The sequence below is a fragment of the Flavobacterium sediminis genome (assembly GCF_003148385.1).
Taxonomy (GTDB): domain Bacteria; phylum Bacteroidota; class Bacteroidia; order Flavobacteriales; family Flavobacteriaceae; genus Flavobacterium; species Flavobacterium sediminis.
Genome location: NZ_CP029463.1, coordinates 748678 through 864020, shown reverse-complemented (window position 1 = coordinate 864020; position 115343 = coordinate 748678). Strand labels below are relative to the sequence as shown.

Here is a 115343-nt window from a genome sequence, read left to right as displayed (position 1 = left end):
TGTTATAAGCGGCTTTATTATTCCGATAGATAATAAGAATTATGCTATTAGTAAAAATGTATTTGCATCTTGTTTCTTCTGTGGAAAATCCGGTCCGGAAACCATAATGGGAATCAAATTTAAAGACGGTCTCCCTAAGTTAAAAACAGACCAATACGTAACTTTAAAAGGAATTTTTCGTTACAATGATAGCGATGTGGAAGATTGGATCTACCATGTTGAAAATGCAGTTATTGTAGAAGGAAACTAAAGAGCAAAAAATAAATGACTTTCTATCATAAAAAACACCTTTTCTTTGATTTAGATCATACTTTGTGGGATTTCGACAGAAATTCGGCAGCAGCTTTTGACGTTATTTTCAAAGAACACGGTTTTGATTTCAGTACGGAAGAATTCTTAAAGCATTATGTGCCCAGAAATCAGTATTATTGGAAACTGTATCAGGTAAATAAGGTTTCGCATGAAGATTTACGTTACTATCGTTTAAAAGATGTTTTTGATGTCTTGGGAGTTGATGTTTCAAGAGAAATAATCCATCAGCTTTCCGAAGATTACATTAGCCATTTACCAAATAGTAATCATTTGTTTGACGGAGCGATAGAAGTCTTAGAATACCTTCAGCCTCATTATAATCTTCATATCATTACAAATGGTTTTCATTTTGTACAAGATAAAAAATTAAGAAATGCAAATATTGAACATTTCTTTCAGACAGTTACCAACTCTGAAATGGCCGGAGAAAAAAAACCGCATCCGATAATTTTTGAGCACGCATTAAGTTTGGCTAATGCCGACAAACAAGAAAGTATTATGATAGGAGATAGTTTGGAAGCCGATGTTGAAGGTGCTATAAATTTCGGGATGGATGCTATTTTCTTTAATGCTGAAAAAATAGCGACAAACCAACCCGTTTACCAAATTAATCATCTGTTGGAATTAAAAAATATATTATGATAAAAAAGAGTTTTACAGCTATAGTCTTATTGTTAACTTTATTCGGTTGGGCACAGGAAAAATACCAATATGTAATTGTTCCGGCAAAATTTGAATTTTTAAAGGAAGCAAATCAATATGGATTAAATACGCTGACAAAATCTTTCTTTGAGACAGAAGGTTTTACGGTGTTCTATGATACAGACGAATTACCGATTGATATCGCAAACAACAGGTGTAAAGTTCTGTATGCAGAAGCAGTGGAGCAAAACAAACTGTTTACAACTAATGTGCTCTTTGAAATAAAAGATTGTCAAGGGAAAGTTTTGTATGAAAGTTTTAGAGGAAGTAGCCGGGAAAAATCATATGAAGTGGCTTATAAAGAAGCTTTCAGAGCTGCTTTGAGCTCTATGAAAGGACAATTGAATCTGACGAATAATTTTATTATTAATGTTGCTGCTGAGAATAAACCTTTAGTAGTTGAGGCTAAACCGGATAAAAAAGAAGTGCAAAAACAGGTAGATCCCAATCAGTTATTTGCATTGCCAATTGAAAATGGTTATAGGTTAGTAGATAGTGTCCCGAACGTGATCTATACTATACAGCAAACTTCTGTAGAGAATGTATTTATTGCACAAAAAGGTGAGATCAACGGTGTTTTTCAAAAGAAAATCAACGGGTGGTATTTTGACTATTATCAAAACGGAAATTTGGTTTCAGAAAGAATTAGTGTGAAGTTTTAGCCTTTTGTAATAAAGCTTTAATAACCATATTTATCTTTCCATCTATTCTTTAAAAATTGACGTAATTCACGCTCGCGAGCATTTTCCCCGGGCTCATAAAATTTTGTCTCTGAAATTTCAGTAGGTAAAAATTCTTGCTCAGCAAAATTGTTAGTATAATCGTGTGCATACTTATATTCATCGCCGTAACCTAACTCCTTCATTAACTTAGTAGGAGCATTTCTTAAATGTAGAGGAATCGGCAAGTCTCCTGTTTGTTTAACGAACTGTTGGGCTTTGCCTATGGCCATATAACTGGCATTGCTTTTTGCCGAACTTGCTAAGTAAATAGCACATTGACTCAGAATGATCCTGCTTTCGGGATAGCCAATTGTCGTTACAGCCTGAAAAGTATTATTCGCCATAATTAAAGCTGTCGGATTAGCATTGCCAATGTCTTCACTGGCTAAGATGAGCATTCGACGAGCAATAAATTTAACATCCTCACCTCCCTCAATCATACGGGCTAACCAGTATACGGCACCATTCGGGTCGCTGCCACGAATCGATTTAATAAAAGCAGAGATAATATCGTAATGCTGCTCTCCGGTTTTGTCATACATGACCGTATTTTTCTGAACCAATTGCATGACCTTATCGTTGGTGATTTCAATGGTATCTCCTTCACTGGCATTAATGACTAATTCAAAGATGTTCAATAATTTCCTGCCGTCTCCTCCTGAAAGTCGAAGCAAAGCTTCAGTTTCTATAAGTTGAATGTCTTTTGTTTTCAGAATTTCGTCTGTTTCAAGTGCTCTGTGTAAAAGAGCTTCTAAATCATCTTTGGTAAACGGATTTAAGACATAAACCTGACATCTCGACAGTAGTGCGGGGATTACTTCAAAACTTGGATTTTCAGTAGTAGCACCTATCAAAGTGACCCAACCCTTTTCAACAGCAGCCAGTAAAGAATCTTGTTGGGATTTACTGAATCTATGGATTTCATCAATAAACAGAATAGGGTTTTTACTGGTAAATAAACCGCCGCTTTGTTTTGCTTTTTCAATGACTTCTCTCACTTCTTTTACACCGGAGTGGATGGCGCTTAATTGGTAGAAAGGACGTTTGCTTTCCTGAGCCATGATCTGAGCTAATGTTGTTTTTCCGGTTCCCGGAGGCCCCCATAAAATTAAGCTGGGAATAATCCCCTTGTTAATTTGATGGGTCAACGAGCCTTGTTCTCCAACGAGGTGTAATTGGCTGATATATTCAGATAAATGTTGCGGACGTATGCGTTCTGCTAATGGTGCTTCCATAGTGTAAAATTACGATTTTCTATTCTATTTTCCAGTTGGAGGAAAGCAAACTTTTATTCTATAATATGACATTTTTTCAGAAAAAATGATTTGGTTTATTTTTTGTTGTAATCTTGCTGAAAATAAATGAATTATACAGGCTATTATAGATCTTTTTTAAATTAGTTTTTGTATTCTAATTGAAAAATACAATTGGAGATGCCGAAAACCAATAAAGTAGAGTAGGCTAATTAAAAACTTTAAATTATGTCATTAATAAAATGGAAAAATAATGATTTTTTTCCTGCTTTTGAAGGATTGTTCGGAGATTTCTTTAATGATGATTTTTATAAAAAAGGACTCCAATTGGGAACTACAGTTCCGGCTGTAAATGTGAAAGAAACGGATAATGGATATCAATTAGATGTCGCAGTTCCGGGGGTAAAAAAAGAAGATATTAAAGTGAATTTAGACAATGGTATTTTAACCATTTCTTCTGAATCAGAACATGAAGATGAAAGTAAGGAAGGAGAAAAAGTAACGCGTAAAGAATACAGCTATAGTTCTTTTTCCAGAAGTTTTTCTTTACCGGATAATGCTAATGAAGGTGAAATTGATGCTGAATACAAAGACGGGGTTTTGAAAATTAATATTCTGAAAACTGCCCCTAATCACGTTGAAAAAACACGATTGATTGAAGTGAAGTAATTTTTTTGTAATTTAAAATTGAAACCTGAAAGGTTTTTTAAGCCTTTCAGGTTTTTATATATAAGACCAGGAATCTTTTCAAAACCTGAAATAGAATGAAACGTATTGTGAGAGAACATCAATTCAAATTTACGGCTTCGGTAATCTTGTTGCCGTTAGTTTTTGTATTTGCAATGTGGTTGGTTTTTTGGGTGGAAATGAAATTTAACGTTAATTTCCATCATTACGGGATTTACCCCAGAGAGTGGTTCGGACTAAAAGGAGTGTTGTTAAGTCCGTTTCTACATTCCGATTTTCAACATATCACAAATAATTCTTTAGCCCTTTTGGTTTTGTTAGCCATGCTTCAGTATTTTTATAAAGCACAAACAGTAGCGGTTCTTTTTTTAGGGATTCTTTTTTCCGGATTCGGAACGTGGCTTTTAGGCCGTCCCAGTTATCATATAGGTGCCAGTGGGTTGATCTATGTTTTGGTAAGTTTTATCTTTTTTAAAGGTATATTTACTAAATATTATAGACTTATGGCGGTTTCTTTTGTGGTAGTATTGCTCTACGGAGGAATGGTTTGGTACATGTTTCCGGAAGTAGATCAGTCTGTTTCCTGGGAAGGGCATTTAAGTGGGTTTCTAACGGGTTTGTCTATGGCGCTTTTGATTAAAACACCTCAATTCGGAAAACCAATGCATTACGAATGGGAGCATCCTGATTTTAATCCGGAGAAAGATAAATTTATGCGAAATTTTGATGAAAACGGCAATTTTAATCCGCCGCCAAAAATTGTGTTAGCAGAGGAAGAAGATTCGCTAAAAAATTATTTTTCGTCTTCTATTAAGGTAATTTATGAGTTTTTGGGGTTTAAAAAAGAGACAAAAAGATAAGATTTACAGTTTTATTTTTTTGAGATGACTTTTTCAATTGGTAAACGCTTTTTCGGAGTGATTGAAGGTTGATTTCTGTCTTCACCGCTTCTTTTTCCGAGTGCAACTGCAAATAAGGTTTTGTAATCATTTGAAGTTTCTAATATTTCATCATATTTTTCAGGTTCTATTCCTCCCATAGGAGTGGTATCAATATTCATAGTTGCACAGGCACTGAGTAATACACCTAAAGCAATATGTACTTGCTGATCCATCCAGTTTTTTGTGTAAGCTATACCGAGTGGTTTAATATGGATATTGTAGTAAGTTACAGCGTATTCAGGTAAATACTCAGCCATTTGCTTTTCAAATAATTCAATATTATCAAGCATACTGAAAACGATCAAATGACTACAATCTTCAACCTTCTCTTTGTTGTGAAAAGAAAAAGGAGCCAGCGCTTCTTTTATTTTTTGATCAGAAACAATGGTAAATTTCCAAGGTTGACTGTTAAGGGAAGAAGGACTCAAATGTAAAATTTTTTCAATTTCTTGTATTTTTTCAGTGTCAAGTTTTACCCCTGAATCATACTTCTTAGTCGTATAACGCAATTTCATACATTCTAGAAAATTCATAATCTTTACAATTTTTAAGGGAATAGAAATTTTAATAAAGGTACAAAAGAAAAATATAGAAACTTTTTTATAACTAAACTTCTTTGTTAAAGAATTGGAGTAGTGTAAAATGCCTTTTGTTATGATAAGTTTTTTATTTTTTTGATGTAATTCACTAATATGTTGCTAGGTTAAAACTGGTTTTTAAATTGTCGAATATGTGCTTTTTGCGTATATTCGGTGCGTTTATTTTTAGACTGGAGATAGTTGAGTGCTTATTTTTTTAAATTTTAGTTAAAATTAATAGAAAGACTAAGCGTATTTTTTCCGGTTTGGAGCGTTAAAGTTATGTTGAAAGAGTGAATTACGTAAGATAAAATGATTGTCAATAAAAAGTGTGTTAAGGTCTTCTTTTGTTATATTGTACTATTCTTTTTTAGTGCAAGTCTTTTTTCGCAACAATCGGATGCAAGAAAAGAGTTAGAGCAAAAAGTCATTGCCAACGGAGCGCTTTTTAAACAAAACTTAGATGAAGCCAATAAGGAAATTGATGATCTGCTTCAGCAATCCATTAAACTTAAAGATTCAGTTTTAGAATTAAGAATATTGGATCGTAAGTGTCGGTATTTCTATGCTAAAAGAGATGTTGAAAAATTAGGTGTAACAGCTGAACAATTAAAAAAAAGATCAGAAGAATATAATAATATACAAATGCAAGGAATGGCTCATATTTATCTTGCAGAGACCTATTCAATTAACCAGCTTTACGATCAATCAATTACTGAATTAGAAACAGCATTAAAAGTTCTTGAAAAAGGAGATGATAAAGATATTCGGGTTTTCTTTACGAAAGTGAATGCTTTAAATGGCTTTGCCAATGTTTATAATTATATAGGACAACCGGAAAAAGCGGTAGAGAAATTACTTGAAGTTGTAGAAAGTTATGACAAGCTTCCAGATCCGGAAGACGTTAAAAGATACCAATACATAAATTATTCAAACTTAGCGAATACGTATATTTTGTTTGATCCGGAAAAGGCAAAATATTATGCTTTAAAATCAAATGCCTTAAAGCCCAAAGGCGCTCCTGATGATAACATTATGATGACCAATTATTTTGTTTTGGGATTAGTCTGTAAAGAAGAAAAAAAGACGGAAGAGGCACTGGATTTTTTTTTAAAGTCCTATGAATTGAGTAAGGTTAATGGGGAAGTTCTGAATTTGGAAGAACTGTATCTTAATTTAACTGAGGTTTATAAAAAAATGGGTGATTCTTCTCAAACTGCTTTTTTTGAGGGGAAATTAAAAGAAATTCGTTTGTCAACTTTAGAAAGTAAATACAATTCACTTCAAAAAATTTTAGATAAAGATAAAGAAACTGAAAATATAAAAGAGAGAAAAATCCCTTTATGGCTCTTTTACAGCGTAGGAGCTTTAATCCTTTTAGTTTTTGGAGCATGGATTTATTTGTTCAGAAAAAAGCAAAAAACAAAAGAGATCTTTGTGACAGATTATGAAGAACTCATTGAAATGATCCGAAAAGACGATCCGGGTTTCATGTTTGCTTTTGAGAAACTGTATCCTGATTTTTCAGAAAAACTTTTGCAGATAGATCCGAGCCTGACTAAATCAGAAATAGAGTTCTGTGCTTTACTTAAACTGAATCTTTCTACAAAGAAAATTGCAGAACTGAAATTTATTGAAATACGAACTGTTCAAAACAAAAAATACCGTATCCGGAAAAAACTAAACATTCCTCAGACAACAGATCTTTATAATTGGTTTTCTTTTGTTTAATTTTTGAAAAAACAAGCCTTTTCAGTTAAAAAAACATCAAAAAGAGGTAAAGAGTAGCAAATGAGTAGCATTTTTTTGTTATAAAAGCACCTTTTGAGTATTGCAAAATAAAAAAATGTTAAATTTTTAACATTAGTTTGCGTTGAATATCTTATGGAATAACAACGCTAAACTGTAATACTTATGAGAAAACTTTACCAATTAATCAAAAAATTAACATTAGTCTGTCTTTTATTTGCAATAAATTCCAATGGAATGGTTTATAAAAAGACAGCGCTCTTTCACATCAGTAACAATTCAAAAGAAATTAACTTTACGGGTTTAAAAAGCAATAGATCGGTTAAACCTATTAAGAAAAAAGAAACAGCTAATCAGACCAGTACAGCTGTGTGTACTTTTACCGCTTTAACATTATCCGGATTTAATGCAGATGTCATTGCTGAAGGCACAGGGGGGATACATTCGATAAAACAACTCATACAGTTGATGCATTCTACACTTTTTATTCACAAGATTTTGTGCCCTTGAACCCTCATTCTTCAGGAGCAAGTGCAACGGCTTATGGCGGTGGTTTCCCTACAAACGGAATACTGTCCAATACTGCTATATCAGGGCTTTCTTTCCAATTGGCAGATTTTAGTTCAAATAATGCATTGGTTTTGAGAAACAATGTGACTAATCAGGGAAATCTAACATTAGCTTCGCCTAAAAAAGCGGAAAAGATTTATATAGCAGCAGTCAGAGGAGAGGGAAGCTCTTCATCTGCTGATAACCATAATGTAACAGCAACTGTAAATTTTTCTGACGGTTCAAGTCAGGTTTTCGTATTTCAGGCTACGGCTTGGTGGTACGATAGTAACCCGCCGGCTAATACTGTAATGTTGGGAACAGGAGAAGTATCCCGAAACACAGCTACTACAGGTTGGGCTCCGAAAAATGAATTCAGAGGGCTTACTCAGGCTAACCTTTTTTACAATGAATTAACACTGGATCAAACGAATTACAATAAGAATATAGTTTCTATAGCTTTCGATAAAGAAGTAACGGCTAATGATGCTCATACAACAACCATATTAGGTGTTAGTATCTGTGAAACAGCTTCACAAGTAACAGGCTTCAATTATGATATTATTGCTAATGGTATCGGGGATGCCTCCTCTTCTGCAGATATCGGATTGGATGAAGTAAATACCAGAGCTTTAGTGTCTATGGATTTTCAGGCTACAGCAGGTAGCAGCTTTCCTACTTACGGTTTACCTTCGGATGGAATAATAAGCAGCGCCAATACATCAGGAGTAAGCTTTCAATTAGCAGATTATTCAGGACCGAATGCTTTGTTTTTGACTCCTTCTTATGTTACGGGTTCTGCAAATAGTCAAAATTCAGGAACCTTATCATTTACAGCCTCAAATGTGGGAAATGTGTATATTTTATCAGCAGCAGCTGGTGGAGGATCATCTAATTTGCCATATACAGCAGTTGTTAGTTTTTCTGACGGAACTTCACAAACTGCAAATTTACAGGCAAAAGATTGGTACGACGGTACGGCTTATGCCATTCAGGGAATTGGGAGAGTGAATATGGCAAACAATGCATTGGAGGGAAGCAGTACAAATCCAAGATTGTATGAAGATGTAATTGCATTAGATGTAGTTAATCAAACTAAAACAATAACAGGAGTAACCTTTACTTTTGATGGGGATTCTACAGCGCCTTGGGCAAATGAGATACGATTATCCGTTTTAGCAGTGACAACTACAGAATCAACTTTAAGTACTTCTGATTTTGGTAGTTTGGATTCTACGATAAAAATATATCCGAATCCTTCATCGGGAATAATCACAATAGATGCAGTTTCGGAATTGGAATCTGTTGAGATATTTAATGCAATAGGACAAGCTGTTTTGAATTCAAAAAATAAAAATCAAATAAATATTTCTGATTTAGAGGAAGGAATTTATATGATTAGGCTTAAAACAAAAGAAGGAAAAACTTCAGTGCAGAAAATAATTAAAAAATAATTCAAAGGATTACGTCTGGATCTTTTTGCCCCAAAAACCATAAAACCTAAAAAATAGAATTAATGAAAATCAAATATAAATATATACTATTCATTGTATTAGTCAATATCTCTTTTAACAGTTTAAGGTCTCAAAATTTTTCGTATACTGTTTTTAATGAAATCTTATTTTATGACGGATATGCAACCGTTGTTAGTGATCCGGTTCCCCAAGGTGTGATAAGACATAGAAATGATCTGTATGCCAGAAAATTACCGGAAACAGTCTTGGCCTCTTTCGGAGACCAAATAACAATGAATATAACAATTAAAGCAGCGTGTGACAATTACGACAGGATCGGAAATGTAAATTTAGCTTTTGTGCCTAAGGGTCAATCCACGTATGACCCTGATAGTGTGCAACGAATAGAAGTAGGTCGCTATATTACTCCATTTATGGATAAGAATGTAAGCCCTACTGAAGTGCCATATACTTATACGGTCGATAACCTTGATAAGATATTTAAAGATAGTGCGATCAATGCAATGTATGATATTTGGGTTGAATTGGAGCTATTTGGTGTTCCTTATGCTGCAAATACTCAAATAACAGGTTGTGCCGGAAGAAATGATGTGTTTTTCGGGACTTTAGAGTTTGTTTCTACAGGAGTTTTTACTCAAAACCCTCCTCAATCTTTTCTTTTGCCGTTGTCAATGAAAGCAAACTTCAATAATTATCAGGCAGGTGCAACAGATCAGATAGGCACAACAACTAAAACAATCACTTTTAATTTGATTGACAATATAGAGAATGCAAAATTATATCTGATTACTTCAAATCACGGAGCAAATTCAGGTGGAGAAGAATATGTACGAAGATGGCATTACGTGTCTTTCGACGGAAATCAGGTTTTATCATATCAGCCTGGGGTATTTCTTGTGAGCCTTACAGAGTATATAACACACAGGCTAACGGAATTTACGGTTCATCTCCCCAGTCTTTTTTCTGGTGGGTATCTTGGAATAACTGGTGTCCGGGGAATTCAATTCCGATCCGGGAAATAAATTTAGGAGATCTGACAGCCGGAACACATACTTTCGTAATATCTGTACCGGATGCTCAATTTGCATCCCAACAAGGAAATTTTCCGTTGTCTTTGTACCTACAAGGAAATTACCTGAATACAGCAGGATTGGAAGATGTTAACGGAACAGCATTTAAAATATACCCGAATCCGGTCAGTGACTTTGTTCTAATAGATTCCTCAGAGAACATTAAAAATGTAAGTGTATTTAATGTTTTAGGGGAAAGAGAAGATTGTAAGATAACTTCAAATAGAGTAGATATGTCCGGATTAGAATCAGGCGTTTACTTTCTTAAGTTAGAGTTTGTAAACGGAACAAAAGTCAATCGTAAGATAATAAAACAATAAGTTTAGTATAAGGTTAAAATATTCTTGATCTGATTAAGTTAATCTCCAAAATACTCTAAATCATAATGAGAAAAAAAATAATATTTCATTGTCTGTTTCTGCTTTTACTTTTGATTATTCAATCAAAGGTAGTTGCTCAACAATACCAACCATTGTCTGTTTCATCCGGGTTTAATGCAGATGTAGTGGCTAATGGTGTAGGGACACCACTAAGCTCAAGTACTGCGGGTATAGATGCTTCTAATTGGGCATTGCTTTCAAATGATTATCAACAAACGGCAGGAGGGACTACTTACCCTAATGCTATTTCTTCCAATGGATTGATTACAAGTATGAATGATGCAAATTTAACTTTTCAGTTAAATTCACTTTCAGCTAACAATTCATTGCGTTTAGGGACACAAAATCAAAGTGGTACATTAGTATTCTCTAATCCCGAGGCAGCTTTGAGTGTCGCTGTTCTGGTGACGTCAGGAGATGGCTCTTCGACTGTTTCAGGTGTAATTACATTTACAGATAATACCACTCAGATATTTACCGGGCTTTCTATCCCGGATTGGTATAATTCAACAGCTTTGCCTACTGTACTGTGGAACATGGGACGTATTAACAGAAATACTGCTGCAGTACAAAATCCGGCAAATAATCCCAGACTTTACCAACTTGATATTGCGATTGACGGAAGTAATTACGGAAAATCAATCCAGTCTCTCGAATTCACTAAGACTTCTTCAGGCGGAGTGGCTAACATTTTGGCTGTAACAGCAAGCCTTTTAGGAAACTGTCCTCCTCCCATATCATTAAGTGCTATAAACGGAACCCCTACATCAGCTGATTTTGTCTGGAGTTCTCTAGGAAGTGAAACGCAATGGGAAATCATAATTCAGGCAGAAGGTGCTCCGGCACCGGGAAGCGGAGTGTCTGGAGTAAGTGTAAATCAGATGAGTTATTACGCTAATTTCCTCCTTCCTAATACAGGATATGATGTTTATGTAAGAGCCGTATGCTCAGGAACAGAATATAGCATTTGGTCAGGTCCGTTTAATTATTATACTCCTGTAGCCAACGATACTTGTTCTTCGCCAACAACTATTCCGGTTAATTCCGGTTCTGATTGTGCACAAGTGGCACCGGGAGCTTTTTTAGGTGCAACGGTATCACCTGAACCTAATTATTGTGGTGCTATCAATACAGGAGATATTTGGTTTGATTTTACGGCAACTGCTAATACACATATAATTTCATTGTCAAATTTTGCTGGGGCTCCTTTACCGATTGTATTAACGGTTTATGAAGGGAACGATTGTAATTCTTTAACACAGGTTTTTTGTAGTTCAGTGAATTACATAACAGCTACAGGGCTTACTATAGGAGAAACTTATTATATAAGAGCTTCAATTAATGATACCAATACAACTCATACAACTACTTTTGATATTTGTGTCAGTACACCTGATATTTCAGGAAGTAATAATAGTTTAGAATGTTTAATTGATACGATCAATAGTGATTTTGAAACCCCTTCATTTCCCTCAGGAGGAACGGGCTGGTATAATCATAATCAAATACAAGGATGGCGAACCACAGCTTCTGATGAAGTAATCGAAATGTGGAATAATTTTCAAGGGGTAACAGCCTATTCGGGAGATCAATTCATAGAATTGAATGCAAATGAAGCTTCAGGAGTGTATCAGGATTTTGATACCCCTGTTTCTACAGTATTTAATTTCGGTTTTGCTCATAGAGGACGTTTGGGGACGGATAGTTGCGGCTTATATGCCGGACCTCCGGGTGGTCCTTATACTTTAATTTTTACAGCGACTACCGGAAATAGTGATTGGCAATATTATACAGGAACTTATACTGTTCCTAACGGACAAACCCAAACACGTTTTATCTTTGAGGCAATAAGTGCAGCAGGGGGAATTACTGTAGGGAATTTTTTAGATGCTGTTACTTTTACAGCTAATAATGGAATCTTGTCAGATAATCCGATGACATTAGATTGTGATCAGGATTCAGCTTCGTTGATTCTTGCTGCCGGAGTTGGTACTTGGGTGGCTCATTCTGATAATCCGTCTTCGACGACTATTGATGATGTAAATTCGAATACTCCGTTGATTACTGGTTTTGCTGCACCGGGAATTTATCGATACGATTGGACAACGTTGTATTGTTCCAGTACATTGGAAATAAATTTCTCAGGGAATACTGTTCCGGCTCCGGAAGCCGAAGATGTTACATATTGCCTTGGACAAACAGCAGTTCCGCTGCAAGCAACAGCTTTAGCAGGATATGTTTTAAATTGGTATGATGTTTCAGATGGTGGAACAGCTTTAAATAGCGCTCCGATACCGGATACTTCTTTACCGGGGTGACAACTTATTATGTAAGCCAATCATCGGGAGCTTCTACTTGTGAAGGGCCAAGAACACCAATAGTTGTTACGGTAAATGAACCTGCAACCTATACGATTACAGGAGGGTGTGAAGGAGTTAGCTATTGGCTTCTTGTAGAGGGAGATTTTACAGATCAAGCTTTGTACTCATGGACGGATAGTGATAATATAACAGTATCTGAGCAAAATAGTTTTAATGTAACTGATTACTTAGCTCAAAATCCCGGATATTCAATACCTGAAGGAGGAATTACATTTTTTATCGATATAAATGATAACGGATGCCAGTACCAGGATCAGTTTTTGGTTAACTCTGTTTTTTGTAGTATTCCCAGAGGTGTTTCTCCGAATAATGACGGTTTAAACGATTCATTTGATTTAACAGGCTTGAACGTAGAAAAGCTTTCTATTTTTAACAGATACGGGAAGGTTGTATATGAATTTAACGGACAGTATACAGATCAATGGAAAGGACAATCTGATAAAGGAGAATATTTGCCCGATGCTACATATTATTATTACATAATGACAAGTGACGGAAATAAATTTACGGGTTGGGTTTATGTTAATAAAGCATACTAATCTTTTGACAAAAGGATCAATGAAGAAAATATTTTTATTTGTCTTTTTTATGGCGTCATATTGTATGACTGCACAGTATGCATCAGTGCATTACATCGCTCCGTCACCTTGGCAATATTGGAGCAATGCAAATGAAATTGTTGTATCGACAAAAGAGGCAGGGACAGTTAGTGTGGAATTAAGAAAAAGCGACGGAACTTTCATTACAACATTTAATGTAACAGCTAATAATCCTGTGTCTTATAGGTTTTTGGGTTCAGCCAATTCGCTTTCGAGGAATAACACAGGAACTAATTATTCTGATAGAGGTTTAATAGTTTCGGCTTCGGCTCCGGTTTTGGTAAATATGAGAAATATTGCATCCGACACGTCAGGAACCAGTAACCTGAATATAAAAGGAAATGCGTCTTTAGTGAGTTTCGGAGATGAGGGACGCGGATTAGAATTCAGGTTGGGATATTATAGAAGTAGTTATACCGGATTAGCAACAGGAAATCCTATTTATTCTGTAATGGCAATAAATGATAATACAACAGTAACTTTAAACGGAGTAGTAATGACATCACTAAATGCCGGACAGAGTAGATTGTTTACTGCGGCAATGGGAGCTTTATTAACAGCAGATAAAGCAGTTGTGGTCAATGTGGGTAGTTACGGAGATACTCCTCAAACATGCGGAGGAAATGGTGAAGACGGAACAGTAGATCAAATCGCACCGGTTAATGTACTTGGTCAGCAGTATATAGTTGTGAGAGGTAGCGGAACATCAGGTGCAGGAGCAAATGATCCGGAACAGACAACTATTGTAGCCACTCAACCCGGAACCAGTGTTCAAATCACAAATTTTAATGCTTCCGGACAACAGATAAGTACACCGCTTACATACAATCTGGCCAATGCCGGAAGCTATCAGACAGTACATCATGGTGACAGTAATAATCAATATTCAAGTTCGTTCATAGTGTCAAATAATCCTATTATTGTCTATTCGGGAACGGCTGTGGATTGTGAAACAGATATTTCTACGGTAATGCCAATAGGTGGTTGTTCAGGAACAACTAATGTAATTACCAGAAAGTTTATAGATTATGCAAATGGTGATCTGCCTTATTTCGGATATATACTCATAGAAAGTTTGACAGAACCTGTTTATATGAACAGTCAGGATATAGAAACTTTGACAGGAGTCCCTAGAGTAGCTTTAGGAAGTACCGGATTTTATATGATACGTTTTAATAATAATAACATCGGAAACCCATTGAGTATTCATATTGAATCTCTGGCAAGACTTACCACAAGTATCGTACAGCAAGGAACCGGTTTTTCTATGTCAGGGTTCTTTTCAGCCTTTAGCGACAGTCCGAGTCCTCCGGCAGAACTATCCGTAGATCAATGTTCAACAACTTTGACCACAACTTCAGGGATGGATCCGTATCAATGGTTTTTAGACGGACAATTGATCGCAGGGGCAACGTCAGATACTTATGTGGCTACTGAAACAGGAAATTATTCAGTAAGAGGGGAGAGAGCCTGTGGAGTTACTCAGTTATCGGCTCCCGTGTATGTGGAGATCAATCCTTGTAGTGATTTAGAAGTAAATAAAACAGTTGCCTCAGCTCAAGGAGACCAGGCAGTATTCCAAATAGTAGCTTCAAATTTAGGGTTGAGTAACGATACTAATGTTGAGGTAACTGATCTGCTTCCCGATGGATATCAGTATGTGTCTTATACTGCCAGTGCGGGAAGTTATGACCCTGTTGCAGGAATATGGACCGTCGGAGATTTAGATTTCGGAGCAACAGAAACACTTTTAGTTACTGTTACAATCAACCCTACAGGAAACCATACAAATATTGCCCAGATTTCAGGGACAAATACAGATACAGACCAGTCAAATAATAGTTCTCAGGCAATAGCTGATTATCCGACACCGGATCTGCAATTTTCGAAAGAATCCCAGTTTTCAGTTTATTACAATATCGGAGATGTAATTGAATATGAACTGGTATTGGAAAATACAGGACAGATAGCAATTAATAACATTCAGGTTACGGATAATAATGCTGATCTTGGTAGTATAAGCCCTAGTGCAATTTCAGTTTTGAACCCGGGTGAAAGTGTAACGGTAACGGCGCAGCATACGGTTACTTTGGCTGATATTCAGGCAGGGGAAGTGGTAAATCAGGCTATAGCTACTGCAGATGCTCCGCAAGGAGGAACAATGGCTATTGTATCAGATGATCCAAGTACTGCAGCAGATGAAGATGCAACAGTGGTTGCTATTCAGTATCTTTCAGATTTAGAAGTTGTAAAAACAAATAATCAAACCATGTACTATTCAGGGACAACGACTACTTATACCATTACGGTTACTAATAACGGTCCGAGTGATGCAACTCAGGTTGTGGTTTCCGATCCGGTTCCGACAGGAATAACGGATATGAGTTGGCAAGGGAACGGACAGATCGGTATAGGTGATTTGAATGATAGTATAGTCGTTTTATCAGTAGGTGAATCTGTTAGTTATGAAGTTACCATTGATATCCCTGTTCAGTTTACCGGTAATTTAACAAATATTGTTGCCGTAAGTTCAGATGTACCCGATCCGAATCCGGATTGTCCCGGATGTACGGATGTGGATGTTGAGTGTACAACATTAGGACCTACTTCACTAACAGCAGATGTAATTGCAGGACAATTTTCAGACCAAGCCGTAGTATCTGCACAGGCTTCAGGATCAGGTAATTTTGTTTATTGGATGGATAATGGATTGTTACAATACGATGGTTACTTTACCAATGTGCCCGGTGGCGAACATACAATTTATGTAGAGAGTGTTGACGGATGTGGAGAGGTAATTAGTGTTAAGGTAATTGTTTTGAATTACCCGAGATTTTTCACGCCTAACGGTGACGGATATAATGATAATTGGCAACTTATTGGGTTAGAAGGTCAACCTGATGCAACTGCTTATATTTTTGATCGTTACGGGAAATTACTGAAACAAATCAGTACCATGTCATTGGGTTGGGACGGGATTTATAACGGCCATCAGTTACCCTCAACGGATTATTGGTTTAAATTGATTTACAGAGATCCGGCAAATAATGAGATGAAAGAGTTCAGAAGCCATTTTAGTTTAAAAAGGTAATTCTCCGGATTTAAAAATAATTTTTATAGTTCTTAAGTAGTAGTTCAATTCCGGTTGACACAATATCGCCCATGGTATTACATTGTTTAAAGTGTATATCATGGGTGTATTTTTGAAGTGCTTTTTTTAACATTTCAACATGTTCTTTCGGAGCAATTTCTTCTTTTCTCATGATTGCTAATAATTCTTCCAAGCGGTTTTCCAGTCCCAAAATACGTTTTACAGTAGCTGATCGAACTTCTTTCCGATACTGCTCAACCGAATTAGGCTTTAGTTTATCCATAACTAATTTGACCATCTGAAAGTTTTCTTTATAAAACTGAGGAAAATAAATTTTTAAATTACCCTCGTACGATTGTTGGTCAAAATCAATGGGACGTATTCTATAGACTACATGGTCAAAATCGTGAATGGGAATAACCACATAATTGTACGAACGCATATCTCCTAATAACCCTAAGAAACAACGCTCATTGAATTTCACGAATTCTTTGGCAATTTGAGCTTTTTCCAGTTCCGTGCAGTTGGGCAGCATTTTTTGTATGAAGACATCTCCGGGAACACCTATAATATGCTCTTCTATTAAAGTATCTTTATGGATCAAAAAATTGATTCGGTTGGGAGAAAGTATTTCTTCCAGTTCCAATCCGTAAATACGGGAAGCATCGGCTTTTTTGATGTAAAAATTGGTGAAATTGTCATTCAGGATATTACGAACTTTAATCCGAAATGGTTTAGAGTTTCCGAAAGTACAATAATCAATAGAATCGACAGTAAGAAATGGCAGTGTTTCCTCATCGCCATCGGAATGTAAAAGAGTATAAATTTTATTTAAGCTGGCTTCGATCTCGGCTCTTTCAAATTCCGGATAATAAACGCGTAACCACAAAGTATCATTGCCTTGCTCGTCTTCTAAACTGATATAGCCGGAAAAGCGTAATAGATCATCATACAACACGCGGGTTTGTGTAGTTCGTCCATACTTTTCCGAATAACGAAAAAGTTCATCTGAAACTTCATAATTCGGTTTGCGAAAATTTATTTTAACGTCGTCCGGTTTCATGTTCTTTATGATCGTTGGCGAATAGCTTCATATAAAAAGGCACCACAGGCAACAGATACATTTAAAGATGAGATAGTGCCAAACATAGGTAATTTAGCTTTTTCATCTACAACCTTAAGAACAGAAGGATTCACACCCTTGTCTTCACTTCCCATAATAATAGCAACGGGCTCTTTAAGATCAACCTCGTACAGATCAGTATGGGTTTTTTCAGTTGCAGCTACCGTTTTGATTCCGGAAGCTTGTAGGTGGAATACAGCATCTTTAATATGATCTACTTTACAGATAGGGACATTAAAAACGGCGCCGGCACTTGTTTTTACAGTGTCTCCGTTTACAGGGGCACTACCTTGTTTGGATATGATGATTCCGTGAACTCCGGTACATTCAGCCGTTCGGATAATTGCTCCGAAATTTCGGGCGTCGGAAACCCCATCTAAAACCAAAAAAAGAGGTGTTTTTCCAGCTTCTGAAAGGGACACGATCAATTCATCCAGGTCCTGAAAGGAAATAGGGGAAACAGTAGCAATGGCTCCTTGATGGTTTCGGTTGCCTAACCTGTTCAATTTTTCAACAGGAACCTGAGCATAATTGATATTGTGTTCTTTGAGGACCTTCAACAATTCACGCATTAATTCGCCGTGAGAATCTTTTTGAATAAAAACTTTATCAATTTCAGTTCCTGATTGAATGGCTTCAATTATAGCACGAATACCAAATATTTGTTGTCCTTTTTCCATGGGGACAAAGGTAGTTATTTTTAGTATTTCTTTCTATTTTAAATATCTGTAAGTGGAGGATTAATCGAGGAATGGGATTGGCGAAGGAAAAAGAATAAAATGAAATAAAACTTTTGGTGTTTTTTTAGGCTAAAAATTAGTTTTAAAACTAATATGAACAATAGAGTTAGAGAGTTTTATAGTCTGTTCTTTTGTAGAACCGTTTGCATAGACTAAACTGAATAAGCCATTCGGGCTAGCCAGTCCGAAACCAAAGCCCAAGCCTAATAAATTTTCCCGAATATCAGCTGTTTTATCCTGCATATATCCATAATCTATAATAGAATTAACGAATAAATTGGAAGCTAAAATATATCGGTATTCTGTGAAGATTCCGGAAAACAAGCTGGCTTGTAATGTGTTTTCCCTAAAACCTCGGATGGAATTAATTCCTCCGAACCGGAATAATTCGTTGACAACATAGTTGTTACTATCTAAATAAAACGTTTGGTTCTTTACATTGATGCTGTTTTTTTCATTGATGTAGAGATTATGACTGATTTCCATTTGTCCCAATATCTGATGAGTTGTCTCAGCAGTTAAGGTTCTGTTACCGATTCCGGTTTTCAGAAAGAAATTGGTTTTTTCGGGAAATAAAACAGAATTTTTATCTTGTTTGATATATTCAAAACTTAAGGTATAAAATTTACTGTTGAAATCTTGCAAAGATGCGGAATTACTATTTTGAATGTCAACGGAATTCGTACTCTGATACCCCAAAAAAGCTTTTTTGTTATAGGAAAAATAATAACCTACATTTAAATCCAGATTGGTATTTTGAAAGGTGCTGTCTTGTTTAAAGATCTTTAAATTTCCTTTTAGTCCGAAAGCTGTTTTAAAGGCGTAAGGAAGTTCTGTGCCTAAATTAAAAGAAGTCTGTTGATTCCCGTCATTTCGCCAATAGATGTTAAACTTTTCACCCGAATTGAAAATATTTTGCAAGGCAAGATCGAGATATCCGTTAAAAACGATTTTACTTTTTTCAGCATCATTAGCAAAGCCTATAAAACCGTCAAACTTATTTGGTCGGCTCTTTTCAACATAAGCATACACTTTGGTACTGTCCTGAGTCAATAAGATTTCCGGATATTTAATTTGGTTTACAAAAGGGAATTCAGAAAAATCATTATAAATTTCTTCAACCAGTTCTTGGTTGAAATCTCTTTTTTTTAGCTTTTTATTCCAATTGCGTTTAATGTTTTCAGGAAACTTATCATAGCCTATAATGACTAATTCATTAAAAGTCCTTTTGCTTCCGGCACTGAAAAATAAAGTAGCTTGTAAAGTATTTTTTCGGGAAAGAACGTTTTGCAATTGCAGTTTGGCTAAAGCGTATCCGTTTTTTTCTAAGAGTGCCAGTTTGCCATTCATCCAATTTTCAATTTCGGAAGTGGGAATTGTTATAGTATCGCTTGTTTCGTGAATAAGTTCCTTTTCGTTATCCGAAAGTGTATTGAAATTAATATTGATCTCGGTAATTGCTTTACCAAGTTGGTAAACCAAAAGAAAAGAACTGTCATTTACTTTTTGTTGTTCGAGAAGCTCTTTTTGATAATAGCCTAGAAGCGTTAGTTTGTTTTCAAAGGATTTTTTGTGCTCAACAATTTCACTGACTTTTTCAAAGGTATTAACATAACCTATACTGTCAATAGTTTTTGTTTCTGTATTATTTTGTCCTTTGATCTTTAAATGAAAATTTTGGGCAAAAGTATTTTGCAGTAATAAAAAGGTGAAATACAGAAAAATTTTTTTCATACTGTAAAGAAACGAAATTGTTGTCTATTTCGTATAAAAAAAGAAGCACCCGAAGGTGCCTCAAACTTATAAAACTAACCCAAATTTAGTTTTTAATCAGTTTTTTAGTAATGGATTTATTTTCTTTGGTGATCTTAATCAGATAAACACCGGATTTTAAATTAGCGACAGCAATTACTTGGTTTGCCTCTATATTAGACTGTTTCAGAATGCTTTGTCCGGTAATTGAAAAGATTTCAATTGAATCGGCTGATGAAGAAACTGAAAAACTCTCTTTTGCCGGATTTGGGTAAAGAGCGAACTCATTTTCTAGATCAAAAGTTTCAGCAGTTAAAGTCGCCGGTTGATTTCCATATATTTTAAACTGTCCGGATGGAATTAAAATTTGAGCAGATGTACTACTAACCGTTATTGGGGTATTATCCATTAAGTCATACCAGGTTCCGGTATAAGGGAAGTCTGGAGTGACATTTTGGTCAGCAACTGAAAAGTTTGCTAAAACCACTACATTTTTCAAACTGCTAGCCGGTAAGCTATTATCATAGATGTAAATACGAGGTTTAATAGCATTAGCATCCGGACTGATGGCGTAATCGCCGTTAAAAACAGGCTCAGTGGTTTTTAATTGAATTAATTTAGAGTATTTTGTATAGATAGCGCCTCTTATCGCATCATTTAACCAATCTTCCACCCATTGTGGTTGTGGTTTAGTAGATAGTTTACAATCTCCGGTTGTAGTATCGGTCTCACTGTTTACAGTTCCGTTTGTGCAAGTGTAAATAGAATCGTCCATTCCTAACTCCTGAAAGTGCCAGATCATTTTAGGCCCCGGGATTAATAAACTGACCGCTCCCAAGGAAGCCATTCTGTTTAAAGCATTTGTCAGGTTGCCTTGAACAGGGTAAGATCCTGCACCATTTCCATAAGTAACCGCTTCATACATTAAACGATCTTTATCGTGACTTTCCGGATATCCCATCAAACGTTTACCGGAGAATCCACGGCTTACATGTCCCATTCGGGTAATATCAGCATTAGTAGCGTATCCCTTAGCCAGTTGACTGTAGTTGTAGAACATTTCACCCCACATCATAATGCCTTTTCCTTCATTTAAACGGTAGTTAGCCCATTGTTGTTCTTCAGCATCCGTTCCTAAATGTTCAAAGATCACATAATGATCCGGATCAATACTCCATGAAAAGTCAGCATAATCTTTAAGGATATCTACACGATCTTGTTGGTAAGCATTGGTACAAGTTTCATCACTGGCTGTACAAGCTTGTGTAAAACCTTTCGTTAAGTCCCAACGAAAACCGTCAATTTTAAATTCTTCAATCCAATACTGAACCGTTCTTTTTACATATTCTTTAGTGTCTGCAGAAGTATGATTGAAATCTTCTCCTACACTATAGGAATGTTTGGCAATGGTATTAAAATAAGGATTGTCGGTATTCGGACCACCCCAACCGTCACCGTCAGGATCGTTCATCCACATGCGAACCATAGGATTTCTACCGAAAGCATGGTTAAAAGCGATATCTAGAATAACGGCAATTCCGTTTTGATGGCAGAGATCAACAAATTCTTTTAGTTTATCAGATGTGCCATAATATTTGTCTAAAGCCATGTGAAAGGAAGTATTATATCCCCAACTTTCATTGCCTTCAAATTCCATAACAGGCATTAATTCAATAGCATTGACTCCTAAATTTTTGAAATAGTTTACCTTGTCAATCAGATCCTGATAGTTTCTGTCTGCATCAAAATCACGTACCAAAACTTCATAAACCACTAAGTTGTCTTTAGAAGGTTTTGTGAAGTTTGTTACTTGCCAGTTATAAGGTGTTTGTCCGGTTTGAAGAACTGTAACTTCCCTTTCTTGTCCGGCAGGATAAGCATAAGTTGTTGCCAGATCAGGAAATGAACCGGATGGAATGTAAGGATCATCATAAGGCGATAAAACTAAAGTAGAGCAAGGATCAGCCGTTTTGACTAATATTTGTGAATTAGTTGTAGGAGTTGTGTCGAATACCCAATATTGGTAAGTGTATACTTGTCCGGGAGTTAAACCGACTAATTCGATCCAGAATTTATCCGAAGATGGGTCTTTTTTCATGGCATAAGCCGAAGAAGGTTGCCAATTGTTAAAACTTCCGGCTACATAAATAAATTCTTTTCCGGGAGCATTCAGTACTAAAGTTGCTTTAGTAGTATCACTGTTGTCATAATTGATACCGATCACAGTATTTGCAGGAAGGTTCTCAGAGAGCACTCCGGGATTGATAACAACAGAGAAGTATTTTGATTGTGTAATACCACCTTGAGTAATTTGTAACTCATAGTTTTTATTGGTTGTGATATTAGTGTCAGTATAATTATAAGTACTTCCGGTAAAAGTATTAAGACTAACTCCGTTAGCCAATAGCGTGTAATCAGCATTTCCGTTAGTGTTCGAAGCACTGATGCTTAGATTATCACCAGAGTTTAAAATGGTTGTACTGTTTTCTGAAGGAGAGATTAATGTAGATTGAAAAGAGCCTACATTTATTTCTAAATCCGCTGTTTGCTGTGTTCCGTCTGCACTTCTCAGAACAATATTGATTTTAGATATGGTTCCTGAACTTACAGAATAAAAATTCTCAATGGTAGACGTTAAGTCCAATTTATAGATGTTTCCTGAGACTAAAGTTAGCGAGGGTTGCGCAGTATTATCTCCCAGTTCCCGATTACATTTTGCCAAGCACTTCCGTTTAAAGTTACTCCGGTATGGGCATATATAGTTCCTGAATATGAAGCTAAACCGGTTCCGGTTTTATCAAATAGTAGGGTTGCAGATTGATTCTGGTCAGGATTAGTCCCTCCCTGCCATGAGAGTTGCGCAAATGAAATGGCTGTGATACAAAAGAAAAAATAGGTAAAGATTTTTTTCATTTCTTATAGTTTAAAAAGGGCTAACTTTTGGTTAGCCCTTGAAAATTTTTATTGTGCGGTTAAAGTATAAGTATACTCTCTCGGATTGCTTAAATCTAATTCAATTAAATAAGATCCCGTTGTCGCAATAGTGATATTTGCTCCTCCTTCATTTAATGATCCGTCAGCACCATCATCACCATAATTCAATGTCCAAGCATTATTTGCTCTGAATTTTAATTCTTGACCTCCTGTAAGAGTTGTGATAACTTCCCATTTTTTTGTTGCTGTATTATAAGTTAAATCTACATCCTGACCATCAGTACCATCAGGACCGGCAGGCCAGCCTAAAGTAGTAGCAGAACCGGTTACAGCCCATTGAGTCGCTGTAGTTGTGTATGTCATTGTTGTAGTGTTCGCATTTATTTTATAATAACTTCCCGCAGATAGTTGAACGTTAACTTCACCATCTTGAAGTAAAGCACCTGTAAAGGTTCCGTCATCACCGTAATCGCCATCAAAACTACTGTTAGTTGGTAATAATTTGAATTCAGGACTTGTTACATTCATATATACATACCCTTCAAAATCAGTTAAGCCATAACCAGAAGAAGCTAAAGCAGGTAAACTGGCATCCGGCGTCCAATCAGCACCATATCCGCTGCCACTTAGGAAATTACCGATTACATAAAGTTTAGGACTTTCGGTTGTGTAAGGAGTAATAACTATAGTTACAATATTAGAAACCATTGGCGAATAAGCAGTACTGTTACTTCCTACCGAAGAAACTACTCTTACATCAAAACTACTAGCTTCATAAGGATTTGCACCTAGAGCTGTGCAAGCATTGTTTAACGTTTCTACTGTAACCGGAGCCTGAAGATCACTTGAAGTTCCTCCCAATACTTGAGCATTTGAGAAATCCCCACCGGTAAGATCCATTTCAACGGAGTAGTTTATAGCTACATTACCATTATAATTAGCCGCTGTCCAAACGAAACGTTCTGCTAAGGCATCCATATTTTCAGGAAGTAATGTGTAAGTATTTCCGTCTTCAGGAGCAGTTAAAACAGGTGCGTCAACACCTTGTATAACAGGTCTGTCTTGTACATCGTCAGTACTACATGAGATAGCAAAGACACTTAATAAAACAAATAATGATTTAACTATATTTTTCATATATCTTTAATATTAAATTAATAACCAGGGTTTTGAATTAAATTCGGATTTACAATAATTGCATCTTGTGGTATTGGGAATAATTTTCTGTAAGAAGGGATTGGTGCGCCATTGGCCACATTTCCTTTCCAAGGCCATAAATAAGAACTACCGCTAAATTTTCCGAAACGGATCAAATCAGATCTTCTGTGGCCTTCCCAATGTAATTCTCTTGCACGTTCGTCTAAGATAAAATCTAAGTCCAAGTCAGAAGCTGTAATATCTCCGGAAGTGTTTCCGTAAGCTCGTTCTCTTAGCTCATTGATATAGCCCACAGCTGTTGTAGCATCACCGCCACCTCCTCTTAAGAAACATTCTGCATACATTAGGTAAGCATCAGCCAATCTGAACATAGGGTAGTCTGTGTCAACAAAATCTCCCGAAGCATCTGACCCTTGATTGCCCATACTGTCTACATTTTTCCATTTGGCAATTGCATAGCCATCGGTAAAACTTCCCACATCGTTAATCTCTAATGTTTGACCTGAAGTGTAGAATTGTTTTCTGGTATCATTATCCATTCCGTCAAATTTTTCAACAAATGCAGAAGTAGTTCGCAATCCTGCCCAACCACCGTTAATACCGAATTCAGAAGCATCCATACTACCTCCAACCGGAGCATGTGTCAGGTAAGTTGTACCTCCGTATGTTTTAGTATGTAAACCATCAAATGCTACAGCAAAGATGAACTCATTTTGAGCACCGTTAGTATCATTATCAGCTAAAAATAGTTGAGAATAATTACTGTGTATAGAATAACTGGTTTCATTGATTACTTTATTTACATAAGTATAAGCGTCTTGAGTTCTGTCTGTTCCTACATAAACCTGAGCATTTAAGAACAGTTTCGCTTTTAACATCCAAGCAGCCGCTTTATCAACTCTGAATTGTTCATTGCTGTTAGGTTCTTTCAAATCCGCTTCCATTCCGGTTAATTCACTTTCAACAAAATCAAATAGTTGTTGTCTGTTAGCATAGTCCGGTAAATAATATTGAGTAGGAGAATCTTCAGTAGTTAAAGAAGCACCTCCGAATAGGTCGATGATGTGCCAGTAGCTCAAAGCTCTTAAAAAACGAGCTTCTGCTCTGAAAGTTTTGATGTCATCTCTTAAGCTACCTGTTACACCTCTACCATCTAATTTTTCATCTGTAGTCTGTCTTAAAAATTCATTACAGTTTGTAATTTGGTAGGATAATCTGTAAAAAGTTGCTTTTACAAAACCATCAGAAACGGTCCAAGTGTGCCAATGGAAGTCTTTTATAGTAGCATCGTTCCATGCTATGATTGCTTCGTCTGTTGTCAATTCTTGAAAATTCCAAAGGTTTCTGACATATGAGCTAAATCCTTCATCAATACCAGCAACATCTCCCTGTCCTGCAGGCCCTTGCTGACCAGTCGTTGCAAGACCGGCATAAAGTTTAGCTAAAAAGCTTTTATATGAGCTAGGATCTGCAAATAATTCATCTGCTGTTTGTTCAGTTCCTTCAGGTTTTGTGTCTAATTCATCAGTACAAGAAACAGTAAGGAATAAGAATAACAAAGAAGATAAGCTTAATAGTTTTAATTTTAAATTCTTCATAGTGATTTTTTTTAAAAGTTTACATTTAAACCGAATGTGTACATTCTAGGTCTTGGGTAAATTGTATTGTCAATTCCTCCGTTTACCTCAGGGTCAATTCCTTTATAATCTGTGATTAAGATCAGATTTTGTCCTGCTAATGATAATCTTGCATTCGCCTTTGAGCCTAAGAAATTTTTGAAATTATAAGCAATAGTCAGGTTATCCATTCTTATGAATGAAGCATCTCTTATGTAATAATCTGATAAGTAACGTTCTGATCCTGAGTAGCTAAAATTAGTATCCAGTACTTCTGTCGTAGCATTTCCTAAGTCGGTATCTCTAATAAGAATTTGATTGCTCCATCCTAAGTTTGAATCAACATTGTAATAGTTATAATTACCCCAACTTCCTCTCCAAGACATAGCTAAATCCCAGTTTTTGTAGCTTAAATTAGTATAGAAACCATAATATACATCAGCTTGTGGTTTTTTATAGAAATAACGGTCATCAGTAGTTATTTGTCCGTCTCCGTTTCGGTCTACAAATACGCCGTCAATTGGTTGACCATTTGAATCATAAGCTTGCTCATATACATAATAAGCATTTGGAGCATAGTCAACCTGTATTCTTTGTACTTGATTGTCAATACCTCCTGTAATACCTCCGGTTGAGATTCCAAAGTCAGGAGCTCCGTCAATTAAACCGGTTACTTTAGAGTTTTGTAGCGTCATGTTACCTCCTACAGTAAAGTTCCAATCATCTGTACTAACAACTACAGCTTCTAAAGCCATTTCAATACCTTGATTCTTTGTTTTACCAATATTATAATAATCATAGTTAGAAAAACCATAGAATGCAGGGTTAGGAACATATGCAATTAAGTCTTTTGTTCTTTTCTCATATAGGTCTATGCTACCCGTAATTCTGTTTTTTATTAGCCCGAAATCAAGACCTATATTTCTGGTTTCGGTTTGTTCCCATTTTAAATTAGAATTGTAGGCTTGTGGTCTTACTGTTGTATAAAAAGTGTCCCCTATTTGATACTGAGCTTGGTTATCAGAGCTAAGGTAGGTAGGTAATGAAGGGTACAGCTTTCCTATGTCTTGCTGTCCGGTAATACCCCAACCTATACGAAGTTTCAGTGAAGAGATAGAAGAAACATTTTCTAAGAACTTTTCTTTATCGATTTTCCAGGCTAAAGCTGCTGAAGGGAAATTACTCCATCTGTATTCAGGAGCAAATCTTGAAGTTCCGTCTCTGCGGATAGTTGCTGTTAATACATATTTATCATAAAAGTTGAAGATCCCTCTGGCAAAATAAGACTGTAGGTTATAACCGGTTTTTGTAGCCGGTGTTACAGATTCTACTCCGGCAATATTTACAGAATAGCCACCATTGTTGATATAATCAAAATTTTGATAGTTATATCCGGCAGTTAATTCTACCGAACCTTTAATGGCATCAATATCTTTATGATAGTTTAAGTACAAATCCATTAATCTGTTTTTACTATCATTTGTGTAGTCATATTCAGCAGAAGCATTTGTATAATAATAATTGCTGTCATATCCATACCCTCCATAGCTTCTCCCTGTTGTATAGTCATAGCCAAAGTTAGCAACAGCTTTTAAGTCTGGGAAGAAATGTAATTTATATTCTGCTTGAATATTTCCTAAGCTTCTGAAAGCAGTTCCGTAATTATGGGATTGATTAATTAAAGCTACTGGGTTTCTGCTGGCCAATTGTTGGTTCCATTCAAAATAAGAGCCATCAGAATTATAGATGTTTTGTGTTGGATCGAAAGCTAATGAAGATCCGATTGCACTCCTTTCACTGTAGTTATTACGCATGGAAGAAGTCTTGTTATTAGCTTCAATTTTTAAATGTTCATTAAAAAAGTTGCCTACTACTGAAGCACTGGTTGTAGCTCTTGTGAAATTGTCTTCTTTTAAGATACCATCCATATCAGTAAAACCGGCTGAAGCTCTGTACGTGATATTGTCACTACCTCCTGATAAAGAGATGTTGTGATCAGTACCAATTGCATCGCGATAGATTTCTTCTTGCCAATTCGTATTGGCTGTACCTAAAAGTGCCTGTTGGTTGGTGTTTCCATAAGTATTAACATAACTTCTTAATTGGTCACCACTTAAAACATCTACTTTTTTTGCTATACTACTGTAAGAAACATTTCCACTGTAATTAATTTTCATTTCCCCGCTTTTCCCTTTTTTGGTGGTAATAATGATTACCCCGTTTGAGGCTCTGGAACCATAGATAGCAGTAGCAGATGCGTCTTTTAAAACGGTAACACTTTCAATATCGTTCTGGTTAATAGAAGCCAAAGGATTTCGTCCTCCTGTGTTGTCTGCTGCAACAGGAACACCATCAATTACAAATAAAGGGTCGTTATTTCCACTCAGAGAAGACCCCTGACGAATTCTGATTGTCGCTCCTTCACCGGGTGCTCCACCACCATTGGTGATCTGTACTCCGGCAACTTTTCCTTGAATCATCTGATCCGCAGCAACTACCGGTCCTTTAACAAAGTTTTTCTCAGTAACTGTGCTTACAGAACCCGTTGCGTCTTCTTTCTTAACAGTACCATAACCTATAACAACTATATCCTGAAGTTGTTGAAGGTCTTCTGTCATGGTAATTGTAACATTGTCTTGACCTGTGTAAGTATAAGTTACTTCTTTAAAGCCAATGTACTTCAAAATTAAAATGTCATTCTTTTTAAGATTGTTTAGGGTAAAGTTTCCGTCAAAATCAGTTGTAGTACCATTTGACGTGCCTTTTACTAAAATGTTTACACCCGGCAGCGGTTGTTGCGAACCACTATCTAAAACAACTCCTTTTAAGGTGTTTTGTGCAAACATACTTATGGGTAAGATAAGTAATAAAAGTAATAACTTTTTTTGCAGTGTTTTCATACAAAAATATTAGGTTAAACGATTGTTTTTATTCGCTTATATTCACTTCTAATGTTAAAATTATGTAAAAAAAACGTTTTCCAAAATGAAATTCGATTAACAACCTTGCGAAAACGTTTTCGTGTTGAAAACTTTAATGAAAAGCTCGATTTTTGCGTGTAAAATTGTGATAGTGAAAAATATAGATTACATTTATTCAAAAATTATTACTTGTTAAAAATACCATGAGACGAAAAGTTACCTTAAAACAAATAGCTAAAGAATTAGATGTTTCAGTATCAACAGTTTCAAAATCGTTAAGAAATAGCCCCGAAATAAGTGAAGATACTCGCCTGAAAGTTCAGGCTTTTGCAAAATTGTATAATTATAAGCCTAATAATATTGCGTTAAGCTTAAAAAATAAAAAAACGAAAACAATTGGGGTCGTAATCCCTGAAATAGTTCACCATTTTTTTGCAACTGTAATTACAGGGATTGAACAGGTTGCTAATGAACAAGGCTACAATGTTATCATCTGTATGTCAAATGAATCTTTTGATAAAGAAGTGATTAACTTAGAGATGTTGGCAAATGGCAGTACTGATGGTTTTATTATGTCTCTTTCCAAAGAGACCCAACAAAAGTCAGATTACCATCATATAATGGAAGTAATGAATCAGGGAATGCCGGTAGTGATGTTCGATAGGGTAACGAATGAAATTTTTACAGACAAAGTGATCATCGATGACTTTTCGGCTGCTTTTGATGCTGTTTCTTTTTTAATTGAAGGTGGTGCTAAAAAAATAGCATTAATTACAACTGTAGATTATGTAAGTGTCGGTAAATTGAGAACGGACGGCTATATTAAAGCCTTGGAGACTCACGGTATTGAAGTGGAAGATAAGTATATTATTAAGATTGAAGATATAGATAGTTGCAATACAAAAATACATTACTTGTTAAATAATGAGGAAGTAGATGCGATTTTTGCAGTAAATGAATTATTTGCTGTGGTAGCTATTAAGATAGCTAAAAGTTTAGATATTAATGTTCCGGAGGACTTAGAAGTTATCGCATTTACGGATGGTATTATTTCTAAGTATTCAACACCAACAATTACAACGGTCAGTCAGAATGGTATTAAGATGGGGAGAAAAGCAGCTCAGATGTTGATTGAAAGGTTGGAAAATGAAGAAGAATATGATTATGAAGAAGAAATTATAGAGCAATACAAAACGGAAGTTATTGAGACTAATTTGATTTTACGTGATTCTACGAAAACGAAATAGTTTTTGTAATTATCAGTTTTTCAATATATTATGTTATTTTTTGTTTTGTGTAGCCGAAATTTTTCTCTTGAAAATAGTTTAGCAATAGGCTAAAAAAATAAATTTGTGATATCAAAGCTTATATTTCACTTCTACATTTTTAAGTTTTGATAAGCATTTAATGCGCTTATCGTATTGAACCGATAAATTATTTACGATAATGGAAAAGCGTAAGTTAAGTTTCTGGGAAATTTGGAACATGAGTTTCGGTTTCTTAGGAATTCAGATGGGGTTTGCTTTGCAAAATGCAAATGCCAGCAGAATACTTCAGATTTTTGGTGCCGATGTCCATGAGTTATCATGGTTTTGGATCATTGCTCCTTTGATGGGGTTAATTGTTCAGCCTGTGATTGGTCACTATAGTGACAATACTTGGTCGAAGTTCGGACGAAGAAAACCTTATTTTTTGACAGGAGCGTTGTTAGCTTCAATAGGACTTGTGTTAATGCCGCAAGCTGAAATTTTTATTGCATTTATGCCAGCCTTATGGGTAGGAGCAGGAATGTTGATGATAATGGATGCTTCATTCAATATTGCCATGGAACCTTTTAGGGCATTAGTTGGCGATAATCTTAGATCGGACCAGCACACCTTAGGGTTTAGTGTACAAACAGCATTGATTGGAATAGGTGCCGTAATCGGTTCTTGGTTGCCTTATGTTTTGCACAATTGGTTTGATGTTAGCAATCAATCGACAGAATCATCAGCAGTGCCTTTAAACTTGATTTACTCTTTTATTATCGGTGCGGTGGTTTTAGTTGGAACGATTTTAATAACAATCCTTACAACTAAGGAGTATTCACCGGAAGAATTGATGCAATTTCAAGATGAAAAAGAACATCAAAATGCACTGGATGAAGATGTGAAAGAAGCTAAACTTTCTGATATTTTTTCTGATTTTGCTAAAATGCCGGAGACAATGCGCCAACTAAGTTGGGTGCAATTCTTTTCTTGGTTCGGGCTATTCGGAATGTGGGTCTTTTCCACACCGGCTATTGCCCAACACATTTATGGATTAGCACCTGAAGATACAAAAAGTGCTGATTTTCAAAATGCAGGAGACTGGGTAGGAATTATATTCGGTGTTTATAATGCAGTTTCAGCAGTTATTGCTTTTGCACTTCCGCTTATAGCTAAAGCAATAGGTAGAAAAAAGACTCATGCAGTATCACTTGCTTTAGGAGGTATAGGGTTGATATCTATGTATTTTATGCCTAATAAAGAATCACTTGTTTTTTCAATGATTTTAGTAGGAATAGCTTGGGCTAGTATCCTGGCTATGCCTTATGCAATTTTAGCAGGATCGATTAAACCTAAAAAAATGGGGGTTTACATGGGGATTTTTAATTTTTTCATTGTTATTCCCCAAATTATTAATGCTTTGATCGGAGGGCCGTTAGTTAAATATGTTTACCACGATCATGCAATTTTTGCTATTGTTATGAGTGGTGTGAGTTTTTTGATAGCAGCAGTTTTAGTGTTGAAAGTTAAAGATATTAAAGGCGTTTAAAATGAAACAGAAAACATTCATATTTGATCTGGACGGAGTTATAGTTGATACTGCTAAATACCATTTTATAGCTTGGCAAAACTTAGCCCAAAGTATTGGAATTCAGTTTACACATGAAGATAACGAGCAACTAAAAGGAGTTAGTAGAGTGCGTTCACTGGAATTGATACTGGAATGGGGAAATGTTCAGGCAAATCAGGAACAGAAAGAACTTTGGCTGGTACAAAAAAATGAAGAGTATTTAGCATTCATTGAAAAAATGAATGAAACAGAAGTACTGAAAGGAGTGGTTAACGTATTGGAATTTTTAAAACAAAATCATCAAAATATTGTATTAGGATCGGCAAGTAAAAATGCTAAACCCATTTTAGAAAAGACCAATTTGCTACACTATTTTGATGCTATTGTAGACGGAAATGATGTAACCAATGCTAAGCCGGATCCGGAAGTGTTTTTACAAGGAGCTAAAAAAGTTAATGCGGTTGCAACAGATTGCATTGTGTTTGAAGATTCGGTTGCCGGAATTCAAGCCGCTAATGTTGCACAAATGACCAGCATAGGAATTGGAGAAGTAAACGTTTTGAACGAAGCACAATTTTGCTTTCAGAACTTTACACAAATAAGTGAAGATTTTTTAAAAGAACTAATTAAAAAATAATGCTTTTGTTCTAAAAGCATACTAATAATATGAATCAAGATTATATAGTACCGGATAATTGGTCGGTTATAGAAGAAGGATTTGAGCCGGCTCATGTACGTTCCTCAGAAAGTTTATTCAGTTTAGGAAACGGAGCAATGGGACAACGTGCTAATTTTGAAGAAGATTATTCAGGAAGTACTTTTCAAGGAAGTTATATTGCCGGAGTATATTATCCTGATAAAACTAAAGTGGGTTGGTGGAAGAACGGTTATCCCGAATATTTTGCCAAAGTCCTAAACGCACCCAATTGGATTGGAATTCAAATAGAAATTGACGGAGAAAATTTGGATTTGAAAACTTGTAAATCAGTTGCCAATTTCCGTCGCGAATTGAATATGAAAGAAGGTTGGTACAAACGTTCTTTTCAGGCAGTTTTACCAAACGACGTAGAAATTCAGGTTAATGTTTTGCGTTTCTTGTCTTTAGAATGGAATGAAGTCGGAGCTATTCGTTACCAAATTAGGCCATTGAACAAGTCGGTTAATGTAACTTGGAAACCGTATGTAGATTCAGGAATTGAAAATAAAGATACTAACTGGGAAGAAAAATTCTGGAAAGTTGATGCTATAAAGCAATATAAAAATGCAGGGTTTATCCAGTCACATACTTTAAAAACTAATTTTGAAGTAGTTACTTTTATGGATAATCAGGTTTTTCTTGATGGTGAAAATCTAAATTTGCAACCTGCTGCAGTTACTCAGGAAGAATCAAAAGTACAGTTGAGTTACAGTGTTTCTGTAGGGCAAGACCAAACGGTAGTTTTGCAGAAGTTCGGAGGCTATGTAACCTCAATGAATCACGCAGTTGAAAATTTATTCGAAGCAGCTCAAAATGCTATTGATAGAGCGAATCAATTAGGTTTTGAAACACTTTTATCAAATCAAATTGAAGATTGGGATAGGATTTGGCAAATGAGCGATATCACCATAGAAGGAGATGTGAAAGCCCAGCAGGGAATTCGTTTCAATATTTTTCATTTGAACCAGACCTATTCAGGGAAAGATTCGCGTTTGAATATTGGTCCCAAAGGATTTACCGGTGAAAAATATGGCGGTTCAACTTATTGGGATACAGAAGCCTATTGTATTCCGTTTTACATGGCAACCAAAGATCAGAACGTAGCCAGAAATTTATTAGCCTATCGATACAATCAGTTGGAAAAAGCCATTGAAAATGCCGAAAAATTAGGATTTTCTAATGGAGCGGCTTTGTATCCTATGGTAACGATGAATGGTGAAGAATGTCATAACGAATGGGAAATTACATTCGAAGAAATTCATAGAAATGGCGCCATAGCTTTTGCTATCTTCAATTACACACGCTATACGGAAGATGAGTCGTATATTCCGGAGAAAGGTTTGGAAGTGTTAATCGGAATTGCGCGTTTTTGGCATCAAAGAGCCACATTTTCAACGCATAAAAATAAGTATGTAATTTTGGGTGTAACCGGTCCGAATGAATACGAAAATAACGTGAATAATAACTGGTATACTAATTATATTGCCAAATGGTGTATTGATTATACAGTACAGCAGATTGAAAATGTAGCTCAAAAATTCGGTTCTGATTATACCCGAATTATGAATAAAGCTAAACTGTCACAAGCGGAAATTTCTGAATGGAAAAAAGTTGCCGACAATATGTATTTCCCTTATTCGGAAGAACATGGTGTGTTTTTACAACAAGATGGTTTCTTAGATAAAGAATTGGTGTCTGTAGCTAATTTAGACAAAGCGCAACGACCAATTAATCAAAAATGGTCTTGGGACAGGATTTTGCGTTCGCCTTACATCAAACAAGCGGACACATTGCAAGGGTTCTATTTCTTTGAAGATCATTTTACCAGAGAGGAATTGAAAAAACATTTTGATTTTTACGAACCGTTTACAGTACATGAAAGTTCACTTTCGCCTTGTGTACACTCTATTCAGGCAGCGGTTTTGGATAGAATGGAACAAGCCTATACATTTTATCTGAGAACCTCTCGTTTAGATTTAGATGATTACAATAAAGAAGTTCATGAAGGATTGCATATTACGTCTATGGCAGGAACCTGGATGAGTATCGTTGAAGGTTTCGGTGGAATGCGTGTGAAGAATGGAACACTTTCTTTTGATCCTAAGATCCCAGCGGAATGGCAATCGTATTCTTTTAAAGTTAATTTTAGAAATCGTATCTTTAAAGTTCAGGTAAGCCAGTCTGGAACTGAAATTTTTGTGGACGGAGACCAAAATATCGCTATTCAACTGAATGGAGAATCCTTTGAAGCTAAAGCCCTATTAAATATATAAAAAATGAAAAAAATAATTGTTCTGTTATTCCTTTCTGTGGTTTCATTTGCTGTTAATGCACAAGAGTTAAAGTCGCCAAACGGAAAGCAAGTAATGACTTTTTCGCTTCTGAAAGACGGTACGCCGACGTATCAGCTAAGTTATAACGGAAAAGAAGTAGTAAAACCAAGTAAGCTGGGTTTTGAATTGAAAAATGATAAACAATCCTTGTTAGATGGTTTTGTAATAGAGAAGATAGAAACGAATACATTCAATGAAACGTGGAAACCGGTTTGGGGCGAAGTAAAAGAAATTGTAAATCATTACAATGAATTGGCAGTAACTTTACTTCAAAAAGTAACGAATCGTAAAATGGTTGTTCGCTTTCGTTTGTATAACGAAGGTTTAGGTTTTCGTTACGAATTTCCGGAACAAAAAGATTTAGTGTATTTCGTTATCAAAGAGGAAAGAACACAGTTTGCAATGACGGGAGACCATACCGCTTTTTGGATTCCGGGAGATTATGACACACAAGAATACGATTATACTGAATCAAAATTATCTGAGATACGATCGTTGTTTAAAAATGCAGTGACTTCCAATGCTTCACAAGAGCAATTTTCAGAAACGGGAGTACAAACGGCGTTGATGATGAAAACCGCTGATGGTTTATACATCAATTTACACGAAGCAGCTTTAATCGATTATTCGTTGATGAGTTTGAACTTAGACGATAAAAAATTTGTATTCCAATCTTGGTTAACACCTGATTCAAAAGGAAACAAAGGAAACCTACAAGCACCTTGTCATTCGCCATGGAGAACTGTTATGGTGAGTAATGATGCTCGCGAAATTTTAGCGTCAAAATTGACCTTGAACTTAAATGATCCTTGTAAAATTGAAGATACCTCATGGATTAAACCGGTAAAATATGTTGGTGTTTGGTGGGAAATGATTACCGGAAAAAGCTCATGGGCTTATACTGATGATTTACCTTCTGTACAATTAGGGGTGACGGATTACTCTAAAACAAAACCTAATGGGAAACACGGAGCGACAACTAAACACGTAAAAGAATTGATCGATTTTGCAGCTTTACATGGTTTTGATGCAGTTTTAGTAGAAGGTTGGAACGAAGGTTGGGAAGATTGGTTTGGTCACGAAAAAGATTATGTATTCGATTTTGTAACACCATATCCGGATTTTGATGTAAAAGGAATCCATCAATATGCGGCTTCAAAAGGTATAAAAATGATTATGCACCATGAAACCTCAGGTTCGGTTCGCAACTACGAGCGTCACATGGATACGGCGTACCGATTCATGAAAGACAACGGATATGATGCCGTGAAAAGTGGATATGTGGGGAATATTTTACCAATTGGCGAACATCATTATAGTCAATGGATCAACAATCATTATTTATATGCTGTTAAAAAGGCAGCTGATTATAAGATCATGGTAAATGCGCATGAAGCGGTTCGTCCGACAGGTATTTGTAGAACCTATCCGAATTTAATCGGAAACGAATCGGCTCGTGGAACCGAATTCCAAGCGTTTGGAGGTTCAAAACCAAATCACGTGACGATTTTGCCTTTTACACGATTGATTGGTGGACCAATGGATTACACACCGGGAATTTTTGAAATGGATATCGATAAGTTAAATCCGGATAATCATTCGCATGTAAATTCAACATTGGCAAACCAATTGGCTTTATATGTAACGATGTACAGCCCGTTGCAAATGGCAGCCGATTTACCGGAAAACTACAATCGTTTCTTAGATGCTTTCCAATTTATCAAAGATGTAGCAGTAGATTGGGATGATTCTAAATATTTAGAAGCTGAGCCGGGAAAATATATTACCGTGGCTCGTAAAGCAAAAGGAACTCAAAATTGGTTCATAGGAAATGTTAATGGCATAACCAAGAGAACTTCAAAAATCAAATTAGATTTCTTAGAAAAAGGTAAAAAGTACAAAGCAACTATTTACGCAGATGCTAAAGACGCACATTACAAAACCAATCCGCAGGCTTATATTATTTCTGAAAAAACAGTAAGTAACAAATCAGAGTTAACGTTAACTTCTGCTCCGGGTGGCGGATATGCGATCAGTATCATTGAAGTGAAATAATTAAAATTCCTCCTTATTGTCATTTCGACCTAAGGAGGAATCTCATAAAGAAGATTATTTATTGACTTATGAAAAAACTACTATACTTAATATTAGTGTTGTTCACTATTTCCATTTCAGCTCAGATCGAAAAAATGGAGCCACCGTTTTGGTACGAAGGGATGAATTACAATCAGGTTCAAATTCTTTTCTACGGGAAAAATATAGCGCAAAACCAAGTATCGGTTTCTGATAATGTGGTGATTACAAATGTAGTTAAAACAGAAAATCCGAACTATGTATTCGTGACTATCAATACTAAAGATGTTTCAAGTCGCATCTTACATTTTACATTCAGGAACGGAAGAAAATCGTTTGTTAAGGATTTCGAAATTAAAAAGAGAAGACCTAATTCTGCTTTGCGCAAAAGTTTTGATTCGTCTGATGTGATTTATTTGTTAATGCCGGATAGATTTGCAAATGGAAATCCGGATAACGATTCTGTAAAAAAGTTACAGGAAAAAGGAAACAGAAGTTTGCCGGGTGGAAGACATGGTGGCGATATTCAGGGAATTATCGATCATCTGGATTATGTGCAAGAATTAGGGGCAACAGCAATTTGGTCAACACCGCTTTGCGAAGACAACGATAAGGGCTATTCATATCATACTTACGGGCAATCGGATGTGTATCAGATTGATGTGCGTTACGGGACCAATGAAGATTACAAACGTTTAGCGGCTGAAATGCACAAGCGCGACATGAAATTAATCCTGGATTATGTAACGAATCACTGGGGGGCAGAACATTGGATGTTTAAAGATATGCCAACATACGATTGGTTTCATCAGTTTCCGGGTTATGCCCAAAGTAATTATCGCATGACTACGCAATTTGATTCCAATGCTTCTCAGCGTGATGCTAAATATTGCATGGACGGATGGTTTGTGCCAAGTATGCCTGATTTGAACCAATCCAATCCTTTAGTGCTGAATTATTTGATTCAAAATGCTATTTGGTGGATAGAATATGCTGATTTAGACGGATTCCGTGTCGATACATATTCATACAATGATAAGGAAGGAATTGCTAAATGGACAAAAGCTATCACTGATGAATATCCGTATTTTAATATCGTGGGGGAAGTGTGGATGCATGACCAGGCACAAATGTCGTATTGGCAAAAAGACAGTCCCATTGCTAAGATCCAAAGCTATAATTCGTATTTGCCAAGTGTAATGGATTTTACATTGCACGATGCTTTTGGAAACGTTTTTAATGAAAATAACGCAGGTTGGAATGATGGAATGATTAAATTCTACGATAATTTTACCAATGACTTTTTATATGCCAATCCGAATAATTTATTGATCTTTTTGGAAAACCACGATACAGGTCGTTTCAATCAAAATTACCAAAAGGATTTTAAAAAGTATCAGTTAGGAATGACAGTATTAGCAACTATGCGTGGGATTCCGCAATTATACTATGGAACCGAAATAGCAATGGCTGGCGATAAAGGAAAAGGCGATGCTGATATTCGTCAGGATTTTCCGGGCGGCTGGGAAAGCGATTCCAATAATGCATTTACCAATTCGGGAAGAACGGCAGAGCAGAAGCATTTTTTTGATTTTACCAAAAAAGTGTTGAACTGGCGTAAAACATCAAAGGCTATTCACAACGGGAAGTTAATGCATTACATTCCGGAAAATAATGTGTATGTGTATTTCCGTTATACGGATGATGAAACCGTAATGGTGATCTTGAATAACAATTTAGAAAATCAAACGCTGTCATTGTCTCGATTTGAAGAGCGATTAAAGGATTTTACTTCGGCGGATGAAGTGATCTCAGGAAGTAAGATTTCGCTGGAAAAAGAACTTTCTATTTCAGGGAAAACAGCCATGATTTTAGAATTAAAATAAATGATACCTTGTCATTTCGAGCGTTAGCGAGAAACGTAAGTTCAGCGTAGCTAAATCTCATAAAGTATATTTTACAATAATCAAAGCACATGAAGAAAATAATTCTATCCGTTTTTGCAATTCTGATTTTAATGAGTTGTAAAAAAGAAAAACCAGCAGAAATCCAATCTGAAGAACCGAAATTAGAAGCTATAAACGAAACAACAGCAGATAATGCAGTGATTTATGAAGCTAATATTCGTCAATATTCACCGGAAGGAACGTTTAACGAGTTTACCAAAGATATTCCGAAAGTAAAAGAATTAGGCGTAAAAATCCTTTGGCTGATGCCAATCCATGAGATCGGAGTAAAAAAACGCAAAGCAAAAGGTGAGTTGTCAGTCGAAGATATTACGGATACTATTGAACGAAAAAAATATTTAGGGAGTTATTATTCTATTAAAGACTACAGAAGTATCAATAAAGAGTTTGGTTCGGCTGACGATCTGCATCAATTGGTAGAAACAGCACATCAAAATGGGATATATGTTATTTTGGATTGGGTAGCCAATCATACCGCTTGGGATCATCCTTGGGTAACGGAGCACAACGATTTTTATACACATGATGAAAAAGGAAATATGATTGCTCCTTTTGATTGGACTGATGTTGCCGAATTAAACTATGATAATCCGGAATTGCGGAAAGCTATGATTGCAGATATGAAATATTGGATTACCAATTTTGATATCGATGGTTTTCGATGTGATGTAGCAGGAGAAGTACCAACTGATTTCTGGAATGAAGCTACAGCTCAACTTCGCAAAGAAAAACCAGTTTTTATGTTGGCCGAAGCCGAAAAACCGGAATTAATGAAACAGGCTTTCAATATGCAATACGGTTGGGATGTGCACCATATTTTTAATGATATTGCACAAGGTAAAAAGACAGTTAAAGATTTTGATGCTTACATGACAAAGATCGACACATTGTTAGATAAAGACGATATTTACATGAATTTTACGTCGAATCACGATGAGAATTCCTGGAATGGAACTGAATTTGAACGAATGGGTGATGCGGTTGAAGCTTTTGCTGCTTTGAGCTATGTTATGCCGGGCATGCCTTTAATCTATAACGGACAGGAATACGATTTAAAGAAACGTTTGAAATTTTTCGAAAAAGATACCATTCCTCATGTTGAAGGAAAAATGATGAAGGTTTATGAAAAGCTGGGGAAATTGAAAGCAGAAAATCCGGCTTTAAGCGGAGGAGAACATAAAGCCTCTTATAAAAGAATACTAACGTCAAACGATAATTCGATTCTGGTTTTTGAAAGAGAAAAAGAAGGAAAGAAAGTGGTTTTTATAGCGAATTTGTCAGCAGAAGAGCAAAATGTTACTTTTGAATTAGATCAGAAATATAAAGATTACAACGCAGGAAAACCTTTTGAATTCAAAAAAGAAGAAGGGTTGAAATTAGAACCTTGGCAATATTACATCTTAGTAAATTAAAGGTTAATTGTAATGAATAATAAAGGCGACCTGAGAAAGGTTGCCTTTATGTTTTTGTAAGCATATTGAAAATTAAAGATTTAAGATTTGGTTTATAAAAAATAATTTCTACCTTTGCATCCCTAAAATAGGGTAGTTAAAACAAGTATTAATTTATTAGTAATTATGCCAACAATTCAACAATTAGTAAGAACTGGAAGAGCCAAAATAACTAAGAAGAGTAAATCGGCTGCTTTAGATTCTTGTCCTCAAAGAAGAGGGGTTTGTACGCGTGTTTACACTACAACGCCAAAAAAACCAAACTCGGCAATGCGTAAAGTTGCCCGTGTTCGTTTAACAAATGGTAATGAGGTAAATGCATACATCCCGGGAGAAGGACACAATCTACAAGAGCACTCGATAGTATTAGTTAGAGGTGGAAGGGTAAAAGATTTACCAGGAGTTAGATACCACATCGTACGTGGTGCTTTGGATACAGCCGGAGTTAACGGTCGTTTACAAAGAAGATCTAAATATGGTGCTAAACGCCCTAAAGACAAAAAGTAATTTTAAAACTTTTAAAGAAAAGACATGAGAAAAAGACAGGCCAAAAAAAGACCTCTTTTACCGGATCCGAAGTTTAACGATCAATTGGTGACTCGTTTTGTAAATAACTTAATGTGGGATGGTAAGAAATCAGTTGCTTTTAAAGTATTTTATGATGCATTAGACATCGTTGAGTCTAAAAAGCAAGACGCAGAGAAAACGTCATTAGAGATTTGGAAAGACGCTTTAACAAATGTTATGCCTCACGTAGAAGTTCGTTCTCGTCGTGTAGGTGGTGCTTCATTCCAAATTCCGATGCAAATTCGTCCGGATAGAAAAATTTCTATGGCGATGAAATGGTTAATTCTTTATGCAAGAAAAAGAAATGAGAAATCTATGGCTGGTAAATTAGCTTCTGAAATTTTAGCTGCTGCTAAAGAAGAAGGTGCTGCAGTTAAGAAAAGAATGGACACTCACAAAATGGCTGAGGCAAACAAAGCATTCTCTCACTTTAGATTTTAATTCATAAAGAAATAACAATACAATGGCAAGAGATTTAAAATATACAAGAAATATCGGTATTGCGGCTCACATTGATGCTGGTAAAACAACAACGACTGAGCGTATTTTATTCTATACCGGTAAATCGCATAAGATTGGTGAAGTTCACGAAGGTGCTGCAACCATGGACTGGATGGAGCAAGAAGCGGAAAGAGGTATTACAATTACTTCTGCTGCTACAACTTGTGAGTGGAACTTTCCAACTGAGCAAGGTAAACCTGTTGCAGATACTCACGGATACCACTTTAATATTATCGATACTCCGGGTCACGTTGACTTTACAGTAGAGGTAAACCGTTCATTACGTGTATTAGACGGATTGGTGTTCTTGTTTTCTGCTGTTGACGGTGTTGAGCCTCAGTCAGAAACTAACTGGAGATTAGCTGATAACTATAAGGTTCCTCGTATGGGATTTGTTAACAAGATGGACCGTCAAGGGTCTAACTTCTTAGCGGTTTGTCAGCAAGTAAAAGATATGTTGAAATCTAACGCTGTGCCTTTAGTTTTACCTATTGGTGATGAGGCTGATTTCAAAGGGGTAGTTGATTTGATCAAGAATCAGGCTATTGTATGGCATGATGAAACTCAAGGAGCTACTTTTGATATTATTCCGGTACCGGAAGATATGGTTGCTGATGTGAAAAAATACAGACAGCAATTGATTGAGGAAGTTGCAGCGTATGATGAAAACTTGTTAGAAAAATTCATGGAAGATGAAGATTCTATTACAGAAGATGAAATCAACAATGCATTAAGAAGTGCGACTATCGATATGGCTATTATTCCTATGTTATGTGGATCTTCATTCAAAAACAAAGGAGTTCAGTTTATGTTGGATGCAGTTTGTAAATTCTTACCTTCTCCGTTAGATAAAGAAGCTATCGAAGGAACAGATCCTGATACTGAAGAGCCTATTTCAAGAAAGCCGTCTGTATCTGAGCCTTTCTCAGCTTTGGCGTTTAAGATCGCTACTGACCCTTATGTAGGTCGTTTGGCTTTCTTCCGTGCTTATTCAGGAAGATTAGATGCAGGATCTTATGTTTTCAATTCTCGTTCAGGGAATAAAGAGCGTATCTCTCGTATCTATCAAATGCACGCTAACAAACAAAACCCGATCGAATATATCGAGGCTGGAGATATTGGAGCAGCTGTAGGATTTAAAGATATTAAGACCGGTGATACTTTGTGTGATGAGAAACACCCTATCGTATTAGAATCTATGGTGTTCCCTGATCCGGTAATTGGTATCGCAGTTGAGCCTAAAACAAAAGCTGACGTTGATAAAATGGGTATGGCTTTAGCGAAATTAGCTGAAGAGGATCCTACTTTTACTGTACGTACAGATCATGCTTCAGGTCAAACTATTATTTCAGGTATGGGTGAGCTTCACTTAGATATTATTGTTGACCGTTTAAGACGTGAGTTTAAAGTTGAGGTTAATCAAGGTGAGCCACAAGTTGAGTATAAAGAAGCTTTCACTAGACAAGCAGAGCATAGAGAGGTTTATAAAAAACAATCTGGTGGTCGTGGTAAATTTGGTGATATTGTATTCAAAATCGGACCAGCTGACGAAGTTGATGGAAAAGTTCCTATGGGATTACAATTCATTAATGAAGTTAAAGGTGGTAACGTACCGAAAGAGTACATTCCTGCTGTAGAAAAAGGTTTCAAAGAAGCTATGAAAGAAGGTCCTTTAGCGGGATACGAAGTTGATAGCTTAAAAGTAACTTTATTAGACGGTTCATTTCACCCTGTTGACTCGGATGCACTTTCGTTCGAATTGGCTGCTAAATTAGGTTATAAAGAGTCTGCAAAAGCTGCAGGTGCTGTTATCCTTGAGCCGATCATGAAGTTAGAGGTGTTAACTCCGGAAGAAAACATGGGGGATATTGTAGGTGACTTAAATAGAAGAAGAGGTCAGGTAAATAACATGGATGATAGAGCAGGTTCAAAAGTAATTAAAGCTTCTGTTCCGTTGTCAGAAATGTTTGGTTATGTAACTACTTTGAGAACATTGTCTTCTGGTAGAGCTACATCAACAATGGAGTTCTCTCACTACGCTGAAACACCTTCTAATATTTCAGAAGAAGTTATTAAGAAAGCTAAAGGTAACGCTTAATTTTTAAGAAAATGAGTCAAAAAATCAGAATAAAATTAAAATCATACGATCATAGTTTAGTAGACAAGTCTGCTGAAAAAATCGTAAAAACTGTAAAAAGTACAGGTGCGGTAGTAACGGGTCCTATTCCGTTGCCTACTAATAAAAAGATTTTTACTGTATTGCGTTCACCGCACGTAAACAAAAAATCAAGAGAGCAGTTCGAGTTAAGTTCTTATAAGAGATTATTGGATATCTATTCATCATCATCTAAGACTATCGATGCTTTAATGAAATTGGAATTACCAAGTGGTGTTGAAGTAGAAATCAAAGTTTGATAATTACTTAAACTTACATAAAGAAACCGTCTGGGCTCTGTTCAGCGGTTTTTTTTATATTTTAATTCAAGGTTTGTTAGTAGGTTTTTTCGTTCTGAAAAACACTTAACTAATTAAATTTGCGTGAATTAAAATAAAATTATATATTTGCACCCTCAAAAAGGAGGAGTGTGCCTTTTTGTGAGTAATTTTTAAAGAATTATAAATTAATAAATTGTTAAATATGTCTGGGTTAATCGGAAGAAAAATTGGCATGACTAGCATTTTTGATGAAAATGGGAAAAATATCCCATGTACAGTAATCGAAGCTGGTCCATGCGTAGTTACCCAAGTCAGAACCAACGAGGTTGACGGGTATGAAGCTCTTCAACTTGGTTTCGATGACAAGACTGAGAAACATGCTGTAAAAGCTGAGGTAGGTCACTTCAAAAAAGCAGGTACTGCTGCTAAGAAGAAAGTTGTTGAATTCAAGTATTTTGAAGAAAAACACAATCTAGGAGATGTGTTGACTGTTGATTTATTCAACGAAGGAGAATTTGTAGATGTACAAGGTGTGTCTAAAGGTAAAGGTTTCCAAGGTGTTGTTAAACGTCATGGGTTCGGTGGTGTTGGTCAGTCAACTCACGGTCAGCATAACCGTTTAAGAGCGCCGGGTTCTGTGGGTGCATCGTCTTACCCTTCAAGAGTGTTCAAAGGAATGCGTATGGCGGGTAGAACAGGAGGAGAAAATGTAACAGTTCAAAACCTTAGAGTTTTAAAAGTTGTAGCTGAGAAAAATCTTTTAGTAATAAAAGGTTGTGTTCCTGGTCACAAAAACTCTTACGTAATCATTCAGAAGTAATGGAAGTAAAAGTATTAGATATCAACGGAAAAGATACAGGACGTAAAGTGCAGCTTTCTGATTCTGTATTCGCAATTGAGCCTAATAATCATGCTGTTTACCTTGATGTTAAGCAATATTTAGCAAATCAAAGACAAGGTACTCATAAGTCTAAAGAGAGAGGTGAGATTGCTGGAAGTACTCGTAAAATTAAAAAACAAAAGGGTACAGGTACTGCGCGTGCAGGTAGTGTTAAATCTCCTGTATTTGTAGGTGGTGGTAGAATCTTTGGACCAAAACCAAGAAACTATTCATTCAAATTGAATAAAAACTTGAAAAAATTAGCTCGTAAATCAGCTTTGTCTTTAAAAGCTCAGGAGTCTAATTTGGTAGTAGTAGAAGATTTTGTATTTGAAGCGCCAAACACTAAAAATTTCATTAACGTATTGAAAGCTTTAGGGTTAGATAATAAAAAATCATTATTCGTGTTGGGTGATGCAAATAAAAATGTATATTTGTCGTCACGTAATTTACAATCAACTTCTGTTGTAACCACTTCAGAATTAAACACTTATGCTGTTTTAAATGCTAAGAGTTTAGTTCTTACTGAAGGTTCGGTTAGCGGAATTGAAGCTAATTTAAGTAAATAATTAAGGTTATGAGTATCATTATTAAACCAATTATAACTGAAAAAATAACCAAAGAAGGTGAAGTTTTTAACCGTTTTGGTTTTGTGGTTGATAAGGCTGCTAACAAAATTCAGATCAAAAATGCAGTTGAAGCTGCCTATGGTGTGAATGTGGTTGCTGTTAATACTATGAACTATAGAGCTGATAGAAGTGTTAAATATACCAAAAATGGTTTGATCAGTGGAAAAACAAATGCTTATAAAAAAGCGGTTGTTCAAGTTCAGGAAGGTGAAACAATAGATTTTTATAATAATATCTAATAGAAAATGTCAGTTAGAAAATTAAAACCTATTACCCCGGGTCAGCGTTTTAGAGTTGTAAATAGCTTTGACACTATTACAACTGATAAGCCGGAAAAGTCATTGTTGGCTCCGAAAAAAAACTCTGGAGGTAGAAATAGTCAAGGAAAAATGACCATGCGTTATACGGGTGGTGGTCATAAACAAAAGTATCGTTTGGTAGATTTTAAAAGAACAAAAGCCGGAATTCCTGCTACTGTTAAAACTATCGAATACGATCCGAACCGTTCAGCTTTTATTTCTTTAATCGCTTATGCAGATGGTGCTAAAACATATATCATTGCACAAAACGGTTTACAAGTTGGACAAACTGTAGTGTCTGGTGAAGATGCGGCTCCGGAAATCGGAAATGCAATGCCTTTAAGTAAAATTCCTCTAGGTACAGTTATTTCATGTATCGAGTTAAGACCAGGTCAAGGTGCTGTTATTGCACGTTCTGCAGGGACTTTTGCTCAATTGATGGCGAGAGATGGTAAATATGCAACAATTAAAATGCCTTCTGGTGAAACAAGATTGATCTTGTTGACTTGTATGGCTACAATTGGAGCTGTTTCTAACTCAGATCATCAATTAGTAGTATCAGGTAAAGCTGGTAGATCTAGATGGTTAGGTAGAAGACCTAGAACTAGACCGGTAGCGATGAACCCAGTTGATCACCCAATGGGTGGTGGTGAAGGACGTTCTTCAGGAGGTCACCCACGTTCAAGAAAAGGTTTACCTGCTAAAGGTTATAGAACTCGTTCTAAGGTTAACCCGAGTAATAAGTATATTGTAGAACGTAGAAAGAAATAATTAGATAGACATGGCACGTTCATTAAAAAAAGGACCTTACGTACACTATAAATTAGAGAAGAAAGTTTTAGAAAACGTTGAGAAAGGTAATAAAGCAGTGATCAAAACTTGGTCAAGAGCTTCTATGATTACGCCTGACTTCGTTGGACAGACTATCGCAGTGCATAACGGTCGTCAATTTGTTCCGGTTTATGTAACTGAGAACATGGTAGGTCATAAATTAGGAGAATTTTCGCCAACAAGATCATTCCGTGGTCACGCTGGTGCAAAAAATAAAGGTAAAAAATAATAAGAAGCTATGGGAGTTCGTAAAAAAGAAAGAGCAGAGCAGATTAAAGAAGCTAAAGCGCAAGTTGCTTTTGCTAAATTAAATAACTGCCCTACTTCGCCAAGAAAAATGCGTTTAGTAGCTGATTTGGTAAGAGGTAAGAAAGTAGAATTGGCTCTTAATATATTGAGATTTAGTCAAAAAGAAGCTTCTAGAAAATTAGAAAAACTATTGTTATCAGCTATTGCTAACTGGCAGGCTAAAAATGCTGAAGCAAGTTTAGAAGAAGCAGGCTTATTTGTTAAAGAGATCCGCGTAGATGGTGGTATGATGTTGAAAAGACTTCGTCCGGCTCCGCAAGGTCGCGCGCACAGAATCAGAAAACGTTCTAACCACGTAACAATCGTGTTAGGAGAAAATAATAACACACAAAGTAATTAATAAACAGTATGGGACAAAAGACAAATCCAATCGGAAATAGACTTGGTATCATCAGAGGATGGGACTCAAACTGGTACGGTGGAAATGATTACGGTGATAAAATCGCTGAAGATTACAAAATCCGTAAATACATCCATGCTCGTTTATCTAAAGCTAGTGTTTCTAAGATAATTATCGAGAGAACTTTAAAGCTTGTAACCGTTACTATCACTACGGCTCGTCCAGGTATCATTATTGGTAAAGGAGGTCAAGAGGTAGACAAGTTAAAAGAAGAACTTAAGAAAATTACTGACAAAGAAGTTCAAATTAACATCTTTGAAATCAAAAGACCCGAGTTAGATGCTTATTTAGTGGCTAACAGTATTGCTCGTCAAATTGAAAGCAGAATTTCTTACAGAAGAGCTATTAAAATGGCTATTGCGGCTGCAATGAGAATGAATGCTGAAGGGATCAAAGTTATGATTTCCGGTCGTTTGAATGGTGCTGAAATGGCACGTTCAGAGCATTTCAAAGAAGGAAGAATTCCATTGTCAACTTTCAGAGCTGATATTGACTATGCTTTAGCTGAAGCTCATACTACTTACGGTAGAATGGGAATTAAAGTATGGATCATGAAAGGTGAGGTTTACGGAAAAAGAGATCTTTCTCCGTTAGTAGGTATGGATAAAAAACAATCCAAATCTTCTGGAGGAAAAGGTAAACCAAACACACGCAAAAGAAAGTAATTATTTTAAATTAAAGAAAAATGTTACAGCCTAAAAGAACAAAATACCGTAAGGTACAGAAAGGTAAAATGAAAGGTGTTTCTCAAAGAGGACATGTACTTTCAAATGGTATGTTTGGGATAAAATCTTTAGATTCAGCTTTCATTACTTCTCGTCAAATTGAGGCGGCTCGTATCGCAGCAACACGTTTCATGAAAAGAGAAGGACAGTTGTGGATTAAAATTTTCCCGGATAAGCCAATCACAAAGAAACCTCTTGAAGTACGTATGGGTAAAGGTAAAGGTGCAGTTGAATATTGGGCTGCAGTTGTGAAACCGGGAAGAATCATGTTTGAAGTAGGAGGTGTGCCGCTTTCTGTAGCAAAAGAAGCATTACGTCTTGCTGCACAAAAACTTCCTGTAAAAACTAAGTTTGTTGTTGCTAGAGATTTCGAAGCATAATTAAAAGAGCATTATGAAACAATCAGAAATAAAAGATCTATCTGCAGCTGAGTTACAAGAGAAACTTAGTCAGTTAAAGAAAACTTATACCGACCTAAAAACAGCTCATACAATTTCTCCGATTGATAATCCATTACAATTAAGAAATGTAAGAAGAGCGGTTGCGAGAATTGAAACTGAGTTAACTAAAAGAGAGTTACAATAATTTGTATTCTGCTGAAAGATGGAAAAAAGAAATTTAAGAAAAGAGAGAGTAGGTGTTGTTACTAGCAACAAAATGGAGAAATCTATTGTTGTTTCTGAAACAAGAAAAGTAAAACACCCTTTATATGGTAAGTTCGTGTTGAAAACTAAAAAATACGTTGCACACGACGAAACAAACGATTGTAACATTGGAGATACTGTAAGAATTATGGAGACTCGTCCATTAAGTAAATCTAAATGTTGGAGACTAGTTGAAATCATTGAAAGAGCTAAGTAATTATGGTACAACAAGAATCAAGATTAAAAGTAGCAGATAACACGGGAGCTAAGGAAGTTTTAACTATCCGTGTTTTAGGAGGAACGAAACGTCGTTATGCCTCTGTAGGTGATAAAATTGTAGTTTCTATTAAAGATGCTACTCCTAACGGAAACGTGAAAAAAGGAGCTGTATCTACTGCAGTTGTTGTACGTACTAAAAAAGAAGTGAGAAGAGCTGATGGATCTTACATCCGTTTTGACGATAACGCATGTGTATTGTTAAACGCTGCAGGTGAAATGAGAGGTACTCGTGTTTTTGGTCCGGTAGCTAGAGAACTTCGTGAAAAACAATTCATGAAAATTGTATCATTGGCACCAGAGGTGCTTTAATTCTTAAAATGATGGCAAAGCTAAAAATTAAATCAGGAGACGTAGTAAAAGTAATCGCCGGAGATCATAAAGGGTCTGAAGGAACAGTTTTGCGCGTACTTCGTGAAGCAAATAAAGCGGTAGTTGAAGGGATTAACATGGTTTCAAAACATACAAAACCAAGTGCTAAAAACCCTCAAGGTGGTATCGTTAAGAAGGAAGCTCCTATTCATATTTCAAACCTGTCTTTAATTGACCCGAAATCAAAGTCAGTTACTAAAGTAGGTTTCAAAGTTGAAGGAGACAAGAAAGTGAGATTTTCAAAAAAATCTAATCAAGTATTATAGTTATGTCTTATATACCTAGATTAAAAGAAGAATATAAGAGTAGAGTTATTGCTGCTCTTAGAGAAGAATTCGGTTACAAAAACATTATGCAAGTTCCTAAACTTGAAAAGATTGTTGTAAGCCGTGGAGTTGGTGCAGCTGTATCTGATAAAAAATTAGTAGATTACGCTGTTGAAGAAATTACTAAAATTACTGGTCAAAAGGCTGTGTCTACTATTTCTAAGAAAGACGTTGCTTCTTTCAAATTGAGAAAAGGTATGCCGATCGGTGCTAAAGTAACATTACGTGGAGAAAGAATGTATGAGTTCTTAGACAGATTGATTACTTCGTCTTTACCGCGTGTTAGAGATTTCAACGGGATCAAATCAACTGGTTTTGACGGTAGAGGTAACTATAACTTAGGGGTTCTAGAGCAAATTATCTTCCCTGAGATTGATATCGATAAAGTAAACAAAATTGCTGGTTTTGATATTACTTTTGTAACTTCTGCAAAAACAGATAAAGAAGCAAAATCATTATTAGGAGAACTAGGATTACCTTTTAAAAAGAATTAAGACATGGCTAAAGAATCTATGAAAGCCCGTGAGGCGAAAAGAGAAGCATTAGTAGCTAAATATGCTGAAAAAAGAAAAGCTTTGAAAGAAGCCGGAGATTATGAGGCATTGCAAAAATTACCAAAAAATGCATCTCCTGTGCGTTTACATAATCGTTGTAAATTGACAGGTAGACCAAGAGGCTACATGCGTCAATTCGGAATTTCACGTGTAACATTCCGTGAAATGGCTAACCAAGGATTAATTCCGGGGGTAAAAAAATCCAGTTGGTAATATAAATTTGTTAAAAACAATAAAAAAGTGTACATTTGTGCGCTTTTTTATTGAAAATAAGATTTTTATAAGTCGCAATAGTGCTAAAAACTGGTGCTATCGCGGCTTATAGGAGTTAATTAGAATTTTGAATTTAATTGGTTTTAGGTTCAAGGAGTGGGTTGCCTCTTGAAAACCGGAACCGCAATTTTATATATATGTATACAGATCCAATTGCAGATTTTCTTACAAGAGTTAGAAATGCTGTGAGAGCTAACCACAAAGTGGTTGAGATTCCGGCTTCTAATTTGAAAAAAGAGATCACAAAAATTTTATTTGACCAAGGGTATATCTTGAGTTACAAATTTGAAAATAATACTGTTCAAGGTAGTATTAAAATTGCTCTTAAGTATGACAAAGAAACTAAAGAGCCTGTAATCAGAGATATCCAAAGAATTAGTAAACCAGGTTTACGTAAGTATGCTAGCTCTACTGATTTACCAAGAATCTTAAACGGACTAGGTGTGGCTATTGTTTCTACATCTAAAGGTGTTATGACTGGTAAACAAGCCAAACAGCTTAATGTTGGTGGAGAAGTAATTTGTTACGTATATTAATTAAAAGACGAAAGCATGTCAAGAATAGGTAAAAATCCAATTGCAATTCCAGCAGGAGTAACTGTAGAAGTGAAAGATGCTGTAGTTATAGTAAAAGGAAAATTAGGCGAGCTTTCTCAAGAGTTTTCTGATGTGACGGTAAAAGTTGAGGACAACAATGTTGTTGTTGAGCGTTCATCAGATAACAAAAGTGAGAGAGCGAAACATGGATTATATCGTGCTCTTATCAATAATATGGTTGTAGGAGTTTCAGAAGGTTTTACTAAGGAGTTAGAATTAGTGGGTGTTGGTTACCGTGCTTCAAATCAAGGGCAAAAACTTGATTTGGCATTAGGATACTCTCATAATATTGTTTTAGATATTGCTCCGGAAGTAAAAGTTGAAACAGTTTCTGAAAAAGGTAAAAATCCAATAGTGAAATTATCATCATTTGACAAACAATTATTAGGTCAGGTATCTGCTAAAATCAGATCTTTCCGTAAACCTGAGCCTTACAAAGGAAAAGGTGTTAAGTTTGTAGGTGAAGTATTAAGAAGAAAAGCAGGTAAATCAGCTTAAAAATTAAGGCTATGTCATTAACAAAAACTGAAAGAAGACAAAGAATTAAATTCAGAATTAGAAAGATTGTTAGCGGTACTGCTGCACAACCTAGACTTTCTGTATTTAGATCTAATAAAGAGATCTATGCGCAAGTCATAGATGACGTAAACGGTGTTACATTAGCTTATGCATCTTCTCGTGATAAAGAAGTTGCAAAAGGTACAAAAACTGAAATTGCTAACGCAGTAGGTAAATTAGTAGCTGAAAGAGCTCTTAAATCAGGTATTAGTGAAATCTCTTTTGATAGAGGTGGATATTTGTACCATGGACGTGTTAAATCATTAGCAGAAGGAGCTAGAGAAGCTGGACTAAAATTCTAAAGTTATGTATCAAAAATATAAAAATGTAGAGCTAGTAAAACCAAGTGGTCTTGAATTAAAAGATCGTTTGGTTAGTGTAAATCGTGTTACTAAAGTTACTAAAGGTGGTAGAGCATTCGGTTTCTCTGCTATCGTAGTAGTAGGTGATGAGAGTGGAGTTGTAGGACACGGATTAGGAAAATCTAAAGATGTTTCTGAAGCTATTGCTAAAGCAGTAGAAGACGCAAAGAAAAATTTAGTTAGAGTTCCTTTGAATGGTGTTACTGTACCTCATGAGCAAAAAGGTAAGTATGGTGGGGCTAGAGTTTATTTAATGCCAGCATCTCATGGTACCGGAGTTATTGCCGGTGGTGCAGTGCGTGCGGTATTAGAGTCAGTAGGTATTCACGATGTATTATCTAAATCTCAAGGTTCATCTAATCCTCATAACGTTGTTAAAGCTACTTTTGATGCTTTGTTACAAATGAGAAGTGCTGCAACTGTTGCTAAACAAAGAGGCGTGTCTCTTGATAAAGTATTTAAAGGATAAAAAATTCAAGGAAAATGGCAAAAATTTTAGTAAAACAAGTAAAAAGTAGAATTAACTGTCCGGAGACTCAAAAAAGAACATTAGATTCTTTAGGTTTAAGAAAAATCGGACAAGTTGTTGAGCATGACGCAAGTCCTGCTGTCCTTGGAATGGTAAATAAAGTTAAACACTTAGTTTCTGTTGAAGAAACTAAATAATAGTTTTCGTTATGAATTTAAGTAACTTACAGCCAGCTGAAGGTTCAGTTCACAACCAAAATAAAAGAGTAGGTAGAGGACAAGGTTCCGGTAAAGGTGGTACTTCGACAAGAGGTCACAAAGGAGCAAAGTCACGTTCTGGTTATTCTAAGAAAATTGGTTTCGAAGGTGGTCAAATGCCACTTCAAAGACGTGTACCTAAGTTTGGATTTAAAAATATTAACAGAGTTGAGTATCAAGGTGTGAACTTAGATACAATTCAATATTTAGTAGATAATGGTATTATTACTGATACTGTTGATTTCGACGTATTAGTAGAAAATCGTTTAGCTACAAAAAATAGCTTAGTAAAGATTTTAGGTAGAGGTGAGCTAAAAGCTAAACTTAAAGTTAGTGCTCACAAATTTACTGCCTCTGCAAAAGCTGCAATAGAAGCTGCTGGTGGAGAAGCTGTAACTTTATAATCCTTTTAGTAATATGAAGAAATTTATAGATTCTTTTATCAATGTCTGGAAAATTGAAGAGTTAAAAAACAGAATTTTGTTAACTCTAGGTTTGTTATTAGTGTATCGTTTCGGTGCTCAGGTAACACTTCCGGGTATTGATGCTACTAAATTGGGAAATCTTACTAACCAAACAAACGAAGGTATTGGTTGGTTAATCAATGTATTTACAGGAGGCGCGTTTTCGCAAGCCTCTGTATTTGCATTAGGTATCATGCCTTATATCTCTGCTTCTATCGTAGTTCAGTTGATGGGGATCGCTATTCCTTATCTGCAAAAATTACAGAGTGATGGAGAAAGCGGAAGAAAAAAGATTAACCAAATCACGAGATGGCTAACAATTATAATCACTTTGGTTCAAGGTCCGGGTTATATCTATAACTTATACAGAACCTTGCCTTCTGATGCGTTTTTGTTAGGTGTAAGCTCATTCTCATTCTTGTTCTCATCTGTTTTAATTATGGTGACAGGAACAATATTTGCTATGTGGTTAGGTGAAAAAATCACTGATAAAGGAATCGGAAACGGTATCTCTTTATTAATTATGGTGGGAATTATCGCCAGAATGCCGCAAGCATTTATTCAGGAATTCATGTCTCGTACGTCGCAAGAGTCTAGCGGAAGCATTATGATGATTGTGATGGAGGTGATTTTATGGTTCTTAGTGATCATTGCCAGTATCTTATTGGTTATGGCAGTGAGAAAAATTCCTGTGCAATATGCCAGAAGAACAGTAGCTGGTGAGTTTGAACAAGATATGATGGGTTCTAGACAGTTTATACCTTTGAAGCTAAATGCTTCAGGTGTAATGCCGATTATCTTTGCACAGGCTATTATGTTCATTCCAGCTGCAATTTCCGGATTAGCAAAAGAATCTGACACGGCACAATCGTTGGCCACCATGTTTAAAGATCCGTTCGGATTGGTTTATAATGTGGTATTTGCTTTGTTAATTATAATTTTTACGTATTTTTACACCGCAATTACCGTACCGACAAACAAAATGGCTGATGACTTGAAAAGAAGTGGTGGTTTTATACCAGGGGTAAGACCAGGGGTTGAGACTAGTGATTATCTGGACAAGATTATGTCGTTAATAACCTTTCCGGGTTCTATTTTCTTAGCATTGATTGCGATTTTACCTGCATTCGTGGTAAGTTTATTGAACGTTCAAGGTGCTTGGGGTTATTTTTATGGAGGTACATCTTTACTAATTATGGTGGGGGTTGCTATTGATACTATTCAACAAATTAATACCTATTTATTGAATAGACATTATGATGGTTTGATGAAAAGTGGTAAAAATAGAAAAGCAGTAGCTTAATATTTATGGCAAAACAATCAGCAATAGAACAAGACGGAACAATTGTAGAAGCATTGTCAAATGCAATGTTCCGAGTAGAGTTAGAAAACGGACATGTTGTAATTGCTCATATTTCCGGTAAAATGCGTATGCATTATATTAAATTACTACCGGGAGATAAGGTAAAACTTGAAATGAGCCCTTACGATTTAACAAAAGCAAGAATTACATATAGATACTAAAGGCTATTAAAATGAAAGTAAGAGCATCAGTAAAAAAGAGAAGTGCCGAGTGCATTATAGTGCGTAGAAAAGGAAGATTATACGTGATTAATAAAAAGAATCCTAGATTTAAACAAAGACAAGGATAATTATGGCAAGAATTGCAGGGGTAGATGTACCTAAACAAAAAAGAGGAATTATTGCTTTAACATACATTTTTGGTGTTGGTAAAAGCAGAGCTAAAGATATCTTAGCAAAAGCTCAAGTGAGCGAAGATAAAAAAGTTCAAGATTGGAATGATGATGAGATCAGTGCCATCCGTGAAGCTGTTTCATACTACAAGATTGAAGGTGAATTGCGTTCTGAGATTCAATTAAACATCAAACGTTTAATGGATATCGGATGTCAAAGAGGTATTCGTCACAGAGCTGGACTTCCGTTAAGAGGTCAAAGAACTAAGAATAATTCTAGAACTAGAAAAGGTAAGAGAAAAACTGTTGCTAACAAGAAAAAAGCAACTAAATAATAAGTAAGTAATATGGCTAAGACAACAGCAAAAAAACGTAAAGTTATAGTTGAATCTTCTGGAGAAGCACATATTAATGCTACTTTTAACAACATAATCATTTCATTAACTAACAAAAAAGGTGAAGTGATCTCTTGGTCTTCGGCTGGTAAAATGGGCTTCAGAGGTTCTAAAAAGAACACTCCGTATGCAGCTCAAATGGCAGCAGAAGATTGCGCAAAAGTAGCACTAGAGGCTGGATTGAAAAAAGTAAAAGTTTACGTTAAAGGTCCAGGTAACGGTAGAGAATCAGCTATCCGTTCTATCCACAATGGTGGTATAGAAGTAACTGAAATCATCGATGTTACTCCAATTCCTCATAACGGATGTCGTCCTCCGAAAAGAAGAAGAGTTTAATTATTTTTTAGTATAACCAAGGTAGGTTTACGATTATCGAAGGATAAAATTAGACCTGAATTCATAATCCCTACCTTAATTTATTTTTTAAAATGGCAAGATATACTGGTCCTAAAACAAAAATCGCTCGTAAGTTTGGCGAAGCTATCTTCGGAGATGATAAAGCCTTCGAAAAAAGAAATTACCCTCCGGGACAACATGGTTTGGCTCGTAAAAGAGGTAAAAAATCTGAATATGCTATCCAGTTAATGGAAAAACAAAAAGCTAAATATACGTATGGTATTTTAGAAAAACAATTCAGAAATTTATATGAAAAAGCATCTGCTGCTTCTGGAGTAACAGGTGAAATCTTATTACAATTATGTGAATCACGTTTAGATAACGTTGTATTCCGTATGGGTGTTGCTCCTTCAAGAAGAGCAGCTCGTCAAATTGTATCTCACCGTCATATTACTGTAAATGGAGAGGTTGTTAATATTCCTTCTTATCAATTAAAACCTGGTGATAAAGTAGCTATACGCGAAAAATCAAAATCTCTTGAGGCAATTGAGCGTTCTTTATCTAATTCTGCTCACGTTTACGAGTGGATCACTTGGAACAACGACACTAAAGAAGGTACTTTTGTTGCCGTTCCGCAAAGATTACAAATTCCAGAAAATATCAAAGAACAACTAATCGTTGAGTTGTATAACAAATAATAATTGACTTTAGTCGAGATATGGCATTATTTAATTTTCAAAAGCCCGATAAAGTTATCATGATCGATTCAACCGATTTTGAAGGTAAGTTTGAATTCAGACCTTTAGAACCGGGATACGGATTGACTGTTGGTAATGCATTAAGAAGAGTTTTACTTTCTTCATTAGAAGGTTACGCAATTACATCTGTTAGAATTGAAGGAGTTGAGCATGAATTCTCAACAATTTCTGGTGTAGTTGAAGATGTTACAGAAATTATCCTTAACTTAAAGCAAGCACGTTTCAAAAGACAAATTGAAGACGTTGATAATGAATCTGTTTCAATTTCACTTTCTGGTAAAGAGCAAATTACAGCTGGAGATTTTCAAAAATTCATCTCTGGTTTCCAGGTGTTAAATCCGGATTTAGTAATTTGTACTTTAGATAGTAAAACAACTATCAACATGGAACTTACTATCGAAAAAGGTAGAGGTTATGTTCCTGCTGAAGAAAACAAAAAAGCAAACGCGCCTATTGGAACTATTTTTACAGATTCTATCTATACACCGGTAAAAAATGTAAAATATTCAATTGAAAACTACCGTGTAGAGCAAAAAACTGACTACGAAAAATTAGTTTTTGAAATCGTTACCGACGGATCAATTCATCCAAAAGACGCTTTAACTGAAGCAGCTAAAACGTTGATTCACCACTTTATGTTGTTTTCTGATGAGAGAATTACATTAGAGGCTGATGAAATTGCTCAAACGGAATCATACGACGAAGAATCTTTACACATGCGTCAGTTGTTAAAGACTAAATTGGTAGATATGGATTTGTCTGTAAGAGCATTAAATTGTTTGAAAGCGGCTGAAGTAGATACATTAGGAGACTTGGTTTCTTTCAATAAAAACGACTTAATGAAATTCCGTAATTTTGGTAAAAAATCTTTAACTGAGCTAGACGAATTAGTAGCTTCTAAAGGTTTGAACTTCGGAATGGATTTAAGCAAATATAAATTAGATAAAGAATAAATTACTTCATATTTTGCTCTCCAGAGAGGATCGTAGCAAGATGAAGGCTAAATAAGAACGTCATGAGACACGGAAAAAAAGTAAATCACTTAGGTAGAAAAGCAGGGCATAGAAAAGCTATGTTGGCTAATATGGCATGTTCGTTAATTGAACACAAAAGAATTAACACAACAGTTGCTAAAGCTAAAGCTTTAAAACAATTTATAGAGCCGCTAGTAACTAAGTCAAAAGAAGATACTACACATAACAGACGTATTGTTTTCTCTTATTTAAGAAGCAAATATGCTGTTACTGAATTATTCAGAGAAGTAGCTGCTAAAGTTGGTGATCGTCCGGGAGGATATACTCGTATCATAAAATTAGGAAACCGTTTAGGGGATAATGCAGATATGGCGATGATCGAACTTGTAGATTTTAACACAATCTATAACGGTGGTAAAAAAGAAGTTAAAAAGACTACTCGTCGTAGTAGAACTAAAAAGACCGATGCAGCTCCTGCAGCTGAAGCACCGGCAACTGAAACTTCTGAAAATACTGAAGCAACTGAATAATCATGAAGAAATGATTAATAAAAAAAGGATAAGCTATTTTAGTTTATCCTTTTTTTTATGTTTTAATTTTAAAATAGGTCGAATAGATTTAACTTTGCAAAAAACAACACAATAAGAATGAAATACACAAATCGCAAAAAAGCTGTATTGCTATTAAAGGACGGTACTATTTTTTATGGTAAATCAATCGGAATCGAAGGTAAAACTTTCGGAGAAGTAGCATTTAATACCGGAACGACAGGCTATCAGGAGATCTTTACAGATCCGTCTTATTATGGTCAAATCATGGTGACTACTAATGCGCACATCGGAAATTATGGTGTAAATGACCTGGAAGTGGAATCCAATGGTGTGAAAATTGCCGGTTTGGTATGTAAAAATTTTAGTTTTAACTACTCAAGAGAAAGAGCAACGGAAAGTTTGTTGGATTACTTCCAAAAACAAAATCTGATCGCTATTTCAGATGTGGATACCAGAGCTTTAGTAAGCTATATTCGTGATAATGGTGCAATGAACGCTGTAATTTGTACAGATGATACGTCAATTGATGAATTGAAGAAACTTTTAGCTGAAGTGCCGGATATGAATGGATTAGAATTAGCTTCAGTAGTTTCAGCAAAAGAACCGTATTTTTTCGGTAACGAAAACGCAACATATAAAGTTTCAGCGTTAGATTTGGGGATCAAGACCAATATTTTGCGAAATCTGGCAGCAAGAGATTGCTATATTAAAGTTTTTCCTTATGATGCAAGTTATGCTGACCTGAAATCATTTAATCCTGATGGTTATTTCTTGTCGAATGGTCCCGGTGATCCCGAGCCGTTAGAGTCAGCACAACAGGTAGCTCGCGATATTTTGAACGAAAATAAGCCTCTTTTTGGTATTTGTCTGGGACATCAGGTAATTGCTTTGGCAAATGGAATTTCTACCTATAAAATGTTCAACGGACATAGAGGAATCAACCATCCGGTCAAAAATCTGATTACGGGAAAAGGCGAGATTACCTCTCAAAACCATGGTTTTGCGGTATCGAAAGAGGATTTGGAAAAGAATACAGATTTTGAATTGACTCATGTGCATCTTAATGATGGTACGGTTGCCGGTATGCGTATGAAATCTAAGAACTGTTTTTCAGTACAATATCACCCGGAAGCAAGTCCCGGACCACACGATTCTTCCTATCTTTTCGATCAGTTTGTTGAGAATATCAAGGCTTCGAAGAACTAAATCGTTATCGTTTATAAGTTTTTTTAGAAATGTGTATTATTAATTTTAATAGTTATATTTTTGTTTAATACACAAAATAATTAACCAAAAATTACAAAAAAATGAGCATTATTATAAAAGTACATGCGAGACAAATTTTGGATTCCAGAGGAAATCCTACAGTTGAAGTGGATGTAGTAACAGAGAATGGAGTTTTAGGGAGAGCCGCTGTGCCAAGCGGAGCTTCAACCGGTGAACATGAAGCAGTTGAATTACGTGATGGTGGAAAAGATTATATGGGAAAAGGCGTGTTGAAAGCTGTAGAGAATGTAAATACTAAAATTGCTGCTGAAGTAATAGGGATGTCTGTTTTTGAGCAAAATGCTATTGACAAAGCCATGATAGAACTTGACGGAACTGCAAATAAATCTAATCTGGGTGCAAATGCGATCTTAGGTGTTTCCTTAGCAGTAGCTAAAGCTGCGGCTAATGAACTTGGATTGCCATTGTATCGTTACGTTGGGGGTGTTTCTGCAAACACTTTGCCGGTGCCGATGATGAATATTATTAATGGAGGTTCGCATTCTGATGCGCCAATTGCATTTCAAGAGTTTATGATTATGCCGGTTAAGGCTAAAAACTTTACACATGCTATGCAAATGGGAACAGAGATCTTCCATAACCTTAAAAAAGTATTACACGACAGAAATCTTTCTACAGCAGTAGGAGATGAAGGAGGTTTTGCTCCTAATCTGGCAGGAGGAACTGAAGATGCTTTAGACTCAATTAAATTAGCAGTAGAAAAAGCAGGTTATACATTCGGTGGCGACGTGAAAGTTGCTTTAGACTGTGCTTCTTCTGAATTTTATGTAGACGGAAAATACGATTATGCTAAATTTGAAGGCGAAACAGGTAAAGTAAGAACTTCAGCTGAGCAAGCAGAATATTTGGCAGAATTAGCAGCTAAATACCCGATTGTTTCTATCGAAGACGGTATGTACGAAGACGATTGGGAAGGATGGAAATTATTGACAGAAAAAATCGGTGATAAAGTGCAGTTAGTAGGTGATGATTTATTTGTTACGAATGTAGAACGTTTGTCAAGAGGTATTTCAGAAGGTATTGCTAATTCAATTTTGATAAAAGTAAACCAGATAGGTACATTGACAGAAACTATTGCAGCTGTGAATATGGCACACAATGCAGGATATACTTCCGTAATGAGTCACCGTTCAGGGGAAACAGAAGACAATACGATTGCAGATTTAGCAGTAGCGCTAAATTGTGGTCAGATCAAAACCGGATCTGCCTCACGTTCAGATCGTATGGCGAAGTATAACCAGTTATTACGCATTGAAGAAGAGTTAGGAGAAGTAGCTTATTTTCCGCAAGAAAATGCTTTTAAAGTGAAGTAATAAATATCAAATTTTTATCAAAATCCCGATTCTGTTAACAAAACTTTATCGGGATTTTTTGTATATAATAAATAAACATAAAATATTTTGAAATTTTTTAAAATTCGAATATAATTCGCTAAATTCGCATGATTCTTAAAATTTTACATTAAAAAAACTATATACACGATGTCAAAAACTGCAATATTAGAGATCGATGGCAATAAATATGAGTTTCCTGTAATTGTAGGGACTGAAAATGAAGCTGCTATCGATATAGAGAAGTTGCGTGCTGCAACCGGTGCTATAACTATCGATCCTGGCTATAAAAATACAGGTTCTTGTAAAAGTGAAATCACTTTCCTAAACGGAGAAGAAGGTGTTTTGCGTTACAGAGGATACACGATCGAAGATTTAGCAGAAAAAGCTACGTTCCTAGAGGTGTCATATCTATTGATTTTTGGTGAATTGCCAACAGCTTCACAGCTTGAGAAGTTTGAAAATGACATCAGAAAATATACAATGGTTAGTGAAGAAATGAAGAGCATCATTGATGGTTTTCCAAGAACAGCCCACCCAATGGGAGTTTTGTCTTCATTGACAAGTGCTTTAACAGCATTCAATCCTAAGTCTGTAAATGTTGAAAATGAAAAAGAATTATACGAAGCTGTTTGTAAAACAATTGGTAAATTCTTAGTAATTGCAACTTGGACTTTCAGAAAGAGAATGGGATATCCTTTAAATTATTACGATAATACAAAAGGGTATGTAGAAAATTTCATGCGTTTGATGTTTGAATTACCGACAGGTCCTTACAAAGTAGATCCTAAAGTAGTTGCGGCATTAGACAAGTTGTTTATTTTGCATGCTGATCACGAACAAAACTGTTCAACGTCAACAGTTCGTATCGTAGGGTCATCTCATGCAGGTTTATTTGCTTCAATTTCTGCCGGAGTTTCTGCATTGTGGGGTCCGCTTCACGGAGGAGCTAATCAGGCAGTATTGGAAATGTTACAACAAATTCATGATAATGGAGGAGATGTTGCCAAATTCGTATTGAAAGCTAAAGATAAAAATGATCCGTTCCGTTTAATGGGATTCGGTCACCGTGTTTATAAAAACTTTGACCCGAGAGCTAAGATCATCAAAAAAGCTGCTGATGATGTATTAGGAACATTAGGAGTTGAAGATCCGTTATTAGACATTGCAAAACAATTAGAGAAAGTTGCTTTGGAAGACGAATATTTCAAAGCAAGAAATCTGTATCCTAATGTAGATTTCTATTCAGGAATTATTTACCGTGCAATGGGTATTCCTGTAGAAATGTTTACAGTATTGTTTGCAATCGGGCGTTTACCGGGTTGGATTGCTCAATGGAAAGAAATGCGTCTGAACAAAGAGCCGATAGGACGACCTCGTCAAGTATACACCGGTTCACCGCTTAGAGCTTTTAAAGAGGTGAAAGACAGATAAAATAATAAATAAAAAATCCCGAGTAATCGGGATTTTTTATTTAAAGTTAGTTTTTTAGAGCAAAGCTCTTTTTTCTATCTTTGCGCAAACCAAACAAACTATGCTAAAACTGAATATTAAAAATGAAACTTCCCGTTTGAGGGCTGTCATTTTAGGTACAGCTCAGAGTAACGGACCAACACCTACCAAGTCAGAAGCTTACGATCCTAAATCTTTAGAACATATTCTGGCGGGAACTTATCCGCTGGAAGAAGATATGGTTAAAGAGATAGAAGCTTTTAATCAGGTTTTTGAAAAATATGATGTAGAGGTTTTTCGTCCTCAGATTATAGAGAACTACAATCAGATCTTTGCTCGTGATATCGGATTCGTGATCGATGATGTGTTTATAAAAGCAAATATATTACCCGATAGAGAACGAGAGTTAGATGCGATTCAATATGTGATAAATCAAATGGATCCGACCAAAGTAGTAAGGCCGCCTGAAAAAGTACATATTGAGGGAGGAGATGTAATGCCTTGGAATGAGCATATTTTTATAGGGACTTATAAAGGAAGTGATTACAAAGACTATATCACAGCCAGAACCAATATGTATGGTGTAGATTTTATCAAAGAAATGTTTCCCAATAAAATAGTGAAAGAATTTGATCTGGTGAAGTCAAGGATTGAACCACGCGATAATGCATTGCATTTGGATTGTTGTTTTCAGCCGGTTGGTATAGATAAAGGAATTATTTATAAAAGTGGTTTCCGCGAAGAAGCAGATTATCTGTATCTGGTCGATATTTTCGGAAAAGAAAATTTATTTCATATTGAAAGGGAAGAAATGTATCACATGAATTCGAATATTTTTTCAATAGCACCTGATGTTGTGGTTTCAGAAAGAAATTTTACAAGATTAAACAATTGGCTTAGAGCTAACGGCTTTACAGTTGAAGAGATACCTTATGCTGAAATTTCTAAACAAGAAGGACTATTGCGTTGTTCTACGTTACCGTTGATTAGAGATTAAACAATGTTCGGTAGAAAGAACAATTAACACAAATAACAAATAAAATGAATCAAACAACAAATACAATATTGATGATTCGTCCGGTAGCATTCCGTATGAATGAACAAACGGCAGTGAATAATTATTACCAGAAAGTGTTGGATAACTTATTGCCAGCCACTGTAAATGTAAAAGCACAGGAAGAATTTGATGCTTATGTTGAAAAATTGAGAACAGTTGGGGTAAATGTAGTTGTTGTAGATGATACGAAAGAGCCGGATACACCGGATAGTATTTTTCCGAATAACTGGATTTCTTTTCATGAGAACGGTGACGTGGCTCTGTATCCGATGTTTGCTGAAAACAGAAGACTGGAACGTAGAGAAGATATCTTAGATATCCTTGAAGAAAAAGGTTTTGTGATCAATGACATTATGGATTATACAGCTGCTGAAGAAGATAATGTTTTTTTAGAAGGAACCGGAAGTATTATTTTAGACCGGGAAAATGAAATCGCTTATTGCGCATTATCACCTAGAGCTGATGAAGAATTGTTTATCGAGTTTTGTGAAGATTTTGAATATACTCCTGTGATCTTTGAAGCTTATCAAACAGTTGATGGTGAGCGAAAACATATTTATCATACCAATGTGATGATGTGTGTTGCAGAAACATTTGCAGTTATCTGTGCTGATTGTATTGATGACAAAGCAGAGCGTAAAATGGTTTTGGAAGTCTTGAAAAAATCCGGGAAAGAAGTTATCTTTATCACTGAAGATCAAGTTAACAATTTTGCCGGAAATATGTTGCAGGTAAAAGGGCAAAATGAGGAACGTTTTCTGGTAATGAGTAATGCAGCCTATCAATCATTGACGCAAGAGCAAATAGCAAAGATTGAGAAACATTGTAAAATTATCTATGCAAGTTTAGATACTATTGAAGCTTGTGGCGGTGGAAGTGCACGTTGCATGATGGCAGAAGTTTTTTTACCGGAAACAGAAAATTAATATGTTATCAAGAAAAACAAAATATGGGTTAAAAGCGCTGATTTATATTGCTAAGCAAGATAAATCAGCACCCGTTTTGATTTCTGAAATAGCCGAAAAAGAACATATTTCCAAAAAGTTTTTAGAGACTATTCTGTTGGATTTGAAGAAATCCGGTATCTTAGGTTCAAAAATGGGTAAAGGAGGCGGCTATTATTTAATGAAAGATCCGAAAGAGATCAAAATAGCAAGTATCATCAGAGTTTTAGACGGTCCGATTGCGCTTCTGCCTTGTGTTAGTATTAATTTTTATGAGAAATGTGACGACTGTCCGAGTGAAGAAACATGTGCGTTGAATAAATTGATGATCCAGGTGAGAGATAACGCTTTGTCTATTTTAGAAAAACAATCTTTACATGATCTGGCAAGCTTTTAAAAAAATTTAAACAAATAATCTATTAATTCTATAGACTAATCGTATATTTGAAGTCTGAAAAAATAAAGCTTATGTTTTTAGATTTATTGAGAACCAAAAAAACAGGAGAGATTGTAAGTCGGGACACAAAGATTTCGGCTTGTAAAGCTGTAACCTGGCGGTTGCTCGGGACTATAGATACTATGATTATTTCTTTTATTATGACAGGTAATGTAAAAATAGCCTTCTCTATAGGGAGCTTTGAAGTATTCACAAAAATGATATTATATTTTATTCACGAAAAGGTCTGGGCAAAATGGACAAAATAAGACAGGAAACATTAAAAAATTGGAATGAACAAATAGACCAATTGTCATTAAAGGAAAGTATTGCATGGGTTTTACAACATGTTGAGGGAAAAGTGGTTTTTTCAACCTCGTTCGGGATAGAAGATCAGGTTATAACACATTACCTTGAGCCACATTATGATAGCGTCGAACTTTTCACGTTAGACACCGGACGTCAGTTTAATGAGACCTATGAAGTGTTTCAGAAAACACAAAGTAAATATCCGAATCTGAATATTAAAACCTATTATCCGGAAGAAACAGATATTCAGGAATACTACAGCAAATCAGGAGTCAATGGCTTTTATAACAGTATAGAAGAACGAAAGCAATGCTGCTTTATCAGAAAAGTAAAACCTTTAAATAAAGCTTTGGATGGAGCTTCCGTGTGGATCACAGGACTTCGGGCAGAACAATCAGCAAATAGAGAGACTATGCAATTTTTAGAATGGGATGCTGATCATCAATTGATCAAGTTCAATCCGTTACTTCTTTTTACATTAGAAGAAGTGGAAGCAGAAGTAGATCAATACAATATTCCGATTAACAGTTTGTATAAAAAAGGCTATTTGAGCATCGGTTGTGCTCCGTGTACAAGAGCTATCGAACCCGGAGAAGATTTTAGAGCCGGACGTTGGTGGTGGGAAAATGGTAAAAAAGAATGTGGATTACACATACACACCGATCAGAATAATTAATGAAGTTGAAGAATGAGTAAACATTTAAAAGATTTAGAGAACGAGAGTATTTATATTTTACGAAGTAGCGGCTTAGTTTCAAAAGCTTGCTTTGTTTTCGGTAGGTAAAGATTCTATCACAGTTGCCTGCTTAGCGTAAAAAACCTTTTATCCTGATCAATCTGCAAACAAACAATACTGTTGCGGTTGGTTTTGTAGAAAAATAATATTTAGGTTTGAAATGAAAAGCCTGAAAAAAGCAGTTTTAAAAATTGCCTTTCAGGCTTTTTGCGTTATATACTTTTGTAAATATTGATAATTGCGCTAATGATATATTCAATACCTATTGCGATGACAATAAAACCGATAATTCTGGAAATAGCAACAATACCTGAGGCTCCTAAAATACGCGATAAATAGTTGGCACTTCTTAGAATTAAGAAGATAACCAATGCTACCAGTAGAACAGCAGCACAACAGATAAGTTTAGAAGCAATAGTGTCATGTTCTTGGTATAGTGCAATGAGTAAAGAAATAGAGCCAGGTCCGGCGAGCATCGGAATAGCTAATGGACTTAGAGCTATATCATTTCTGTTTTTAGCATCGTTTGCTACTTTTTTATTGACCCCTCTCTTTTTACTGAAGTTACCGTTCAGTAAGGAAAAACCCGAAGTCACAATTAAAATACCGCCGGCAATACGAAGTGAGTCAATACTAATACCGAAAAACTTTAAAACATATTCCCCTGCAAAATAGGATATTAGTAAAATAATGGCTACATTAATAGCTGCCCAAAGTGAAATTCGGGAACGTTCTTGTTTTGAATCATCCTGGGTTAATCCTACGAAAATAGGGATAGCACCTAAAGGATTTAAAACTGAGAATAAAGCAGCAAAAATGTAAATGAATTGTTCCATGTTTTTTTGGCAAAAATAATGTGGGTTATTGAGTTGGGAAATTAAAATAATGTTATTTCAAAGTTATGATTAATATTTAATTTTACTAATTTTATAGAAAAGAATCTACATGAAAACTTTAGTAATCGGAGCAACGACAAATAAAGAGCGATATGCCTACCGCGCTATAAACAGTTTAATAGATAAAAGTCATCAAGTGGTTGCGATCGGAGTAAAACCGGGAATGGCTCTGGATGTTGAAATTGAAACGGAAAAAATACCTTTTAAAAGTGTAGATACAGTTACTCTTTATGTAAATCCTACGATACAAAAAGAGTATTATGATTATGTGGTTTCACTTAAGCCCAGACGGGTTATATTCAATCCCGGAACTGAAAACCCGGAATTTGTACAACTTTTGGAACAAAACGGTATTGATTCAGAGATAGCTTGTACGTTAGTATTACTGGCGACGAACCAATATTAAACCTAAAAAGGTTAATAAACCATTTATAATTAAGATCTCAAAACCAAAATTAAAAGGCAGTAAGTATTGACTGGTGCTGTCCAGAAATAAAGAGATGAACACTGCTGAAAGAGCAATAATAGGGGTGTTATGATCTTTAATTTTCCATTTGGTAAATAAACCGAAGCTGAACAACCCTAGAAGAGGGCCGTATGTAAATCCGGCAAACTTAAATACCTTATCAATCAGACTGGAATCGTGAAAAGCATATTTAAAGAAAAGAATGATAAAGATCGAAATAAAAACAAATACAAGATGAATCCTTTTTCGGAGTTTTATTTGTTGGGTTTCAGAATATTTATTTTCAATATCCAAAATATCGATACAGAATGTTGTGGTTAACGAGGTTAATGAGCTGTCGGCACTGGAAAATGCAGCGGCAATAAGTCCTAATAAAAAGCTGAAAGCAACAGTAACACCTAAGTAATGATTTGCTAAGATAGGGAATAGCTTATCTCCGTGAGCATCAATATTGTATTTTAAGGCATATTCTGTAAAGAGCAAACCTAATACTAAAAAGAAAAAATTAACCACGGTCAATACGATCGTGAACCAAAACATATTTTTTTGAGCATCCTTCAAGCTGCGGCAAGTCAGGTTCTTTTGCATCATGTCCTGATCGAGTCCTGTCATAACGATTGCGATAAAAGCTCCGGATAAGAATTGTTTCCAGAAATAATTCGGAAGTTTCGGATTCTCAAAAAAGAAAGTTTTAGAAAAGTCACTCTGAGCAATAAAATCTGCAAAATTTGAGATGTTCAGCCCTAGGTCGGCAGAAACAACATAGATACATATTCCGACAGAAAGTAACATGAAAAAAGTTTGCAGGGTATCTGTGAATATAATGGTTTTGATTCCGGATTTAAAAGTGTAAAGCCAGATCAGAATAATAGTGGTTGTAACAGTTATCCAGTATGGGATTTTTAGCGGTTCGAAGACTAACGTCTGCAAAACATCTGCAACAAGGAGTAAGCGGAGGTTAGCGCCTACAGTTCTTGAAATAATGAAGAACCACGAACCTGTTTTGTAAGTTTGATTTCCGAAGCGGTCTTTCAGATAAGTATATATAGTGGTAAGGTTCAGTTTATAATACAAAGGAAGCAGAACAATTCCTATGGTAAGGTATCCTAAAATATACCCTAAGACTATCTGAAAATAGGTGAATTGAGAAGCCTCAACTTTACCCGGTACAGAAATAAAAGTGACTCCGGAAAGCGATGCTCCGATCATACCGAATGCAACCAGATACCAAGGAGACTGTTTGTTAGCTTTGAAAAAAGTACTGTTACTTTCATTGTCGTTTCGGGTCGTAAGAAAAGAAATGAGGATTAAAACAGCAAAATAGGCTAATATTAAAAAAAGTATAGATACAGGTTGCATAATTTTTGATCTTTGAGCAAAGATAGAAGTTTTTAAGAGATTTAATTCCGGCAGACTTTTGTATTTTTGTAACCATGGAATTGCCTTCGAAATTATTAGAAAATGCGGTAAATGAGATTTCACAATTACCCGGAATAGGAAAGCGTACTGCTTTACGTTTGGTGTTGCACTTGTTGCGCCAACCGGTAGAACAATCAGAAGATCTGGCGAATGCATTACTCAAAGTAAGAGGAGAGATAAAGTATTGTTCCGGTTGTCATAATATTTCAGATAAAGAAATTTGTCAAATTTGTGAAAACCCTGGTCGAGACAAATCATTGGTTTGTGTTGTGGAGGATGTGCGTGATGTTATGGCTATTGAAAATACCGGTACATATAAAGGGATTTATCATGTTTTAGGAGGTAAGATCAACCCTATTGAGGGAATAGGGCCAAGTCAGTTGAATATTGTGTCATTGGTTGAAAAAGTAAAGAGTAATGATGTGAAAGAAGTTATCTTTGCGCTAAGTTCCACGATGGAAGGTGATACGACTATTTTTTACATCTATAAACAAATAAAAGATTATAATGTAAAAACATCGACTATTGCACGAGGAATAGCAGTAGGAGATGAGTTAGAGTATGCAGATGAAGTTACTTTAGGAAGAAGCTTACAACATAGGATTCCTTATGAGCAATCTTTAAATCAGTTATAGTGCTTTTTTCAATAAAAAAGTGATTTATTTTTAGAAAATTTAATAGTAAAAACTATATTTGTTTCCACAAAAATAAGATGATGAAGTGTAAACGTTTTTTACAATTGGTGTTGGTTTTGACTTTCTTTACTTCTTGTATATCAAATAAGCAGTTGGTGTATTTGCAGGACGAAGGAAAATCAAACGAATCTATTGAGGTAAAATCGACCCAGACAAAACCTTACAGGGTGCAAACAAATGATATCTTAAGTATCAATATAAAAGCACTTGATCAGAAATTGGTTGAGATGTTTAATCCGTCGACAAATACCGGAAATGCCCAACAGCAAAATTCGCCTCAGAATTTATATTTCAATGGCTTTGTAGTAGACGATCACGGAAATATAAGGGTTCCGGTTTTAGGAGAAGTTAATGTAATGGGGTATACTTTGGAGGAAATCAGAACTACAATCGAAAAGAGACTTTTGAACGAATACTTCCGAACCCAGTCAAGACTTTTTGTGAATGTGAAACTGGCCGGGTTACGTTATACGGTTAATGGAGAGATCGGTTCGCCGGGAACGAATGTGCTTTATCAGGATAAGGCAAATATAATGGAAGCAATTGCTAATTCAGGTGATATTACAATGACCGGTGACCGTAAGAATGTTCAAGTGATCAGAAAATATCCTTATGGGTTTCAAACGTACTATATTGATCTGACCAGTTCTAAAGCAGTAGAATCTCCAGTTTTTTATCTACAGCCTAATGATTATATCTATATCAAACCTTTGAAACAAAAATCATGGGGTACCGGAACAACCGGTATGCAAACTGTCAGTACCATTATAACGGCACTTTCACTGGTAACTACCACAATTTTATTAACCAGAAACCTGTAGAAAAAAGATGTTAGATACCAAAGATTTTTCTTTTTTTGAGACGCAAAACAGCTTTGACTTTAAAGGTTTTTTGATTAGACTTTTGAGTTATTGGAAATGGTTCTTGCTGAGCTTGATTATTACGTTTCTGGTGGCTTATAATGTAAATATCCGAAAGCCTAAAGTTTACGGATTGGAATCCCTGATTGTAATTAAGGACGAGAATAATTCATTTTTCACCTCAAATACCAGTTTGGTTTTTAACTGGGGAGGCGTATCGGAGAAAGTACAAACCATCATTACAACGTTAAAATCAAGATCTCATAATGAGCTTGTTGTAGATAAACTTCAATATTATATCCAGTACCTGAAAAAAGGGAAATATTATTTTGAAGATGTCTACGGAACAGCACCTTTTAAAGTGACTATTGATAAAAATAAAGGACAATTGACAGGTGCTCCGATAAAGATCAAATTTTTATCACCAACAGAATTTCAACTATCAGTTGATTTTATGGAAAATCGTTCCAGATCCCTGATTCATTATGTTGATAATTCCAGAAGTAGATTTTCAATTGGAGAAGTTGAATTCTCTAAAAAATTTAAAGTAGGTGAAAATATCAATTTACCATTCTTACACTTACGACTTTACATCTTGCCGGAGGCCGATCAATATGTAGGAAAAGAATACTTTCTGCGTTTTGACGATTTTAATGCTACAGTGGGGCGATACAAAAGTATTGATGTGAATGCCGATACAAAAGCTCAGTCTGTTGTGTCTTTGCAATTGCAGGGCGCGAACAAATATCGTTTGGTTGAATACCTGAATGAAACCATCAATGTGTTGCGTAAGAACCAGTTGGAGAGTAAAAATAAATTCGCAACTAATACGATCAATTTTATTGACAGCACATTAGTTGTCATGGAAGCACAAATAAAAGATGCTGAAAATGAACTGAAAGACTTCAGAAAAGGGAAGAACGTTTTTGAGTTAGAGTCAGGAGGAGAAAAGCTAACAGAACGATTGACGGAATTTGATAGCCAAAAAGATTTGATTCAACGTAAAATGGAATACTTGAATCATTTGAAATCTTACTTGGAAAAAAGTACAGATTTTTCAAGATTGCCGGCGCCTTCTGTTGCCGGTATAGACGATCCTAATATTTTGGTTAACGTTTCCAAACTGATACAGCTTTCTGCTGAAAGGGAAGAATTAGGTTATGCGGTTAAAAGTGATGATATCTTTACAGAGTTTGACGTGGAAATGGAAGCACTTAAAAAAGTATTGCTGGAAAATATTTCAAGTGCTAAAGGAGCGTTGCAACTCGATCTGCAACTCATTAACAGAAATATTGCCAATGCTGAAGGAGAGATCAGTCAGTTACCCGAGCTGAAACAGGAGCACATCAAAATAACCCGTAAATACAATCTTAAAGACAATATTTATAACACATTTCTTCAGAAAAGAAGTGAGGCGGAAATCATTCGGGCAGCTAATAGTTCTGACGTAGAATTTATTGATACGGCTAAAGATGTCGGAGGTGGATTAAAAGGTCCGAAAACCAGTGTTAATTATATTCTGGCAGCCTTTCTGGGATTTATAATCCCTTTTGTAATAGTGCTATTAATTACATTGTTAGACAATAATGTAAATTCGGTAGAAGATATTCAAAAAATGACAAAAATTCCGGTTATCGGAATTATTGGGAAGAAAAATACAGAAAACAATCTGTCCGTTTTTGAAAAACCAAAGTCACCGCTTGCAGAGTCTTTCAGAGCTATTCGTTCGTCTCTTCAGTTCTTGTATAAAAAACAAAAAGGAGAAAGAACAAAGATATTAATGCTTACGTCATCCGTTAGTGGAGAAGGAAAAACATTCTGTTCGATCAATCTGGCAACGGTTTTTGCCTTAAGTGAAAAGAAAACGGTAATTGTCGGATTAGATCTGAGAAAGCCTAAGATATTTGGAGACTTTAATATCGATAATGTTACCGGTGTGGTTAATTATCTGATCGGACAAAAGACGTTAGATGAGGTTACACAAAGTACACATATTCCTCATTTAGATCTGATCACATCTGGACCTATTCCTCCTAATCCGGCTGAGTTACTAATGGGAGATAGTATGAGAGATATGATCGAAGAGTTGAAAGAGAAATACGATTACGTTATTCTGGATACGCCTCCGGTCGGACTTGTATCTGATGCCCTAGAATTAGCGCATTATTGTGATGCAACACTTTATGTGACACGTCAGGGATACACGAAAAAAGGAATGTTAGGAGTGGTTAACGAAAAGCACAAAAGAGGCGAGCTACAGAATATTAGCATTTTATTTAACGGTTTCCAGAATAAAGCAAAATATGGATACGGCTATGGCTATGGTTATGGATACGGTTATGGTTACGGCTATGGAGCCTATGGAGAAGCTTATATGGAAAGGGATACATCAACATCTGGTTGGAAGAAGTGGTTAAACAAATGGTTGAAAAAATTAAAATTCTAATAACAGGAGGAGCCGGTTTTATCGGTTCAAATCTTTGCGAATATTTTCTGGCTAAAGACTATAAAGTCGTTTGTCTGGATAATTTCAGTACAGGAAAGAGAGAAAATTTGCATAACTTTTTTTCTAACCCGGATTTTGAATTGATAGAAGGTGATATTCGTGACTTACAAACCTGTCATGATGCCGTACAAGGAGTTTCTTATGTTTTACATCAGGCAGCTCTGGGAAGCGTTCCGCGTTCAATTAAGGATCCTATTACTACAAATGAGGTTAATATCTCCGGTTTCCTTAACATGTTAGTGGCATCCCGGGATGCTAAGGTCAAAAGATTTGTGTATGCTGCGAGTTCATCTACATATGGGGACTCGGAATCTTTGCCTAAAACAGAAGATAAAATAGGGAAACCACTATCTCCTTATGCGGTTACTAAATACGTGAACGAGTTGTATGCAGATGTCTTTGCCAAAACCTATGGAATGGAAGTAATTGGCTTGCGCTATTTTAATGTTTTTGGACGACGACAAGATCCGAATGGTGCCTATGCTGCGGTTATCCCGAAATTTGTGATGCAATTAATGCAGCATGAATCCCCTGTAATTAACGGAGACGGTACTTTTTCAAGGGATTTTACATATATAGACAATGTCATTCAGATGAACGAACTGGCAATGTTGACACAAAATGAAGAAGCTTTGAATACAGTATATAATACAGCCTTTGGAGAACGAACTACTCTTAATGATTTGGTTACGATGCTAAAGGATGAATTGATTACATTTGATCCCGAAATAGGAAAAGTTGAAATTAGTTACGGACCTAATAGATTAGGAGATATTCCGCATTCTTTAGCTAGTATTGATAAAGCAAAAAAATATCTGAATTATAACCCCCGATTTTCCATGAAATCAGGACTGAAAGAAGCAGTTACATGGTATTGGGAAAATCTAAAAAAATAAACGTATTACCATGAAAATATCTAAGATTTGTTGTATTGGCGCAGGATATGTAGGGGGACCTACTATGGCGGTAATAGCGCAAAAATGCCCTCATATTCAAGTTACAGTTGTTGATTTAAATGAAGCCAGAATAGCAGCCTGGAATGATAGTGATTTGTCTAAATTACCGGTTTACGAACCGGGGTTAGCAGATGTGGTAGCTGAGGCAAGAGGGAGAAATTTGTTCTTTTCAACAGAAGTAGATAAAGCCATCGATGAAGCTGAAATGATTTTTATATCGGTAAATACGCCAACAAAAACCTATGGAATCGGTAAAGGGATGGCGGCTGATTTGAAATATATCGAATTGTGTGCCCGTCAAATAGCACGTGTAGCAAGAGATAATAAAATTGTAGTTGAAAAATCTACGTTGCCGGTAAGAACGGCAAGTGCTATAAAAAGTATTTTAGATCATACCGGAAACGGAGTGCAATTTCAAATTTTGTCAAACCCTGAGTTCTTAGCGGAAGGAACAGCTATAGATGACCTGTTTGCTCCGGACAGAGTTTTGATCGGAGGGGAAGATTCGGCTGAAGGTCAAAAAGCAGTAAATGCTTTAGCAGATGTTTACGCGAATTGGGTTCCGAAAGATAAAATTCTGACAACCAATGTATGGTCTTCTGAGCTTTCAAAACTAACGGCTAATGCTTTCTTGGCACAGCGTGTGTCTTCGATCAATTCCATTAGTGAATTATGTGAAAAAACAGGAGCTAATGTAAATGAAGTAGGTAAGGCAATAGGATTAGATTCCAGAATTGGTCCTAAATTTTTAAAAGCATCTGTCGGTTTCGGAGGTTCATGTTTTCAGAAAGACATCCTAAATCTGGTTTATATCGCTAAAAGCTATGGTTTGAACGAAGTGGCTGATTATTGGGAACAAGTGATTATCATGAACGATCACCAGAAAAGAAGGTTCGCAAAAAATATTATTACTACTTTATACAATACGGTTTCAGGCAAAAAAATCACATTTTTAGGTTGGGCCTTCAAAAAGGATACAAATGACACACGTGAGTCAGCTGCAATCTATGTAGCAGATTACCTTTTGAACGAACAAGCAAATATTGCTGTTTTTGATCCGAAGGTAGAAGAACAACAAATTCTGACAGATCTGGATTATTTAGATACACGCAGTTCTGAAGAAAATAAAAGTGGAGTTGATGTAACAGCTGATCCATATCAGGCATGTAAAGATTCTCATGCTGTAGCAGTATTAACAGAATGGGATGAATTTAAAACATACGATTGGCAAAAGATATATGACAATATGCTAAAACCGGCATTTGTTTTTGATGGTAGAAATATTCTGAATAAAGAAGAATTACAAAAAATAGGTTTTATTTATAAAGCTATCGGTTCATAAAAAATAAAAAAAATGAGTACTAAAATAGCTATAATAGGCTTGGGATATGTTGGCTTACCTTTAGCAAGACTTTTTGCAACCAAATATCCGGTTGTTGGTTTTGATATCAATCAAAACAGGATCAAAGAATTGCGACAAGGGAAAGATACAACTTTAGAGGTTGAAGATGATGAACTGCAAGCCGTCTTGAAAGGGAAGAATGACAATGCTAACGGATTGTATTGTTCGGATCAGTTGGACGATATTAAAGATTGTAATTATTATATTATAACAGTACCTACTCCGGTAGATAAGCACAACAGACCTGATTTGACTCCGCTTTATAAAGCTAGTGAAACAGTAGGAAAAGTGTTGAAAGCCAATGATGTTGTGATTTATGAATCAACTGTTTATCCGGGAGTTACAGAGGAAGAATGTATTCCTGTATTGGAAAAAATATCAGGTTTAAAGTTCAATAAAGACTTTTTTGCAGGATATTCACCGGAAAGAATAAACCCGGGAGATAAAGAACATACCGTTGAAAAAATATTAAAAGTTACTTCCGGTTCAACGCCGGAAATCGGTCAGAAAGTAAACAATCTTTATAAGAGCGTCATTACAGCCGGAACGCATTTAGCACCGACAATAAAAGTTGCTGAAGCAGCAAAAGTTATCGAAAATTCGCAACGTGATATTAATATTGCTTTTGTGAATGAACTCGCTAAAATTTTTAATCTGTTAGATATCGATACACATGCAGTTTTAGAAGCAGCCGGAACTAAATGGAACTTCCTTCCGTTTAAACCCGGATTAGTAGGAGGGCATTGTATAGGTGTTGATCCTTACTATTTGGCACAAAAAGCGCAGGAGAAAGGATACCATCCCGAAATTATTCTGGCAGGAAGAAGGTTGAATGACAGTATGGGTGAGTATGTAGCATCACAGGTGGTAAAGCATATGATCAAGAAAGGAATTAATGTCAATAATGCTTCGGTATTGTTGTTGGGAATTACTTTTAAAGAAAACTGTCCCGATGTTCGCAATACTAAGATTGTAGATGTAATTCAGGCTTTGGAAGAATACGGAATGAAAGTAACTACTTTTGATCCTTGGGCAGATCCTAAAGAAGTACAGCACGAATATAGCGTTGAAAGTGTAAAAGAGAAACCGGAAGAACAGTTTGATGCTGTCGTATTAGGAGTGGCTCATAAAGAATTCAGACAGATGGATTTACAGCAATTTTGTAAAACGCAATCGGTTATTTATGATGTAAAAGGAGTTTTAAGTGATAACGTTGACGGTAGATTATAATAAATGATGTTGAATAAAAATTTTGAAATAGCGATACAAGCTGCTGTAAAAGCCGGAGAAAAAGTAAACGAGATCTATAATAATTTTGACGGAGAGGTTATTGTAAAAGAGGATGATTCTCCTTTAACTATCGCTGATAAAGAATCAAATGAGATCATAAAAAACTTTTTGACAGCAACGGATATTCCCATTATAAGTGAGGAAATCAAAAATGCAGATTATTCTTTGCGAAAAACTTGGAATACCTGTTGGTTAGTTGATCCGTTAGACGGGACAAAAGAGTTTATAAAAAGGAACGGACAATTTACAGTAAACATTGCATTGATTGAACAAGGACGCCCTGTTTTCGGAGTGATTTATGTGCCCGTTTCAAAAGAACTGTATGTAGGGTTCGTTACTGAAAAAGAAAGCTATTATTACAAGAATGTAAATGCAGTTTTTTCATTGGAAGATTATATGAAAAATGCAGTTCTATTACAACCGGTTTCTCCATTATCTGAAATTAATGTAGTATGCAGCAATTCACATTTGAATGAAGAAACGGAACAATTTATTAAAGAATTAGAGAAAGATTTTACGAAGATAAATAAAGTGAATGCCGGAAGCTCATTAAAATTTTGTCTGGTAGCAAGCGGTAAAGCACATGTTTATCCGCGATTAGCGCCAACGATGGAGTGGGATACAGCGGCCGGACAGGCAATTTGTAATGCAGTAGGAGTTAAGGTCATAAACCAAGAAACAGGTAAAGAACTACAGTATAATAAAGAAAATTTACTCAACCCGAGCTTTGTAGTAGAAAATGAGTAAAGTTTCGCCAATACGACATATTACAAAAGCAATTACATGGCGTATCGTGGGCACATTAGATACTATGCTGCTTTCGTGGTTTATCACTGCTAATCCGTGGGTAGGTTTAAAAGTAGGAGTTGCAGAACTCATTACTAAAATGACCTTGTATTATCTGCACGAACGGATATGGTATAGAGTAGATCTTAGCCGATTAGGACTGAATGAAGATAGTAGAAAAAGACATTTACTGAAAGCAATGTCTTGGAGAATAGTAGGTTCGATAGATACTTTTATATTAGGATGGCTGATCTCAGGAGATCCGTTTATCGGGATAAAGATTAGTATTTTTGAAGTGGTAACAAAAATGATACTGTATTACTTACATGAAAGAGTTTGGTATCGTATAAAATTTGGAATAATAAAAACAGTTGACGATGAGTACTAATATTCATGAACATACTTTTGAAATTAATAAAGCTAAACGACAGGAGCTTTTAAAACAAAAAGCCGTTTTAGTTTGGTTTACCGGATTATCAGGATCCGGAAAGTCAACAGTTGCCGGAATGTTAGAGCGAAAATTGTTTGACTTGAATTTTAAAACCTATCTTTTAGATGGGGATAATGTTAGAGGGGGCTTAAATTCTAATTTGAGTTTTTCTATTGAAGACAGAAAAGAGAATATCAGAAGAGTTGCAGAAGTAGCTCGTCTTTTTTTAGATTCAGGAACGGTTGTTTTAGCCAGTTTTGTATCTCCTTTGGAAGAATACAGAACGCTTGTTAAAGAGATTGTCGGTTCGGAGAACTATGTAGAGGTATTTGTAGATACACCACTTGAGGAATGTGAAAAAAGAGATGTGAAAGGACTGTATGAAAAAGCCAGAAAAGGACTGATAAAAGACTTTACGGGAATTTCGTCTCCTTATGAAAAACCTGTCAATCCTGATATTTGTATAGATACCTCTAAGCTAAGTCTTGAAAATTCTGTAAATTTGATTTTTGAAAAAATAAAAGATAAGATAACACATCATGAGTAAATATTATTTGAATTACTTAGATGAATTAGAAGCTGAAGCAATTTTTATCCTTAGGGAAGTTTGGGCTCAATTTCAAAATCCTGTCATCCTGTTTTCAGGAGGGAAAGATTCAATTGTTGTAACCCATTTGGCTAAGAAAGCTTTTTACCCGTCTAGTATCCCTTTTCCGTTAATGCATATCGATACCGGTCATAATTTTCCGGAAACAATGAAGTTCAGAGACGACTTGATAAAAGAGTTAGGGGTAGGATTGATTGTAGGTTCTGTTCAGGAATCGATCAATCAAGGAAGAGTAGCAGAAGAAAAAGGCAAAAACGCTTCAAGAAATGCGTTGCAAACAACAACACTTCTGGATGCTATAGAAACAAATAAGATAGATTGTGCTATAGGAGGAGGAAGAAGAGATGAAGAAAAAGCAAGAGCAAAAGAACGTTTCTTCTCTCATCGGGATGATTTCGGACAATGGGATCCTAAGAATCAACGTCCGGAACTTTGGAATTTACTCAACGGAAAACATTTTCAAGGAGAGCATTTCAGAGCTTTTCCGATTAGTAATTGGACAGAGTTAGACGTTTGGAATTATATTAAAAGAGAAAATATAGCGATACCTTCTTTGTATTTTGCTCATGAAAGAGAAGTAGTCTGGAGAAATGATGCATGGATTCCGAACTCTGAATTTTTGAAATTAGAAGAGAACGAAAAAATCGAATTCAAAAAAATCCGATTCAGAACACTGGGAGATATTACAATCACCGGTGGTATCGAATCTGATGCTGATACGCTACATAAGATTGTTGAAGAAGTAGCAGCAATGAGATTGACGGAGCGAGGGAACAGAGCAGATGATAAACGTTCTGAATCAGCTATGGAAGATAGAAAAAGACAAGGATACTTTTAAAAAAAGAATATGCAAATAGACAATAATCAGTTATTACGTTTAGCAACCGCAGGTAGTGTTGATGATGGTAAAAGTACACTTATAGGAAGACTATTATACGATTCAAAATCTATTTTTGAAGACCAGATAGCGGCTATAGAAAATACAAGCAAGAAGAAAGGATACGACGGAGTAGATTTAGCGTTGTTTACTGACGGACTTCGAGATGAAAGAGAACAAGGAATTACCATTGATGTTGCCTATCGGTATTTTACGACTCCTAAAAGAAAATTCATTATAGCCGATACTCCGGGACATATTCAATATACCCGAAATATGGTAACAGGAGCATCAACGGCTAACGTAGCAATCATCTTGATTGATGCCAGAAAAGGAGTTATAGAACAAACCAAAAGACATTCCTATATAGCATCACTTTTGCAAATACCGCATGTGATTGTTTGTGTGAATAAAATGGATTTAGTAGAGTATTCAGAAGAAGTATTTAATAATATTGTTTCCGATTATGAAAGTTTCTCTTCAAAATTATTGATCAAAGATGTTCGGTTTATTCCGATAAGTGCTTTGGTTGGAGACAATGTCGTAAACGCTTCAGAACAAATGTCTTGGTTTAAAGGGTCGCCGCTTTTAAATACATTAGAAACCATGCATATCAGTAGTGATAATAATAAAATTGATGCCCGTTTTGCTGTGCAGACCGTTTTACGTCCGCAGAAAGACGAGTTTATTGATTACAGAGGATATGCCGGGAGAATATTAAGCGGAATTTACCGAAAAGGAGATAATGTAACAATTCTTCCTTCAGGTTTTACATCAAAGATAAAAACAATAGATTTTTATGACCAGTCACTGGAGGAGGCATTTGCACCAATGTCTGTTTCTATTACTCTTGAAGACGATATCGATATCAGTAGGGGTGATATGATAGTGAAAACCAACAATTCACCGGAACCTTCACAAGAGTTTGATGCTATGATCTGTTGGCTAAACAATAAACAAGCCCAGCCTCGTGCAAAATATTCAATTTTACATACTTCCAATGAGCAAAAAGCCATGATTAAAGATGTGGTTTATAAAGTGAATATCAATACATATGAAAGAAATGAAGAAGATAAAGACTTTCAGATGAATGATATCGGAAGAGTAAAACTCAGAACAACAAAACCGTTAATGATCGATTCGTATAGAGACAATAGATTAACAGGAAGCTTTATATTAATTGATGAGGGAACAAACGAAACGGTGGCTGCCGGAATGATCATATAAATCATTTCTCGCTTAACATATAATTAAAAAAATCACCGGAACAGAATTGAAGACTTCAGGTAGTTTACTAAGTACAACCATTATTTATACTATTGGGAATCTTGCGACTAAAGGGCTTAGTTTTGTTCTGGTTTTTTTTACGACATTCTATTTAACTCAGGCAGAAGTAGGAGAATTAGATCTGTTCCTAGTAACAGTCAGCTTGCTGACTCCTTTTGTAACCTTTCAGTTAACAGATTCTATCTTACGTTGGCTGATAGAAGATAAATCAGAAGAGAATATCTCCGGAGTCTTAACGGTCTCTACTGCTTTGGTCCTTTTAGGCGTTTTTCTCTTGGCATTGCTCAAAGTGGTAGTTAGTTTCTTTTACCCTGTTCCTTATGCCAATTATATTTTTGCTCTGCTGTTTTTTCAATCTTTTTATTTGTTATTTCAGCAATTTCAGAGAGCTGTTGGCGATAATAAAGGCTATGTGGTTTCCAGTATAGTATACACCTTAGTTTATGTTGTACTATCCGTCTTTTTTTTAGTTGTACTGGACTGGAAATTGGAAGGACTCTTGCTGGCTAATACCATTGCAGCTTTTATATCCTTGCTGTATGTTGTGCTTAAAAATAAAATATTTCAATACTTAAAGAAAGAAAGTTTCAGTTGGTCATTGGCAAAGCAACTATGGCAATTCTCATTGCCTTTAGTTCCTAATAATGTTAGCTGGTGGGCAATTTCTTCGGCAAACCGATACCTGATTTTACTTTTTTTGGGAGCATCTGCAAATGGAATATTCGCCATCGCTTATAAATTACCGACAATAGTTCTGTTGCTGATCAATGTGTTTTATCTTGCCTGGCAGGAAAAAGCGATTGCTATGTATGCCGATAAAGAACGCGATCTGTATTATACTCGCATTCTGGGAAAATATGTTGTGTTCTTGTTTTCCGTTTCCATTGTAATCGTCGGATGCAATAAAGTCTTTCTTACCCATTTTGTAAGCGCAGATTTTTATGATTCCTGGGAATACACAGCTTTATTGCTTGTAGGAATTGTATTCAATGCGCTGGCAGGGTTTTACGGAACAGGTTATTTGAGTGCAAAAAAAACATCAGGAGCCTTAAGCAGTAGTATTGCGGGAGGCTTAGTCGTAATTGCAATATCGTACATGACGATTCCGAAATACGGCTTATATGGAGCCTCTTTTGCAATCACAATAGGCTATTTGATCTTGTTTTTGATGCGTTTGTGGCAAACAAAATCCTATTTTAATATTCAGTTCCCGATAGTTTCCTTTGTTAAAATGCTGTTGGCATTTATATTGATTAGTTTAGCTAATTATTGGGAAATAGAAGGGATCCAATATCTGTTGCCTGTTGTGTCGTTGCTTTTTGTTTGGTGGATCAACCGACAAGATGTAAGTTTGCTATACCAAAAGATCAAAGCTAAACTACCATGAAAAAAATACTCTTTATTCATCCTGATCTAAAAGGAGGCGGAGCAGAAAAAGTCCTGGTAGATTTACTCAATAATCTTTCCAAAGAAAAATACGAAATTACTCTCTTTACCATTTTTGAAGAAGGGGTCAATCGAAAGAATCTTGATCCTGCGGTCAAACAATATAGTAGCTTCAAAAAGGTTTTTAGAGGTTATTCCGTTTTGCAAAAAATAATTTCTCCTCGCTTTTTGGCTCAATGGATAGCTAAAGATAAGTATGATATTGTTGTAGCCTATCTGGAGCATGTACCTACCCGTATAGCTTCTGCATTTCCTGAAGAGACCAAAAAAATAGCCTGGCTGCATACGAATGCAGATGTAAAACTTTTGTCGCAAACATTTAGGAGCTATGCAGAAACGGAAAAAGCATATCAGGCTTTTGATGCTATAGTTTGTGTGTCCGATTTGGCAAAAAAATCTTTGTTGAAGGCTATTCCGACTTTAGACGAAACGAAGGTTCAGGTAATCGAAAACGCTTTGGATGTAAATGCAATTTTGGAAAAAGCTGAGGAAAAACCGAAAATAGAGTTTACGAAAGAAGTTCTCAATTTGGTAACCATCGGCAGATTGGTTGAGGTAAAAGGTTACGATAGATTACTTCGTATTGTTTTGCAGTTAAAAAAGAAAGGTTTTCGCTTTAAACTTCACATTTTAGGCGAAGGCGAATTGGGTGGGAAGTTTCAAAAGTTTATAACAGAAAATGAACTAAAGGAAAATGTAGTTTTGCTCGGCTTTCAGGAAAATCCGTATGCAATCTTACAACAGGCAGATTTGTATATTTGTTCCTCATATAATGAAGGCTACAATACCGCAATTATAGAAGCTTTATTGTTAGAAGTTCCTGTGATTACTACAGATTGTTCCGGAATGACTGCTATTTTAGACGATAGCCGATTCGGAATTATAACTAAAAACAATGAAGAAGCTTTGTTGCAAGCTGTTGAAAAAGTATTACAGTCAAAAGAAGAACTTCAGTACTGGAAGAGCAAAGCGATAGAACGAAAAACGTATTTTATAAAGCAAAATTCCGTTCAGAAAGTAGAAAATCTATTCGATTCGTTAGCATGAATAGTCAGCCAAAAATTTCAGTGATTATGCCGGTTTACAATGTAGAAAGATACATTGAAAAGGCTGTTACCTCTGTTTTAAAACAGACCTTTATTGATTTTGAACTATTACTGATTAATGATGGAACGAAAGATAATAGCGTAGCTCAAACAGAACGTTTTGTAGCGGATACGCGCGTGCAATGGCATCACAAAGAAAATGGCGGTTTATCGGATGCGCGGAATTTTGGCTTACAAAAAGCACAAGGAGAATACATCTATTTTATGGATAGTGACGATTGGATCGAACCTGACCTGCTGGAGGTAGCTTTGCAACATATTCGTCAATATGATGTTTTGGTATTTGGTTACCAATTGGATACTGAAAATGGCAACGGGGAAATGATCCAAACGGAAGAGGTAACAACAGAAGACACTATTTTAGAAAAAGGAAAACAACAAACGGCATTTACCGAAAAACAATTAGGCTTATTAGGTTATGCCTGGAATAAACTATACAAACATCAATTTTTAAAAGACAATCAACTTTTTTTTCCAAAAGGGATTTCATTAGTAGAAGACATATTGTTTAATGCTCAGGTTTTAGCTAAAACCGATGCGATTGTTTTTTGCAACCAAGCCTTGTACCACTATATCAATCGCCCGGTGACAACCTTGATAAAAACCTTTCATGCCAATTCATTTGCCCTTTATTTGCAAAAAGATGAAGCTCTGAATCAATTTTTATCAGTTTGGAATTTTTCTGTAAATGATAAAAAAACGGTTTTGGCGAATAGTTTAATGTTAGGATTGCGTTATTGTGCCAATAATTTATTTGCATTTAAAAATAATTTATCTGAACGAGAAAAATTTAATTACCTGAAAATGATGTTGCATAACAACAGAATGCAGGAATTGATAGTGTATTACCAACCCCAAACAGTCACGGATAAGCTTTATAAAAACATTGTTTTACACAAAAGAGTTGTATTTTTGTTTGCGTTGTGCAAAATGCTAAAATAAATGTCACTTACCCGATACATCCCCTTTTCATATAAAATCAGAACCTTACTGTTTTTACAACAATTTAAATCGTTACACTATTTTAAAGACAGAAAAGAAAATAGTTCGGATAAAAAAATAGTTGTTTTTTTAGCGGCTAATTACAGCAATCTGGGAGATGTGGCTATTACGTATGCGCAAAAAAAATTCATTGCCGAAACATGTCCGGATTATAAAGTAATTCCGATTCCTATCAGCAAAACCTTAGAAGGAATTGTATGGGCAAAATCTATTTTGAATCCTAAGGATAAGATTACTACTGTAGGAGGAGGGAATTTCGGAGATCTGTACGATCAGATCGAAACATTACGCCAGTTGGTTGTAGAGAATTTCCCGGATAATAAAATTATTTCTTTTCCGCAGACTTTTGATTTTTCGCCTTCCGAAAAAGGGAAAAAAGCACTGAAAACAGCTCAAAGATGTTATTCAAAACATCCCAATTTGGCATTTTTTCTCAGGGAGCAAAAGTCATTCGGATGGATGCAAAAAGCATTTCCCGAAGTGAGATCCTTTTTGACACCCGATATTGTTTTAAGTCTGGACCAGTCAGAACCGCAATTAGAACGAAAAGGAGTTACCCTAAGTTTGAGAAAAGATGATGAAAAATTATTGACTAAGGACGACGAAAAACAACTGCTGGATTTTATTTCAAACCGATTTCAACAAGTTGCTTTTTATGACACACATCTAAATAAAGGAGACCTTTCTGAAGCAGCATGTGACGCAGAACTGGAAAAAATATGGACCCAATACAAAACATCAGAATTGGTAATAACAGACAGGCTTCACGGAATGATCTTCAGTTATATTACCAATACGCCTTGTATTGTATTTCTGAATAACAACCATAAAATAGAAGAATCATACAATTGGATAAAAGAGTATGCCCCCATTATTTTGATGCGTGAATTTTCAGTTTCAGCATTTGAAGTAGCAATACAAGATATTTTTAATAAATTTAGTCAGCGAAAATACCATTCGTTAAAAGAACGATTCGAACCACTTAAAGAACAATTAACCTGCTAAATGTTTGACTTTGTTCCGATAGAGAGCTATACAACCATTTATTTTCAAATGCTGCTATTCTTTTTAATGGCAACGTTGCTGCACTCTTTTGTGTTGGCTATTGATGATTATAAAAATATTCGTTTTGTGAATTACTTTGGTCATTTTGCCTTATTATTTGTAGTGTTGTATATCGGATTGCGGCCTATTAGCGGGGTTTTTGTCGATATGACCATGTATGCTTATTCCTTTGAACGTTTTCAGGAAAATAATCCGCTTATTGTAACAGAAGATTATGCGTTCTACTGGTTTATGGATTTTTGTTCTCAGATCATGAATGTAGAAACATTCTTTTTAGTTTGTGCGCTCCTTTATATTGTTCCATTGTATATATTATCTGTAAAATGGTTCGGAAAATATTGGTACTATTCTTTTTTTATTCTGGTTGGATCATTGTCCTTTTGGGCATACGGAACTAATGGTATTCGTAACGGAATGGCAACTTCATTTTTCTTATTTTCTTTGATCTATATAGATAAAAGAGCCATAATGATTCCGTTACTCATACTGTCCTGTTTTTTTCATAAAACAATGGTTTTACCCACAATGGGATTAGCACTGACATATTTTAATAACGATTCTCGAAACTATCTGAAAGGCTGGTTATTGTGTATCCCGATATCATTAATATTTGGGAATTATTTTGTAGAATTTTTTGCAAATATCGGTTTTGACGACCATCGAATTGACCAATATTTTACAGACCAAATTGATGAAGGAATTACACAAACCGGTTTTCGTTGGGATTTTTTACTATATAGTGCCACCGGAGTTTATGCAGGTTGGTATTATTTGTTCAAGAAGAATTTTCAGGATAAGCTCTATCAACGAATGTTTAATATTTATCTGTTTGCCAATGCTTTTTGGGTTTTGGTGATTAGAGCCAACTTTTCAAATCGCTTTGCATATTTGTCCTGGTTTATGTTAGGGATTATTATCATCTATCCATTGTTAAAAGGAGATTTTCTGAAAGAAAAAAATAAATCCATCGGATTTGTCCTTTTAGGATATTACGCTTTTACTTACCTGTTAACCGTAATCTTAGTAAGGTCATGAAAAAGTTAAGTGTTATAATTCCTGTATATAACGTAGAAGCTTATGTAGAAAAGTGCATTCGGTCGGTTAAAGAAAGCGGTTTAGAAGAATCACAATATGAAATTATTGTAGTTGACGACGAAAGTCCGGATAAAAGTGTAGAACGGATACGGAATACTTTTCCGAACGATCCTGCTATTACCATTATTTCACAAAAGAATAAAGGATTGGGAGGAGCACGTAATACAGGCATTAAAGCGTCTCAAGGCAATTATCTGTTATTTTTAGATTCTGATGATGTACTAACCCCGGGTGTTTTACAAGAATTACTTTTGATCGCCGAGAGTCAGGAAACTCAAATTCTGGAGTTCGGAGCAAAAGGAGTAGATATGCAGGGAAAAGAAATATATTCAGTTCAAAGTACTTCTGATGGAAATGTCTTAAGCGGAATTCAGTACTATAATACGACCCGTTATATGAATTCAGCTTGTAACAAGTTGTATAAGAGAACTTTTTTGCTGGAAAATGAATTATTTTTTTTGGAACGTATTTTTATTGAAGATTTTGAATTCAATACAAGAGCTTTTTACAAAGCAGCTAAAGTTTATGCAGTTCCGCAAATAGGAGCCTGTTTTTTACAGACTGAAAATTCCATAACCCGTAATTCAAACAAAGAAAAAAAACAAAAAATGGTTCAGGACATTAAGCAGGTTCTGGACATCACGCATACTTTATATCAAACCGGAAATGGGGAGTTATCAGAAGTGAAAAATTTTTTTGAAGAGCGCTTGAATTTTCTGGTTGCGACACTGTTTTACCATTTAATGAAAAACAAAGAACCGTTTGAAATAGTAAAAGGGATGAAAGAAGAGCTGCAAAATAAAGGAATGTATTATGTAGATCATCCGATTTACCAGAAAAATAAAAACCTGTTCCGGTTATTGATTTTAAAGAATATTTACTTCTATAAAATTTTTAGTTCTTTTTTATAAAATTTATATTCATACATTTGTTGTAACCTACTAATTAAAACATGAAGAAGATTTGTTTCGTTGTTTCAAGCCCCTTGACGGCTCAAGCCTTTATGCTTAAACATTTTGAGTATCTGTCTCAGGAGTTTGATATTACATTAGTAGCTAATTTTGAAACAGAGGAACAACATGCTATTCCCTTTGTGAAAGAAACTAAGAATATAAAGATTGTACGGAATATTAATCTTTTGTCAGACTTAGCGGCGTTGTACGAACTCTATAAATACCTAAAACAACAGCATTTTGATGCTATACATTCCATAACTCCCAAAGCAGGATTAATTGCTACTTCAGCAGCATGGCTGGCAGGAGTAAAACTTCGGATACACATTTTTACAGGACAGGTTTGGCATACACAAACCGGATTAAAAAAGAAATTGTTACAGTTCTTAGATAAGGTAATGGTCTTTTTTGCTACGGATATATTAGTGGACGGCCAGTCACAACGAGATTTTCTAATACAGAATCACATCATCAAAGACCAAAACTCAAAAGTATTAGGAAAAGGTTCTATCAGTGGTGTTGATGTGTCCAAGTTTGTACCCGATCAGGGGATAAAGAAAGAGTTGAGAAGACAATTAGGGTATTCAGATGATGAGGTGGTGTTTACTTTTTTAGGAAGGATGAATCGCGATAAAGGAATTTTAGATTTAGTAACAGCATTTAAAAGATTACATCAGGAATTTCCTCAAGCAAAACTTTTATTGATAGGGGCAGACGAAGAAAATTTACGACCGGAAATTGAACAGATGCAAAAAGAAGGGATTTTCTTTTTCGGGTTAACCCGAAAGCCTCAGGAAACACTACAAGCGGGAGATGTTTTTTGTTTGCCGAGTTACAGAGAAGGTTTCGGAACCAGTGTCATTGAAGCTTCGCTTCTGCAAATGCCTGTGATTTGTAGCGATACGTACGGTTTGACAGAAACAATTGTGGATAATGAAACAGGGTTGCGACATAAAGTGGCGAATAGTGAAGATCTTTACAAACAAATGAAAATATTGTTTTTAGACGCCAATCTAAGAAAGGCGATGGGCGAAGAAGGAAGGCAATATGTTTTGAAATATTTTTCGGCAGATGAAATTTCAAGCCATTGGTTAGCATTCTATAAGGAAAAACTAAATTAAAAATGTACGCAAAAGTATTCAAACCTTTATTCGATTTTGTTTTAGCATTTGTTGCTTTTGTGTTGCTTTTGCCATTATTTATGATAATAACATTTTTGCTGGCCATTGCAAATGAAGGAAAACCATTCTTTTTTCAAAAACGCCCCGGAAAAAACGAAAAGATATTTAGCATCATCAAGTTTAAGACCATGAACGATAGAAAAGATGCACAAGGAAATTTATTGCCTGATGCAGATAGGTTAACTGTGGTCGGGAATTGGGTGCGAAGATTATCATTGGATGAAATTCCACAATTGTTGAATGTTCTCAAAGGAGATATGAGTTTAATAGGGCCGCGCCCGTTATTACCGCAATATCTTCCTTTATATGATGATTTTCAGAGGAGAAGACACGAGATCAAACCTGGAATTACGGGTTGGGCACAAGTGAATGGAAGAAATGCATTAGATTGGCAAACTAAATTCAGATATGATGTGTGGTATGTAGATCATGTTAGTTTTTTTACCGATTTAAAAATAGTATATTTGACAGTCAAAAAAGTCCTGAAAAAAGAAGGGATAAATCAACAAGGACAGGCAACAACAGAGGCCTTTAAAGGAAATTAAAAATGGGAGCAACAATACAAGCTATAGAATATGTTTTTCCAAAAAATAAAGTGACAAACAAAGATTTGGCACTACAATTCCCGGACTATGATTTTAAGAAGTTTGATGACAAAGTAGGCGTTAGTTGTCGTTATTATGCAGATGAGGATGAAACTGGTTTGGATTTAGCCGTGCAGGCTTGCGAAAAGCTGTTTCAAAGAATAGATAGTACTACAATTGATTATATTTTATATTGTACGCAAAATCCGGATTATATTTTGCCTACAACAGCTTGTCTTTTACAAGACAGGTTAGGGTTGCCTACAACAGTCGGAGCTTTGGATGTTAATTTGGGATGTTCAGGCTACACTTATGTTTTAAGCTTAGCCAAAGGATTGATTAATTCCGGTCAGGCTAAAAATATTTTAGTTGTAACAGCAGAAACATACTCTAAAATCCTCAATGAAAAGGATTGTTCAAACAGAGCCATTTTCGGAGATGCAGCTACCGCAACTTTAGTGTCATACACTGAAGAAGAGAATTTCGGCAACTTCTTGTTCGGAACGGATGGCTCAGGTGTAGAAAAACTATTTGTGAAGAATGGGGGTTCAAAATATAAATTAGAAAGTAACCCGGAATTAAAGATGTACGGAAGTAGTAATTTTTATACGGATAATGATTTGTACATGAACGGACCTGAGATTTTCCATTTTACAGGAGAAGTTGTGCCGGGATTTGTAGAAAAATTATTAGAAGCTAATCAAGTAGAAAAAGATTATATAGACCAATATATTTTTCATCAGGCAAATGCTTTTATGCTGAATTTTTTGAGAAAGCGATTAAAAATAGAAGAAGAACGCTTTTTTATTGATTTACGAGACGGAGGAAACACTGTTTCATCAACTATTCCAATCGCATTAAAGAAATACAGTCAGGACATAACAGAGAAGGAAACTCTTTTACTGGTTGGTTTCGGAGTAGGGTTGTCTTGGTCAGGAGGATTAGTTACCATAAATAATAAATTATAACTGAAAATGAATAAAGCTGAATTTATCAAAGGTTTAGAAGAAGAATTAGAGTTAGAGATCACGTTAACAGCAGAAACGGATTTAAAAGGATTAGACGAATGGGATTCCATGGCTGCAATGCTTTTAATAGGATATGTCTCTAATGAGTTTGGTTTGACTTTAACAGCAGACGATATTAAGAATATCTCAACAGTACAATCTTTGATCGAGCGTATCGGAGTAGAAAAATTCAACTAAAATGCTACAACATTTTAAAGGTATCCATATTACAGCTTTAAAAACCTGTGTTCCGTCTCAGGTTGTGTCCAATGCTTTTTTTGAAGAACTGCTGAGTCCCAAAGAAATCAAAATCTTTGAAAAAACAGTCGGGATTAAAAACAGACGTTGGGCTACTGATAATATAACGGCTCTTGATTTAGGATTTGAAGCTGCTAATTCATTATTGAAAGAACATGATGTTGCTTCTTCTGAAGTTGAATGTCTGATCTTTTTAAGTCAGACTCCGGATTATAAGATACCTTTTTCATCTAACATTTTACAAGTTAAGCTGAATTTGCCGCAAAATGTCCTGTGTCTGGATATAAATGCAGGCTGTGCCGGATTTGTTCAAGGATTAGGAACCGCTTTCTCTATAGCGCAAACGATTAAAGGGAAAGTGCTTTTTATCGTCGCAGAGACCTTATCTAAAATATTGTCACACAAAGACAGAGGGACTTCTATGCTTTTTGGTGACGGAGCTGCGGCCATGTTGATTGAGAGAAGTACAGACGATGTTTCCGAAACGTATTTTCAGTATTTTTCAGACGGCAATAACGCAGATGCGATCATGATTCCCGACGGAGGTTGTCGCAATGTGGTTACTTCTCATAGTTTTGAAATAGAGAAGGACGATAAAAACAATCAAAAAAACCGCTTGCAATTGGCAATGGATGGAGCTCGTGTGCTTGATTTTACTTTACGGGAAGTGGCGCCGAGTATTTTACAGATTTTAAAGCAAGCCAATTTGGATAAAGAGCAAATAGGCGCTTTTTTACTGCATCAGTCCAATCAGTTTATTATCAAACAAATTGCAGCACAATTAGGTGTTGAAGCCCAAAAATTCCCGATCAATATTGATCAGTTCGGTAATACCAGTGGTGTTTCAATTCCTTTATTGATACAGTCACAAGCAGAAAATAATAATGAATTAGATAAGCTTATCCTCAGTGGATATGGCTCAGGATTAAATTGGGCAAATGGAATTATAAGCCTTAAACAAACAAAAATTTACCCCCAAATCGAATTATAAAAACAAATAAAATGAAAAATGTCCTTGTAACGGGAGCAACTTCAGGTATAGGAAAAGCAACTTGCAATAGTTTGCTTAAGGAAGGATACCGGGTTTTTGCTTTGGGCAGAGATATAGAAAAAATAAAAGACCTGCTAGACCAATTTTCTGAACAGTTACATTTTTTAGCAATTGATTTGAATTCATATCAAGAATATACTAAAATTTTTGACGAATTTTTGTCAGGTCAAAAGTTGGACGGTTTGGTACATTGTGCCGGAATGGAAGAAACCTTGCCTATTAGTTTATATACGCCGGAAGCAGTTCAGCGTATTTTTAATATCAATGTTTTTTCCGGAATTGAATTAATGCGATTTTTTGCCAAGAAGAAGTATTCTAACGAAGGAGCCAGCGTGGTCTTTTTAGCATCTGTGATGGCCACTTTGGGACAAGCCGGAAAAACCGGTTATTGCGCTTCCAAGTCAGCCATTTTAGGAATGGTAAAGTCATTGGCATTAGAATTGGCTAAACGCAAAATACGGGTTAATGCAATTTCTCCGGGTGTGGTGAACACACCAATGACACAAAAATTGTTTTCTCAGATAGAGGAAGACAATATTGAACGTATCAAAAGTATGCATCCGTTAGGGATTGGTGAAGTAGAGGATGTTACGCCAACAATTTTATTCTTGCTTTCTGAAGGGAGTAAGTGGATCACCGGACAAAATTTTATCATAGATGGAGGATATTCAATTCAATAATAAAAAGGAGCAGTTTTATTTAATTGGTGCCGGAGGGCTTTCGCGAGAATTAGAGTGCTGGATGGATAGATCCCGATTTTCCCAATCCTATGAATTAATAGGGTACGTAGACGATAATCCGGATGTGTTGAAAGGAATTGTAAACGAATATAAGATCGTAGATGGTTTTTTCAAAGGGGAGATCTGGAAAGGGAAAAATATAGTAATGGGAATCGCAAACACAGATATAAAGCAGAAAGCTTTTGAACTATTTGCTTCAAACAACTGTAATGTGTTGTCTTTTATACACGATACGGTTCTGGTTGGAAAGAATACACAAATGGGCGCAGGAGCAGTTTTGTATCCCCGTTCCATAATATCCTGTAACGTTTCCGTTGGAGAAGGAGTGATGATCAATGCAGGAACACAAGTAGGTCACGATGTTACAATAGGCAATTATGCAAGTATTATGGCTAATGTGGATATCGGTGGCGGAGCACAGATCGGGAACAATGTTTTTATTGGTTCAAAAGCTGTTATTTTGCCTGGAGTAAAAATTCCGGACGGATGCAGGATCGGAGCCGGTAGCGTTGTGATAAAGTCAATACGACAAGTTGGTACTTATTTTGGCAATCCGGCAAAAAAGATTTTTTAGTTTAAATGATAAAGAGAATTTTTGATATCGTATTTTCACTGGTTTTGATGGTGTTGTTGGGAGTCCCGTTATCCATTTTCTGGATTTTTGCTTGCGTGGATACGAGATCAAAAGGAATCTTTATTCAGGATCGTGTCGGGCAGTACGGAAAGGTTTTTAAGATATTTAAGTTACGATCCATTCGGGATCCGGAAAAAAATAGAATTTCTTTCTACGGAAAGTTTATTCGAAAAACAAAAATAGACGAATTACCACAATTATTGAATGTACTTAAAGGAGATATGAGTGTGGTAGGACCACGCCCTGATATTCCGGGCTATTATGATCTTCTGGAAGGAGAAGCACGAAAAATTTTAGAACTAAAACCCGGTCTTACCTGTGAAGCCAGTTTAAAATATGCTAATGAAGAATATATTTTAGCCCAACAGGAAGATCCTTTGCATTATAATGATACCGTCTTATTCCCGGATAAGATAAAAATGAATTTAGCCTATTACTATGAGCATAATCTGTTTAAAGATATTATGATTATAGTGAAAACCATAAAAAAAGTAATATGAATCCGGATAAAATTTGGCTTTCTTCCCCGCACATGGGAGGAAATGAAAAAAAATATATTGAAAGTGCTTTTGCTGAGAATATTGTAGCGCCATTAGGACCTAATGTTACTGGCTTTGAGTACGATCTGGAGACTTTTTTACAAGACGGAGTTCATGTGGCGGCCTTGAGTTCAGGAACAGCAGCGATACATTTAGGATTGGTTCTATTAGGAGTTCAGGCAGGAGATGAGGTGCTTTGTCAAAGTATGACATTCTCAGCTTCGGCAAATCCTATTATGTATTTAAGTGCAATTCCGGTATTTATAGACAGCGAACCGGATACCTGGAATATTTGTCCGCAGGCATTGGAAGATGCTATAAAAGACAGGATCAGTAAAGGAAAGAAACCTAAAGCAATCATTGCAGTTCACTTATACGGAATGCCCTATAAAATTGATGAGATAAGGACAGTAGCACAAAAATATGAGATACCGATATTAGAAGATAGTGCCGAAGCCTTAGGAAGTACTTATAAAGGACAAAAATGTGGAACATTCGGAGATGTTGCAGCACTTTCTTTTAATGGGAATAAGATCATTACAACTTCCGGAGGAGGAGCATTAGTAACACATAATTTGTCGATTAAAGAAAAAGCAGTCTTTTTGGCCACTCAGGCGAGAGATACAGCGCCTTATTATCAGCACAGTCATATAGGGTACAATTATAGGTTGAGTAATATTTCGGCCGGTATTGGTAGGGGGCAAATGGAAGTTCTGGAGCAGCATATAGCTTTGAGACGTGATATGCATGAGTTCTACCAACAGGTATTTAAAGATTTTCCTGAAATAGAAGTTTTTAGTGAACCCGATAATGATTTTTATTCTAATCATTGGTTGACTGCTATTACAATAAATGCAAAAAAATCAGGAAAGACTGCTGAAGATTTAAGACAGACCTTAGTAAAAGATAATATAGAGTCGAGACCTTTGTGGAAACCGATGCACTTACAGCCTGTTTTTGGTCAATATCCTTATTATGGAGGAACTATTGCTTCTGATTTGTTTTCCAAAGGGTTATGTTTGCCTTCAGGGTCTAATTTAACTGATAATCAAAAAGATAGAATTAAAAATAGTATAAATGGATTTTTAAAGGATGAATAAATTAAAATGAAATAGTTTTATTACTTTTGTTCTATTAAGCACCAAATTAACCTAGCCCGAAATTGCAACCTGATAAAAACATATTTTCGAAAAAATCCCTCTTAAAAGATATGTCTAAAGATTTTTTTGAGAATCGATTTACAAATCTGGGGTACCTTCCCAGATGGATTATTTTTTGTATTGATATCGGAATACTTATAATAGCAAGTTTTCTAACCCATTATATTGTGCAAAATTTAACCCTACGCAACTATGATACCTATTCAATGGTTGTTCGTTACGGGATAATTATATTTGCTAATATTTTCTCATTTGTCGTTTATCGTACCTATGCCGGAATCATAAGGCACTCCAGTTTTGTAGATGCTTATAAATTACTGTTCTCTACTTTTACGGCTTTGATTATTCTGGTAACTTTAAACTACCTGCATTATTTTATTGACGGAGCCAAAATTTTTCTGATTCCTTCATTAGTCATCTATTTTGTGATTTCCTTCATTTTACTATTGGCCTTCAGGATATCAATTAAGTTTTTGTTTGAAAAATATTTAATTCCTATAAACGCAGGGCAGTTAACAAGAGTTGCTATTTACGGATCGGGAGCCAATTCTATTTCGCTGGCAAATGCAATCAATGTTGAGCAACCCAAACGTTTTATTCTGGTTGGTTTTATCGATACTAAAAAGTCTCGTTTAAATAAAGAAGTGCTGGGAGTTCCTATTGTATATAAGAAAAAAGGAATTGCTTCGATCTTACGTTTTTTAAATGCCGATGCTATCATTATTTCTGATAAAAATATTTCAAATGAAGAAAAATTAGAAATTGTAGAAGAGTGTTTAGAATACAATTACAAGATATTAACTGCGCCTACGATCGTAGACTGGAAAGATCAAAGAGAGATATCGAAAAGTCTTAAGAAATTTGAAATTAAAGATCTGTTAGAGCGTCCGCCTATTGTTTTAGATAATCAGAAAATCGTTTCCCAGATACAGAATAAAGTCTTATTGATAACAGGCGCTGCCGGTTCCATTGGTAGTGAGATCGTAAATCAGGTTTTATTGTTTAAACCTAAAAAGATCGTTTTGTTAGATCAGGCTGAAACACCTTTACATCATTTGAGTATTGAGTTAGGGAAGTCGGACAGTCAGACGGAGATCATTCCTATGGTAGCTGATATTAAAGATAAACGGATTTTAGAGTTTTTATTTGATAAATACAGACCTTCCATTGTTTATCATGCAGCAGCATACAAACATGTTCCTCTTATGGAAGAGAACCCTTATCAGGCAATTGTGACCAATGTTTTAGGGACGAAAAATTTAGCAGATGTGTCAGTGAAATACGAAGTTGACCGATTTGTAATGGTATCAACGGATAAAGCCGTTAACCCTAGTAATATAATGGGGGCAAGTAAACGTATTGCGGAAATCTATGTGCAGACTTTATATTTTAACGCTCAGAGAGAGCATAAAGAGTGTACGACCAAATTTATTACGACGCGTTTTGGAAACGTATTGGGGTCAAATGGCTCTGTAGTGCCGTTGTTTACAAAACAAATACAAGAAGGAGGACCGGTTACGATCACTCACCCTGATATTATCCGTTATTTTATGACGATACCGGAAGCTTGCCAACTGGTTTTAGAGGCGGGTTCTATGGGGCAAGGAGGAGAAATATATATATTTGATATGGGTAAACCGGTTAAAATTATTGATCTTGCCCGAAAAATGATCCGCTTGGCAGGCTATGTACCGGATAAAGAAATTCCGATAAAAATAGTAGGTCTGAGACCCGGAGAAAAACTGTATGAAGAACTACTGAACGATAGTGCTAAAACTCTACCAACTCACCATGAGAAGATCATGATCGCGGTGGAAAAAAGTGAATTAGATTTTGAAGATGTAAAACAATATATTCAGAAGTTTAATAATTTGTCCGAAGATCTGAAAACGGAAGAGATGGTTCGCTTAATGAAAGAGATCGTGCCGGAATTCAAAAGTATGAATTCACAGTTTGAAAAGTTAGATGTGGTCAACTAAAGAATGTTATATTTGTAAAAATTCCGAAATGAAGATAAAAAATACCCCTATATACTCCTGTTGTTTGCTGTTGATCATTTTTTTGAGTCTTACCTCATGCGTTTCCAGAAAAAAAATGGTTTATATGTATAACGAAAACGGGCAAGCTGACAGTTCTGCTGTGAGTTATAATCCGGTTTTGCAACCTGATGATGTTTTATTCATTGTCGTGTCCTCACAAAATCCGGAAGTAGTGGCGCCTTATAACCTAAATTCGGTAGCTATTCAGGGAACATCAGAAGAGTCTTTTGAGCGCAGTCGTTTACAAACGTATATAATTGATAAAGAAGGGAATATTGAGTTCCCGTCTGTCGGGACAATTAAACTGGGAGGTTTAACGCGGGAAGAAGCAGTGACACTATTAAAAGATACTCTTAAAGATTATGTGAGTGATGCAACGATCAATCTCCGTATTCTCAATTATAAAGTCTCTGTTTTGGGGGAAGTAAATAAACCCGGGAGTTTTTCGATCAGTAGTGAACGGATTACAGTGTTAGAAGCAATCAGTAAAGCCGGAGATCTAACGATCTATGGTCGAAGGGATAATGTGTTGTTGATTAGGGAACAGGATGGTGTGAAAACGACTCAGAGAATTGATCTGACAAAGTCTGATTTTATCAATTCGCCCTATTATTATTTAGCACAAAACGATGTGATTTATGTGGAACCGAATAAGACCAAAGTAAATTCATCTGCGATCGGACCGAATCTGACTTTAGGAATTTCTTTAGTTTCCATTTTAGCCTCTTTTATAGTATTGGTAACACGATAATTGTATGATGACAACGCCGCAAAATAGTCCAGGTTCCGATAAAAATAGGTTCAATCTAAAGATTGAAATAGAACGCTATTTAGAACATTGGCGTTGGTTTGTTATCGGTTTATTGGTTACATTTTTCGGAGCTTTTCTATACCTTAGGTATTCCATTCCGCAATATAAAGCAAATGCTACTATTTTAGTTAAGGACGCCATTAAGGGAAATATGACAACAGAACTCGAGGCATTCAGAGAATTAGGACTTATCGGGAATGTCAAAGGGAATGTGGATAATGAGATTGAAGTTCTAAAATCGAGAACTCTTATAGAGTCAACCATTAGGGCATTGCAATTAAATGTTGCCTATTACGGTTTGGGAAGAGTAAAATCAGAAGAGATCTACAATGAATCTCCCATACAAGTGTTGTTTTTCAATACAACGAAAGTATACAACAAGTACAAACATTATTATGTGGTTCAATATAAGAATGAAAAGGAGTTTGTGCTTTATAATCAATTAGAGCAAAAAATAGGAGAATACAATTACGGAGCCACACTTGCAATAGATGAGGTTCAGATGATGATTACCAAAGTTAACCCGGATGCAAATGATTACAGTATAGGGATCGAAGTAACGCCTGTAGAACAACTGGTTAATTATTTTAAATCAAAACTAGCTGTTTCGGTTGTGGGGAAGAATACAAGTGTAATAGAACTGAGTTTAGTTGATCCGGTAAGAGCAAAAGCAGAAGATTTCCTGAATACGTTGGTTCAAAATTATAATAATGATGCCATTCAGGATAAAAAATTTGTAGCGGAAAATACGTCAAGGTTTATCGAGCAGCGATTGAAAATAATTGCAGATGAGTTAAAAGATGTAGAAAAAGATGTAGAGACATTCAAAAGAAAAAATCATGTTACTGATATTGTCTCAGAAGCGGGGTTATTTTTAGAAAACGCAAGTGCATTTGAGAAGAAGGAGATCGAAGTGGAAACACAAATAAAAGTTGTGGAAGCTTTGTTGGAAAGGGTAACTACAGATACGAATAAAGATCTTATCCCTGCGAATATTATTCCGATGGAGGAAGGAGCAGCCAGCTTAATTGCCGGTTACAATCAGTTGATCTTAGATCGAAATCGATTGTTAAAAACAGCAACACCGAAAAACGCTGTTATTCTTACAATAGATAGTAAAATAGAAGCTTTACGTGAAAATGTAATTGCCAGTTTAGAACAATTAAAGATATCATTAAAGATTCAGCATAAAGATCTGGCAAGTCAGAGAGCAAAAATGGCTGGGAAGATTTCCCAGATTCCTACTCAGGAAAAATTATTCAGAGATATAGATAGAAAACAACACATTAAGGAAACACTCTATTTGTATTTGTTGGAAAAAAGGGAAGAAGCCGAAATTTCTTTAGCCGTTACCGAACCTAATGCAAAAGTGATCGATACGGCATTGGCTGCCAAAAATCCTATTTTTCCAAATCGGAAAATGGTATATTTAGTAGCTTTAGCTTTGGGGTTAGCAATTCCGTTTATTGTACTTTATATCATAGCTTTATTTGATACAAAGATAAAAATGGCGGCTGATGTAACGGATAATATATCCATCCCGTTTTTAGGAGAAGTGCCTAAATTTGAAGAAGATCATTTTGTTTTTGAATCGACTAATCGTTCAGCAACAGCAGAAGCATTAAGGATCGTTCGGACAAATCTTGAGTTCTTATTGAGTGACGTCAGCAGTACCATGGCTAAGACAATCTTTGTAACGTCTACCTATCCGAAAGAAGGAAAAACCTTTGTTTCCGTAAATCTGGCCTCTATAATAGCACAGTCCGATAAGCGAGTACTTTTAGTAGGTCTTGATATCAGAAACCCGAAATTAAGTGATTATTTTGATATTCCTTCTGACGGGTTGACCAATTACTTGGTTGATAAAAAAGGAACTTCAATTCAAAATTACATTGTAACCAGTAAGACGAATGAAAATCTGGCCATTTTGCCTTCCGGTGTAGTGCCGCCTAATCCGGCTGAGTTGTTGATGAGCAATAAGATCGAAGAGATGTTTGAACAATTAAAAGTTCAATTTGACTATATAGTTGTAGATACAGCACCTATAAGTCTGGTTTCAGATACGCTTATTATTGCTAAATATGCCGATGCTTTTGTGTATGTAGTCAGAGCACATGTTTTAGACAAACAAATGTTGAACCTTCCGCAAAGACTTTATAACGAAAGAAAACTTAATAACATGAGTGTTTTATTGAACGATTCGGTAATTAAGCGAAACTACGGTTACACTTATGGTTATGAGGTGATCGAAAAGCCAAGAAGCAGTTGGGAACGACTTTGGGGAATATTGTTTAAAAAGAGCTAAAAATAAAAATTAAATTTAACCGAAAAAGGCATTGTTTTCAATAGCTTTTTGTAATTGTTCCTGACTTTTGATAAGAATCTTGTTTTCAAAAGCTAAAATGTGTCCTTTATTGTGAATGTCAGAGCCAACAAAGTCGAACATGTCTTTTTTTAGTAATTGATCGGCGGCTAAAGCAACATCTTTTCCATAATAACCTACACTTGATAAAAGATTCATTTGAAATAAGCAGCCTGCCTTTTTCAGCTTCTCATATTCTTTAGGTTTGTTGTGGTAAAAAGTATAACGTTCAGGATGAGCCAGAACAGGTTTGTATCCTTCCAGTTGCAATTCAAAAAGAAAATCATACAATTGCAGCGGTGCATTTAGGTATGACATTTCAACCAAAACATATTTGTCGTCTTTCAATGTAAGTAGCTTTTCAGATTTAAAAAGCTTAACAAATTCCTCGTCAATATAATATTCTGAAGCCGCATTGAGTGCTGTTTTTTGGCTCAATTCAGGAAGAGTTCGGTGAATTTCTTCTTTTTTACTTTCAATGATTACTCTGGTATTGTCCCAAACATTGCTTTTAGTATGTGGTGTAGTGGTTACTTTGGTGAAACCTAAATCGATCATTGATTCTAAAAGAAATTTACTTTCTTCAATGTTTTGAGATCCGTCGTCTATTCCCGGTAGTACATGCGAATGAATATCAATGTAATCAGACGGGATTAAATCTTTTAATTTTGGCTTAGGTTTGAGGAATGAAAACATAAAGCAAAGATATAAAAATTGATATAAAGGTAAAGCTTTTTTAACGAGGTGGTAAAGTTGTTTTTTAATAGAAAGATTTCTAATAAGAAGAACATAAAATAAGTATTTGACGGGTAAACTGATTGTTTTTTGACAAGGCTTTAATACTTCATATTTAATCCATACAATGTAGGAACTATAAAAAAATATTGTGTAGTTTTGTGTGGTTAAAAAGAAAAATACCCGCTTTGAAAATAGTAACATACGATAGTCGTTCTAAAACTAATTTCTTTAAAGAGCTTTCAGCTATATTTACGGATGTAATAAACTCTAATTTTATTGCTAAACAATTAGCTAAAAGAGATTTAAAAGCGACATACAGACAGTCGCTGTTAGGTTTCTTCTGGGCGTTCATGCCTATTGTGATGCAATCAGTAGTCTGGATATTTATTAGTGATTCAGGAATTGCTCAGTTTCAGGAAACAGCCATACCCAGACCGGCTTTTATCATTATAGGAACAACACTTTGGACTGTTTTGTTGGAATCTATCAATGGACCGATTAATAGTATCAATTCTTCAAAAAGCATTATATCTAAAATTAATTTCCCGAAAGAAGCTTTGCTGTTATCAGGAATTTATAAGTTGTTGTTCAATGCGATGTTGAAAATGATCTTGATAGTTTTCATCTTGTTCTTCTTTAAACTGTCACCGGGAACTACTCTTGTTTATTTTCCTTTGTATTTGTTTATCTTTATTCTCTTGGGAACTGCAATAGGGGTTTTGCTGGCGCCAATCGGTTTGTTGTATACAGACATAGGGAGGGCAATACCTATTATCATGCAATTTCTTATGTATGCAACACCAGTGGTATTTGCAGCGCCGACTAATGGTACTTTTAGTAAAATTTTTGCGTATAATCCATTGTCGCCGTTAATCAATTCTGCAAGAAATAGTTTGGTCGGACTGCCATTAGATAATCCGCAGCTATTACTGTATATTATCCCTATTTCAACAATAGTATTGTTACTAGGGTTAGTAGTTTTGAGAAACTCTTTGCCTATAATTATTGAAAAGATATCAAGCTGATGCAGGAAGTTAAACACAAAGAGACATTAGTGACCGTTGAGAATGTGTCAAAGAAGTTTTCAAAAGATTTGAAGACCAGCCTTATGTATGGGTTTAAAGATATCCTGAAGATCATGTTTGGGATATTGCCGGAAAAGAGCAAGCTTCGAAAAAGTGAGTTCTGGGCGGTAAAAAATGTAAGCTTTAGTTTGAGAAGAGGAGAATGTATCGGACTGATAGGGCATAACGGAGCAGGAAAAAGTACTCTCTTAAAAGTTTTGAATGGCTTATACGCACCCGATGAAGGGAAAATAACGATAAAAGGAAAAATAGGGGCTCTGATTGAATTAGGAGCCGGTTTTAATCCAATCCTTACGGGTAGGGAAAATATCTATAATAATGCTTCTATTTTAGGGTTTGCCAAGGCAGAAGTCGATGCTAAAATGCAATCGATCATTGAATTTTCTGAAATGGAAGATTTTTTAGATATGCCCGTAAAAAACTATTCTTCAGGAATGAAGGTACGTCTGGGATTTGCTATTGCAGCACATTTAGAACCGGATGTATTGATCATTGATGAAGTTTTAGCCGTGGGAGATTTAGGATTTGTCCTTAAGTGCTTTAAGAAAGTCGACGAATTACTACCCAATACAGCTATAATTTTCGTTTCACATAATATGCCCATGGTATCCCGAATATGTAATGAAGTAGTATTAATGGATCATGGAAAAGTAGAATATCAGGGCTATAATGTGGCAAAAGGAATTGAACTGTATTACAATAAGTTTGCAGGAAGTTCTCAGAATATGGTTTTTAATGATGGTTCTCTGGAACTGGTTTCCTGCAAGACCAATTTGGTGGAAGGAAAAGTAGTTCGTCATCAGGATATAGAAGTAGAATTGTTGTTCGGAATCCGTAAAAACCTGAAATTTTATCCGAAGGTTTATTTGGAGTTTAAGGACAAGGATCTAAGACCGATTGCCGGAACCCAATCTGAGAGTAAACTGGAGATAAACGAAGAGAAAGAACAACTTAAATATACCTTTGTTATTAAGAATTCTTTATTCACTTTAGGAAAATATAATGTTGATCTCAGCATTAAAAGTAACGAGACCGATTCTCCCGTTTTAAGAATAAACAATCTTATCGATTTTGTTTGTGAAGGAGAAAAAAGTTTATGGGTGCCTATTGAATTAGAATCAGATGTAGAAATAACCCAGCTCTAAAAAAACATGTATGATTAACGTAACCCAAACATATCTGCCTCCTATAGAAGAATACCGATCTTTTTTACAAAGAGCATGGGATGCAAAGTGGCTGACCAACAGAGGGCAACTGGTAAAAGAGTTGGAAGAAAAACTGATAGCTTACTTAGGTGTTGACAACCTGACTTTAACTACTAACGGAACTTTGCCTTTACAAATTGCTATAAAAGCAATGGAATTAAAAGGAGAGATTATCACAACGCCCTTTAGCTATGTTGCTACAACCAGTTCTATAGTCTGGGAAAATTGCAAGCCGGTTTTTGTAGACATTCATCCGGACTATTTAACGATTGATGAAACTCTGATCGAGGCAGCCATAACAAATGACACGTCAGCTATTCTGGCAACACATGTATTCGGGAATCCGTGCAATGTGGAAGTTATTGAGCAAATAGCCCGCAAACATAATTTAAAAGTAATTTATGATGCAGCTCATTGTTTCGGGGTGAATTATAAGGGAAAAAGTATTTTTGACTATGGAGATGTAAGTACGTGCAGTTTTCACGCAACCAAAATATTTCACACAGGCGAAGGCGGTTGTTGGATTACCAATAATAAAGAATTACATCACAAAATATACTACCATCATAATTTCGGACATAAAAATCAAGAAGAATTTTTAGGATTAGGGACGAATGCAAAGATGAGTGAATTACAGGCAGCCATGGGTTTAGCAGTTTTCGGGCATTTGGATGAGATCTTTAAAGGACGAAAAGAAGTAGTGGGTTTTTACGATGAATACCTGAAAGATTCACCTGTTCGAAAGCTCAAAATAAGAGAAAATACAGAATGGAACTATCATTATTATCCGGTAATTTTTGAAACGGAAGAAGAATTGCTGAAAGTAAAAGAAATATTGAACAGCCAACAGATCTTTCCGAGACGTTATTTTTATCCTAGTTTAAATACGTTGCCTTATCTAAAAGAACAAAAATGTGAGATAAGTGAGAGCATCAGTAAAAGGATATTGTGTTTGCCATTGTATGTCGGACTGGATAAGCGTATAGTAGAGAATATCTCAAAAACAATCAGTAATGGCTAATACGGATGCAATAGCGGTAATGCAACCTTATGTATTTCCCTATATCGGGTATTTTCAGCTTATTAACGCTGTTGATGTTTTTGTGCTGTATGATGATGTGAATTTTATAAAAGGAGGATGGATCAACAGAAACAGGATATTGTTAAAAGAAGAAGATCATACGTTTACGATATCCTGTAAAAAAATCAGTTCTTTTTCCCGAATAAATGAAATTGAGGCTAATTTTACTGAGAAAGACAAACAAAAGTTCCTGAAAAAGATTGAGCAATCCTATATAAAAGCACCCTATTTTAAAGAAGCTTTTGCAGTAGTAAAAGAAGGATTAAACGGAGAAAATCAATATATTGCCGAGATGTGCAAAAAGAGCATATCCAGTGTGTTGGGCTATTTAGATATCGATACAAAACTTACCGTCAGTTCTGTTGAATTTAGTGATACTTTAGGGATGGGAAGAGCAGACAGATTAATTGAGATGACTAAAAGATCAGGAAAGTCAATGTATATCAATGTTATTGGAGGAAAAGAACTGTATGACAAAGAATACTTTGAACAAAACGGAGTGGAACTAAGTTTTATAAAATCGGATAGTACAATTCAATACAAACAATTCGACAACGATTTTGTTCCGTGGCTTTCTATAATAGATGTAATGATGTTCAATAGCAAAGAAGAAATAAAACAAATGTTAACTCAATATACATTGATTTAATGAAGCGTATCGCCATACATAGCGTGCCTAGGTCAGGTTCTACATGGCTAGGGCAAATTTTCAATAGCAATCCTAATGTGAAATATGCCTATCAGCCCTTGTTTTCGTATGCACTGAAAGGATATCTTAAAGAAGATTCATCAAAAGAAGAAATTGCTGCTTTTTATCAGGAATTATTGCTTACAAATGATGATTTTATCAATCAGAAAGAAGCAAAAGAAAAAAAGTTAATTCCTGAGTTAAAAAAAAATGACATTATTACGCATGTGGTTTACAAAGAAGTCAGGTATCATAACATCGTAGCAAACCTTTTAGAGAAGGATAAAGAAGTGAAGGTAATAGGCTTGGTCAGAAACCCGTTGGCAGTAATTGCCTCTTGGTTGTTGGCACCTAAAGAATTCAGAAAAGATTTGGGTTGGGATGAATCGGAAGAATGGCAGTTTGCACCCAAAAAAAATATGGACAAACCGGAAGAATTTAATGGCTTTGAAAAATGGAAAGAAGTAACAGATCTCTTTTTAACCTTAGAGAAAAAATACCCTTCACGTTTTAAATTGGTCGACTATGATGATTTATTGACAGATACAGTAACGACAGTAAAAGATATTTTTCATTTTTGCGAAATACCATTTACAGAAGAAACAGAGCGTTTTATGTCTCAGGCAAAACAAGTCAACAATACAGACGCATACAGTGTTTTTAAAACCAAAAAACTCGATAATCAGTGGGAAGATAGTTTAGACCGACAAATCGTAAAAGCAATAACCACAGATTTAGAAAATACACCTTTAGAAAAATTTTTACATTTATGAAATTCGACTTTTTAATAAGTTCTGAGCGTTCCGGAAGCAATTTGATTACAAAGTTAATTGATAATCATTCCCTTTATTGCGGGCCAACACCACCGCATTTGCTTCGTGTTTTTGATCCGGTTATGGATAAATACGGGAATCTGGAAGAAGAAGCTAACTGGGATGCATTTATTAAAGATATACACGATTTTTTTTATTGTAAAATAGGAGTCTGGAAATCAGATTTTAGTAAAGAAGAATTAAAGAGCGTAGCTCCCAGAACCCTTGCAAATGTGGTTCGCTATATTTATGAGAAAGAAGCGAAAGCACATCATAAAACAAAAGTTTTTGTAAAAGAAGTCAGAACCTATGATTTTTTTAACGCTGTAGTGCAAGGTTTTGATGATGCAAAATTTATCTGGTTAGTCAGAGACCCGAGAGATATGGCATTGTCATGGAGTAAATCTCCGGTTCATAGAGGCGATATTGTTCGTTCTGCAAGAGTTTGGGCAAAAAACCAATCAGAAACCTTAAAGCTTTTTAAGCAATTTCCCGACAAAATTTTGTTGGTGAAATACGAAGACCTCATATTAAACCAAGATGCAGAATTGCAAAAAATCTGTAATTTTCTGGATATTGCGTATGAAACCACAATGGTAGATTACCACAAAAATAAAATTTCCAGAGAAAATGCAGTACAAACAGATAACTGGAAAAATTTAGATAAATCGATTATTAAAGACAATTCGAAGAAATATTTAAAGTCGCTGACCAAAGAACAAATTCAGTTCATAGAATATGTGTGCCAACACGAGATGGAGGCTTTAAATTATCCGTTTGAGTTTCCTGTCCTTTCAGCCGAAGAATTTGACGTAATAGAACCTTTATTACAAAGAGAAGAGCGACATGAAAAAGCGGAATATCAATTGATCGATGACGAAGAAAAAAGAAAACGGGAAAAATGGTATAAAAAATTTACTGAAATTCAAGAACTGTAACTAAGATGGAAAAGGAGAATCCTCATGAAATACCGATGGTCAGTATATGCTGTTTAACGTATAATCACGAAAAATATGTTAAACAGGCTCTAGATGGTTTTTTGATGCAAAAAACAAACTTTCCGTTTGAGATTGTAATTCATGATGATGCTTCCACTGATAATACAGCCAATATCATAAGGGAATATGCAGATAAGCACCCTGATGTTTTCAAACCTTTATTACAAACAGAGAACCAGCGGTCTAAGTTTGGCGGAGGTATGAATCCACGTTTTAATTTTCCCAGAGTCAAAGGGAAGTATATAGCCATTTGTGAAGGAGATGATTATTGGACAGATCCGTATAAACTTCAAAAACAAGTCGATTTTTTAGAGAATAATCAGGAATATGTTCTTTGCTTCCATGAGGTAAAGATTTTAAAACCCGACGGGGAATTAGTAGCGGATTATATAACAAAGGTTCCTGAGAACTATCAAATGCAAGAAGATTTTGCAAGATATGGGAATTATATTCATGCACCTTCCGTACTATTTAAGAATGTAATTGAAACCTTTCCGGAAAGTTTCTGGAAAACACCTGTAGGCGATTTTTTTATTTATATGCTCGTAACAAATTACGGCAAAATGATAAAACTTAATGATGTCATGTCGGTTTACAGAGCCGGAAGCGGGGTTTGGAGTACACAATCTGCTTACCCTAAAAATTTCAGGACAGCTTATGCCCATGCTTTGATTATCGAAAGCATGGAAGAAAATAAAAAAGTTGTTCAGGCATTGTTAGAGCGAATCCGACTTTTTCTACTTCGCTTTTATGAAAATATAACAGTCGATGATTTAAAGAAATTGACCACAACACCTGAAGTACAACAAGTAGTTTATGAATCTTTACAGGAAATAATTCAGGAAAAAGACCGCTTGTTAGAGAAAGAAAAAGAAAACCATGTTGACAACGTAGCCACAAAACATCTGATTACAAAATTGTTCAAACAAGTGAAAAAGAAAATATGGAAAAGCCGCTAGTATCCGTTTGTTTGCCGATTTATAACGGAGAGAAATATTTAGAAGAAGCACTGCACAGTATAAAAGAACAAACCTATTCTAATATTGAGGTAGTGATCAGTGACGACAATTCTAAAGATAACTCTCGAAATATTGTTGAACGTTTTAAGACTTCAGTAAATTTTCCTGTTTTTATTTATCAGCATGAACCGCAAGGGATCGGGGCCAATTGGAACAACAGTGTCAAAAAAGCAAACGGAGAATTTATCAAATTCCTTTTTCAGGACGACCTTTTAGAACCAACCTGCATTGAAGAAATGGTCCATTTAGCATTACAGGATAAGGCAATAGGATTAGTGTTTTGTAAGCGAAAGTTTATTCATGACAAAACCAATCCTCAACATATTGAATGGTTGGAAAGAAGCGGAAGTTTACACCAAACCTGGAAAAGCGCGGATTTTGAAAAAAACAGGATAATTACTGGTAGAAAACTGCTGAATGATGAGAACCTGTTACAGTCGCCGGTAAACAAAATAGGCGAACCGACCGCAGTATTGATCCGTAAAGAGTGTTTTGAAAAAGTAGGATATTTTGATACCCGACTGAAACAAATACTGGACTATGAATATTGGTTTCGTATCTTTAAAAAGTATCATATCGCCTTTGTCGATAAAGAACTTGTAACGTTCCGGCTGCATGACCAGCAGGCAACAGCCGTTAATCAGAGAAAAGCCGTTGACGAATCAGAACAGATCAGAAGAATTGTTTATAAGAACTACTTCTGGCAAATACATCCATATTATAGAAAGAACTTTTTCTTGCGATATAATTTTTTCGGGAAAGTACTAAAGAAAGTAATCCGAATGTTAAAAAGATTAAAGTAATGCCCAGCCCTAAAGTTTCCATATTAGTTCCGAATTATAATCACGCCTCTTTTTTGGAGAAAAGGTTAGATAGTATATTTAACCAGACCTTTCAGGATTTTGAAGTGATATTGTTAGACGATTGCAGTACAGATAATAGTGTTGAAGTATTGAACAAGTACAGTAGGAATGAAAAAGTAGCACACTTTACAGTTAATGAAGTCAATACAGGAAGTCCGTTTAAACAATGGCAAAAAGGATTTGAATTGGCAAAAGGCGAATGGATATGGATAGCAGAAAGCGATGATTATGCTGATTATACTTTCTTGGAAAAACTACTGAACTTTAGTAAAGAAAATAATGAAACACCTGATTTGATTTACAGTCAGTCAAATGATGTGGATGAAGAAGGGAACTTTGTAGAAAACCGGATCGGTTACACCGAAAATTTTACGCCTAACGTATGGCGTAATAGCTTTATAATCGAAGGGTATGAATTCGTTGAAAAATACCTGAAGGTAAAGTGTGTGATACCCAATGCAAGCGCAGTGCTGTTTAAAAAGACCTTGTTGAAAGAAGCAGTAATGAACAGCGGTTTTTTAAAAATGCGAATTTGTGGCGACTGGTATTTCTGGATTCGCCTGCTGCAACAAGCTAAAGTTGGGTTTTATAATGAACCGCTTAACTCTTTCAGATTTCACAGAAACGTAACCCGCAATCAGCGAAACTATCAAAAGATATTTATTCGATGCTCTGAAGAAAAAACGATAAGGGACTATCTGAACACAACGTATAAAGCCGATCAAAAAGAAGAGGCAGCAGTTTTGTACGAACGATGGTTTAAGAACAATAGTATCTCTAAATTGTTCAGTAAAGAATTTTATGCAGTAAAATTGCGTTCAACATCTTATTATAGCTATATTAAAAAGTTTTTTGAGGTTCATAGAACAAGAGAGAAATTACTAAAGAAGTTCAGAAGATGAGAATTGCCATTGTCGTAAATAAGTTTCCCGTGTTAACAGAAACATTCATTGTCAATCAGATCACCTCATTAATTGATGGTGGACATGATGTTACGATTTTGTCCCTGACCAAAGGAGAAACGGAAAATTGCCATGAAGCAATCCGTCAATACCATTTACTGGACAAAGTACATTACCTGATAAAAGAACCGAAACGTAAAATAACCCGCTTTACATTTTTTATTAAATACCTCTTAAAAAACAGCAAGCGATATAAGGTAAGTAAAGTCATAAAGGCATTAAATATTTTTCGTTACAAAACACAAGCTGTGTCATTGCATACTTTTTACAGAAACCAGTGGTTTTTAGGTGAAGATTTTGATGTTATTCATGCTCATTTTGCTTCTGTCGGAGTGTTTGTTACCGGATTAAGGAAAGATGGTTTTTTCCCGAAATCAAAATTGGCTGTTTCATTTCACGGTTCGGATATCATTCCTCAGAATATCGAAAGATACAAGCAAAACTATAAATTGCTGTTCGAGAAAATGAATTTAATCACCTATAATTCAGAATATACCTTAGCTGTTTTAGAGAAAACAACAACAATCGATTCCAGATTCAAGTTGTTGCCTGTAGGATTAGATGTCAATAAATTCAAAACAGCTGAGACAATCGTTCGGAAAGAGCCTTTTGAAATACTCTTCTGCGGAAGACTGGTCAATTTCAAAGCACCTGATTTAGCAGTCGAAATAGTAAACGAATTAGTTAAAAAAGGACATAATATTCATTTGAGTATTGTGGGAGAAGGACCTCTACAGAAAAAACTTAAAGATCTGATCCATAATTACGGTTTAGAACAAAATATTTCTTTATTGGGAGCTATAAGTCAGGAACAAATAGTGGCTCATCTGCGAAAAACGGCTGTATTTTTATTGCCGGGAATCACTGAGGAAGAAACAAAAAGAGCAGAAAATCAAGGGCTGGTAATACAGGAAGCACAAGCAATGCAAGTTCCGGTGGTGGTCTCTGACGCAGGCGGAATGAAATATGGACTCGTTGATAATGTTACCGGTTTTGTTGTTAAAGAAAAGGATATTCATAGCTTTGTAAAAAAGTTAGAAACTTTAATCCAAAACGAACCTTTGAGAATGGAAATGGGAAAAAAAGGAAGAGCTTTCGTAGCAGAACATTTTGATTCTAAGGTTTTATATCACAAATTGTTGAGGTATTATAATTTGCTTTTAGATGAAAATTTTACACATTAATACATACGACAAAGGAGGAGCAGCTACAGCGTGTAGAAGAATTCATTTAGGTCTTTTGGAACAAGGAATTGATTCCAAGGTCTTGTATTTGAAAAAAACTAAAGAAGTAAAAGAAACCTATCAATTTCCACATCCGAAGAAGTCATTTTCAGAAAAAATTATTGAAAAGCTAAAAAGAAAATTTTTCCCTAAACAAGATATCTTAAAGAAGTTCCGCGATCAGATAGAGATTTTTTCCTATCCCGATTCAAAGTACGATATAACACAGCACCCTTTGTATCAGGAAGCTGATATTATTCAGTTGAACTGGGTTTCGACATTTTTAGACGAAACAACCTTTTTTGCAAAGAATACGAAGCCAGTAGTTTGGAGAATGGCCGATCTGTATGCTTGCGGAGGCGGTAATCACTACGAAAAAGATTTTCCTTTTGAGGCGTTAAAGCCTTTAATAGAACATAACAAAAGCATCAGAAAGAAAGCACTTTCCGGAGCAAATCTTACGATGGTCTGTATCTCCGATTGGGTAAAACAAAAAGCAGAAGCCAGTGATGTGATCGGTTCTTTTCCTAAAAAAGTCATTCATAACGGAGTAGATTTACAGGTTTTTAAACCGTATAATAAAGACTGGTCCAGATCGGTTTTTAATTTACCGATCGAAAAAAAATTACTACTGCTTGGGCAGATTCGCTACAGAACAAAAGAAAAGGAGCCGATCTGGCACAGGAGGCATTGAATACAATTCAACAGAAGCGAAGCGATATACAAGTAGTTACATTCGGTAAAGGCGAATCTTGGAACACGGATATCATCAGTTTAGGAGAAATACAGGATGAAAGACTTTTAGCGCTTTTATATTCGGCTGCAGATCTTTTTATCATGTCGTCAATAGAAGAGGCATTCGGACAAGTGACCATAGAAGCCTTAGCCTGCGGATTACCCGTTGTTTCTTTCCCTACAGGAGGAAGTATTGATATCATCAAGGAAGGAGAGAACGGTATTTTGGCAAAAGATTTTACAGCAAATGAATTGGCTAAAGCCATAGCTAAAGCTTTGTCTCAATCGTTTGACCTGCAAGTTATTACTGATGATGTTCAAAAAAGGTTTGACATAAAAGATAAAGTTTCAGAATACCGTAACCTTTATGAAACTATCTTACAATTAAAATAAGTATGAGTACCATAGCAATTTCTATCATAACGATCAATTTTAATCAATCTGAAGGCCTGGAAGAAACCATTCGTTCCGTTGTCTCTCAAAGTTTTAAAGATTACCAATATCTTGTTATAGATGGCGGTTCAACAGATGGAAGTGTTGATGTTATTAAGAAATATAAAGAGCAAATTCACCATTGGGTGAGTGAAAAAGATAATGGGATCTATAATGCTATGAATAAAGGTATAGCTGCCGCAAAGGGTAATTATGTCTTATTTTTGAATAGCGGAGATGTGTTAACCTCTGAAAATGCTTTGCAGGACTTTGTGCAGCACCAGGATTTTAAAGGAGATATTATTTATGGAGATTACCAGTTTGTCAACGGACAAAAAATCTATCCGGATAAGATAACGCCTTATTATTTTATGAAATCCTCTTTGCCACATCAAAGTACTTTTTTTAAGCGAAGTGTTTTTGACGCTATGGGCGGTTTTGATGAATCGTATCGTATTTCGGCTGACAGGGCTTTCTATTTGAAATGTATGGTAAGTAATCAATTTCAATGGCAGCACATCCATTATCCGCTAACATTATTCGATTTAGAAGGGATTAGCAATAATCCGGGGCAATTGAAGAAAAAACAAGTGGAAGATGAAAGGCTATTGCAAGAAAACCTCGGTGTATTTTATTCCGACTATTTAAAGATGTTAGCCTTGGAAAAAGAGTTGAGTGCAACTAAAAGAAAGACCCTAAAAGGGATTTTGAAGAAAGCGGTAAACAAAAGCAAGAGAGTATGGAAGGGCAACCGCTAGTTTCTGTTATTATACCAACGTATAACCGACCCGAGCTTTTGAAACTGACACTGTCCGGAATTATGGCTCAGACGTATTCTAATTATGAAATTCTGGTAGTTGATGACGGTTCACCAACAGACGAAGCAGAGAAAGTATGCCGTCCGTTTGAAAAAGTTAAGTATTACAAAATAGAAAATTCCGGCGGGCCGGCAAAACCTAGAAATACAGGTATTCAAAAGGCAAAAGGTAAATATTTGGCGTTTACAGACGATGATGACCTTTGGCTTCCCGAAAAATTAGAAAAACAGGTCAATATCCTGGAAAAAAATCCCGATTTCGGATTGGTTCACGGTTGTTGTGAAGTAATTGATGAAAAGGGAGAATTACAGAATAGAATAATAGGTCGCTTAAGAAATCCGGAGGAAAAACACGGCGATGTTTCACAGAAGATGTTGGGGAGATGGACAGTTATGATGCCAACATCTTTTATCAGAAAGGGAGTTGTTGATAAAGTCGGTTTTTTTAATGAAACAATGCCACCGGCAGGAGAAGATATGGAGTTTTGGGCACGTTGCTCATTTGAAACAAAATTTTATTATCAGGATGAACCTTTGGTGTATTATCGTGTTCATGGCAATAATATTTCGGATAACAAAAAAGGATATCAGGAACTTCCGTTGCATTTAAAAAAAGTATTGGATGAAGTTTTTGAACAAAAGAAAATAACACTGATAACGTATAAATTACTGAATCAGCGACTGGGCATATTGTTTGTAAGCCGATTGAAACAAAATCCACTTTGGATTCTGCGAAACATGAAAGTTTTTGATTCTTTTTGGTTTATAAAACGCAATTATGTCAAACATTTGATCGCAAGCATTCTGAAAAGGCATTAAATTTGATTTTTCAGGATCATTAGAATAATAACTACTATATTTGGAGAACAAAAAAAAGCTTTGATAATGGCAACAATACTCATTACAGGAGGTGCAGGAAATGTAGCAAGTGCTCTTGCCGGAGCATTAGCAAAAGATAAAAATAACTTTATTGTAATCGTAGATAATCTTTCCACAGGGAACTTGTCAAAGGTGCCGGAAGGAGAGAATGTAAAATTTATAAAAGCTAACGTAAATCAGTACAATGATGTAGTTCCGATTTTCGGACGCTATAATTTTGATTTTGTATTCCACTACGCTGCCGTTGTAGGGGTTAAACGTACTTTAGAAAACCCTATTATGGTTTTAGAGGATATCGAAGGAATTAAAAATATCTTATCCTTGTCAAAAAACTCAGGTGTAAAAAGAGTGTTTTATTCGAGCTCGTCTGAGGTTTATGGCGAACCATTCGAAATTCCGCAAAATGAAAAGACAACACCGCTAAATTCCAGATTGCCTTATGCCATTGTAAAAAATGTAGGGGAAGCCTTTTTCAGATCCTACTATCAGGAATATGGTTTAGAATATACAATTTTCCGCTTTTTTAATACATACGGACCTAATCAAAGTGAAGACTTTGTAGTGCCGAGATTTATAAAGGCAGCTATGAATAATGAATCCATAACAATCTATGGCGATGGAAAACAAACCCGCTCTTTTTGTTATGTAGAGGACAATATTGAGACTTGTATAAAAGCAATGCAGGATACTAAGTGTATAAATGATGTCCTGAACATTGGTAGTGATAGAGAAATGTCGGTTTTAGAATTAGCACAGATCGTTATCAAATTAACAAATTCCCAGTCTGAAATCATTCATTTACCAGCTTTAGAAGAAGGAGATATGACGCGCAGATGTCCGGATATTACAAAAATGAAACAGATCTTAGGGCGTGACTTATTGCCGCTTGAAGAAGGAATTAAAAAACTGGTTGAGCATTATGAGGGTAGGGTTTAATCCGGAAAAGGAAAATAAAGAAATAGTTTTAGAAAATTACCATAGGGTTATTGTACCGGTGTATATCCCTAATTTTGAAGGTTATTTTGCAGATTTGTTTGAAGTATTCCGCTTGTGCCTGGATTCATTGTTGTTAACAGCTCACAATAAAACACGGATTACAATTTATAATAATAACTCACATCCGGAAGTAAAAGCATATATTGACGAAAAATACCAGGAATCTGGATTGATAGATCAGGTTTTTCATTCCAAAGAAAATCTGGGTAAAATAAATGCCATTTTAGCAGCCGCAAAGGGGAATTTAGAACCCTTGATTACCATTACAGATGCCGATGTGTTGTTTAAAAAAGGTTGGCAGGAAGCTGTAGAGAAAACTTTTTTAGCCTTTCCTGAAGCAGGTATGATTAGTCCGGTGCCGTCAAGTAAAGTATACAAGATGTTTACCGGAAACAATTGGTTTTATGGACTTTTTAAAGGAAAACTTGCTTTTGAAAAAGTAGAAGACCCGGAGGCTATGCATCGCTTTGATCTGAGCTTAGGAAATAAAGAACTAATGTACAAACCGGTTCATTTGGAAAAGTATTTGGTTTTAAGTAATAAAAGCACGGGCGGAAAAGCGGTTATGGGATGCGGACATTTTGTAGCGACTTTAAAGAGAGAGGTATTTGATAAAGGGACAAACCAACCGGCGTTTATAAAGATTGTGGGTGGAGTTGAAAACAGATTTATTGATTTCCCGAATGAAAAGTTGGGATTGTTGCGTTTAGCGACAAAAGAGAACTATGCTTACCACATGGGAAATCATACAGAAGAGTGGATGTATGAGGAATTTAAAGAACTGGATCCAAAGGATAAATCGATCACTGCTTTTTCCGGAAAAGAATTTGTTTTTCAGCCTGTTTCCGGATGGGGACAATCCGTCGGAGGAAAGATCAAACAGTTATTAGATAGAAAAAAAATAAACCTTTTAGTGTTAGGTAAATTAGGCTTGACAAAAGACGAGGCACAGCAATATTAAAATGCGCAAACTGATTAAAAAAATAGTATTTTATTTTTTGAACTATCCTGAAAAAAAGGATAACGTAACGATTTCAGGATTCTCAAGAGGATTGCGAAACGTGAAGTTTGAAGGTAAAAATGCAGTTCCGGATCGTTGTAATTTTGCAGGTAAGATCGAGATCGGTTATGCTACGACTTTAGGCTATAATAATTTTATTCACGGAAATATAAAAATAGGAAAATATTGCCAGTTAGGGGCAGATGTTGCTTTGCATGCAACCAATCATCCTACGGCTTACATGACAACATACATTAATCAGAATTTGTTTAAAGGAGAACTTAAAAAGCTCAAAGAAGAAAAAAGAATTGAGATAGGGAATGATGTGTGGATTGGGCATAATGTGATTATTGTAGGTAATGTTAAGGTCGGTAACGGAGCAGTTTTAGCAGCAGGTAGTGTAGTAACCAAAGACGTTCCTGCTTATACCATTATAGGAGGTGTTCCGGCAAAAATTATAAAAAAAAGGTTTTCCGACACAGTTATCGAAGAATTGGAAAACTTAAAATGGTGGGATAAGAACGAACAGGAATTAGAAAAGATCAAACCGATGTTTTTTAAAGATTTTTCGAAAGGCAACAGTATTTATGAATAACAATCCTCAGTAATATGAGTAAGTTTATTTATTAATTGAAAAATAAAAAGTACTGCCTTTTCCAACTGTTGATTTGACCCAGATTTTACCGTTTATTTTAGTCAGAACTTTTTTAACGGCAGCCAATCCTAGACCGGTTCCTTCATATTCAGAACGAGTGTGTAAACGTTGGAACATCATAAATATTTTTTCTAAATATTGCTCTTCAATACCAATTCCGTTGTCAGCAACCGAGAATTCGTGATATTCAGGTTTTTCTTCATAGTTTATAGTAATGACGGGAGCTACATCCTTTTTAGAATATTTTAAGGCATTATCAATTAAATTCTGAAAAATCTGAGTTAAAGCTAATAAGTACGATTCAATGACAGGTAAGTTATGACAATTGATCGAGGCATTCTTAGAAGCTATTTTTTGATGTAATATTTCCGTAATATCCTGAACTAATTCATTACAATCAACCGTTTCTTTCTTAGGTTGGTAATTCCCTAATCTTGAGAATTCCAGAATTGCTTTTACCAAGTTCCGCATTCTGAAGGCGCTCAGTTGGGCAAACTCAATATACTTTTTACCTTGTTTATCTAAGTTATCTCCGAAATCACTTTCTAATAAATTCAGAATGTTTGTTATATTTCGTAAAGGTTCT

General features: G+C 35.6%; 120 protein-coding genes and 1 pseudogene (2 of these 121 only partly in view). 107 read left to right on the top strand and 14 right to left on the bottom strand.

Going from position 1 to position 115343, the window contains the following annotated elements; translation table 11 throughout:
- The 3 genes in view from DI487_RS04135 to DI487_RS04125 are tightly spaced (at most 14 nt apart) and all read left to right on the top strand, a layout consistent with a single transcriptional unit that may run on beyond the window.
- Positions 1-250, top strand: partial view of a hypothetical protein gene (locus tag DI487_RS04135; RefSeq protein ID WP_109568545.1) — the 3' portion only. The gene continues 236 nt to the left of window position 1, outside the view; the window shows 250 of its 486 coding nt (coding positions 237-486); its start codon lies off the left edge, out of view; it ends in the stop codon at positions 248-250.
- 14 nt (positions 251-264) lie between these two features.
- Positions 265-954, top strand: a complete 690-nt coding sequence (locus tag DI487_RS04130) for a YjjG family noncanonical pyrimidine nucleotidase (protein WP_109568544.1) — start codon at positions 265-267, stop codon at positions 952-954.
- Positions 951-1676, top strand: a complete 726-nt coding sequence (locus tag DI487_RS04125) for a hypothetical protein (protein WP_109568543.1) — start codon at positions 951-953, stop codon at positions 1674-1676. Before DI487_RS04130 ends, DI487_RS04125 begins: the two co-directional genes overlap by 4 nt.
- Before the next feature lie 17 nt (positions 1677-1693).
- Here the strand turns inward: DI487_RS04125 and DI487_RS04120 are convergent, their stop codons facing one another.
- A complete protein-coding gene (locus DI487_RS04120; protein WP_109568542.1) occupies positions 1694-2971 on the bottom strand; it encodes a replication-associated recombination protein A in 1278 nt (425 codons plus the stop codon).
- 246 nt (positions 2972-3217) lie between these two features.
- On the opposite strand from DI487_RS04120, the gene DI487_RS04115 reads away from it, so the two are divergent.
- Together DI487_RS04115 and DI487_RS04110 are read left to right on the top strand one after the other, a co-directional pair.
- Positions 3218-3658 carry an Hsp20/alpha crystallin family protein gene (locus DI487_RS04115; RefSeq protein ID WP_109568541.1) on the top strand — a complete coding sequence of 147 codons (441 nt, stop codon included), beginning with the start codon at positions 3218-3220 and terminating at the stop codon, positions 3656-3658.
- Between the two features lie 95 nt (positions 3659-3753).
- Positions 3754-4536, top strand: a complete 783-nt coding sequence (locus DI487_RS04110) for a rhomboid family intramembrane serine protease (protein ID WP_109568540.1) — start codon at positions 3754-3756, stop codon at positions 4534-4536.
- A gap of 11 nt (positions 4537-4547) precedes the next feature.
- Here the strand turns inward: DI487_RS04110 and DI487_RS04105 are convergent, their stop codons facing one another.
- Positions 4548-5150, bottom strand: a complete 603-nt coding sequence (locus tag DI487_RS04105) for an NAD(P)H-dependent oxidoreductase (RefSeq protein ID WP_109568539.1) — start codon at positions 5148-5150, stop codon at positions 4548-4550.
- A gap of 357 nt (positions 5151-5507) precedes the next feature.
- On the opposite strand from DI487_RS04105, the gene DI487_RS04100 reads away from it, so the two are divergent.
- The 8 genes and pseudogenes from DI487_RS04100 to DI487_RS04065 all read left to right on the top strand — a co-directional run bounded on the left by DI487_RS04100 (position 5508) and on the right by DI487_RS04065 (position 16489).
- Positions 5508-6926 carry a tetratricopeptide repeat protein gene (locus DI487_RS04100; protein ID WP_109568538.1) on the top strand — a complete coding sequence of 473 codons (1419 nt, stop codon included), beginning with the start codon at positions 5508-5510 and terminating at the stop codon, positions 6924-6926.
- Between the two features lie 183 nt (positions 6927-7109).
- Entirely contained in the window at positions 7110-7454 is a 345-nt protein-coding gene (locus DI487_RS04095; RefSeq protein ID WP_146193361.1) for a hypothetical protein, read from the top strand.
- Positions 7451-8947 (top strand): T9SS type A sorting domain-containing protein, encoded by a 1497-nt coding sequence (locus DI487_RS04090; RefSeq protein ID WP_109568536.1) that lies wholly within the window; start codon positions 7451-7453, stop codon positions 8945-8947. The genes DI487_RS04095 and DI487_RS04090 overlap by 4 nt, the downstream gene beginning before the upstream one ends.
- A gap of 62 nt (positions 8948-9009) precedes the next feature.
- Positions 9010-10031 (top strand): annotated as a pseudogene (locus DI487_RS04085) (peptide-N-glycosidase F-related protein); the annotation flags it as partial.
- 45 nt (positions 10032-10076) lie between these two features.
- The gene (locus DI487_RS16670) at positions 10077-10358 is read left to right on the top strand and encodes a T9SS type A sorting domain-containing protein (RefSeq protein ID WP_394335978.1); all 282 of its coding nucleotides are present in this window, start codon (positions 10077-10079) and stop codon (positions 10356-10358) included.
- A 65-nt stretch (positions 10359-10423) separates the two neighbouring features.
- A complete protein-coding gene (locus DI487_RS04075) occupies positions 10424-12736 on the top strand; it encodes a hypothetical protein (protein WP_146193359.1) in 2313 nt (770 codons plus the stop codon).
- On the top strand, positions 12733-13338 hold the full coding sequence (locus DI487_RS04070) for a gliding motility-associated C-terminal domain-containing protein (RefSeq protein WP_109568532.1): 606 nt from the start codon (positions 12733-12735) through the stop codon (positions 13336-13338). Before DI487_RS04075 ends, DI487_RS04070 begins: the two co-directional genes overlap by 4 nt.
- A gap of 19 nt (positions 13339-13357) precedes the next feature.
- Positions 13358-16489: a T9SS type B sorting domain-containing protein gene (locus tag DI487_RS04065; RefSeq protein WP_170108168.1), complete on the top strand. Its 3132-nt coding sequence runs from the start codon at positions 13358-13360 to the stop codon at positions 16487-16489.
- A 10-nt stretch (positions 16490-16499) separates the two neighbouring features.
- On the opposite strand, the gene DI487_RS04060 is transcribed toward DI487_RS04065, so the two are convergent.
- From DI487_RS04060 to DI487_RS04025, 8 genes are all read right to left on the bottom strand, one after another.
- On the bottom strand, positions 16500-17552 hold the full coding sequence (locus DI487_RS04060; protein WP_109568530.1) for a hypothetical protein: 1053 nt from the start codon (positions 17550-17552) through the stop codon (positions 16500-16502).
- A 5-nt stretch (positions 17553-17557) separates the two neighbouring features.
- The gene (gene rlmB, locus DI487_RS04055) at positions 17558-18292 is read right to left on the bottom strand and encodes a 23S rRNA (guanosine(2251)-2'-O)-methyltransferase RlmB (RefSeq protein ID WP_109568529.1); all 735 of its coding nucleotides are present in this window, start codon (positions 18290-18292) and stop codon (positions 17558-17560) included.
- A 129-nt stretch (positions 18293-18421) separates the two neighbouring features.
- Positions 18422-20086 carry a BamA/TamA family outer membrane protein gene (locus DI487_RS04050; protein WP_109568528.1) on the bottom strand — a complete coding sequence of 555 codons (1665 nt, stop codon included), beginning with the start codon at positions 20084-20086 and terminating at the stop codon, positions 18422-18424.
- Between the two features lie 85 nt (positions 20087-20171).
- Positions 20172-22826 carry an alpha-amylase family glycosyl hydrolase gene (locus tag DI487_RS04045; RefSeq protein WP_317046263.1) on the bottom strand — a complete coding sequence of 885 codons (2655 nt, stop codon included), beginning with the start codon at positions 22824-22826 and terminating at the stop codon, positions 20172-20174.
- Positions 22775-23017 carry a hypothetical protein gene (locus tag DI487_RS04040; protein ID WP_109568526.1) on the bottom strand — a complete coding sequence of 81 codons (243 nt, stop codon included), beginning with the start codon at positions 23015-23017 and terminating at the stop codon, positions 22775-22777. Before DI487_RS04040 ends, DI487_RS04045 begins: the two co-directional genes overlap by 52 nt.
- A gap of 48 nt (positions 23018-23065) precedes the next feature.
- On the bottom strand, positions 23066-24175 hold the full coding sequence (locus DI487_RS04035) for a SusE domain-containing protein (RefSeq protein ID WP_109568525.1): 1110 nt from the start codon (positions 24173-24175) through the stop codon (positions 23066-23068).
- A 17-nt stretch (positions 24176-24192) separates the two neighbouring features.
- A complete protein-coding gene (locus DI487_RS04030) occupies positions 24193-25794 on the bottom strand; it encodes a RagB/SusD family nutrient uptake outer membrane protein (RefSeq protein WP_109568524.1) in 1602 nt (533 codons plus the stop codon).
- Positions 25795-25805: 11 nt separating this feature from the next.
- A complete protein-coding gene (locus tag DI487_RS04025; protein ID WP_109568523.1) occupies positions 25806-28712 on the bottom strand; it encodes a SusC/RagA family TonB-linked outer membrane protein in 2907 nt (968 codons plus the stop codon).
- A gap of 224 nt (positions 28713-28936) precedes the next feature.
- Between DI487_RS04025 and DI487_RS04020 the strand changes: the two genes are divergently transcribed.
- From DI487_RS04020 to DI487_RS03790, 47 genes are all read left to right on the top strand, one after another.
- Positions 28937-29980: a LacI family DNA-binding transcriptional regulator gene (locus tag DI487_RS04020; protein ID WP_109568522.1), complete on the top strand. Its 1044-nt coding sequence runs from the start codon at positions 28937-28939 to the stop codon at positions 29978-29980.
- 199 nt (positions 29981-30179) lie between these two features.
- Positions 30180-31529 carry an MFS transporter gene (locus DI487_RS04015; protein WP_109568521.1) on the top strand — a complete coding sequence of 450 codons (1350 nt, stop codon included), beginning with the start codon at positions 30180-30182 and terminating at the stop codon, positions 31527-31529.
- A gap of 1 nt (position 31530) precedes the next feature.
- Positions 31531-32187: a beta-phosphoglucomutase gene (gene pgmB, locus DI487_RS04010; RefSeq protein ID WP_109568520.1), complete on the top strand. Its 657-nt coding sequence runs from the start codon at positions 31531-31533 to the stop codon at positions 32185-32187.
- 29 nt (positions 32188-32216) lie between these two features.
- On the top strand, positions 32217-34520 hold the full coding sequence (locus DI487_RS04005) for a glycoside hydrolase family 65 protein (protein ID WP_109568519.1): 2304 nt from the start codon (positions 32217-32219) through the stop codon (positions 34518-34520).
- Between the two features lie 3 nt (positions 34521-34523).
- A complete protein-coding gene (locus DI487_RS04000) occupies positions 34524-36635 on the top strand; it encodes a glycoside hydrolase family 97 protein (RefSeq protein WP_109568518.1) in 2112 nt (703 codons plus the stop codon).
- A gap of 68 nt (positions 36636-36703) precedes the next feature.
- Positions 36704-38539, top strand: a complete 1836-nt coding sequence (locus DI487_RS03995; protein WP_109568517.1) for a glycoside hydrolase family 13 protein — start codon at positions 36704-36706, stop codon at positions 38537-38539.
- 89 nt (positions 38540-38628) lie between these two features.
- On the top strand, positions 38629-40032 hold the full coding sequence (locus tag DI487_RS03990; protein ID WP_109568516.1) for an alpha-amylase family glycosyl hydrolase: 1404 nt from the start codon (positions 38629-38631) through the stop codon (positions 40030-40032).
- Positions 40033-40197: 165 nt separating this feature from the next.
- Positions 40198-40578, top strand: coding sequence for a 30S ribosomal protein S12 (rpsL, locus tag DI487_RS03985; protein WP_072781281.1), 381 nt, complete (start codon positions 40198-40200; stop codon positions 40576-40578).
- A 24-nt stretch (positions 40579-40602) separates the two neighbouring features.
- On the top strand, positions 40603-41079 hold the full coding sequence (gene rpsG / locus DI487_RS03980) for a 30S ribosomal protein S7 (protein WP_109568515.1): 477 nt from the start codon (positions 40603-40605) through the stop codon (positions 41077-41079).
- Positions 41080-41101: 22 nt separating this feature from the next.
- The gene (gene fusA, locus DI487_RS03975; protein ID WP_109568514.1) at positions 41102-43237 is read left to right on the top strand and encodes an elongation factor G; all 2136 of its coding nucleotides are present in this window, start codon (positions 41102-41104) and stop codon (positions 43235-43237) included.
- A gap of 11 nt (positions 43238-43248) precedes the next feature.
- Positions 43249-43554, top strand: coding sequence for a 30S ribosomal protein S10 (gene rpsJ / locus DI487_RS03970; RefSeq protein ID WP_109568513.1), 306 nt, complete (start codon positions 43249-43251; stop codon positions 43552-43554).
- 223 nt (positions 43555-43777) lie between these two features.
- Positions 43778-44395 carry a 50S ribosomal protein L3 gene (gene rplC / locus DI487_RS03965; RefSeq protein ID WP_109568512.1) on the top strand — a complete coding sequence of 206 codons (618 nt, stop codon included), beginning with the start codon at positions 43778-43780 and terminating at the stop codon, positions 44393-44395.
- Entirely contained in the window at positions 44395-45024 is a 630-nt protein-coding gene (rplD, locus tag DI487_RS03960) for a 50S ribosomal protein L4 (protein WP_109568511.1), read from the top strand. Before rplC ends, rplD begins: the two co-directional genes overlap by 1 nt.
- 8 nt (positions 45025-45032) lie before the next feature.
- Positions 45033-45323 carry a 50S ribosomal protein L23 gene (gene rplW / locus DI487_RS03955; RefSeq protein WP_109568510.1) on the top strand — a complete coding sequence of 97 codons (291 nt, stop codon included), beginning with the start codon at positions 45033-45035 and terminating at the stop codon, positions 45321-45323.
- Between the two features lie 6 nt (positions 45324-45329).
- Positions 45330-46154, top strand: a complete 825-nt coding sequence (rplB, locus tag DI487_RS03950; RefSeq protein ID WP_109568509.1) for a 50S ribosomal protein L2 — start codon at positions 45330-45332, stop codon at positions 46152-46154.
- 10 nt (positions 46155-46164) lie between these two features.
- On the top strand, positions 46165-46443 hold the full coding sequence (gene rpsS, locus DI487_RS03945; RefSeq protein ID WP_109568508.1) for a 30S ribosomal protein S19: 279 nt from the start codon (positions 46165-46167) through the stop codon (positions 46441-46443).
- 9 nt (positions 46444-46452) lie between these two features.
- A complete protein-coding gene (rplV, locus tag DI487_RS03940) occupies positions 46453-46863 on the top strand; it encodes a 50S ribosomal protein L22 (RefSeq protein WP_109568507.1) in 411 nt (136 codons plus the stop codon).
- Between the two features lie 8 nt (positions 46864-46871).
- The gene (gene rpsC / locus DI487_RS03935) at positions 46872-47588 is read left to right on the top strand and encodes a 30S ribosomal protein S3 (RefSeq protein WP_109568506.1); all 717 of its coding nucleotides are present in this window, start codon (positions 46872-46874) and stop codon (positions 47586-47588) included.
- Between the two features lie 20 nt (positions 47589-47608).
- Positions 47609-48028, top strand: coding sequence for a 50S ribosomal protein L16 (gene rplP, locus DI487_RS03930; RefSeq protein ID WP_109568505.1), 420 nt, complete (start codon positions 47609-47611; stop codon positions 48026-48028).
- Between the two features lie 13 nt (positions 48029-48041).
- Positions 48042-48233 (top strand): 50S ribosomal protein L29, encoded by a 192-nt coding sequence (gene rpmC, locus DI487_RS03925; RefSeq protein WP_109568504.1) that lies wholly within the window; start codon positions 48042-48044, stop codon positions 48231-48233.
- Positions 48234-48251: 18 nt separating this feature from the next.
- On the top strand, positions 48252-48509 hold the full coding sequence (rpsQ, locus tag DI487_RS03920) for a 30S ribosomal protein S17 (protein ID WP_109568503.1): 258 nt from the start codon (positions 48252-48254) through the stop codon (positions 48507-48509).
- A gap of 2 nt (positions 48510-48511) precedes the next feature.
- Positions 48512-48880: a 50S ribosomal protein L14 gene (gene rplN / locus DI487_RS03915; RefSeq protein ID WP_007803649.1), complete on the top strand. Its 369-nt coding sequence runs from the start codon at positions 48512-48514 to the stop codon at positions 48878-48880.
- Between the two features lie 11 nt (positions 48881-48891).
- Positions 48892-49206: a 50S ribosomal protein L24 gene (rplX, locus tag DI487_RS03910; RefSeq protein WP_109570598.1), complete on the top strand. Its 315-nt coding sequence runs from the start codon at positions 48892-48894 to the stop codon at positions 49204-49206.
- A 2-nt stretch (positions 49207-49208) separates the two neighbouring features.
- A complete protein-coding gene (gene rplE / locus DI487_RS03905; protein WP_109568502.1) occupies positions 49209-49760 on the top strand; it encodes a 50S ribosomal protein L5 in 552 nt (183 codons plus the stop codon).
- Between the two features lie 3 nt (positions 49761-49763).
- Complete coding sequence (rpsN, locus tag DI487_RS03900; RefSeq protein ID WP_109568501.1) at positions 49764-50033, top strand: 30S ribosomal protein S14; 270 nt, start codon at positions 49764-49766, stop codon at positions 50031-50033.
- 197 nt (positions 50034-50230) lie between these two features.
- A complete protein-coding gene (gene rpsH / locus DI487_RS03895) occupies positions 50231-50629 on the top strand; it encodes a 30S ribosomal protein S8 (protein WP_109568500.1) in 399 nt (132 codons plus the stop codon).
- Positions 50630-50644: 15 nt separating this feature from the next.
- A complete protein-coding gene (gene rplF, locus DI487_RS03890) occupies positions 50645-51187 on the top strand; it encodes a 50S ribosomal protein L6 (RefSeq protein ID WP_109568499.1) in 543 nt (180 codons plus the stop codon).
- Positions 51188-51198: 11 nt separating this feature from the next.
- Positions 51199-51549 carry a 50S ribosomal protein L18 gene (gene rplR / locus DI487_RS03885; protein WP_109568498.1) on the top strand — a complete coding sequence of 117 codons (351 nt, stop codon included), beginning with the start codon at positions 51199-51201 and terminating at the stop codon, positions 51547-51549.
- A 4-nt stretch (positions 51550-51553) separates the two neighbouring features.
- Positions 51554-52078, top strand: coding sequence for a 30S ribosomal protein S5 (rpsE, locus tag DI487_RS03880; RefSeq protein WP_109568497.1), 525 nt, complete (start codon positions 51554-51556; stop codon positions 52076-52078).
- 14 nt (positions 52079-52092) lie between these two features.
- Positions 52093-52275 carry a 50S ribosomal protein L30 gene (rpmD, locus tag DI487_RS03875; RefSeq protein ID WP_109568496.1) on the top strand — a complete coding sequence of 61 codons (183 nt, stop codon included), beginning with the start codon at positions 52093-52095 and terminating at the stop codon, positions 52273-52275.
- 11 nt (positions 52276-52286) lie between these two features.
- The gene (gene rplO, locus DI487_RS03870) at positions 52287-52739 is read left to right on the top strand and encodes a 50S ribosomal protein L15 (protein ID WP_109568495.1); all 453 of its coding nucleotides are present in this window, start codon (positions 52287-52289) and stop codon (positions 52737-52739) included.
- Between the two features lie 13 nt (positions 52740-52752).
- A complete protein-coding gene (gene secY / locus DI487_RS03865; protein WP_109568494.1) occupies positions 52753-54102 on the top strand; it encodes a preprotein translocase subunit SecY in 1350 nt (449 codons plus the stop codon).
- A gap of 5 nt (positions 54103-54107) precedes the next feature.
- Entirely contained in the window at positions 54108-54323 is a 216-nt protein-coding gene (infA, locus tag DI487_RS03860; RefSeq protein WP_045968400.1) for a translation initiation factor IF-1, read from the top strand.
- Between the two features lie 11 nt (positions 54324-54334).
- Positions 54335-54451, top strand: coding sequence for a type B 50S ribosomal protein L36 (gene ykgO / locus DI487_RS03855; RefSeq protein ID WP_002987490.1), 117 nt, complete (start codon positions 54335-54337; stop codon positions 54449-54451).
- A 2-nt stretch (positions 54452-54453) separates the two neighbouring features.
- Positions 54454-54828 carry a 30S ribosomal protein S13 gene (rpsM, locus tag DI487_RS03850; protein ID WP_109568493.1) on the top strand — a complete coding sequence of 125 codons (375 nt, stop codon included), beginning with the start codon at positions 54454-54456 and terminating at the stop codon, positions 54826-54828.
- Between the two features lie 12 nt (positions 54829-54840).
- Positions 54841-55224 (top strand): 30S ribosomal protein S11, encoded by a 384-nt coding sequence (rpsK, locus tag DI487_RS03845; RefSeq protein WP_072781218.1) that lies wholly within the window; start codon positions 54841-54843, stop codon positions 55222-55224.
- A 92-nt stretch (positions 55225-55316) separates the two neighbouring features.
- Positions 55317-55922, top strand: a complete 606-nt coding sequence (rpsD, locus tag DI487_RS03840; RefSeq protein ID WP_109568492.1) for a 30S ribosomal protein S4 — start codon at positions 55317-55319, stop codon at positions 55920-55922.
- 20 nt (positions 55923-55942) lie between these two features.
- On the top strand, positions 55943-56935 hold the full coding sequence (locus tag DI487_RS03835) for a DNA-directed RNA polymerase subunit alpha (protein WP_109568491.1): 993 nt from the start codon (positions 55943-55945) through the stop codon (positions 56933-56935).
- A 62-nt stretch (positions 56936-56997) separates the two neighbouring features.
- Complete coding sequence (gene rplQ, locus DI487_RS03830; protein WP_109568490.1) at positions 56998-57486, top strand: 50S ribosomal protein L17; 489 nt, start codon at positions 56998-57000, stop codon at positions 57484-57486.
- Between the two features lie 117 nt (positions 57487-57603).
- Positions 57604-58713 carry a glutamine-hydrolyzing carbamoyl-phosphate synthase small subunit gene (gene carA, locus DI487_RS03825; protein ID WP_109568489.1) on the top strand — a complete coding sequence of 370 codons (1110 nt, stop codon included), beginning with the start codon at positions 57604-57606 and terminating at the stop codon, positions 58711-58713.
- A gap of 101 nt (positions 58714-58814) precedes the next feature.
- Positions 58815-60107, top strand: coding sequence for a phosphopyruvate hydratase (gene eno / locus DI487_RS03820; protein WP_109568488.1), 1293 nt, complete (start codon positions 58815-58817; stop codon positions 60105-60107).
- Between the two features lie 168 nt (positions 60108-60275).
- The gene (locus DI487_RS03815; protein WP_109568487.1) at positions 60276-61559 is read left to right on the top strand and encodes a citrate synthase; all 1284 of its coding nucleotides are present in this window, start codon (positions 60276-60278) and stop codon (positions 61557-61559) included.
- A 100-nt stretch (positions 61560-61659) separates the two neighbouring features.
- Complete coding sequence (locus DI487_RS03810; RefSeq protein ID WP_109568486.1) at positions 61660-62574, top strand: dimethylarginine dimethylaminohydrolase family protein; 915 nt, start codon at positions 61660-61662, stop codon at positions 62572-62574.
- A 44-nt stretch (positions 62575-62618) separates the two neighbouring features.
- Positions 62619-63560 carry a citrulline utilization hydrolase CtlX gene (gene ctlX / locus DI487_RS03805; RefSeq protein ID WP_109568485.1) on the top strand — a complete coding sequence of 314 codons (942 nt, stop codon included), beginning with the start codon at positions 62619-62621 and terminating at the stop codon, positions 63558-63560.
- Between the two features lies 1 nt (position 63561).
- Entirely contained in the window at positions 63562-63975 is a 414-nt protein-coding gene (locus DI487_RS03800) for an RrF2 family transcriptional regulator (protein ID WP_109568484.1), read from the top strand.
- A gap of 71 nt (positions 63976-64046) precedes the next feature.
- Positions 64047-64283, top strand: coding sequence for a DUF2061 domain-containing protein (locus DI487_RS03795; RefSeq protein WP_109568483.1), 237 nt, complete (start codon positions 64047-64049; stop codon positions 64281-64283).
- On the top strand, positions 64271-64999 hold the full coding sequence (locus DI487_RS03790; RefSeq protein WP_109568482.1) for a phosphoadenylyl-sulfate reductase: 729 nt from the start codon (positions 64271-64273) through the stop codon (positions 64997-64999). The genes DI487_RS03795 and DI487_RS03790 overlap by 13 nt, the downstream gene beginning before the upstream one ends.
- Before the next feature lie 272 nt (positions 65000-65271).
- On the opposite strand, the gene DI487_RS03785 is transcribed toward DI487_RS03790, so the two are convergent.
- Positions 65272-65895, bottom strand: a complete 624-nt coding sequence (locus DI487_RS03785) for a MarC family NAAT transporter (RefSeq protein WP_109568481.1) — start codon at positions 65893-65895, stop codon at positions 65272-65274.
- Positions 65896-66004: 109 nt separating this feature from the next.
- Here DI487_RS03785 and DI487_RS03780 point away from each other — a divergent pair, with 109 nt between their 5' ends.
- The gene (locus DI487_RS03780) at positions 66005-66361 is read left to right on the top strand and encodes a CoA-binding protein (protein WP_109568480.1); all 357 of its coding nucleotides are present in this window, start codon (positions 66005-66007) and stop codon (positions 66359-66361) included.
- On the opposite strand, the gene DI487_RS03775 is transcribed toward DI487_RS03780, so the two are convergent.
- Complete coding sequence (locus DI487_RS03775; protein ID WP_109568479.1) at positions 66338-67780, bottom strand: sodium:solute symporter; 1443 nt, start codon at positions 67778-67780, stop codon at positions 66338-66340. The genes DI487_RS03780 and DI487_RS03775 overlap by 24 nt on opposite strands.
- Before the next feature lie 74 nt (positions 67781-67854).
- Here DI487_RS03775 and recR point away from each other — a divergent pair, with 74 nt between their 5' ends.
- The 29 genes from recR (at position 67855) to DI487_RS03630 (ending at position 98512) form a co-directional block, all read left to right on the top strand.
- Positions 67855-68475: a recombination mediator RecR gene (gene recR, locus DI487_RS03770; protein ID WP_109568478.1), complete on the top strand. Its 621-nt coding sequence runs from the start codon at positions 67855-67857 to the stop codon at positions 68473-68475.
- An 80-nt stretch (positions 68476-68555) separates the two neighbouring features.
- On the top strand, positions 68556-69356 hold the full coding sequence (locus DI487_RS03765; protein WP_109568477.1) for a polysaccharide biosynthesis/export family protein: 801 nt from the start codon (positions 68556-68558) through the stop codon (positions 69354-69356).
- 7 nt (positions 69357-69363) lie between these two features.
- Positions 69364-71841: a polysaccharide biosynthesis tyrosine autokinase gene (locus DI487_RS03760; protein WP_109568476.1), complete on the top strand. Its 2478-nt coding sequence runs from the start codon at positions 69364-69366 to the stop codon at positions 71839-71841.
- The gene (locus tag DI487_RS03755; protein WP_109570597.1) at positions 71817-72797 is read left to right on the top strand and encodes an SDR family oxidoreductase; all 981 of its coding nucleotides are present in this window, start codon (positions 71817-71819) and stop codon (positions 72795-72797) included. The genes DI487_RS03760 and DI487_RS03755 overlap by 25 nt, the downstream gene beginning before the upstream one ends.
- 10 nt (positions 72798-72807) lie before the next feature.
- Entirely contained in the window at positions 72808-74199 is a 1392-nt protein-coding gene (locus tag DI487_RS03750; protein WP_109568475.1) for a UDP-glucose 6-dehydrogenase, read from the top strand.
- Positions 74200-74211: 12 nt separating this feature from the next.
- Positions 74212-75489, top strand: coding sequence for a nucleotide sugar dehydrogenase (locus DI487_RS03745; RefSeq protein ID WP_109568474.1), 1278 nt, complete (start codon positions 74212-74214; stop codon positions 75487-75489).
- Positions 75490-75492: 3 nt separating this feature from the next.
- The gene (gene cysQ, locus DI487_RS03740; protein WP_317046262.1) at positions 75493-76296 is read left to right on the top strand and encodes a 3'(2'),5'-bisphosphate nucleotidase CysQ; all 804 of its coding nucleotides are present in this window, start codon (positions 75493-75495) and stop codon (positions 76294-76296) included.
- Positions 76289-76723 (top strand): DUF2061 domain-containing protein, encoded by a 435-nt coding sequence (locus DI487_RS03735; RefSeq protein WP_109568472.1) that lies wholly within the window; start codon positions 76289-76291, stop codon positions 76721-76723. Before cysQ ends, DI487_RS03735 begins: the two co-directional genes overlap by 8 nt.
- A complete protein-coding gene (gene cysC / locus DI487_RS03730; protein ID WP_109568471.1) occupies positions 76713-77312 on the top strand; it encodes an adenylyl-sulfate kinase in 600 nt (199 codons plus the stop codon). Before DI487_RS03735 ends, cysC begins: the two co-directional genes overlap by 11 nt.
- Complete coding sequence (gene cysD / locus DI487_RS03725; protein ID WP_109568470.1) at positions 77305-78210, top strand: sulfate adenylyltransferase subunit CysD; 906 nt, start codon at positions 77305-77307, stop codon at positions 78208-78210. The genes cysC and cysD overlap by 8 nt, the downstream gene beginning before the upstream one ends.
- A gap of 9 nt (positions 78211-78219) precedes the next feature.
- Positions 78220-79476 carry a sulfate adenylyltransferase subunit 1 gene (locus DI487_RS03720; protein WP_109568469.1) on the top strand — a complete coding sequence of 419 codons (1257 nt, stop codon included), beginning with the start codon at positions 78220-78222 and terminating at the stop codon, positions 79474-79476.
- A 46-nt stretch (positions 79477-79522) separates the two neighbouring features.
- On the top strand, positions 79523-80923 hold the full coding sequence (locus tag DI487_RS03715) for a lipopolysaccharide biosynthesis protein (protein WP_109568468.1): 1401 nt from the start codon (positions 79523-79525) through the stop codon (positions 80921-80923).
- Positions 80920-82029: a glycosyltransferase gene (locus tag DI487_RS03710; protein WP_109568467.1), complete on the top strand. Its 1110-nt coding sequence runs from the start codon at positions 80920-80922 to the stop codon at positions 82027-82029. Before DI487_RS03715 ends, DI487_RS03710 begins: the two co-directional genes overlap by 4 nt.
- On the top strand, positions 82026-83030 hold the full coding sequence (locus DI487_RS03705; protein ID WP_109568466.1) for a glycosyltransferase: 1005 nt from the start codon (positions 82026-82028) through the stop codon (positions 83028-83030). Before DI487_RS03710 ends, DI487_RS03705 begins: the two co-directional genes overlap by 4 nt.
- Positions 83031-84095: a polysaccharide pyruvyl transferase family protein gene (locus DI487_RS03700; RefSeq protein WP_109568465.1), complete on the top strand. Its 1065-nt coding sequence runs from the start codon at positions 83031-83033 to the stop codon at positions 84093-84095.
- On the top strand, positions 84096-85190 hold the full coding sequence (locus DI487_RS03695) for an EpsG family protein (RefSeq protein WP_109568464.1): 1095 nt from the start codon (positions 84096-84098) through the stop codon (positions 85188-85190).
- Positions 85187-86161 carry a glycosyltransferase family 2 protein gene (locus DI487_RS03690; protein ID WP_109568463.1) on the top strand — a complete coding sequence of 325 codons (975 nt, stop codon included), beginning with the start codon at positions 85187-85189 and terminating at the stop codon, positions 86159-86161. The genes DI487_RS03695 and DI487_RS03690 overlap by 4 nt, the downstream gene beginning before the upstream one ends.
- A gap of 41 nt (positions 86162-86202) precedes the next feature.
- On the top strand, positions 86203-87324 hold the full coding sequence (locus tag DI487_RS03685) for a glycosyltransferase family 4 protein (RefSeq protein WP_109568462.1): 1122 nt from the start codon (positions 86203-86205) through the stop codon (positions 87322-87324).
- Between the two features lie 2 nt (positions 87325-87326).
- On the top strand, positions 87327-87929 hold the full coding sequence (locus DI487_RS03680; protein WP_109568461.1) for a sugar transferase: 603 nt from the start codon (positions 87327-87329) through the stop codon (positions 87927-87929).
- A 2-nt stretch (positions 87930-87931) separates the two neighbouring features.
- Positions 87932-88936: a ketoacyl-ACP synthase III gene (locus DI487_RS03675; RefSeq protein WP_109568460.1), complete on the top strand. Its 1005-nt coding sequence runs from the start codon at positions 87932-87934 to the stop codon at positions 88934-88936.
- Positions 88937-88942: 6 nt separating this feature from the next.
- The gene (locus DI487_RS03670) at positions 88943-89173 is read left to right on the top strand and encodes an acyl carrier protein (protein WP_109568459.1); all 231 of its coding nucleotides are present in this window, start codon (positions 88943-88945) and stop codon (positions 89171-89173) included.
- Between the two features lies 1 nt (position 89174).
- On the top strand, positions 89175-90224 hold the full coding sequence (locus DI487_RS03665; RefSeq protein WP_109568458.1) for a ketoacyl-ACP synthase III: 1050 nt from the start codon (positions 89175-89177) through the stop codon (positions 90222-90224).
- A gap of 11 nt (positions 90225-90235) precedes the next feature.
- Positions 90236-90964 carry an SDR family NAD(P)-dependent oxidoreductase gene (locus DI487_RS03660; protein ID WP_109568457.1) on the top strand — a complete coding sequence of 243 codons (729 nt, stop codon included), beginning with the start codon at positions 90236-90238 and terminating at the stop codon, positions 90962-90964.
- On the top strand, positions 90942-91598 hold the full coding sequence (locus DI487_RS03655) for an acetyltransferase (RefSeq protein ID WP_109568456.1): 657 nt from the start codon (positions 90942-90944) through the stop codon (positions 91596-91598). The genes DI487_RS03660 and DI487_RS03655 overlap by 23 nt, the downstream gene beginning before the upstream one ends.
- 5 nt (positions 91599-91603) lie before the next feature.
- Positions 91604-92158 carry a sugar transferase gene (locus tag DI487_RS03650; RefSeq protein WP_109568455.1) on the top strand — a complete coding sequence of 185 codons (555 nt, stop codon included), beginning with the start codon at positions 91604-91606 and terminating at the stop codon, positions 92156-92158.
- A complete protein-coding gene (locus tag DI487_RS03645; RefSeq protein ID WP_109568454.1) occupies positions 92155-93297 on the top strand; it encodes a DegT/DnrJ/EryC1/StrS family aminotransferase in 1143 nt (380 codons plus the stop codon). Before DI487_RS03650 ends, DI487_RS03645 begins: the two co-directional genes overlap by 4 nt.
- A 110-nt stretch (positions 93298-93407) precedes the next feature.
- On the top strand, positions 93408-95336 hold the full coding sequence (locus tag DI487_RS03640) for a polysaccharide biosynthesis protein (protein WP_109568453.1): 1929 nt from the start codon (positions 93408-93410) through the stop codon (positions 95334-95336).
- 124 nt (positions 95337-95460) lie between these two features.
- Positions 95461-96147 carry a polysaccharide biosynthesis/export family protein gene (locus DI487_RS03635; protein ID WP_245896528.1) on the top strand — a complete coding sequence of 229 codons (687 nt, stop codon included), beginning with the start codon at positions 95461-95463 and terminating at the stop codon, positions 96145-96147.
- 4 nt (positions 96148-96151) lie between these two features.
- Positions 96152-98512 (top strand): GumC family protein, encoded by a 2361-nt coding sequence (locus tag DI487_RS03630; protein ID WP_109568451.1) that lies wholly within the window; start codon positions 96152-96154, stop codon positions 98510-98512.
- A 15-nt stretch (positions 98513-98527) separates the two neighbouring features.
- On the opposite strand, the gene DI487_RS03625 is transcribed toward DI487_RS03630, so the two are convergent.
- A complete protein-coding gene (locus DI487_RS03625; RefSeq protein WP_109568450.1) occupies positions 98528-99265 on the bottom strand; it encodes a tyrosine-protein phosphatase in 738 nt (245 codons plus the stop codon).
- 227 nt (positions 99266-99492) lie between these two features.
- On the opposite strand from DI487_RS03625, the gene DI487_RS03620 reads away from it, so the two are divergent.
- The 17 genes from DI487_RS03620 to DI487_RS16250 all read left to right on the top strand — a co-directional run bounded on the left by DI487_RS03620 (position 99493) and on the right by DI487_RS16250 (position 114697).
- Positions 99493-100332 (top strand): ABC transporter permease, encoded by an 840-nt coding sequence (locus DI487_RS03620; RefSeq protein ID WP_170108166.1) that lies wholly within the window; start codon positions 99493-99495, stop codon positions 100330-100332.
- Complete coding sequence (locus tag DI487_RS03615; RefSeq protein WP_109568448.1) at positions 100332-101537, top strand: ABC transporter ATP-binding protein; 1206 nt, start codon at positions 100332-100334, stop codon at positions 101535-101537. The genes DI487_RS03620 and DI487_RS03615 overlap by 1 nt, the downstream gene beginning before the upstream one ends.
- A gap of 10 nt (positions 101538-101547) precedes the next feature.
- Positions 101548-102618 (top strand): DegT/DnrJ/EryC1/StrS family aminotransferase, encoded by a 1071-nt coding sequence (locus DI487_RS03610; protein WP_109568447.1) that lies wholly within the window; start codon positions 101548-101550, stop codon positions 102616-102618.
- Positions 102611-103327, top strand: coding sequence for a WbqC family protein (locus DI487_RS03605; protein WP_109568446.1), 717 nt, complete (start codon positions 102611-102613; stop codon positions 103325-103327). The genes DI487_RS03610 and DI487_RS03605 overlap by 8 nt, the downstream gene beginning before the upstream one ends.
- Positions 103327-104139, top strand: a complete 813-nt coding sequence (locus tag DI487_RS03600) for a sulfotransferase domain-containing protein (RefSeq protein WP_109568445.1) — start codon at positions 103327-103329, stop codon at positions 104137-104139. The genes DI487_RS03605 and DI487_RS03600 overlap by 1 nt, the downstream gene beginning before the upstream one ends.
- Positions 104136-105116: a sulfotransferase family protein gene (locus DI487_RS03595; RefSeq protein WP_109568444.1), complete on the top strand. Its 981-nt coding sequence runs from the start codon at positions 104136-104138 to the stop codon at positions 105114-105116. The genes DI487_RS03600 and DI487_RS03595 overlap by 4 nt, the downstream gene beginning before the upstream one ends.
- A 5-nt stretch (positions 105117-105121) precedes the next feature.
- On the top strand, positions 105122-106135 hold the full coding sequence (locus DI487_RS03590; RefSeq protein ID WP_109568443.1) for a glycosyltransferase: 1014 nt from the start codon (positions 105122-105124) through the stop codon (positions 106133-106135).
- A complete protein-coding gene (locus DI487_RS03585) occupies positions 106120-106998 on the top strand; it encodes a glycosyltransferase family 2 protein (protein ID WP_109568442.1) in 879 nt (292 codons plus the stop codon). The genes DI487_RS03590 and DI487_RS03585 overlap by 16 nt, the downstream gene beginning before the upstream one ends.
- Positions 106998-107960 (top strand): glycosyltransferase, encoded by a 963-nt coding sequence (locus DI487_RS03580; protein WP_109568441.1) that lies wholly within the window; start codon positions 106998-107000, stop codon positions 107958-107960. The genes DI487_RS03585 and DI487_RS03580 overlap by 1 nt, the downstream gene beginning before the upstream one ends.
- Positions 107957-109204 carry a glycosyltransferase gene (locus tag DI487_RS03575; RefSeq protein ID WP_109568440.1) on the top strand — a complete coding sequence of 416 codons (1248 nt, stop codon included), beginning with the start codon at positions 107957-107959 and terminating at the stop codon, positions 109202-109204. The genes DI487_RS03580 and DI487_RS03575 overlap by 4 nt, the downstream gene beginning before the upstream one ends.
- Entirely contained in the window at positions 109185-109937 is a 753-nt protein-coding gene (locus DI487_RS03570; RefSeq protein WP_109568439.1) for a glycosyltransferase family protein, read from the top strand. The genes DI487_RS03575 and DI487_RS03570 overlap by 20 nt, the downstream gene beginning before the upstream one ends.
- Positions 109934-110371, top strand: a complete 438-nt coding sequence (locus DI487_RS03565) for a glycosyltransferase (RefSeq protein ID WP_245896527.1) — start codon at positions 109934-109936, stop codon at positions 110369-110371. The genes DI487_RS03570 and DI487_RS03565 overlap by 4 nt, the downstream gene beginning before the upstream one ends.
- Before the next feature lie 2 nt (positions 110372-110373).
- Positions 110374-111168: a glycosyltransferase family 2 protein gene (locus tag DI487_RS03560; RefSeq protein WP_109568437.1), complete on the top strand. Its 795-nt coding sequence runs from the start codon at positions 110374-110376 to the stop codon at positions 111166-111168.
- Positions 111150-112046, top strand: coding sequence for a glycosyltransferase family 2 protein (locus DI487_RS03555; protein ID WP_109568436.1), 897 nt, complete (start codon positions 111150-111152; stop codon positions 112044-112046). Before DI487_RS03560 ends, DI487_RS03555 begins: the two co-directional genes overlap by 19 nt.
- Positions 112047-112112: 66 nt before the next feature.
- On the top strand, positions 112113-113042 hold the full coding sequence (locus tag DI487_RS03550; RefSeq protein WP_109568435.1) for an NAD-dependent epimerase/dehydratase family protein: 930 nt from the start codon (positions 112113-112115) through the stop codon (positions 113040-113042).
- Positions 113026-114063 carry a glycosyltransferase family A protein gene (locus DI487_RS03545; RefSeq protein ID WP_109568434.1) on the top strand — a complete coding sequence of 346 codons (1038 nt, stop codon included), beginning with the start codon at positions 113026-113028 and terminating at the stop codon, positions 114061-114063. The genes DI487_RS03550 and DI487_RS03545 overlap by 17 nt, the downstream gene beginning before the upstream one ends.
- Positions 114064-114100: 37 nt before the next feature.
- Entirely contained in the window at positions 114101-114697 is a 597-nt protein-coding gene (locus tag DI487_RS16250) for a CatB-related O-acetyltransferase (protein WP_170108164.1), read from the top strand.
- Between the two features lie 24 nt (positions 114698-114721).
- On the opposite strand, the gene DI487_RS03535 is transcribed toward DI487_RS16250, so the two are convergent.
- Positions 114722-115343 carry the 3' end of a PAS domain-containing sensor histidine kinase gene (locus tag DI487_RS03535; protein ID WP_109568432.1) on the bottom strand. The gene runs 989 nt beyond the window's last position, so 622 of the gene's 1611 nt are visible here — the last part of the coding sequence; its start codon lies beyond the right edge, outside the window — the gene reads right to left on this strand; the stop codon is at positions 114722-114724.

Coding starts and splice junctions, on each gene's coding strand:
- DI487_RS04130 (WP_109568544.1), top strand. CDS start 265: ATGACTTTCTATCATAAAAAACACCTTTTCTTTGATTTAGATCATACT.
- DI487_RS04125 (WP_109568543.1), top strand. CDS start 951: ATGATAAAAAAGAGTTTTACAGCTATAGTCTTATTGTTAACTTTATTC.
- DI487_RS04120 (WP_109568542.1), bottom strand. CDS start 2,971: ATGGAAGCACCATTAGCAGAACGCATACGTCCGCAACATTTATCTGAA.
- DI487_RS04115 (WP_109568541.1), top strand. CDS start 3,218: ATGTCATTAATAAAATGGAAAAATAATGATTTTTTTCCTGCTTTTGAA.
- DI487_RS04110 (WP_109568540.1), top strand. CDS start 3,754: ATGAAACGTATTGTGAGAGAACATCAATTCAAATTTACGGCTTCGGTA.
- DI487_RS04105 (WP_109568539.1), bottom strand. CDS start 5,150: ATGAATTTTCTAGAATGTATGAAATTGCGTTATACGACTAAGAAGTAT.
- DI487_RS04100 (WP_109568538.1), top strand. CDS start 5,508: ATGATTGTCAATAAAAAGTGTGTTAAGGTCTTCTTTTGTTATATTGTA.
- DI487_RS04095 (WP_146193361.1), top strand. CDS start 7,110: ATGAGAAAACTTTACCAATTAATCAAAAAATTAACATTAGTCTGTCTT.
- DI487_RS04075 (WP_146193359.1), top strand. CDS start 10,424: ATGAGAAAAAAAATAATATTTCATTGTCTGTTTCTGCTTTTACTTTTG.
- DI487_RS04065 (WP_170108168.1), top strand. CDS start 13,358: ATGAAGAAAATATTTTTATTTGTCTTTTTTATGGCGTCATATTGTATG.
- DI487_RS04060 (WP_109568530.1), bottom strand. CDS start 17,552: ATGAAACCGGACGACGTTAAAATAAATTTTCGCAAACCGAATTATGAA.
- rlmB (WP_109568529.1), bottom strand. CDS start 18,292: ATGGAAAAAGGACAACAAATATTTGGTATTCGTGCTATAATTGAAGCC.
- DI487_RS04050 (WP_109568528.1), bottom strand. CDS start 20,086: ATGAAAAAAATTTTTCTGTATTTCACCTTTTTATTACTGCAAAATACT.
- DI487_RS04040 (WP_109568526.1), bottom strand. CDS start 23,017: ATGAAAAAAATCTTTACCTATTTTTTCTTTTGTATCACAGCCATTTCA.
- DI487_RS04035 (WP_109568525.1), bottom strand. CDS start 24,175: ATGAAAAATATAGTTAAATCATTATTTGTTTTATTAAGTGTCTTTGCT.
- DI487_RS04030 (WP_109568524.1), bottom strand. CDS start 25,794: ATGAAGAATTTAAAATTAAAACTATTAAGCTTATCTTCTTTGTTATTC.
- DI487_RS04025 (WP_109568523.1), bottom strand. CDS start 28,712: ATGAAAACACTGCAAAAAAAGTTATTACTTTTATTACTTATCTTACCC.
- DI487_RS04020 (WP_109568522.1), top strand. CDS start 28,937: ATGAGACGAAAAGTTACCTTAAAACAAATAGCTAAAGAATTAGATGTT.
- DI487_RS04015 (WP_109568521.1), top strand. CDS start 30,180: ATGGAAAAGCGTAAGTTAAGTTTCTGGGAAATTTGGAACATGAGTTTC.
- pgmB (WP_109568520.1), top strand. CDS start 31,531: ATGAAACAGAAAACATTCATATTTGATCTGGACGGAGTTATAGTTGAT.
- DI487_RS04005 (WP_109568519.1), top strand. CDS start 32,217: ATGAATCAAGATTATATAGTACCGGATAATTGGTCGGTTATAGAAGAA.
- DI487_RS04000 (WP_109568518.1), top strand. CDS start 34,524: ATGAAAAAAATAATTGTTCTGTTATTCCTTTCTGTGGTTTCATTTGCT.
- DI487_RS03995 (WP_109568517.1), top strand. CDS start 36,704: ATGAAAAAACTACTATACTTAATATTAGTGTTGTTCACTATTTCCATT.
- DI487_RS03990 (WP_109568516.1), top strand. CDS start 38,629: ATGAAGAAAATAATTCTATCCGTTTTTGCAATTCTGATTTTAATGAGT.
- rpsL (WP_072781281.1), top strand. CDS start 40,198: ATGCCAACAATTCAACAATTAGTAAGAACTGGAAGAGCCAAAATAACT.
- rpsG (WP_109568515.1), top strand. CDS start 40,603: ATGAGAAAAAGACAGGCCAAAAAAAGACCTCTTTTACCGGATCCGAAG.
- fusA (WP_109568514.1), top strand. CDS start 41,102: ATGGCAAGAGATTTAAAATATACAAGAAATATCGGTATTGCGGCTCAC.
- rpsJ (WP_109568513.1), top strand. CDS start 43,249: ATGAGTCAAAAAATCAGAATAAAATTAAAATCATACGATCATAGTTTA.
- rplC (WP_109568512.1), top strand. CDS start 43,778: ATGTCTGGGTTAATCGGAAGAAAAATTGGCATGACTAGCATTTTTGAT.
- rplD (WP_109568511.1), top strand. CDS start 44,395: ATGGAAGTAAAAGTATTAGATATCAACGGAAAAGATACAGGACGTAAA.
- rplW (WP_109568510.1), top strand. CDS start 45,033: ATGAGTATCATTATTAAACCAATTATAACTGAAAAAATAACCAAAGAA.
- rplB (WP_109568509.1), top strand. CDS start 45,330: ATGTCAGTTAGAAAATTAAAACCTATTACCCCGGGTCAGCGTTTTAGA.
- rpsS (WP_109568508.1), top strand. CDS start 46,165: ATGGCACGTTCATTAAAAAAAGGACCTTACGTACACTATAAATTAGAG.
- rplV (WP_109568507.1), top strand. CDS start 46,453: ATGGGAGTTCGTAAAAAAGAAAGAGCAGAGCAGATTAAAGAAGCTAAA.
- rpsC (WP_109568506.1), top strand. CDS start 46,872: ATGGGACAAAAGACAAATCCAATCGGAAATAGACTTGGTATCATCAGA.
- rplP (WP_109568505.1), top strand. CDS start 47,609: ATGTTACAGCCTAAAAGAACAAAATACCGTAAGGTACAGAAAGGTAAA.
- rpmC (WP_109568504.1), top strand. CDS start 48,042: ATGAAACAATCAGAAATAAAAGATCTATCTGCAGCTGAGTTACAAGAG.
- rpsQ (WP_109568503.1), top strand. CDS start 48,252: ATGGAAAAAAGAAATTTAAGAAAAGAGAGAGTAGGTGTTGTTACTAGC.
- rplN (WP_007803649.1), top strand. CDS start 48,512: ATGGTACAACAAGAATCAAGATTAAAAGTAGCAGATAACACGGGAGCT.
- rplX (WP_109570598.1), top strand. CDS start 48,892: ATGGCAAAGCTAAAAATTAAATCAGGAGACGTAGTAAAAGTAATCGCC.
- rplE (WP_109568502.1), top strand. CDS start 49,209: ATGTCTTATATACCTAGATTAAAAGAAGAATATAAGAGTAGAGTTATT.
- rpsN (WP_109568501.1), top strand. CDS start 49,764: ATGGCTAAAGAATCTATGAAAGCCCGTGAGGCGAAAAGAGAAGCATTA.
- rpsH (WP_109568500.1), top strand. CDS start 50,231: ATGTATACAGATCCAATTGCAGATTTTCTTACAAGAGTTAGAAATGCT.
- rplF (WP_109568499.1), top strand. CDS start 50,645: ATGTCAAGAATAGGTAAAAATCCAATTGCAATTCCAGCAGGAGTAACT.
- rplR (WP_109568498.1), top strand. CDS start 51,199: ATGTCATTAACAAAAACTGAAAGAAGACAAAGAATTAAATTCAGAATT.
- rpsE (WP_109568497.1), top strand. CDS start 51,554: ATGTATCAAAAATATAAAAATGTAGAGCTAGTAAAACCAAGTGGTCTT.
- rpmD (WP_109568496.1), top strand. CDS start 52,093: ATGGCAAAAATTTTAGTAAAACAAGTAAAAAGTAGAATTAACTGTCCG.
- rplO (WP_109568495.1), top strand. CDS start 52,287: ATGAATTTAAGTAACTTACAGCCAGCTGAAGGTTCAGTTCACAACCAA.
- secY (WP_109568494.1), top strand. CDS start 52,753: ATGAAGAAATTTATAGATTCTTTTATCAATGTCTGGAAAATTGAAGAG.
- infA (WP_045968400.1), top strand. CDS start 54,108: ATGGCAAAACAATCAGCAATAGAACAAGACGGAACAATTGTAGAAGCA.
- ykgO (WP_002987490.1), top strand. CDS start 54,335: ATGAAAGTAAGAGCATCAGTAAAAAAGAGAAGTGCCGAGTGCATTATA.
- rpsM (WP_109568493.1), top strand. CDS start 54,454: ATGGCAAGAATTGCAGGGGTAGATGTACCTAAACAAAAAAGAGGAATT.
- rpsK (WP_072781218.1), top strand. CDS start 54,841: ATGGCTAAGACAACAGCAAAAAAACGTAAAGTTATAGTTGAATCTTCT.
- rpsD (WP_109568492.1), top strand. CDS start 55,317: ATGGCAAGATATACTGGTCCTAAAACAAAAATCGCTCGTAAGTTTGGC.
- DI487_RS03835 (WP_109568491.1), top strand. CDS start 55,943: ATGGCATTATTTAATTTTCAAAAGCCCGATAAAGTTATCATGATCGAT.
- rplQ (WP_109568490.1), top strand. CDS start 56,998: ATGAGACACGGAAAAAAAGTAAATCACTTAGGTAGAAAAGCAGGGCAT.
- carA (WP_109568489.1), top strand. CDS start 57,604: ATGAAATACACAAATCGCAAAAAAGCTGTATTGCTATTAAAGGACGGT.
- eno (WP_109568488.1), top strand. CDS start 58,815: ATGAGCATTATTATAAAAGTACATGCGAGACAAATTTTGGATTCCAGA.
- DI487_RS03815 (WP_109568487.1), top strand. CDS start 60,276: ATGTCAAAAACTGCAATATTAGAGATCGATGGCAATAAATATGAGTTT.
- DI487_RS03810 (WP_109568486.1), top strand. CDS start 61,660: ATGCTAAAACTGAATATTAAAAATGAAACTTCCCGTTTGAGGGCTGTC.
- ctlX (WP_109568485.1), top strand. CDS start 62,619: ATGAATCAAACAACAAATACAATATTGATGATTCGTCCGGTAGCATTC.
- DI487_RS03800 (WP_109568484.1), top strand. CDS start 63,562: ATGTTATCAAGAAAAACAAAATATGGGTTAAAAGCGCTGATTTATATT.
- DI487_RS03795 (WP_109568483.1), top strand. CDS start 64,047: ATGTTTTTAGATTTATTGAGAACCAAAAAAACAGGAGAGATTGTAAGT.
- DI487_RS03790 (WP_109568482.1), top strand. CDS start 64,271: ATGGACAAAATAAGACAGGAAACATTAAAAAATTGGAATGAACAAATA.
- DI487_RS03785 (WP_109568481.1), bottom strand. CDS start 65,895: ATGGAACAATTCATTTACATTTTTGCTGCTTTATTCTCAGTTTTAAAT.
- DI487_RS03780 (WP_109568480.1), top strand. CDS start 66,005: ATGAAAACTTTAGTAATCGGAGCAACGACAAATAAAGAGCGATATGCC.
- DI487_RS03775 (WP_109568479.1), bottom strand. CDS start 67,780: ATGCAACCTGTATCTATACTTTTTTTAATATTAGCCTATTTTGCTGTT.
- recR (WP_109568478.1), top strand. CDS start 67,855: ATGGAATTGCCTTCGAAATTATTAGAAAATGCGGTAAATGAGATTTCA.
- DI487_RS03765 (WP_109568477.1), top strand. CDS start 68,556: ATGAAGTGTAAACGTTTTTTACAATTGGTGTTGGTTTTGACTTTCTTT.
- DI487_RS03760 (WP_109568476.1), top strand. CDS start 69,364: ATGTTAGATACCAAAGATTTTTCTTTTTTTGAGACGCAAAACAGCTTT.
- DI487_RS03755 (WP_109570597.1), top strand. CDS start 71,817: ATGGTTGAAAAAATTAAAATTCTAATAACAGGAGGAGCCGGTTTTATC.
- DI487_RS03750 (WP_109568475.1), top strand. CDS start 72,808: ATGAAAATATCTAAGATTTGTTGTATTGGCGCAGGATATGTAGGGGGA.
- DI487_RS03745 (WP_109568474.1), top strand. CDS start 74,212: ATGAGTACTAAAATAGCTATAATAGGCTTGGGATATGTTGGCTTACCT.
- cysQ (WP_317046262.1), top strand. CDS start 75,493: ATGATGTTGAATAAAAATTTTGAAATAGCGATACAAGCTGCTGTAAAA.
- DI487_RS03735 (WP_109568472.1), top strand. CDS start 76,289: ATGAGTAAAGTTTCGCCAATACGACATATTACAAAAGCAATTACATGG.
- cysC (WP_109568471.1), top strand. CDS start 76,713: ATGAGTACTAATATTCATGAACATACTTTTGAAATTAATAAAGCTAAA.
- cysD (WP_109568470.1), top strand. CDS start 77,305: ATGAGTAAATATTATTTGAATTACTTAGATGAATTAGAAGCTGAAGCA.
- DI487_RS03720 (WP_109568469.1), top strand. CDS start 78,220: ATGCAAATAGACAATAATCAGTTATTACGTTTAGCAACCGCAGGTAGT.
- DI487_RS03710 (WP_109568467.1), top strand. CDS start 80,920: ATGAAAAAAATACTCTTTATTCATCCTGATCTAAAAGGAGGCGGAGCA.
- DI487_RS03705 (WP_109568466.1), top strand. CDS start 82,026: ATGAATAGTCAGCCAAAAATTTCAGTGATTATGCCGGTTTACAATGTA.
- DI487_RS03700 (WP_109568465.1), top strand. CDS start 83,031: ATGTCACTTACCCGATACATCCCCTTTTCATATAAAATCAGAACCTTA.
- DI487_RS03695 (WP_109568464.1), top strand. CDS start 84,096: ATGTTTGACTTTGTTCCGATAGAGAGCTATACAACCATTTATTTTCAA.
- DI487_RS03690 (WP_109568463.1), top strand. CDS start 85,187: ATGAAAAAGTTAAGTGTTATAATTCCTGTATATAACGTAGAAGCTTAT.
- DI487_RS03685 (WP_109568462.1), top strand. CDS start 86,203: ATGAAGAAGATTTGTTTCGTTGTTTCAAGCCCCTTGACGGCTCAAGCC.
- DI487_RS03680 (WP_109568461.1), top strand. CDS start 87,327: ATGTACGCAAAAGTATTCAAACCTTTATTCGATTTTGTTTTAGCATTT.
- DI487_RS03675 (WP_109568460.1), top strand. CDS start 87,932: ATGGGAGCAACAATACAAGCTATAGAATATGTTTTTCCAAAAAATAAA.
- DI487_RS03670 (WP_109568459.1), top strand. CDS start 88,943: ATGAATAAAGCTGAATTTATCAAAGGTTTAGAAGAAGAATTAGAGTTA.
- DI487_RS03665 (WP_109568458.1), top strand. CDS start 89,175: ATGCTACAACATTTTAAAGGTATCCATATTACAGCTTTAAAAACCTGT.
- DI487_RS03660 (WP_109568457.1), top strand. CDS start 90,236: ATGAAAAATGTCCTTGTAACGGGAGCAACTTCAGGTATAGGAAAAGCA.
- DI487_RS03655 (WP_109568456.1), top strand. CDS start 90,942: ATGGAGGATATTCAATTCAATAATAAAAAGGAGCAGTTTTATTTAATT.
- DI487_RS03650 (WP_109568455.1), top strand. CDS start 91,604: ATGATAAAGAGAATTTTTGATATCGTATTTTCACTGGTTTTGATGGTG.
- DI487_RS03645 (WP_109568454.1), top strand. CDS start 92,155: ATGAATCCGGATAAAATTTGGCTTTCTTCCCCGCACATGGGAGGAAAT.
- DI487_RS03640 (WP_109568453.1), top strand. CDS start 93,408: ATGTCTAAAGATTTTTTTGAGAATCGATTTACAAATCTGGGGTACCTT.
- DI487_RS03635 (WP_245896528.1), top strand. CDS start 95,461: ATGTATAACGAAAACGGGCAAGCTGACAGTTCTGCTGTGAGTTATAAT.
- DI487_RS03630 (WP_109568451.1), top strand. CDS start 96,152: ATGATGACAACGCCGCAAAATAGTCCAGGTTCCGATAAAAATAGGTTC.
- DI487_RS03625 (WP_109568450.1), bottom strand. CDS start 99,265: ATGTTTTCATTCCTCAAACCTAAGCCAAAATTAAAAGATTTAATCCCG.
- DI487_RS03615 (WP_109568448.1), top strand. CDS start 100,332: ATGCAGGAAGTTAAACACAAAGAGACATTAGTGACCGTTGAGAATGTG.
- DI487_RS03610 (WP_109568447.1), top strand. CDS start 101,548: ATGATTAACGTAACCCAAACATATCTGCCTCCTATAGAAGAATACCGA.
- DI487_RS03605 (WP_109568446.1), top strand. CDS start 102,611: ATGGCTAATACGGATGCAATAGCGGTAATGCAACCTTATGTATTTCCC.
- DI487_RS03600 (WP_109568445.1), top strand. CDS start 103,327: ATGAAGCGTATCGCCATACATAGCGTGCCTAGGTCAGGTTCTACATGG.
- DI487_RS03595 (WP_109568444.1), top strand. CDS start 104,136: ATGAAATTCGACTTTTTAATAAGTTCTGAGCGTTCCGGAAGCAATTTG.
- DI487_RS03590 (WP_109568443.1), top strand. CDS start 105,122: ATGGAAAAGGAGAATCCTCATGAAATACCGATGGTCAGTATATGCTGT.
- DI487_RS03585 (WP_109568442.1), top strand. CDS start 106,120: ATGGAAAAGCCGCTAGTATCCGTTTGTTTGCCGATTTATAACGGAGAG.
- DI487_RS03580 (WP_109568441.1), top strand. CDS start 106,998: ATGCCCAGCCCTAAAGTTTCCATATTAGTTCCGAATTATAATCACGCC.
- DI487_RS03575 (WP_109568440.1), top strand. CDS start 107,957: ATGAGAATTGCCATTGTCGTAAATAAGTTTCCCGTGTTAACAGAAACA.
- DI487_RS03570 (WP_109568439.1), top strand. CDS start 109,185: ATGAAAATTTTACACATTAATACATACGACAAAGGAGGAGCAGCTACA.
- DI487_RS03560 (WP_109568437.1), top strand. CDS start 110,374: ATGAGTACCATAGCAATTTCTATCATAACGATCAATTTTAATCAATCT.
- DI487_RS03555 (WP_109568436.1), top strand. CDS start 111,150: ATGGAAGGGCAACCGCTAGTTTCTGTTATTATACCAACGTATAACCGA.
- DI487_RS03550 (WP_109568435.1), top strand. CDS start 112,113: ATGGCAACAATACTCATTACAGGAGGTGCAGGAAATGTAGCAAGTGCT.
- DI487_RS03545 (WP_109568434.1), top strand. CDS start 113,026: ATGAGGGTAGGGTTTAATCCGGAAAAGGAAAATAAAGAAATAGTTTTA.